General features: G+C 70.0%; 95 protein-coding genes and 1 tRNA gene (1 of these 96 only partly in view). 53 read left to right on the forward strand and 43 right to left on the reverse strand.

Going from position 1 to position 93,259, the window contains the following annotated elements; all coding sequences use genetic code 11:
• Window positions 1-1,664 carry the 5' portion of a CHAT domain-containing protein gene (locus tag DJ019_RS18165; RefSeq protein WP_111277702.1) on the reverse strand. The gene continues 739 nt to the left of window position 1, outside the view, so 1,664 of the gene's 2,403 nt are visible here — the first part of the coding sequence; the start codon lies at window positions 1,662-1,664; the stop codon falls past the left edge of the window.
• 176 nt (window positions 1,665-1,840) lie between these two features.
• Between DJ019_RS18165 and DJ019_RS18170 the strand changes: the two genes are divergently transcribed.
• Window positions 1,841-2,278, forward strand: a complete 438-nt coding sequence (locus tag DJ019_RS18170) for a YbaN family protein (RefSeq protein WP_240606538.1) — start codon at window positions 1,841-1,843, stop codon at window positions 2,276-2,278.
• Window positions 2,279-2,320: 42 nt separating this feature from the next.
• Here the strand turns inward: DJ019_RS18170 and DJ019_RS18175 are convergent, their stop codons facing one another.
• From DJ019_RS18175 to DJ019_RS18185, 3 genes are all read right to left on the reverse strand, one after another.
• Window positions 2,321-2,731, reverse strand: a complete 411-nt coding sequence (locus tag DJ019_RS18175; protein WP_111277704.1) for a hypothetical protein — start codon at window positions 2,729-2,731, stop codon at window positions 2,321-2,323.
• A 110-nt stretch (window positions 2,732-2,841) separates the two neighbouring features.
• Window positions 2,842-3,156, reverse strand: a complete 315-nt coding sequence (locus DJ019_RS18180) for a hypothetical protein (RefSeq protein WP_111277706.1) — start codon at window positions 3,154-3,156, stop codon at window positions 2,842-2,844.
• Between the two features lie 83 nt (window positions 3,157-3,239).
• Entirely contained in the window at window positions 3,240-3,698 is a 459-nt protein-coding gene (locus DJ019_RS18185; protein ID WP_111277708.1) for a host attachment protein, read from the reverse strand.
• A 173-nt stretch (window positions 3,699-3,871) separates the two neighbouring features.
• On the opposite strand from DJ019_RS18185, the gene DJ019_RS18190 reads away from it, so the two are divergent.
• Together DJ019_RS18190 and DJ019_RS18195 are read left to right on the forward strand one after the other, a co-directional pair.
• Entirely contained in the window at window positions 3,872-4,522 is a 651-nt protein-coding gene (locus tag DJ019_RS18190; protein WP_111277710.1) for a helix-turn-helix domain-containing protein, read from the forward strand.
• Between the two features lie 62 nt (window positions 4,523-4,584).
• Window positions 4,585-5,454, forward strand: a complete 870-nt coding sequence (locus tag DJ019_RS18195) for a universal stress protein (protein WP_111277712.1) — start codon at window positions 4,585-4,587, stop codon at window positions 5,452-5,454.
• A 51-nt stretch (window positions 5,455-5,505) separates the two neighbouring features.
• Here the strand turns inward: DJ019_RS18195 and DJ019_RS18200 are convergent, their stop codons facing one another.
• On the reverse strand, window positions 5,506-5,850 hold the full coding sequence (locus tag DJ019_RS18200; RefSeq protein ID WP_165844070.1) for a c-type cytochrome: 345 nt from the start codon (window positions 5,848-5,850) through the stop codon (window positions 5,506-5,508).
• A gap of 127 nt (window positions 5,851-5,977) precedes the next feature.
• Between DJ019_RS18200 and DJ019_RS18205 the strand changes: the two genes are divergently transcribed.
• From DJ019_RS18205 to DJ019_RS18225, 5 genes are read left to right on the forward strand one after another with little or no spacing between them, the layout of a single operon-like run.
• The gene (locus tag DJ019_RS18205; protein ID WP_165844071.1) at window positions 5,978-6,826 is read left to right on the forward strand and encodes a universal stress protein; all 849 of its coding nucleotides are present in this window, start codon (window positions 5,978-5,980) and stop codon (window positions 6,824-6,826) included.
• Window positions 6,802-7,875 carry an AI-2E family transporter gene (locus tag DJ019_RS18210; protein ID WP_111277718.1) on the forward strand — a complete coding sequence of 358 codons (1,074 nt, stop codon included), beginning with the start codon at window positions 6,802-6,804 and terminating at the stop codon, window positions 7,873-7,875. Before DJ019_RS18205 ends, DJ019_RS18210 begins: the two co-directional genes overlap by 25 nt.
• Window positions 7,876-7,900: 25 nt before the next feature.
• Window positions 7,901-9,463, forward strand: a complete 1,563-nt coding sequence (locus DJ019_RS18215; protein ID WP_240606539.1) for a PAS domain S-box protein — start codon at window positions 7,901-7,903, stop codon at window positions 9,461-9,463.
• On the forward strand, window positions 9,456-10,070 hold the full coding sequence (gene fixJ, locus DJ019_RS18220) for a response regulator FixJ (protein WP_111277722.1): 615 nt from the start codon (window positions 9,456-9,458) through the stop codon (window positions 10,068-10,070). Before DJ019_RS18215 ends, fixJ begins: the two co-directional genes overlap by 8 nt.
• A gap of 44 nt (window positions 10,071-10,114) precedes the next feature.
• The gene (locus DJ019_RS18225) at window positions 10,115-10,489 is read left to right on the forward strand and encodes a response regulator (RefSeq protein WP_111277724.1); all 375 of its coding nucleotides are present in this window, start codon (window positions 10,115-10,117) and stop codon (window positions 10,487-10,489) included.
• 184 nt (window positions 10,490-10,673) lie between these two features.
• Here the strand turns inward: DJ019_RS18225 and hemN are convergent, their stop codons facing one another.
• Genes hemN through ccoN form a run of 9 tightly spaced genes read right to left on the reverse strand, consistent with a single transcriptional unit; the run spans window position 10,674 to window position 19,748 of the window.
• The gene (gene hemN / locus DJ019_RS18230; RefSeq protein ID WP_111277726.1) at window positions 10,674-12,059 is read right to left on the reverse strand and encodes an oxygen-independent coproporphyrinogen III oxidase; all 1,386 of its coding nucleotides are present in this window, start codon (window positions 12,057-12,059) and stop codon (window positions 10,674-10,676) included.
• A gap of 56 nt (window positions 12,060-12,115) precedes the next feature.
• Window positions 12,116-12,274: a cbb3-type cytochrome oxidase assembly protein CcoS gene (gene ccoS / locus DJ019_RS18235; RefSeq protein WP_111277728.1), complete on the reverse strand. Its 159-nt coding sequence runs from the start codon at window positions 12,272-12,274 to the stop codon at window positions 12,116-12,118.
• Complete coding sequence (locus DJ019_RS18240; RefSeq protein ID WP_420849889.1) at window positions 12,271-14,442, reverse strand: heavy metal translocating P-type ATPase; 2,172 nt, start codon at window positions 14,440-14,442, stop codon at window positions 12,271-12,273. Before DJ019_RS18240 ends, ccoS begins: the two co-directional genes overlap by 4 nt.
• Complete coding sequence (locus DJ019_RS18245) at window positions 14,433-14,915, reverse strand: FixH family protein (RefSeq protein WP_165844072.1); 483 nt, start codon at window positions 14,913-14,915, stop codon at window positions 14,433-14,435. The genes DJ019_RS18240 and DJ019_RS18245 overlap by 10 nt, the downstream gene beginning before the upstream one ends.
• 5 nt (window positions 14,916-14,920) lie before the next feature.
• A complete protein-coding gene (gene ccoG / locus DJ019_RS18250; RefSeq protein WP_111277732.1) occupies window positions 14,921-16,423 on the reverse strand; it encodes a cytochrome c oxidase accessory protein CcoG in 1,503 nt (500 codons plus the stop codon).
• Window positions 16,420-17,346: a cytochrome-c oxidase, cbb3-type subunit III gene (ccoP, locus tag DJ019_RS18255; RefSeq protein WP_111277734.1), complete on the reverse strand. Its 927-nt coding sequence runs from the start codon at window positions 17,344-17,346 to the stop codon at window positions 16,420-16,422. The genes ccoG and ccoP overlap by 4 nt, the downstream gene beginning before the upstream one ends.
• Window positions 17,339-17,512 carry a cbb3-type cytochrome c oxidase subunit 3 gene (locus DJ019_RS18260; protein ID WP_111277736.1) on the reverse strand — a complete coding sequence of 58 codons (174 nt, stop codon included), beginning with the start codon at window positions 17,510-17,512 and terminating at the stop codon, window positions 17,339-17,341. The genes ccoP and DJ019_RS18260 overlap by 8 nt, the downstream gene beginning before the upstream one ends.
• Window positions 17,509-18,246, reverse strand: coding sequence for a cytochrome-c oxidase, cbb3-type subunit II (ccoO, locus tag DJ019_RS18265; RefSeq protein WP_111277738.1), 738 nt, complete (start codon window positions 18,244-18,246; stop codon window positions 17,509-17,511). The genes DJ019_RS18260 and ccoO overlap by 4 nt, the downstream gene beginning before the upstream one ends.
• 11 nt (window positions 18,247-18,257) lie before the next feature.
• On the reverse strand, window positions 18,258-19,748 hold the full coding sequence (gene ccoN, locus DJ019_RS18270; protein WP_205854207.1) for a cytochrome-c oxidase, cbb3-type subunit I: 1,491 nt from the start codon (window positions 19,746-19,748) through the stop codon (window positions 18,258-18,260).
• Between the two features lie 299 nt (window positions 19,749-20,047).
• On the opposite strand from ccoN, the gene DJ019_RS21265 reads away from it, so the two are divergent.
• From DJ019_RS21265 to DJ019_RS18300, 6 genes are all read left to right on the forward strand, one after another.
• Complete coding sequence (locus DJ019_RS21265; RefSeq protein WP_111277742.1) at window positions 20,048-20,314, forward strand: hypothetical protein; 267 nt, start codon at window positions 20,048-20,050, stop codon at window positions 20,312-20,314.
• 57 nt (window positions 20,315-20,371) lie between these two features.
• Complete coding sequence (locus tag DJ019_RS18280; RefSeq protein ID WP_111277744.1) at window positions 20,372-21,019, forward strand: OmpW/AlkL family protein; 648 nt, start codon at window positions 20,372-20,374, stop codon at window positions 21,017-21,019.
• Window positions 21,020-21,090: 71 nt separating this feature from the next.
• Window positions 21,091-21,858 (forward strand): SDR family NAD(P)-dependent oxidoreductase, encoded by a 768-nt coding sequence (locus tag DJ019_RS18285; protein WP_111277746.1) that lies wholly within the window; start codon window positions 21,091-21,093, stop codon window positions 21,856-21,858.
• Window position 21,859: 1 nt separating this feature from the next.
• Complete coding sequence (locus tag DJ019_RS18290; RefSeq protein WP_111277748.1) at window positions 21,860-22,297, forward strand: hypothetical protein; 438 nt, start codon at window positions 21,860-21,862, stop codon at window positions 22,295-22,297.
• 11 nt (window positions 22,298-22,308) lie between these two features.
• The gene (locus tag DJ019_RS18295; protein WP_111277882.1) at window positions 22,309-22,893 is read left to right on the forward strand and encodes an NAD(P)H-dependent oxidoreductase; all 585 of its coding nucleotides are present in this window, start codon (window positions 22,309-22,311) and stop codon (window positions 22,891-22,893) included.
• Between the two features lie 216 nt (window positions 22,894-23,109).
• On the forward strand, window positions 23,110-25,218 hold the full coding sequence (locus DJ019_RS18300) for an acetate--CoA ligase family protein (protein ID WP_111277750.1): 2,109 nt from the start codon (window positions 23,110-23,112) through the stop codon (window positions 25,216-25,218).
• Here the strand turns inward: DJ019_RS18300 and DJ019_RS18305 are convergent.
• Both DJ019_RS18305 and DJ019_RS18310 read right to left on the reverse strand, forming a co-directional pair.
• Window positions 25,212-25,430, reverse strand: a complete 219-nt coding sequence (locus tag DJ019_RS18305) for a hypothetical protein (protein ID WP_111277752.1) — start codon at window positions 25,428-25,430, stop codon at window positions 25,212-25,214. The genes DJ019_RS18300 and DJ019_RS18305 overlap by 7 nt on opposite strands.
• Window positions 25,431-25,501: 71 nt before the next feature.
• Window positions 25,502-28,012, reverse strand: a complete 2,511-nt coding sequence (locus DJ019_RS18310; RefSeq protein ID WP_111277754.1) for a cation-translocating P-type ATPase — start codon at window positions 28,010-28,012, stop codon at window positions 25,502-25,504.
• A gap of 109 nt (window positions 28,013-28,121) precedes the next feature.
• Between DJ019_RS18310 and DJ019_RS18315 the strand changes: the two genes are divergently transcribed.
• The gene (locus DJ019_RS18315) at window positions 28,122-28,373 is read left to right on the forward strand and encodes a hypothetical protein (RefSeq protein WP_111277756.1); all 252 of its coding nucleotides are present in this window, start codon (window positions 28,122-28,124) and stop codon (window positions 28,371-28,373) included.
• On the opposite strand, the gene DJ019_RS18320 is transcribed toward DJ019_RS18315, so the two are convergent.
• The gene (locus DJ019_RS18320; RefSeq protein ID WP_111277758.1) at window positions 28,370-29,119 is read right to left on the reverse strand and encodes a VOC family protein; all 750 of its coding nucleotides are present in this window, start codon (window positions 29,117-29,119) and stop codon (window positions 28,370-28,372) included. The genes DJ019_RS18315 and DJ019_RS18320 overlap by 4 nt on opposite strands.
• Window positions 29,120-29,228: 109 nt before the next feature.
• Here DJ019_RS18320 and DJ019_RS18325 point away from each other — a divergent pair, with 109 nt between their 5' ends.
• Complete coding sequence (locus DJ019_RS18325; RefSeq protein WP_111277760.1) at window positions 29,229-30,050, forward strand: enoyl-CoA hydratase; 822 nt, start codon at window positions 29,229-29,231, stop codon at window positions 30,048-30,050.
• Window positions 30,050-31,081 (forward strand): formylglycine-generating enzyme family protein, encoded by a 1,032-nt coding sequence (locus DJ019_RS18330; RefSeq protein WP_111277762.1) that lies wholly within the window; start codon window positions 30,050-30,052, stop codon window positions 31,079-31,081. Before DJ019_RS18325 ends, DJ019_RS18330 begins: the two co-directional genes overlap by 1 nt.
• On the opposite strand, the gene DJ019_RS18335 is transcribed toward DJ019_RS18330, so the two are convergent.
• A complete protein-coding gene (locus tag DJ019_RS18335) occupies window positions 31,078-32,007 on the reverse strand; it encodes a glutaminase (RefSeq protein ID WP_111277764.1) in 930 nt (309 codons plus the stop codon). The genes DJ019_RS18330 and DJ019_RS18335 overlap by 4 nt on opposite strands.
• A 115-nt stretch (window positions 32,008-32,122) precedes the next feature.
• Here DJ019_RS18335 and DJ019_RS18340 point away from each other — a divergent pair, with 115 nt between their 5' ends.
• Both DJ019_RS18340 and DJ019_RS18345 read left to right on the forward strand, forming a co-directional pair.
• Window positions 32,123-34,648 (forward strand): circularly permuted type 2 ATP-grasp protein, encoded by a 2,526-nt coding sequence (locus DJ019_RS18340; protein WP_111277766.1) that lies wholly within the window; start codon window positions 32,123-32,125, stop codon window positions 34,646-34,648.
• Window positions 34,645-35,532, forward strand: a complete 888-nt coding sequence (locus DJ019_RS18345) for a transglutaminase family protein (protein WP_111277768.1) — start codon at window positions 34,645-34,647, stop codon at window positions 35,530-35,532. The genes DJ019_RS18340 and DJ019_RS18345 overlap by 4 nt, the downstream gene beginning before the upstream one ends.
• Before the next feature lie 3 nt (window positions 35,533-35,535).
• Here DJ019_RS18345 and DJ019_RS18350 read toward each other — a convergent pair whose 3' ends face one another.
• Window positions 35,536-36,270 carry an enoyl-CoA hydratase/isomerase family protein gene (locus tag DJ019_RS18350; protein WP_165844073.1) on the reverse strand — a complete coding sequence of 245 codons (735 nt, stop codon included), beginning with the start codon at window positions 36,268-36,270 and terminating at the stop codon, window positions 35,536-35,538.
• Window positions 36,271-36,446: 176 nt separating this feature from the next.
• On the opposite strand from DJ019_RS18350, the gene DJ019_RS18355 reads away from it, so the two are divergent.
• Complete coding sequence (locus DJ019_RS18355) at window positions 36,447-37,403, forward strand: endonuclease/exonuclease/phosphatase family protein (RefSeq protein ID WP_111277772.1); 957 nt, start codon at window positions 36,447-36,449, stop codon at window positions 37,401-37,403.
• Window position 37,404: 1 nt separating this feature from the next.
• On the opposite strand, the gene DJ019_RS18360 is transcribed toward DJ019_RS18355, so the two are convergent.
• Window positions 37,405-38,058 carry a 2-hydroxychromene-2-carboxylate isomerase gene (locus DJ019_RS18360; RefSeq protein ID WP_111277774.1) on the reverse strand — a complete coding sequence of 218 codons (654 nt, stop codon included), beginning with the start codon at window positions 38,056-38,058 and terminating at the stop codon, window positions 37,405-37,407.
• Window positions 38,059-38,136: 78 nt separating this feature from the next.
• Here DJ019_RS18360 and DJ019_RS18365 point away from each other — a divergent pair, with 78 nt between their 5' ends.
• On the forward strand, window positions 38,137-38,775 hold the full coding sequence (locus DJ019_RS18365) for a TetR/AcrR family transcriptional regulator (RefSeq protein ID WP_111277776.1): 639 nt from the start codon (window positions 38,137-38,139) through the stop codon (window positions 38,773-38,775).
• Window positions 38,776-38,798: 23 nt separating this feature from the next.
• On the forward strand, window positions 38,799-40,286 hold the full coding sequence (locus DJ019_RS18370) for an MBL fold metallo-hydrolase (RefSeq protein WP_111277778.1): 1,488 nt from the start codon (window positions 38,799-38,801) through the stop codon (window positions 40,284-40,286).
• 7 nt (window positions 40,287-40,293) lie between these two features.
• On the opposite strand, the gene DJ019_RS18375 is transcribed toward DJ019_RS18370, so the two are convergent.
• The gene (locus tag DJ019_RS18375) at window positions 40,294-40,545 is read right to left on the reverse strand and encodes a hypothetical protein (protein WP_133255333.1); all 252 of its coding nucleotides are present in this window, start codon (window positions 40,543-40,545) and stop codon (window positions 40,294-40,296) included.
• A gap of 210 nt (window positions 40,546-40,755) precedes the next feature.
• Between DJ019_RS18375 and DJ019_RS18380 the strand changes: the two genes are divergently transcribed.
• Entirely contained in the window at window positions 40,756-41,172 is a 417-nt protein-coding gene (locus DJ019_RS18380) for a helix-turn-helix domain-containing protein (protein ID WP_111277782.1), read from the forward strand.
• On the opposite strand, the gene DJ019_RS18385 is transcribed toward DJ019_RS18380, so the two are convergent.
• Entirely contained in the window at window positions 41,169-41,819 is a 651-nt protein-coding gene (locus DJ019_RS18385) for a TlpA family protein disulfide reductase (protein ID WP_111277784.1), read from the reverse strand. The genes DJ019_RS18380 and DJ019_RS18385 overlap by 4 nt on opposite strands.
• On the opposite strand from DJ019_RS18385, the gene argH reads away from it, so the two are divergent.
• From argH to lysA, 3 genes are read left to right on the forward strand one after another with little or no spacing between them, the layout of a single operon-like run.
• Window positions 41,820-43,256, forward strand: a complete 1,437-nt coding sequence (gene argH, locus DJ019_RS18390; RefSeq protein WP_111277786.1) for an argininosuccinate lyase — start codon at window positions 41,820-41,822, stop codon at window positions 43,254-43,256.
• On the forward strand, window positions 43,253-43,555 hold the full coding sequence (locus tag DJ019_RS18395; protein ID WP_111277788.1) for a hypothetical protein: 303 nt from the start codon (window positions 43,253-43,255) through the stop codon (window positions 43,553-43,555). Before argH ends, DJ019_RS18395 begins: the two co-directional genes overlap by 4 nt.
• Complete coding sequence (lysA, locus tag DJ019_RS18400; protein WP_111277790.1) at window positions 43,552-44,820, forward strand: diaminopimelate decarboxylase; 1,269 nt, start codon at window positions 43,552-43,554, stop codon at window positions 44,818-44,820. The genes DJ019_RS18395 and lysA overlap by 4 nt, the downstream gene beginning before the upstream one ends.
• A gap of 10 nt (window positions 44,821-44,830) precedes the next feature.
• On the opposite strand, the gene DJ019_RS18405 is transcribed toward lysA, so the two are convergent.
• Entirely contained in the window at window positions 44,831-45,361 is a 531-nt protein-coding gene (locus DJ019_RS18405) for a phosphoribosyltransferase (protein ID WP_111277792.1), read from the reverse strand.
• Window positions 45,348-46,154, reverse strand: a complete 807-nt coding sequence (locus DJ019_RS18410) for an MJ0042-type zinc finger domain-containing protein (protein ID WP_111277794.1) — start codon at window positions 46,152-46,154, stop codon at window positions 45,348-45,350. The genes DJ019_RS18405 and DJ019_RS18410 overlap by 14 nt, the downstream gene beginning before the upstream one ends.
• A 57-nt stretch (window positions 46,155-46,211) precedes the next feature.
• Between DJ019_RS18410 and DJ019_RS18415 the strand changes: the two genes are divergently transcribed.
• From DJ019_RS18415 to DJ019_RS18430, 4 genes are read left to right on the forward strand one after another with little or no spacing between them, the layout of a single operon-like run.
• Window positions 46,212-46,937 (forward strand): cell division ATP-binding protein FtsE, encoded by a 726-nt coding sequence (locus DJ019_RS18415; protein WP_240606540.1) that lies wholly within the window; start codon window positions 46,212-46,214, stop codon window positions 46,935-46,937.
• The gene (locus tag DJ019_RS18420) at window positions 46,934-47,824 is read left to right on the forward strand and encodes a cell division protein FtsX (RefSeq protein WP_111277796.1); all 891 of its coding nucleotides are present in this window, start codon (window positions 46,934-46,936) and stop codon (window positions 47,822-47,824) included. The genes DJ019_RS18415 and DJ019_RS18420 overlap by 4 nt, the downstream gene beginning before the upstream one ends.
• Complete coding sequence (locus tag DJ019_RS18425; RefSeq protein ID WP_111277798.1) at window positions 47,824-48,453, forward strand: YdcF family protein; 630 nt, start codon at window positions 47,824-47,826, stop codon at window positions 48,451-48,453. The genes DJ019_RS18420 and DJ019_RS18425 overlap by 1 nt, the downstream gene beginning before the upstream one ends.
• The gene (locus DJ019_RS18430; RefSeq protein WP_111277800.1) at window positions 48,450-49,154 is read left to right on the forward strand and encodes a lysophospholipid acyltransferase family protein; all 705 of its coding nucleotides are present in this window, start codon (window positions 48,450-48,452) and stop codon (window positions 49,152-49,154) included. Before DJ019_RS18425 ends, DJ019_RS18430 begins: the two co-directional genes overlap by 4 nt.
• On the opposite strand, the gene DJ019_RS18435 is transcribed toward DJ019_RS18430, so the two are convergent.
• Window positions 49,151-49,687 (reverse strand): gamma-glutamylcyclotransferase, encoded by a 537-nt coding sequence (locus tag DJ019_RS18435; RefSeq protein WP_111277802.1) that lies wholly within the window; start codon window positions 49,685-49,687, stop codon window positions 49,151-49,153. The genes DJ019_RS18430 and DJ019_RS18435 overlap by 4 nt on opposite strands.
• Before the next feature lie 30 nt (window positions 49,688-49,717).
• Between DJ019_RS18435 and DJ019_RS18440 the strand changes: the two genes are divergently transcribed.
• On the forward strand, window positions 49,718-50,761 hold the full coding sequence (locus DJ019_RS18440) for a DUF2125 domain-containing protein (RefSeq protein ID WP_165844074.1): 1,044 nt from the start codon (window positions 49,718-49,720) through the stop codon (window positions 50,759-50,761).
• Window positions 50,762-50,795: 34 nt separating this feature from the next.
• Window positions 50,796-51,416, forward strand: coding sequence for a class I SAM-dependent methyltransferase (locus DJ019_RS18445; RefSeq protein ID WP_111277884.1), 621 nt, complete (start codon window positions 50,796-50,798; stop codon window positions 51,414-51,416).
• Window positions 51,417-51,423: 7 nt separating this feature from the next.
• Here the strand turns inward: DJ019_RS18445 and DJ019_RS18450 are convergent, their stop codons facing one another.
• Complete coding sequence (locus DJ019_RS18450; protein ID WP_111277806.1) at window positions 51,424-51,621, reverse strand: hypothetical protein; 198 nt, start codon at window positions 51,619-51,621, stop codon at window positions 51,424-51,426.
• 291 nt (window positions 51,622-51,912) lie between these two features.
• Between DJ019_RS18450 and DJ019_RS18455 the strand changes: the two genes are divergently transcribed.
• Window positions 51,913-52,668 (forward strand): outer membrane beta-barrel protein, encoded by a 756-nt coding sequence (locus DJ019_RS18455; RefSeq protein ID WP_111277808.1) that lies wholly within the window; start codon window positions 51,913-51,915, stop codon window positions 52,666-52,668.
• A 114-nt stretch (window positions 52,669-52,782) separates the two neighbouring features.
• Window positions 52,783-52,983 (forward strand): DUF2188 domain-containing protein, encoded by a 201-nt coding sequence (locus DJ019_RS18460; RefSeq protein WP_111277810.1) that lies wholly within the window; start codon window positions 52,783-52,785, stop codon window positions 52,981-52,983.
• Here the strand turns inward: DJ019_RS18460 and DJ019_RS18465 are convergent.
• Window positions 52,980-54,053, reverse strand: coding sequence for a sensor histidine kinase (locus DJ019_RS18465; RefSeq protein WP_111277812.1), 1,074 nt, complete (start codon window positions 54,051-54,053; stop codon window positions 52,980-52,982). The two genes, DJ019_RS18460 and DJ019_RS18465, sit on opposite strands and share 4 nt — an antisense overlap.
• 201 nt (window positions 54,054-54,254) lie before the next feature.
• Here DJ019_RS18465 and DJ019_RS18470 point away from each other — a divergent pair, with 201 nt between their 5' ends.
• Window positions 54,255-55,037, forward strand: coding sequence for a LytR/AlgR family response regulator transcription factor (locus DJ019_RS18470; RefSeq protein WP_111277814.1), 783 nt, complete (start codon window positions 54,255-54,257; stop codon window positions 55,035-55,037).
• A gap of 116 nt (window positions 55,038-55,153) precedes the next feature.
• The gene (locus DJ019_RS18475) at window positions 55,154-55,849 is read left to right on the forward strand and encodes a PEPxxWA-CTERM sorting domain-containing protein (RefSeq protein WP_205854204.1); all 696 of its coding nucleotides are present in this window, start codon (window positions 55,154-55,156) and stop codon (window positions 55,847-55,849) included.
• A 101-nt stretch (window positions 55,850-55,950) separates the two neighbouring features.
• Here the strand turns inward: DJ019_RS18475 and DJ019_RS18480 are convergent.
• Window positions 55,951-56,027 (reverse strand) — tRNA-Met (locus DJ019_RS18480).
• 102 nt (window positions 56,028-56,129) lie between these two features.
• Here DJ019_RS18480 and DJ019_RS18485 point away from each other — a divergent pair.
• The 3 genes from DJ019_RS18485 to DJ019_RS18495 are packed head-to-tail and all read left to right on the forward strand — an operon-like array spanning window position 56,130 to window position 60,090.
• Window positions 56,130-57,158 (forward strand): glycosyltransferase, encoded by a 1,029-nt coding sequence (locus DJ019_RS18485; RefSeq protein WP_111277818.1) that lies wholly within the window; start codon window positions 56,130-56,132, stop codon window positions 57,156-57,158.
• The gene (asnB, locus tag DJ019_RS18490; RefSeq protein WP_111277820.1) at window positions 57,158-58,855 is read left to right on the forward strand and encodes an asparagine synthase (glutamine-hydrolyzing); all 1,698 of its coding nucleotides are present in this window, start codon (window positions 57,158-57,160) and stop codon (window positions 58,853-58,855) included. Before DJ019_RS18485 ends, asnB begins: the two co-directional genes overlap by 1 nt.
• The gene (locus DJ019_RS18495) at window positions 58,855-60,090 is read left to right on the forward strand and encodes a PQQ-dependent sugar dehydrogenase (RefSeq protein WP_111277822.1); all 1,236 of its coding nucleotides are present in this window, start codon (window positions 58,855-58,857) and stop codon (window positions 60,088-60,090) included. The genes asnB and DJ019_RS18495 overlap by 1 nt, the downstream gene beginning before the upstream one ends.
• Window positions 60,091-60,163: 73 nt before the next feature.
• Here DJ019_RS18495 and DJ019_RS18500 read toward each other — a convergent pair whose 3' ends face one another.
• The 3 genes from DJ019_RS18500 to DJ019_RS18510 form a co-directional block, all read right to left on the reverse strand.
• On the reverse strand, window positions 60,164-61,171 hold the full coding sequence (locus DJ019_RS18500; RefSeq protein WP_338066111.1) for an NAD(P)H-dependent flavin oxidoreductase: 1,008 nt from the start codon (window positions 61,169-61,171) through the stop codon (window positions 60,164-60,166).
• Between the two features lie 12 nt (window positions 61,172-61,183).
• Window positions 61,184-62,296 carry an NAD(P)/FAD-dependent oxidoreductase gene (locus tag DJ019_RS18505; protein WP_111277826.1) on the reverse strand — a complete coding sequence of 371 codons (1,113 nt, stop codon included), beginning with the start codon at window positions 62,294-62,296 and terminating at the stop codon, window positions 61,184-61,186.
• A gap of 146 nt (window positions 62,297-62,442) precedes the next feature.
• Window positions 62,443-63,105, reverse strand: a complete 663-nt coding sequence (locus tag DJ019_RS18510; protein ID WP_111277828.1) for a TetR/AcrR family transcriptional regulator — start codon at window positions 63,103-63,105, stop codon at window positions 62,443-62,445.
• A gap of 145 nt (window positions 63,106-63,250) precedes the next feature.
• On the opposite strand from DJ019_RS18510, the gene DJ019_RS18515 reads away from it, so the two are divergent.
• The 3 genes from DJ019_RS18515 to DJ019_RS18525 all read left to right on the forward strand — a co-directional run bounded on the left by DJ019_RS18515 (window position 63,251) and on the right by DJ019_RS18525 (window position 66,864).
• The gene (locus DJ019_RS18515; RefSeq protein WP_111277830.1) at window positions 63,251-64,549 is read left to right on the forward strand and encodes a tetratricopeptide repeat protein; all 1,299 of its coding nucleotides are present in this window, start codon (window positions 63,251-63,253) and stop codon (window positions 64,547-64,549) included.
• 102 nt (window positions 64,550-64,651) lie between these two features.
• Window positions 64,652-65,824 carry a serine hydrolase domain-containing protein gene (locus DJ019_RS18520; RefSeq protein ID WP_111277832.1) on the forward strand — a complete coding sequence of 391 codons (1,173 nt, stop codon included), beginning with the start codon at window positions 64,652-64,654 and terminating at the stop codon, window positions 65,822-65,824.
• A gap of 125 nt (window positions 65,825-65,949) precedes the next feature.
• On the forward strand, window positions 65,950-66,864 hold the full coding sequence (locus tag DJ019_RS18525) for a sulfotransferase domain-containing protein (protein ID WP_205854205.1): 915 nt from the start codon (window positions 65,950-65,952) through the stop codon (window positions 66,862-66,864).
• Window positions 66,865-67,054: 190 nt separating this feature from the next.
• Here DJ019_RS18525 and DJ019_RS18530 read toward each other — a convergent pair whose 3' ends face one another.
• The gene (locus DJ019_RS18530; RefSeq protein ID WP_111277836.1) at window positions 67,055-67,726 is read right to left on the reverse strand and encodes a Crp/Fnr family transcriptional regulator; all 672 of its coding nucleotides are present in this window, start codon (window positions 67,724-67,726) and stop codon (window positions 67,055-67,057) included.
• 255 nt (window positions 67,727-67,981) lie between these two features.
• Here DJ019_RS18530 and DJ019_RS18535 point away from each other — a divergent pair, with 255 nt between their 5' ends.
• Complete coding sequence (locus DJ019_RS18535) at window positions 67,982-68,929, forward strand: alpha/beta fold hydrolase (RefSeq protein ID WP_111277887.1); 948 nt, start codon at window positions 67,982-67,984, stop codon at window positions 68,927-68,929.
• On the opposite strand, the gene DJ019_RS18540 is transcribed toward DJ019_RS18535, so the two are convergent.
• The 3 genes from DJ019_RS18540 to DJ019_RS18550 form a co-directional block, all read right to left on the reverse strand.
• A complete protein-coding gene (locus tag DJ019_RS18540; protein WP_111277838.1) occupies window positions 68,890-69,324 on the reverse strand; it encodes a globin in 435 nt (144 codons plus the stop codon). The genes DJ019_RS18535 and DJ019_RS18540 overlap by 40 nt on opposite strands.
• A gap of 10 nt (window positions 69,325-69,334) precedes the next feature.
• The gene (locus tag DJ019_RS18545) at window positions 69,335-70,543 is read right to left on the reverse strand and encodes an acyl-CoA dehydrogenase family protein (RefSeq protein ID WP_111277840.1); all 1,209 of its coding nucleotides are present in this window, start codon (window positions 70,541-70,543) and stop codon (window positions 69,335-69,337) included.
• A gap of 77 nt (window positions 70,544-70,620) precedes the next feature.
• On the reverse strand, window positions 70,621-70,941 hold the full coding sequence (locus DJ019_RS18550) for a DMT family transporter (protein ID WP_111277842.1): 321 nt from the start codon (window positions 70,939-70,941) through the stop codon (window positions 70,621-70,623).
• A gap of 169 nt (window positions 70,942-71,110) precedes the next feature.
• On the opposite strand from DJ019_RS18550, the gene DJ019_RS18555 reads away from it, so the two are divergent.
• Both DJ019_RS18555 and DJ019_RS18560 read left to right on the forward strand, forming a co-directional pair.
• Window positions 71,111-71,605 carry an FKBP-type peptidyl-prolyl cis-trans isomerase gene (locus DJ019_RS18555; protein ID WP_111277844.1) on the forward strand — a complete coding sequence of 165 codons (495 nt, stop codon included), beginning with the start codon at window positions 71,111-71,113 and terminating at the stop codon, window positions 71,603-71,605.
• Between the two features lie 141 nt (window positions 71,606-71,746).
• Complete coding sequence (locus DJ019_RS18560) at window positions 71,747-72,841, forward strand: hypothetical protein (RefSeq protein WP_111277846.1); 1,095 nt, start codon at window positions 71,747-71,749, stop codon at window positions 72,839-72,841.
• Window positions 72,842-72,926: 85 nt separating this feature from the next.
• Here the strand turns inward: DJ019_RS18560 and DJ019_RS18565 are convergent, their stop codons facing one another.
• A complete protein-coding gene (locus DJ019_RS18565; protein WP_133255334.1) occupies window positions 72,927-73,721 on the reverse strand; it encodes a hypothetical protein in 795 nt (264 codons plus the stop codon).
• A 278-nt stretch (window positions 73,722-73,999) separates the two neighbouring features.
• Here DJ019_RS18565 and DJ019_RS18570 point away from each other — a divergent pair, with 278 nt between their 5' ends.
• Window positions 74,000-75,790 (forward strand): long-chain-acyl-CoA synthetase, encoded by a 1,791-nt coding sequence (locus tag DJ019_RS18570; protein ID WP_111277850.1) that lies wholly within the window; start codon window positions 74,000-74,002, stop codon window positions 75,788-75,790.
• On the opposite strand, the gene DJ019_RS18575 is transcribed toward DJ019_RS18570, so the two are convergent.
• The gene (locus tag DJ019_RS18575; RefSeq protein ID WP_111277852.1) at window positions 75,780-77,273 is read right to left on the reverse strand and encodes a sensor histidine kinase; all 1,494 of its coding nucleotides are present in this window, start codon (window positions 77,271-77,273) and stop codon (window positions 75,780-75,782) included. The genes DJ019_RS18570 and DJ019_RS18575 overlap by 11 nt on opposite strands.
• 164 nt (window positions 77,274-77,437) lie before the next feature.
• On the opposite strand from DJ019_RS18575, the gene uvrC reads away from it, so the two are divergent.
• The 3 genes from uvrC (at window position 77,438) to DJ019_RS18590 (ending at window position 80,427) form a co-directional block, all read left to right on the forward strand.
• Entirely contained in the window at window positions 77,438-79,315 is a 1,878-nt protein-coding gene (gene uvrC, locus DJ019_RS18580) for an excinuclease ABC subunit UvrC (RefSeq protein ID WP_111277854.1), read from the forward strand.
• 102 nt (window positions 79,316-79,417) lie between these two features.
• Complete coding sequence (locus DJ019_RS18585; protein WP_111277856.1) at window positions 79,418-80,149, forward strand: ankyrin repeat domain-containing protein; 732 nt, start codon at window positions 79,418-79,420, stop codon at window positions 80,147-80,149.
• Between the two features lie 8 nt (window positions 80,150-80,157).
• Entirely contained in the window at window positions 80,158-80,427 is a 270-nt protein-coding gene (locus DJ019_RS18590) for a YdeI/OmpD-associated family protein (RefSeq protein WP_111277858.1), read from the forward strand.
• A 22-nt stretch (window positions 80,428-80,449) separates the two neighbouring features.
• On the opposite strand, the gene DJ019_RS18595 is transcribed toward DJ019_RS18590, so the two are convergent.
• Both DJ019_RS18595 and DJ019_RS18600 read right to left on the reverse strand, forming a co-directional pair.
• Window positions 80,450-82,051, reverse strand: a complete 1,602-nt coding sequence (locus DJ019_RS18595; protein ID WP_240606541.1) for a carboxylesterase/lipase family protein — start codon at window positions 82,049-82,051, stop codon at window positions 80,450-80,452.
• Window positions 82,052-82,062: 11 nt separating this feature from the next.
• Window positions 82,063-83,655 carry a carboxylesterase/lipase family protein gene (locus tag DJ019_RS18600; RefSeq protein ID WP_111277860.1) on the reverse strand — a complete coding sequence of 531 codons (1,593 nt, stop codon included), beginning with the start codon at window positions 83,653-83,655 and terminating at the stop codon, window positions 82,063-82,065.
• Window positions 83,656-83,876: 221 nt separating this feature from the next.
• On the opposite strand from DJ019_RS18600, the gene pgsA reads away from it, so the two are divergent.
• Window positions 83,877-84,506, forward strand: a complete 630-nt coding sequence (gene pgsA / locus DJ019_RS18605) for a CDP-diacylglycerol--glycerol-3-phosphate 3-phosphatidyltransferase (RefSeq protein ID WP_111277862.1) — start codon at window positions 83,877-83,879, stop codon at window positions 84,504-84,506.
• A gap of 6 nt (window positions 84,507-84,512) precedes the next feature.
• Here the strand turns inward: pgsA and DJ019_RS18610 are convergent, their stop codons facing one another.
• Complete coding sequence (locus DJ019_RS18610) at window positions 84,513-85,883, reverse strand: L-serine ammonia-lyase (protein ID WP_111277864.1); 1,371 nt, start codon at window positions 85,881-85,883, stop codon at window positions 84,513-84,515.
• A gap of 136 nt (window positions 85,884-86,019) precedes the next feature.
• On the opposite strand from DJ019_RS18610, the gene DJ019_RS21270 reads away from it, so the two are divergent.
• Window positions 86,020-86,904 carry a PEPxxWA-CTERM sorting domain-containing protein gene (locus DJ019_RS21270; protein WP_205854206.1) on the forward strand — a complete coding sequence of 295 codons (885 nt, stop codon included), beginning with the start codon at window positions 86,020-86,022 and terminating at the stop codon, window positions 86,902-86,904.
• 4 nt (window positions 86,905-86,908) lie between these two features.
• Here the strand turns inward: DJ019_RS21270 and DJ019_RS18620 are convergent, their stop codons facing one another.
• The 3 genes from DJ019_RS18620 to DJ019_RS18630 form a co-directional block, all read right to left on the reverse strand.
• On the reverse strand, window positions 86,909-87,529 hold the full coding sequence (locus tag DJ019_RS18620; protein WP_111277866.1) for a YceI family protein: 621 nt from the start codon (window positions 87,527-87,529) through the stop codon (window positions 86,909-86,911).
• 155 nt (window positions 87,530-87,684) lie between these two features.
• Window positions 87,685-88,581, reverse strand: coding sequence for a pirin family protein (locus tag DJ019_RS18625; protein ID WP_111277868.1), 897 nt, complete (start codon window positions 88,579-88,581; stop codon window positions 87,685-87,687).
• A gap of 24 nt (window positions 88,582-88,605) precedes the next feature.
• The gene (locus tag DJ019_RS18630; protein ID WP_111277893.1) at window positions 88,606-89,103 is read right to left on the reverse strand and encodes an Lrp/AsnC family transcriptional regulator; all 498 of its coding nucleotides are present in this window, start codon (window positions 89,101-89,103) and stop codon (window positions 88,606-88,608) included.
• Window positions 89,104-89,245: 142 nt separating this feature from the next.
• Between DJ019_RS18630 and DJ019_RS18635 the strand changes: the two genes are divergently transcribed.
• Both DJ019_RS18635 and DJ019_RS18640 read left to right on the forward strand, forming a co-directional pair.
• Window positions 89,246-92,665: an indolepyruvate ferredoxin oxidoreductase family protein gene (locus DJ019_RS18635; protein ID WP_111277870.1), complete on the forward strand. Its 3,420-nt coding sequence runs from the start codon at window positions 89,246-89,248 to the stop codon at window positions 92,663-92,665.
• A complete protein-coding gene (locus DJ019_RS18640; RefSeq protein ID WP_111277872.1) occupies window positions 92,647-93,045 on the forward strand; it encodes a hypothetical protein in 399 nt (132 codons plus the stop codon). The genes DJ019_RS18635 and DJ019_RS18640 overlap by 19 nt, the downstream gene beginning before the upstream one ends.
• The last annotated feature ends 214 nt before the right edge of the window (window positions 93,046-93,259 follow it).

The raw sequence follows: 93,259 nt of genomic DNA on the forward strand, positions 1-93,259 counted from the left end.
AGCGGCCCGTCCGGAACCACCGCCAGCACAGCGCCGGGAGCCAGCTCGGCCTCGACGGGCTTGATAAGCAGGTCGTAGAGCTGTCGCACCGCCGGACGCCACGCCTCGTCCTCGTCGTAGCTCAGCGACAGGACCGCGGTTTCCACGAGCCGCGCGACGGCCTGGCGGTCCACGCTGCGGTTGGGCGGCAGGCGCCGGAAAGTCGCCCCGCCATTCCCGCCGGTGACGTACAGCAGCTCCAGCCGATCCGGCAGCAGGATCGGATAGAGCAGCACCTCGCCCGCCGCCAGAGTCTCGGGACGCAACGGGTCGCGTACGGGGATGCACTCGCTGCCGAACACGCTCTGCAGCTCGGCCTGGCGATAGGCCTCGACGATGTGCTGGGCGTCGCGGACACGAAGCTGCTGGGTCCCGCCCTCCGCGCCGGCGAGTTGGACGTCCACCGCGCTCTGGAAGACGTCGCGCATGTGCAGCGAAAAGGCGGTCTCCTCGGTCAGGGGGTCGAACCGCGGCAGCAGCGGACGGACCGCTTCCAGCGCCTCGTAGGCGGCCATCACATGGGCCTCGCGATTCTGCGGATCGGCTTCCGCGAGCAGCAGGCGCCACTCGGGCAGCCGCGTCGGCAGGTCGCGCTGGCTCTCGTGGACCAGGGCGTCCTCCAGCAGGCGCCGCGCCGCCGCCGCGTCGCCGGCGGCCAGGGCCAGCCGCGCCTCGAGGGCGGCGGCATAGGAATGCGCGGCGGCCCCCGCGTTCGCGGCTCGGATCGCAACGGCCGCGGCGGCCAACTCAGGCGTGGGGGCGGCCCGGGCGTCCAGAGCGGTCGAGGCCAGCCGACCCAGGATCTCCGCGCGAAGGGCTGGGTCGGGGACGCCCCGCGCGATCGAAAGTCCTTCCACAGCGTCGCGGTGCGCCAGGGCGCGGTAGGCGTCCCCGGCCTCGCCGGCGTTCTCGGCCACCGCCAGGCGGAGGCGCGCCAGACGCAGGGTCGCAAGGGCCGCGGTGCGCGCATCGCCGGCCGCCATCGCCTGATCCGCGGCGCAACCCAACGAGGCCACGGACAGGGAAAGGTTCGTGGCGCCCAGGACCGCCGGGCGGGCCAGAACCTCGCAGGGGCCGGCGCCCGGGGCGACCGAAGCCTCCCGCACCGCCGCCGACGTCCCGCCCCGCACGCCGCGTCGGCCGCGGGCGCCGGCCACGGTGGGGCTGGACAGCGACACCAGGCCCAGCCGGTAGGCGGCGACGGAGGCCGTCGCCTGCAAGCCAGCGCCGCTGGCGATCTGGAACGCACTCAGTAGATAGGCCTGGGCCTGAAGCTGGCTCCCCTGGGGACTGATCCGCATGAGTTCACCGGCTGCAGCGCAGTATTCCGCCAGCACCGCTGGCGAAGGCCGGCCCGCATTGGTCACAGGCGGGTCCAGCGCCGTGGCCAGTTCCGGAAAGGGGTCGGCCGCCCCCCGGCGTGCGAGCCGCGTTTCCGTAAGCGCGGTCGCCTGGCGGAGACTCTCGGAGGATGGGAAGGATCGAACCTCGGCTGAGCCCGATGGGCTGCACAGGCTGTCCGAAAGCGCCGCCTTGGCTTCGCCCACCACCGCAGCCGCCAGGAAGACGGCCATAGCGCCGGAGGCCGGCATGCGCAGCTTTGCGACGGCACGGCCGCGCGTCATGACATCCCCCCCAGGATTCTCTATCTCGGAGTCCGATCCTTCCTGTCCAGCTTGTCAATGCCATCGGGAAGCAGACCCTAGGCGATACGAGTTCTGGGACCGGTGCGGACGCGTGGCTTGACGTCGAGGCCCACTTCGTCGCCCTACCGTGCTGATGCATTTGAGCGAGTGAGTGCTTGCCGTCGCACGGGCAGCCAGAGACCGAGGAGCATGCCGCCGCCGGCACGCCGCCGGGCGACCGCGCGCCGATGAGCCGTCGCCGGGCCTACGCCTATCGCGGCGTTGGGATCGTCGCCGTGGGCCTGGCGGCGATCGGGGCGGTCCTGCCCCTTATGCCGACCACGGTGTTCCTGCTGATCGCGCTTTGGGCTTTCGCCCGAGGGTCGCCCGCGTGGGCCGATCGATTGCGCGCGCACCGGCGCTTCGGCCCCTACATTCGCGACTGGGAAGAGCGCGGTGCGATCCCGCGCAAGGCCAAGGCCACGGCGATCGTCATGATGACGGCAAGCTGGGCCGGACTGGCGGTCGCCGGTCAGGGCGCCATGGTGCTGGGCCTGGTTGGCGGCGTGCTCGTGGCCGTCGCAGGCTTCATCCTGACGCGGCCGTCACAATAGGGAGCCGGCCACGCTGAGGCGCGTGGCCGGCGGTTCCCGAAATCAGAACAGGTCGTCGTAGTTGTAGGTCGTCCCGCCCTCATAGCTGCGGAACTCCCGCCCCTGCACGAGACCGCCGGTCGGCGGGTAGTCCTCGTCGGTGGGATCGTTGTCGAGGTCGAAGTAGACTTCGCCGCCGCCGGACCGGGCGGAGCCGTACTTGATCGCGGCGCCGACCAATTCGTAGTCCGCCAGGGCCGGGTCCCTGGCGAGCATCGCTTCCAACGCCGCCTCGTACCACGCGTCGAGGTCGTCGTTCACCTGGTCCGGGGTCTCGACCTTGACGAAGAAGAAGCTGTCGTCCTCGCGATCGTCCGGAGTCGCGTCGAAGTAGAACGTGACGTGCGAGATGTCCTTCGGCGTGGTGGGGAAATGGTCCAGCGCTTCGGCTTCGGTCTCAAGGATCTCGGACATGGTCGCTCCATGGAAATGAGGCTCCATGGAGCGTCCCGGGCCTTAACGACCCCGAAGAAAACACCGTTAAAACAACGACATCCTTAACGCCACGCCACGTGACTCGGAACTCAGGCCTGCTTGCTCTTTCCGCGCGCGGCGGCAAGGATGCTGATCAGCGCGGCGGCGGCGGTCAGCGCGGCCGCAGCCGAGGCGATCGGATGGTCCTTGACCTCCTGTACGGCCTTGGTCGCCAGTTCCCTGGCCTGGGGCTTGGCCTTGGCCGCCAGCGTGTCGGCGGCCTTGCGCACCGCCTCCGCGGCCTGAGCCACAGCCGTCTCGGCATCCTTGCTGAGTCCGTCGGCCGCTTCGCGCAGCGCCTTGGCGACATCTTCGATGCCGTCTTCGATCTCGGCCTTCCGCTTGGGATTCAGGGTGATCGTCATGGGACTCTCCTGTCTGTTCGCAGGCACCCTGCGCTGGGCGGCGCAGGGTGCGCCTTGACGGGCGTCAATCCGCCCGTTCCGCCTCAGGCGGCAGGCATCCGGGCGCGCGCCTCGCGCAGGTGCTGGCGCACGTCGTCGGGGGTATCGCGCTTGCGCTCATGCGGATCGGTGGTCTCGAGCCGCGCCGACACCGGGGCGGGCAGCAGATCCTTGAGGATGCCCAGCGCGCGGGGCGGCCCCATGAGCACCAGCTTGTCGAACTCGCCCCGGCCGGCGGCGAGCGACACGCAGTTGGCGACACGCTTCAGAAACCGGCGGGTCGCCTCGTCGCCATTGGTGTGTTCGCCCGCGCCGTGCCGGCCGTGGCCCTGGCGATCATGCACGGTCGCTCGCTGCTTGTGCCCTGCCCCGCGCTCGGCGTCGGTGGCCGACATGCGATGATCTTCAAGCTCCTTCACGGCGCCGGCGCGCACGCGCTCCGCGAAAATCCGGGCCTCGACCGCATCGGCCGCGACGATCCAGGTGACTCCGCCAACGTCCATGGAATTCTCCTCTGCCTTAGGTCTCCAACGCTAAGCCATCACGTGGCCGCGGCCACGTGACGAAGATCAAACCGTAGTCCAGGCGCGCCTCCGTAGCGATACTTAGGGGACGCTCCCAAATTTATACGCGACGGCGGGCCGGGTAGCCCTAGGTCATCGACAAGGAGCTTGCGATGACCCTCGCCTACCCGCTCTCGGATCCCCGCACCGCCCCGCCGGCCGCCGCGCTGACCGAAGCCTTCGAGCGCCTCGGCGTTCGTATGGCCTACGCCCGGGACGAGGAGATCTACGCCCAGGACGACGAGGCCGAGCTCCTGTACCGCGTCGTGCGCGGCGTGATCCGCACCAGCCGCGTCACCGCCGATGGGCGCCGCCAGGTCGGCGACTTCTACTACGTCGGAGACGTCTTCGGCCTGGAGCCGGGTCCGGACCACCGCTTCGCGGCGGAGGCGCTGACCGAGTGCGAAGTGCAGGTGGTGCGTCGTGCGTCGATGCGCGCCGTCGCCGGCGACGCCGAAGTCGATCGGGCGATCCTTGCCGCGACCCAGCGCGAGATGGAGCGTCTTCAGGATCACGTGCTGATGCTGGGCCGCAAGAGCGCCCGTGAGCGGGTCGCCAGCTTCCTGATGTCTCTGGCCGGCGGCCACGAGGGTCAGGTGGACCTGCCGATGGGTCGTCAGGACATGGCTGACTACCTCGGCCTCACCATCGAGACCGTATCGCGGATGTTGACCCAGCTTCAGGGTGAGCAGATCGTTGAATTCCCCTCCTCGCGACGCTTCCAGGTCCGCAAGTGGACCGCCCTGGAGGCGCTCGCCGAATAGGAGGCGTCCGCCTGTGCGGCCGCAGGCGTAGGGCCGGCCGCGACCTGGATGAGGAGTCTGCCATGACCAAGACCCAGGAACGTACGAAGGCCGAGATCGTGATCCGTCCCAATACCTACGCCACACTCCTGACGCACGCCGAGCCGGGCTTGGCCGCGTCGAAGCGCACCGAGGCCGCCGCCCGGTTGGCGCACGATCTGGGCGCCCACCTGATCGGCCTCGGCGCCGAGACCTTCGAGCCCATCGCCACACCGGATCCTTTCACCGGCTATGCCGCAGGCGAATGGATCGCCCTGATCCAGGGCGAGATCGGCAAGAACCTCGCCGCGGCCGAAGAAGCCTTCCGTCGCGACGCCGCAGGTGCGGACTTCGAGTGGCGCAGCGTGCAGGACTATCCCAGCCGCGCCCTGGCCAACCTGTCGCGCGCGGCCGACCTCATCGTCATGAGCCCCCGTGGATCCGGTGGGCCGACCCGCTGCGCCGATCCGGCGGAAGTGGTCATGGCGGCCGGTCGCCCCGTGCTGGTCGTCCCCCCTGGCCGCGAGCATCTGCGGGCCAAGTCGATCGTTGTCGCGTGGAAGGATACGCGCGAGTGCCGCCGCGCCGTGGCCGACGCCATGCCATTCCTTCAGCGTGCCGACGAGGTGGTGGTTCTGGCCGTGTGCGCCAAGGAAGCGGCCGACGACGCCGTGTTCGAAACCGATGACGTGACAGCCAACCTGAAGCGCCACGGGATCAATGCCCGCGCCCAGGTCGTCACCGCCCCGGGTAGCCAGGTGACGGCGGAGATCACTCGGATCGCCGGCCTCCACGACGCCGATCTCGTGGTCGCCGGGGCCTATGGCCACAGCCGCCTGCGTGAATGGGTGCTGGGCGGCGTGACCGACGACCTCGTCCATCGCCCCGAGACGTTCGTTCTCCTCAGCCACTGAGGCCTCGACGATAGCCCCCCCGCGGGAATTGCGGGGGCCTTTCGGGGGTGGCTAGCGGGTTTCCAGCGTCGCGAAGTAGGCGAGGAGGTCTTCGGCCTCAGCCGTGCTGAACGTGATCGGCGGCATCATTCCGGCCCCGTGCTGCGAGATTTCAGCGAACCTCTTCTGCAGCGACAGCGCATTGTAGCGGCGCGACAGGTCGCGGAAGCGCGGCCCGTCCGCGGAGCCGCCGTCATCCAGGCCGATGGTATGGCACCCCGCGCAGCGCCGGGCGGCGAAGGCCTGGCCCCGCTCGGCGGCCGGGTCGAAACGCGCCGCGCCCGGCGTAGAGCCTCCAGCGCAGGCCGAGAGCCCCAGGGCAAGGGAGAGGGCGGGAACGAGCAGGCTGGCGCGCACGATGGCCTCCGGATGCAGACAGCGACCCTGTGGGCGGCGCGCCTCCGGAGCGGTACTTAGGTGGGAGACCGGACTGGCGCCGCCTGGGGCACGTTCGAATGCTTAGCCGTGAATGGGGAGTTTCGCCATGACGTTCCGGGATCTGCTGCTGCCGGCCCTGACCTATCCCGACACGACGCCGGATCGGGCGTTGCGAAGCGGGGTGGCGCTTGCACGACGGTTGGGCGGGAACCTCACATTGGCGCCGATCCAGGTCGACCTGCCCGAACTGCGAAACCCCGTGGCCAACGCCCTGATCGACCTCGATCGGAAGGCTCGCATGGAAGAGGCGCGCAGCGCCGCCGCCGCGCAGCTGGAGGGCGTCTGCGGACGTATCGCGGCCGAGGAAGCTAGCGTGCCGATCACCGTCGCGCCCGTGACGGCGAAGCTCTACGAGGAAGTCGACGAGATCGCCCGCATGAGCCGCACGCGCGACGTCTGCCTCGTGCCGGTGGGTCCGTCGGCGCCGGAATCCCGCGGCGTCGCCGAGGCCGTTCTGTTCGGCTCGGGCAGACCCGTGGCGCTCTATCCCGACGATCTGGAGATTTCCCCGGCCGACGGTTTCGGCGCGGTCGCGGTGGCCTGGGACGGCAGTCCGCGCGCCGCGCGGGCGGTGGCGGACGCGCTGCCGCTGCTGCGCCGCGCGAAGGATGTCCGAATCCTCGTGGCCGTCGGCGAGAAGCCCACGGCCGTCACCGGGATCGCCCAGGAGCTGCTGCGCCACCTCTCAGCACATGAGATCGCCGCGCGTGTCGACGAGGTTCCGGTCGGGGCGCGGCCGATCGGCCGGCTCCTGGCGGACTATGTCGCCGCCGAGCGGATCGACCTTCTGGTGATGGGGGCGTTCGGCCATGCCCGCATGCGCGAGTTCGTTCTTGGCGGCGCCACCCAGGCCATGCTGGATAGTCCGCCATGCGCCGTCCTGATGTCCCATTGAGTCCCGGGCCCGCTCCCGGGACGCCCCGTCGGCAGCTCACCCCGCTCCAGATCGGCGTCCTCGCCATCGTCGCGATCGTGGCGTGGCGGCTTTCGGACGTCATTCTGATGGCCTTCGGGGCCGTGCTGGTCGCCTCGCTCCTTCATGCGCTGGCGGGGCCGCTCGTGCGCAATCTCGGGATCGCCCGCCCCGTCGCCCTGTCGCTGGCCGTCGCGGGACTTGCAGTCGCGGTGGCGGGGACCCTGTGGCTGTTCGGACAACAGATCGCCGCCCAGGTCGTGGCCCTCGGCGACCTTCTCCCACGGGCCTGGCGCGCGCTTCAGGAGCAGCTCTCGCACTACAGCTTCGGCTCCTATGTCCTGGCCGACCTCGAACGCCTGCGCCACGCGGACGGCATGGTCGTGGAGACGGCGTCGCGGCTCTTCGCCAGCTCGGCCGGCGCGGCCGCGGCCACGGTGATCGTGGTGTTCGCGGGTCTCTATCTCGCGTTCAGCCCGGGCGCCTATCTGCACGGTCTGTTGCGCCTGCTGCCGCTGGATCGCCGGGAGCGCGCGGCCGAGGTGCTCAGCGACTGCGGCCACGCGCTCCATGGCTGGCTGCTCGGCTCCCTGATCTCCATGCTGGTCGTGGGCGTGAGCATCGGGTTGGGGCTGTGGCTGGCAGGCGTGCCCTCGCCGCTGGCGCTGGGGGTCATGGCGGGGCTCGCCCAGTTCGTCCCGGTGATCGGGCCGATGGCCGCGACCGTGCCAGGCCTGATCGTCGCGGCCGGTGACTCGCCGCAGACGCTGATGTGGGCGGCGGTGATCTATCTCGGAGCGTCGCAGTTCGAGGCGAACCTCGTCACCCCGCTTCTCCTGCGCCAGATGGTCGAGCTGCCGATGGCGGTCACGCTGTTCGCGGTCCTGGCGATGGGCGTCCTGTTCGGCGGCCTTGGCGTGCTGTTCGCCACGCCCCTGGCCGTGATCGCCTATGTGATCGTCCGGCGCGTGTACGTGGAGGACATTCTGGGCGACCGGTTTTCCGATGGGCAGGCTGCCGAGGAGGCGTGATCCCGCCGCGCGCCCGGCGGCGGTCATGACTATCCCCGCCCACCGCAACTGCGACTTGCCAGAGGCCGACGGGCGACCTACCGCTGGACCCATGGGCCAACCCCCGATCCTCACCGCCGCCGCCGGGCGCAACGGCTGGGTGGCGGGCTATGCCGTCGCGATCATCGCCAGCGGCGTCTGCATGGTGTTCCGCCTGGCTCTGGAACCGATCTTCGGCGACCGGGCGACCTTCCTGATCTTCGCGCCCGCCTTGATGGCCGCCGCCGCGATCGGCGGCTATGGGCCGGCCCTGGCCGGCACGTCCCTGGGGCTCATCTTCTACTTCCTGCTGCTCGGTCCGACCCTGGTCACCGACCCGCAGAACCTGATCAACGCGGTGCTCTTCGTGCTGATCGGCATCGCGTCAGGCTTCGCCGGGCGCGCGCTGCGCCGCAACGCCGCCAGCGCCAGCGCGGCGGTCCGCGACCTGGCGGCGCGGGAGGCCCACCTCCAGTCGATCCTGGACACGGTGCCGGACGCCATGATCGTGATCGACGAGCACGGCCTCATGCAGTCCTTCTCCAGCGCCGCCGAGCGCCAGTTCGGCTGGACCGCCGCCGAGGTGCTCGGGCGAAACGTCAGCATGCTGATGCCTGAACCCTACCGCACGGCCCACGACGCCTATCTCGAACGCTACCTCTCGACAGGCGAGCGGCGGATCATCGGCATCGGCCGCGTGGTGGTGGGCGAACGCAAGGACGGCACCACCTTCCCGATGGAACTGGCCGTCGGCGAGATGATCTCCGGCGATCGTCGCTACTTCACCGGCTTCGTGCGGGATCTGACGGAGCGGCAGGCCACTGAACGCCGGCTTCAGGACGTGCAGGGCGAACTCGTGCACGTCTCCCGCCTGACCGCTCTGGGCGAGATGGCCTCTGCGCTCGCGCACGAGCTGAACCAGCCGCTCACCGCGGCGGCGAACTATATGAAGGGCTGCCTGCTCCTGGTCGAACGCGAGCCCATCGACAAGCCGCGCCTCAAGGAGATCATCTCCCAGGCCGCGGACCAGGCCTTGCGCGCCGGCCAGATCATCCGGCGCCTTCGGGATTTCGTGGCCAAGGGCGAGGCCGATCGGCGTATCGAGAGCCTCCCCAAGCTGCTGGAGGAGGCCGGCGCCCTGGCCATGATCGGCGCGCGCGAGCGCAGCGTGAGGCTGAGGTTCGACATCGATCCTCGGGTGAACCTGGTGCTGGCGGACAAGGTCCAGATCCAGCAGGTGGCGCTCAACCTGCTCCGCAACGCCGTGGAGGCCATGGACGAGTCGCCCCGGCGTGATCTCGTCGTGACCGCCGTCCCCGTGGAGGACGACATGGTCGAGGTGGCGGTGCGCGATACGGGCCCCGGCATCAGCCCGGAGGTGATCGACCAGCTTTTCCAGCCCTTCATGACCACCAAGGTCCATGGCATGGGCGTAGGCCTGTCCATCTCCCGGACCATCATCGAAGCGCACGGGGGGCGCATCTGGGTGGAATCAAACCCGGGCGGCGGCGCGGTTTTCAAGTTCACGCTGCGGGCGGTTCGCGAAGGGGATCTGACCGAAGATGAGTGAGGCGATCATCCATCTGATCGACGATGACGAAGCCGTCAGGAGCTCGCTGGGCTTCCTGCTGGAGATGGCGGACCTCCCGGCCCGGACCTATGGCTCGGCCATGGAGTTCCTGAAGGTGGCCGGCGACCTGAAGTCCGGGGTCATCGTCACCGACGTGCGCATGCCGGAGATGAACGGCCTGGAGCTGGTTCGCCGCCTCAAGGACCGGGGCGTGACCTTGCCGGTCATCGTCATCACCGGCCACGGGGACGTGCCGCTGGCGGTCGAGGCCATGCGGGCCGGCGTGGTCGACTTCATCGAGAAGCCGTTCGAGGACGACACGCTCCTCAACTCGATCCGGTCCGCGCTGAATTCCGCCCCCGAGGCCGACCCCCAGGACGCCGAACGGCAGCGGTTCGAGCAGATGCTCACCGGCCTTTCGGGGCGCGAGCGCGAGGTGCTGCGGGGCGTGGTCGCCGGCAAGCTGAACAAGCAGATCGCCTATGAGCTCGGCATCAGCCCGCGGACGGTCGAGGTCTATCGGGCCAATGTGATGAGCAAGACCGGCGCGCACGGCCTCTCCGAACTGGTGCGTATCGCGCTCCTGGCCGGGTTCGACAAGGATTGAGATAGGTCAAAGCCGGCATTCCTCGCCCGGGGCAGGTTGCGACAATGCTCGCCCCGGTTTCCCGCCCCGTTGTCGTTGTCGTCGATGACGACGCCGCCGTGCGGTCCTCGCTGGCGTTCTCCCTCGATCTCCAGGGCTTCGATGTCTCGACCTGCGAGTCGGGCGAGGCGCTGCTGAGCCGGGCCCTCCCCGCCGGCGGCGCCTGCCTGGTCCTCGACGAGCGCCTGCCGGGAATTTCCGGCATGGAAGCGCTGCGGCAGCTGCGGCAGCGAGATGTCACGCTGCCAGCGATTCTCATCACCAGCCACCCAAAGCCCGACCTGCGGGCGGCGGCGGCGGCGGCGGGCGTGCCGATCGTCGAAAAGCCGCTAATCGGCGACGCCCTGATGACTTCTATCCGCCGGGCCCTGACCGGCTGACCGGACTATTTGGACTTGGTCTTGCGCGCGGCGAGGTAATCAAGGCCCGCGCAGTAGCCCAGCACGAGCATGAACACCGCGAACAGGGCGATGATGAAATAGACAACCGGGTCCATTGGACGCTCCCCATATTATTCCCGGGAGCGAACCTCGTCGGACCGAACAAGCTTGGCTTTGACCGATCTCAAATCGCCTTCGCGTGCCGGCCGGCCCCGTCGTCGAAATATCGGTCGAAGGCCGCGCAGATCGAGCGAACGACCAGCCGCCCCGCGCCCACGACCCGCAGAACCTGCCCGTCGACCTCCAGCAGGCCGTCGGCGCAGAACGGCGCCAGGGCCTGAAGGTCCGGCGCGAGTTCGGCCACGGACCGTCCGTGCCGCGCGCACACCGCGCCCAGGTCGATCTCCAGGTCGCACATGATCCGTTCGATGATCTCGCCGCGGAACCGGTCGTCGGCAGTGAGTTCGACGCCGCGCGCCACGGGCAGGCGGCCTTCCTTCACCGCGGCGCGCCACGGCAGCTCCTGCGCGACATTCTGCACGAACCCCTGAGGCAGTCGCCCGATCGCCGAGGCGCCCAGCCCAAGGAGGGTTCCGGCCTCGTCGGTGGTGTACCCCTGGAAGTTCCGGTGCAGGCGGCCGGCCGTCGCCGCGACCGCCATCTCGTCGTCCGGCAGGGCGAAGTGGTCGAGGCCGATGCGCACATAGCCCTCGGCCGCCAGCCGGTCGGCCGCGGCCTCACTCTGCTCCAGGCGTTGCGCCGGCCAGGGCAGCGCCCCCTCGTCGATCAGTTGCTGATGGGACTTCATCCAGGGGACGTGAGCGTAGCCGAACAGCGCCAGCCGTTCCGGACGCAGACGGAGCACCGACTCCACCGTCGACAGGACGTTCGCCGTCGTCTGGTGCGGCAGGCCATACATGAGGTCGATGTTGATCGAACTGACGCCGGCCTCGCGCAGCCAGCCCACGCAGGCGGCCACGTGTTCATAGCTCTGCACCCGGTTCACCGCGGCCTGGACCTGGGGATCGAGCGTCTGCACGCCCAGGCTGGCCCGGTTCAGTCCATGGGAAGCCGCGGCCCGGATCCAGTCGGCGGTCAGATTGCCCGGATCCAGCTCGGCGGCGACCTCGCGGTCGTCGGTCGGCGCGAACATGCGATCCAGCGCCCCGAAGATCGCCGCCATTTCTTCGGGCGACAGCATGTTGGGCGAGCCTCCGCCCAGATGGATCGCGGATGCGGAGAGTCGCGTCGGAAGGGCCTGCTCGAGGAGGCGCGCCTCCGCCAGCAGCAGCTCCACGTACTCGCTTACCGGCTCATGGCGGGTGGTCGCGCGGGTGTTGCAGCCGCAGTACCAGCACAGCCGATGGCAGAACGGCACATGGACGTAGACCGACACGGGGTCGCCGTGCGGGAGTGCCGCCAGCCAGCCGCGATAGGTCGGCTCGTCCACCTTCGGCGTGAACTGCACGGCGGTCGGATAGCTGGTGTAGCGCGGCGCGCGGCCGTCGTACTTGGCGACGATTTCGGCGTGGTGGTCGGCGCGGGCGGCGGCGAGGCTGGAAACGGTCATGCCGCCTGATCGCCCGCCGCAGGCCGGGACGCCGTGATCCAGATCAAGGCCTGGTCTCAGGGCGCCGGCCGGTCCTCCGGATCGTCGACGAGGATGCGGGCCGCATCACCGGCCGGATCGTCGTACTGGCCGTTGCGGAGGCTCCACCAGAAGGCGGCCACCGCCATCAGGCCAAGGCCCAGCGAGAATGGGGCCAGGAACATCAGGATGTTCATCGGCGTGCTCCCGTGCGCAACGCATTGAGGGTGACGACGAGCGAGGAGCCCGACATGGCGATCGCCGCCACGAACGGGTTCACGAAGCCCAGCATGGCCGCCGGAGCCGCCACCAGATTGTAGAGCGCGGCGAACCCGAAGTTCTCCATGGCGCGCTTCCTCGCATCCTGAGCGACGTCCAGGGCCTGGACGACCGGAGCCAGGCCATCGCCCGAGAACACCAGGTCGGCGGCATTCTGGCTCGCCTCCAGCGCCGTGCCCGGCGCCATCGCGGCGTGCGCCTTGGCCAGCGCCCCGGCGTCGTTGAGGCCGTCGCCGACCATGAGGACAGTCTTGCCCTCCCGCTTAAGGGCGTCGACCAGGGCGGCCTTCTCCTGCGGCGTGCAGCCCGCGCGCCACGTGGCTATGCCGGCGGCCGCGGCGGCCCCGCCAACCGGCCCGGCCAGATCGCCCGACAGCACCTCGACGCCAAGACCCCGGGCTTTCAGCGCGGCGATCGTCGCGGCCGCGTCGCCTCGCACCGAGTCCGCGAACCCGAACCGGATCGGCGCCTCGCCGTCGAAGCCGAACCAGAGCTCGGTCTGCGTCCCGCCGCTCTCGGCGCCCAGGAACGCGGCCCGGCCCAGCCGCGCGCGGCGGCCGTTAATCAGGCCCTCCACCCCAAGGCCCGGATGCTCCACGACCTCGCTCGCAAGGACCCCGTCGCCGGCCGCCTCGGCCAGGGCGTGGGCCAGCGGGTGCCGCGAGGCGCGGGCCAGCGGCGCCGCAAGCGCCAACGCACCCTGGTCCCCGTCCACGAGCTGCGGCCGGCCCTCGGTCAGAACGCCGGTCTTGTCGAAGACGACGTGGTCCACTTCCGCCAGCCGCTCCAGCGCTGCCCCGGACTTCACCAGGACGCCGCGCCGGAACAGGCGGGCGGAGGCCGTGATCTGGACGGCCGGCACGGCCAGGCCGAGCGCACAGGGACAGGTGACGATCAGCACCGCGGCGGCCCGGATCAGGGCCTCGCGCGGCCCCAGGCCCAGCATCCAGCCTCCGGCAAAGGTCAGCAGGGCGGCCGTATGGACGACGGGCACGTAGATCGCGGCGGCCTTGTCCGCCAACTGCACGTAGCGGCTCTTGGACTGCGCGCCCAACTCGACCAGGCGCGCGATCGCCGCCAGGGCGGAGTCCTCGGACCGGGCCTCGGCGCGCAGGCGCAGCAGGCCCGACAGGTTCAACGCCCCGGCCCGGCACACCTCGCCGGCGCCCACGGCGACCGGCGCCGTCTCGCCCGTCAGCAGGCTGTTGTCGAGTTCCGACGCGCCGGCGACGACCCGGCCGTCCACCGGGAACCGCTCGCCCGGCCGGACCAGCAGCAGGTCGCCGGGCTGGACCTGGCTGATCGGCGTGACCGTCAGCGCATCGCCCTCGCCCACCAACGTCGCCGTCGGGGCCTGCAGGGCCAGGAGGTCGGCGGCGGCGCTCGACGCACGGGCCCGCAGGCGATGCTCGAGCCAGCGGCCGATCAGCAGCAGGAACAGCAGCGAGACCGCGGCGTCGAAGTAGGCGTCGCGCCCGCCCAGGATGGTCTCCGAGAAGCTGACGGCCAGGGTCAGCAGCACGCCGATCGAGATCGGCACGTCCATGTTGGCCCGCCGCGCCTTCAAGGAGCGCCAGGCGGACTTGAAGAACGGCATGCCCGCATAGATGGCGCAGGGAGCCCCGACGATGCCGGAAAACCACATCATCACGGTACGGGTGGCGGGGCCCAGTTCCTGGCCGAACAGGCCGGCCCAGATCGGCACCGAGAACATCATGGTGTTCATGACGCCAAAGCCGGCGACGGCGATCGCCAGGATCAGCGCCCGGCCTTCGCGGTCGTGAGCGTCCGCGGCCGCCGCGGGATCGTAGGGCGTGGCGCGATAGCCGAGGCCCGTGACGGCCGCCATGACCGCCGCGGGGTTGGCGCCGCCGCCGGCCCCGAACTCGACGCTGAGCCGCTTGCTGGTCAGGTTCAGTCGGGCCAGCCGGACGCCCGGGACAGCCTGCACCTCACGCTCGATCTTGCCCATGCACCCGGCGCAGCGGGCGTCTGGCACGAGCAGGTCGAAGCTCGCCGCGCCGTCCTCGCGCCGCTTCAGGAACGCGCCGAGGTCGCTCCCAAGGGCGTCGTAGGTCAGGGCCACGTCAGCCTCCGCTCGGCGAGGAAGGTCTCGCCAGCCGTTCCCGTGGCCTCGGCCGTCAGGTCCCATCCGCCCGGCGCCGGACCCGCCGGCGCGACGTAGCGGCCGGGAGCTGCTTCCTTGAAGCTGAGCGCGATCTTGCCCGCCTCAGTCGCCGGCCGCTCGAGACGCCCGACGATCTTGAGGCCCTGGACGGGGCGGCCCTCCCGATCCTGGAACTGCAGCATGACAGCGCGAGGCTGCGCCTCGGCCGCCGCCTGCCAGCCCAGCTGCTCCTGCGCCTCCATCTGGGCGATCTTCCGGTTGTAGAGCAGGCCGTCCTCATAGGGCGTCACCGAGACCTGACCCGGGAAGGTGCGGACAGCCAGCACGGTGAAGATCACGTCGACCGTGATCACCACGGCGAAGAATGCGGCGACGCCGGCGAACACGTGCCAGCCGCGGACTTCGAAGGGCTTACGCGAAGAAGAGGGCATGGCGCTCATGGTGACTTCGGCGCTCCGGTAAGAAAGACGGTCTTGGCGCGCGCCCCGGCCTCGGGCGTCCGCACGTCGAAGGCGGCGGGCAGGCTCGAGTCGGTCGCGGAGTCGGCCGGAATGGTGACGAACACGCGGACGGCGCGCACCTCGTTCGGCGGCAGGACGACCTTGACGATGTCCTGCGGCGGCTCGCCCGGCGTGCGGAGCTGTGCGCCCGGCACACCCGAGAACCGGATCTCCGCCGGCACAGGCTCGAAGCCGCGGTTGGCGACCTTGAGGGTGTAGGCGTTGCGGATCGAGCCGTCGTGGAGCCGCACGAACGTCGGATTGCGGTCGCGCAGGGCGTGGATGTCGAGGACGCTCCGGTTAAGGAAGCCCCACAGCATGATGCCCGACACGAGCACCAGCGCCACGGCGTAGTAGGCCGTCCGCGGCCGCACGTACTCGTGCTTCGGCTTCTGGCCACAGGACCGGGCGGCGACGGCGGCGTCGGTGTCGTAGGCGATCAGCGCCTTCGGCCGACCGACCTTCACCATGATCTCGTCGCAGGCGTCGATGCACAGGCCGCAGTTGATGCACTCGAGCTGCGGGCCGTTCCGGATGTCGATCCCCATCGGACAGGCGACGACGCAGGCGTTGCAGTCGATGCAGTCGCCGCGGCCCTCCCAGGGTTGGCCCTTCTTGTGCGGACCTCGCGGCTCGCCGCGGTCGGCGCGATAGGTGACCTGCAGCGAATGGTCGTCCAGCATGGCGCCCTGGATGCGGGGCCAGGGGCACATATAGGTGCACACCTGCTCGCGCATGTGGCCGGCGAAGACGTAGGTCGTCGCCGTCAGCACGGCGCACGAGACATAGGCGGTCATCGGGGCCCGGCCGATCCAGAAATCCCGGATCAGGGTCGGGGCGTCGTGGAAGTAGAAGATCCACGCGCCGCCGGTGCCGAAGGCGACTCCGAGCCAGACGAGATGCTTGCCGCCCTTGCGCCAGAACTTGTCGAACGACATGGGCGCGGCGGCCAGGCGCATGCGGGCGTTGCGATCGCCCTCGAACAGGCGCTCGACATAGATGTAAAGGTCGGTCCAGACCGTCTGCGGGCAGGCGTAGCCGCACCACAGGCGCCCGAAGAGGGCGGTCACCAGGAACAGCGACAGCGCCGCCATCACCAGCAGGCCGGTGATGAAGTAGACCTCCTGGGGCCAGAGCTGGATCCAGAAGAAGTAGAAACGGCGACCGGTGAAATCGACCAGCACCGCCTGGTCCGGCAGCGCGCCCGGGCGCTCCCAGCGGATCCAGGGGGTGATGTAGTAGATGGCCAGGGTCAGGATCAGCAGCGCCCACTTGATGCGACGCCACTGGCCGTGGACCAGCTTCGGATAGATCGGCTCACGGGGCTTGTAGAGGCCGCCCTTGGCGTCGCCCTTGGCGCGCGCCTTCTCGGCGGCTGAAACGGGACCGCGGCCGTCGCCGGCCGCGGTCTTCTTCGTGTTGTCGATGATGACGGTCACTTGGCTGTGGCGACGGCGACGACGCCCTCCTTCGCGGCGGCCTGCGCCGGCTCGGCGTCACCGCCCGCATTGGCATGGACATAGACGGCCAGCGCCTTGATGGTCTCGGGCGAGAACCGGGCCTGCCACGAGGGCATGACGCCGTTGCGTCCGTTCCAGATCTGCTCGCTGATCGAAGCGCGGTCCGAGCCGTAGAGCCATTCGGCGTCGGTCAGGTTCGGCACGCCCCGCGCGGGGTCGCCGGCGCCGGCCGGGCCATGGCAGGCCGCGCACTGGTCGGCATAGGTCTGGGCGGCGCGCGTCACGGCGGCCTGGTTCGCCTTCCGGCGCGACAGGGCCACGACGTACTCCGTCATGTCGGCGATCTGGGCGTCGGTCAGCATCTGGTCGCGACCGAACGCCGGCATCACGGTTTCGCCTTTGGCCTGGGCGTGGCCCGAGCGGACACCGACCTCGAGCGTGTGACGGATCTCGTCGAGCGAGCCGCCCCACAGCCAGACGTCGTCACGCAGGTTGGGGTAGCCCTTGCCGCCGCCGCCGCCCGCGCCGTGACAGGTGGCGCAGTTGTCGCCAAAGACCGACTGGCCCACCTGCATGGCGTAGGCCTGCAGGTCGGGATCGGCTTCGATCTGCTGCAGAGACGCCGTCCGCAGCTTGGCCTCGCCGGCCTGGCGGTGAGCCTTCAGGCCATCCAGCTCTCGAACGACATCGGCGCGGTCGGACATGCCCAGCACGCCCTTCGTGTATCCGCTGACGCCCGGCCAGGCCGGCATCAGCACCCAGTACACGATAGCCCAGAGGATCGAGCCGTAGAACACCCACAGCCACCAGCGGGGCAGCGGCGTATCCAGTTCCTTGATTCCATCCCACTCGTGGCCAGTGGTTTCGGTGCCCGAGTGGTCGTCGCGTTCGCGCTCAGACATGGTCGCTCTCGTCCTTTTCGAGCGGCAGGTGGGCGAGGCGATCGAACGCCTCCTTGTGCTTGGGCCAGAGCGCGTAGATCAGGCCGGCAATGAAGATCAGGCCGAAGTAGATAGTCCCGCCCTGCTGGGCGAACCTGGCGACGGCCTCGTAGGTCAGGCCGCTCATCGCAGGTTCTCCGGATCCGAGGCCTTGTAGGTCTTGAAGTCGACCATCGTGCCCAGCACCTGCAGGTAGGCGATCAAGGCGTCCATCTCGCTGATCTTCTGCGGATTGCCGTCGAAGTCGCGCTGCTGGACCTTCACGTCGTAGCGCTTCTTCACGCCCGAGGTGTCGCCCGCGAAGGGATCGACCTGGGTCTCGAGATCGGCCCTGGCGTTTTCGATCTGGTCCTTGGTGTAGGGCACGCCGACCGCCTTCAGCGCCTTCAGGCGCTGCTGGATCGCGCGGTAGTCCAGGTCGGTCTCGGCCAGGAACTTGTACGGCGGCATGTTGGATTCCGGCACGACCGAGCGGGGATCCCGCAGGTGGTCGACGTGCCAGCCATCCGAATACTTGCCACCCACGCGGGCCAGGTCAGGCCCGGTCCGCTTGGAACCCCACTGGAAGGGGTGGTCGTACATGCTCTCGGCCGCGAGGCTGTAGTGGCCGTAGCGCTCCACCTCGTCCCGCAGCGGACGGACCATCTGCGAGTGGCAGACGTAGCAGCCCTCGCGGACGTAGATGTCGCGGCCCGCCTGTTCGAGCGGGGTGTAGGGACGGACGCCCTTCACCTTCTCGATCGTGCTCTCCAGGTAGAAGAGCGGAGCGATTTCGACGAGGCCGCCGATCGAGACCACGATGATGATCCCGATGGTGAGCAGGAGCGAATGCCGCTCGAGTTTGCCGTGGTGCTTCCACATATGCGCAGCCCTTACTCAGCCGCCGCGAGGGCGGGGGTGGGCGTCGCGATCGGGGTGGCCAGCTCCGACGTCGCGGGGCTGGGCAGGCGGACCGTACGCCACAGGTTGTAGGCCATGATCACCGCGCCGGAGAGGTACATCAGACCCCCGATGGTACGGATCACGTTCTCGATGTGCTTGGCCGCGACGGTCTCGACGAAGGCGTTCGCGAGGTAGCCCTGCGGCGTGTATTCGCGCCACATCAGGCCCTCCATGATGCCGGAGACCCACATGGCGGCGATGTATAGAAGGATGCCGGTGGTGGCGATCCAGAAGTGCCACTCGACCAGGGCGTTCGAGTAGAGCCGGTCCTTCTTCCACAGCCACGGCACCAGGCAGTAGATCGCGCCGAAGCTGATGAAGCCGACCCAGCCCAGCGCGCCCGAGTGCACGTGGCCGATGGTCCAGTCGGTGTAGTGGCTGAGGGCGTTGACGGCGCGGACGCTCATCAGCGGCCCCTCGAAGGTCGACATGCCATAGAAGGCGATGGCGACCACCATCATCCGGACGACCGGGTCGGTGCGCAGCTTGTCCCACGCGCCCGAGAGGGTCATCAGGCCGTTGATCATGCCGCCCCAGGACGGCATCCACAGCATGATCGAGAAGGTCATGCCCAGGGTCTGCGCCCACTGCGGCAGCGCCGTGTAGTGCAGGTGGTGCGGGCCGGCCCAGATGTAGATGAAGATCAGCGACCAGAAGTGGACGATCGACAGGCGGTACGAATAGACCGGCCGTTCGACCCGCTTCGGCACGAAGTAGTACATCATGGCCAGGAAGCCGGCGGTGAGGAAGAAGCCCACCGCGTTGTGGCCGTACCACCACTGGGTCAGCGCGTCCTGCACGCCCGAGAAGGCCGAGTAGCTCTTCGCTTCCAGCAGACCCACCGGGACGGCCGCATTGTTCACCAGGTGCAGGATCGCGATCGTGACGATGAAGGCCAGGTAGAACCAGTTCGCCACATAGATGTGGGGCTCCTTGCGCTTCCAGATCGTGCCAAGGAAGACCAGCAGGTAGGCGACCCAGACGATCGTCAGCCAGAGATCGACGTACCATTCAGGCTCGGCGTACTCCCGGCTCTGGGTGATCCCGGCGACGTAGCCTGTGGCGGCCAGCACGATGAAGAGCTGGTAGCCCCAGAAGACGAACCAGGGCCAGGCGCCGCCGGCGAGTCGCGCCTTGCAGGTGCGCTGCACCACGTAGAAGGACGTCGCGATCAGGGCGTTGCCCCCGAAGGCGAAGATCACCGCCGAGGTGTGCAGCGGCCGCAGGCGGCCGAAATTCAGGAACGGCAGCTCTGGGAAGTAGAACAGCGTCGGCCAGCTCAGCTGGGCGGCGATGACTACCCCGACCAGCAGGCCGACCACCGCCCAGAACATGGTGGCGATCACCCCGGCGCGAATGACGCCGTCGGCGTATCGGCTCTGGTCCGAGCTGAGCTTGCCCGCCCCGAGCGCCAGGGACATGGCGAAGAAGGCGGTCACGAATCCGGCGATCAGGACATAGCCGTGAAAGCGGAACGAGGGGTCTTGGGTGAAGGCGGTCGCGAGAATCGACAAGAGCGCCGCTACGCCGGTGAAGGTGTAGAGCGCGATCGCGTCGAAGGGCGCGCCGTCGCGTTTTGATGCAGCCTGCGTCATGGCTTCCACGGGTGCTTGAGAGACAGAGGGGCTCCTTGCCGCAGTGCAAAAAGACCGACCTTGATATCGATCAAGGAGCCCCCGCCGCAGCGTCGCCACTGTGGCGCCATTAACGGAGTTCTGGAATGCCCGCGAATGCCACCGAAGATCGGATTCTCCGCCTCGGCGCAGCGCTCGCGGGCGTGATCTTCATGGTCGGCGCAGCGCTGGCCTGGGAGATGGCGCGCGCCCACATGGCGCTTCTGGGAACGATCTGCGGCGCTGGCCCCCACCCCCATTGTGGCTGGTGCTACGGAGCGGCGAGTCTCGTCCTGGCGGGACTCGCCGGTTTCGCCTACGCGGCCCGGCCAAATGGAAACGCCGGTTTGCTCCAGATCAAAGCGCGGCCTTAGAAGACCTGGAGAACATCCCCTCAAGCGGCCAACGAGCCGATACTGAAGGGGATAGATATGAATACGAAGATCTTCGCCGCCGCTGCTGTCGCGGCTCTGGCCTGCGCGGGCGTCGCCCAGGCGCAGGACTTCGCGCCCAAGGCGAAGGGCGACATCATGCTCAACGTGCGCATCACCGACGTGGCGCCGCAGGGCACGGACCCGATCACCACCCTCGCCGGCGCGGCCACCGGCCTGCGCGCCGACGCCTCCTACGACGTGATGCCGACCATCGGCCTCACCTACTTCTTCACTGACAACATCGCCGCCGAGGTGATCGCCGGCACGACCAACCACTCGGTGAAGGCCAAGGGGCCGGGCGTCGACCTGAAGATCAAGGAGACCTGGGTCCTGCCGCCGATCGTGTCGCTACAGTACCACTTCGCGCCGCAGTCGCGCGTGAGCCCCTACGTGGGCGCCGGCATCAACTACATGCTGTTCTATAGCGGCGAGGACAAGAACGGCTTCGCCCTGAAGATCAAGGACGGTTTCGGGACCGCGCTGCAGGCCGGCGTCGACGTCGCACTCCAAGGCAAGTGGAGCCTGAACCTCGACGCCAAGAAGGTGTTCTTCGACACCAAGGCGGTCGACAACATCAACGGCGTGAAGACCAAGGTGACCCTCGACCCGTGGGTCCTGTCGGCGGGCTTCGGCTACCGCTTCTAGGCGGCTTGATCAGACGCAACGCCGGCCGCATCCTGAGAGTCTAGGGTTCCCCCAATCTGGGAGGAAGACCAATGAACAGGCTCAAGGGCAAGGTCGCCGTGATCACCGGTGGCGCGCTCGGACTCGGGCGCGCCACCGCCTTGCGCATGGCCGAGGAAGGCGCCGCGGTCGCCATCTGCGATCTCCTCGTCGATCAGGCCAACATCTTCGCCGACGAGCTCGCCGCCCGCGGTTTCGAGGCCTGCGCCTGGCGGCTCGACGTCTCAAACGAGGCCGAAGTCGCTCGGGTGCTGAACGAGGTGGCTGGCCGGTTCGGCCGCATCGACATCCTCGTGAACAACGCCGGCGTCGCCGGCCCCAGCAAACCCACCGACCAGATCACCGAGGCGGAGTGGGACTTCGTCCAGGCGATCAACGTCAAGGGCGTCTTCTTCTGCACCAAGCACGCCATCCCGCACCTGCGAAAGGCGGGCGCCGGCAGCATCATCAACCTGTCGTCGATCTACGGCCTCGTCGGCGCGCCCGACGTGCCGCCGTATCACGCCTCGAAAGGCGCCGTGCGGCTGATGTCCAAGACAGACGCACTGATCTACGCCCCCGACAAGATCCGCGTGAACTCGGTCCACCCCGGCTTCATCTGGACGCCGATGGTCGAGGGACACCTGAAAGCCCAGGGCGATGTGGAAGAGGGCCGCCACGCGGTCGACGCGCTTCACCCGCTGGGCCACATCGGCGAGCCGGACGACATCGCCTGGGCCTGCGTCTACCTGGCCTCCGACGAAGCGAAGTTCGTCACCGGCGCCGAGCTGGTGGTGGACGGCGGCTACACGGCGAGGTGACGTGCCGGCGTTCAGCTTCCCAGCGGTGCTGCGGGCGCTCGCGGTCTGGGTGCTGATCATCCTGGCCGAGAGCGTCCAGGGCGGCCTGCGCCGGGTCCTCACCGGACCCGAGGCCGAGTTCGCGGTGCGACAGGGCTCGGTTCTGGTGGGCGCGCTGGTGATCTTCGCGATCACCTGGTTCAGCCTTGGCTGGCTGCGGATCCGCACGACGGGCGGGGCGCTGGCGATCGGCCTGCTTTGGGTGGCCCTCACGATCGGCTTCGAGTTCGGGCTGGGCCGCATGCTCGGCTATGGCTGGGACCGCATCCTCTCCGACTATGACCTCGTGCACGGCGGCCTGATGCCGCTGGGCCTGGTTGCGATGGCCCTAACGCCATGGCTGGCGTGCCGGCTCAGGGGCGATAGAGTCGGGAATGGCGATCCTCTCGCCCACGGATGAAGGAGCCTTCAGTGAAGCACGCCGTCGTCCTCGCCCACCCCGCGGCCGGCAGCCTCAATGCCGCGATCGCCAGGGCCTATGCCGAGACCGTCCAGGCTCGGGGCCACGCGGTCGTGGTGCGCGATCTTTACGCCCTGGGATTCGATCCCTGCCTGAAGGCCGAGGAGATTCCAGGGCCTGGCGAGCCGCGATTTGGTCCGGACGTGGTGGCCGAGCGCGCCGAGCTCGCCGACGCCGAGGTCTTCGTCTTCGTCTACCCGATCTGGTTCAACGGACCGCCGGCGATCCTGAAGGGCTATGTGGACCGTGTGTTCGGCATGGGGTTCGGCTTTCGCCCCGCGTTCGGCGGGACCGAGCCGGCGCTCAGCGGACGTCGACTCATCAGCTTCACCACCTCGGGCGCGCCCGATGCCTGGATGAATCAGACCGGGGCCCTCGAGGGCCTGCGCCGCCTTTTCGACGCCCACCTCGCCGGAACCACCGGCCTGACGGTCGCCGACCACGTCCATTTTGGCGGCATGGTCTCGGGAATCACCGAGGAGGCGTTTGAGGAGGTCATCGAGGCGGTTCGCCGCAAGGCCGGCGAGGCGGGCTGAAGACGCCGGCCGCCAGAAAACAATACGCCCCGGCCGATTGCACAGCCGGGGCGGGAAAGGCGCCAGTCCAGGGTTATGGGGGACGAGCAGGACTGGTTGGTGTGCCTTGTGTCGATTGCTAACGCCCTGAACGCGCGCCCGCCTTGCGCGAGGTCAAATTCCGCCGGCTTGCGGGCGGTCAAGACGCCGACACGGTTCACCCGCTAAGGTCCGGCCATGTCCACCCGAAATCTCGACGCCCTCTTCGCGCCGCGCAGCATCGTGTTCGTCGGCGCCAGCGATCGCGCCGGCTCAGTCGGCGACGTGCTGGCCGCCAATCTCGTGGCCGCGCGGTTCCCCGGCGAGCTGATGTTCGTGAACCCGCGCGGAAGGACCGTGCACGGCCGGCAGGTCCATGCCCGCATCGCGGACCTGCCCCACGATCCGGATTTCGCCGTGATCGCCACGCCGGCCCCGACCGTTCCCGAGCTGGTCTCCCAGCTCGGCGCGCGGGGCTGCCGGGCGGTGGTGGTGATCAGCGCCGGCTTCGAGGGCGACGACGGGGACCTGCGGCAGGCCCTGCTCGACGCAGCCCGTCCCCACACGCTTCGGATCGTCGGTCCGAATTGTCTGGGCGTCCTGTCCCCCGGCGGCGGCGTCAACGCCAGCTTCGCCCGCGGAACGCCCCCCGCGGGGAACCTGGCGCTCGTCGCCCAGTCCGGCGCCGTCGCGGCCGCGGCCCTCGATTGGGCTCCGGCCCACGGGCTTGGCTTCTCGCATGTGGTGACGCTGGGCGACTCGCTGGACGTCGACGTCGGCGACGCCCTGGCCTGGCTCGCGGACGATCCAGGCACGTCGGCGATCCTCCTCTACATCGAGGCCCTGCGGGACGCGCCGAAGTTCATGCGCGCCGCCCGCGCGGCGGCGGCCCGCAAGCCGGTCATCGCCATCAAGGGCGGCCGCAGCCGATCCGGCGCCAAGGCGGCCTTCTCCCACACCCGGGCGCTGGCCGGCGCGGACGCGGTCTATTCGGCCGCCTTCCGTCAGGCCGGCGTGCTCCAGCTCGACACCCTGGAAGAGGTTCTGGACACGGCCGCCCTCATGGCCCGGGCGCCGGGCGCCACCCCCGGAGGCCTGACAATCCTGACCAATGGCGGCGGGGCCGGCGTGCTGGCCGTCGACGCCCTCGAGCACGTCGGCGGACAGCTCACCGAGCTCTCATCCGCCACACAGAGCACGCTGCGGGCGATCGTCCCGGCGCACGCCGCGTGTGGCAACCCGGTGGACATTCTCGGCGACGCCGGTCCAGACCTCTATGCGCGCAGCCTCGCCGCCCTGCTGGCGGCGCCCGAGGTGGAGGCGGTCCTCGCCGTCAACTGTCCGACGGCCGTCGCCGACAGCACCCTCGCCGCCGACGCCGTGATCGCGGCCACCCAGGCCAGCGCTTCGGGCAAGCCGGTCTTCGGCGCCTGGATCGGCGAGGTCAGCGTGGCCGAGTCGCGGCGCAAGCTCACCGCCGCGGGCCTTGCCGCCTACACGACGCCGGAAGAGGCAGTTCGCGCCTTCGCACGCCTCGGCCAGTCTGCCGCGCTGCGCGCCCGCGTGGCGGAGATCGCCGACGGCCCCTCGCCCGCCCAGCCGGCCGGCGCGGCGATCGTCGCCCGCGCCCTGGCCGACGGCCGCAAGGCGCTGGCTCCGGACGAGATCCAGGCGCTGCTCCAGGCCTATGGGATTCCCATCCTCGCCACCCGCACCGTGGCGACCGCGGCCGAAGCCGGGGCCGCCGCCGAGGCGATGGGCGGGCGCGTCGCGCTGAAGGTGCTGTCCAGCCAGATCACCCACAAGTCCGACGTGGGCGGTGTGGCGCTCGGCCTGGAAGGCGCGGATGCCGTTCGAGGCGAGGCGGAAGCGATGCTGAGCCGCATTGCGCAGCTCCGGCCCGAGGCCACGGTCGACGGCTTCTTCCTTCAGCCCATGGTGGAGAAGCCCAAGGCGGTGGAGGTGCTGGCGGGCCTGGTCCGCGACCCGACATTCGGGCCGGTGGTGGTGGTAGGCCATGGCGGGGTGGCGGTCGAGGTGATGGCCGACCGGGCGCTGGCGCTGCCGCCGCTGGATGCGCCCCTGGCGTTGGAGGCCATCCGGCGAACCCGAGTCGCCAAGCTCCTGGCAGGCTACCGTGATCGGCCGGCAGCGGACCTGGACGCCCTTGCCGCGGTGCTGGGGGCGCTCGGCCAACTGGCGCTCGACCTGCCCGAGGTGGCCGAACTGGATCTCAATCCGGTGCTTTGCGACGCCGATGGCGCCCTGGCCCTCGACGCTCGCGTGGCGGTAGGTCCGCGTCAGTGAGCCGTGTCTTCGGCCGGCAGGCTGAAGGCCCGAAGCGCGGCGGGCAGGCGCATGGCCATCCGGGTCGCCTCACGCATCGACGCGAAGGGCGTCGCGGCATGGACGTCGGCCACCCAGACCTGAGCGCCGGCCGGCGTCACCTGCAGATAGTGCTCCGGGATCGCCCCAATCGCGGCCTTGGCGACGACGGCGGGATGGACGGTGGCGAACATCGGCGAGGTCTCCGTTCTGTTGGAGCCCGACAAATCCCGCCGGCCCGCCAGCCGCCATTCGTGTCGGCTCCCTAGGTAGCGCTACGGAGGCGAACCAGCCGGCCGGCGAAACCCACGGCGACGCCCCCCAGCGCGCCCAGAGCGGCGACCTCTGCGAGGAGCGCTGGTGCGGGCGCGGCGAAGGCGAAGAGGATGGCCAGTCCTGGAATCAGGAGCGCGGCCGCGAGGCATCCCACCGCCCCGGCGAGGATCGCGCCGAAAGCCAGGAATTGCCTTCGCGGCACGGCCCGCCCGGCGGCCGCCAGGACCCCGGCGACGCCCAGATTGGCGGCGACCAGCGCGACGAGCGCGGCGGCCCGCGCGGCCTCCGGCGGCTGCCCTTGATCCAGCAGCCAGAGATACATGCCGAACACGCCGGCCAGCAGCGCGACGCCCTGCCCGATGGTCGTCAGTAGTCGCGTGACGCCCATCAGTGGCTCGTCGCCGGGCCTCGGCGGCCGCTGCATGGAGCCATGCGACGCCCGACGTCCCTCGAAAACCAGGGCGCACATGGGATCGATCACCAGTTCCAGCAGCACGACCTGGAGCGGGAAAAGCACCGGCGGCGCGCCGATCAACGGCGGCAGCAGCGCCAGCCCGGCCATAGGGATGTGCACGGTGACGATGTAGGCCAGGGCCGCACGCAGGTTGCCGTAGATGCGACGGCCCTCGGCGATGCCCGACACGACCGAGGCGAAGCGGTCGTCGAGCAGGATCAAGTCCGAGGCCTCCCGCGCCACATCGACGCCGCGCTGGCCCATGGCCACGCCGACGTGCGCAGCCTCCAGCGCCGGCGCATCGTTCACCCCGTCGCCGAACATGCCGACGCGCTCGCCGTTGGCCTGCAGGGCCTGGACCAGCCGCAGCTTCTGCTCAGGATCGATGCGGGCGAAGACGCGGACCCGACGCACCGCCTCCCGGAGCTCCCCGTCGCTCATCGCTCGCAGTTCGGCGCCGGTCAGGGCCCCGCCGCTGGCGTCCACGCCGGCCTGGGCGGCGATCGCGAGCGCGGTGTCGGGGAAGTCGCCGGTGATCATGGCCACGGAAATCCCGGCCTCGCGCGCCGCCGCCAGGGCGGGCGGGACGTCCGCACGCACGGGATCCTCGAAGGCGACGAGCCCGTCAAAGCCGAAGGTCGCGTCCCCGGGGTCGCCACCCTGGTCCCGGACATCGGTCGCTGTCGCCACGCCCAGCACCCGCAACCCCCGGCGCGCGAAGGCGGCGACCGCGGCATGGACCTCGTTCCGCGCCGCCGGTTCGAGCCGGCAGAGGTCGAAGATCGCCTCGGGAGCCCCCTTGGCGGCATAGCGCACGCCATCACGCGCTTCCGGCCAGGCCTGGATGAAGGCAAGCCGGTCAGGCCGCAGCGGATAGGACCGCAACGGCGCCTCCCCCACGCTGGCGTCAGGCGCAGCCGCGCGCAGGGCGCGATCCATCGGGTCGAGCGGGTGCACGGCCGAGGCGTCCGCCGCCGCTCGCAGCACGGCGGCTCCGGTGGAATCGCCGACGCCGACCTCCTGGCCTGCCGCCCAGAGCGCGGCGACGCTCATCTCGTTGCGGGTCAAGGTGCCCGTCTTGTCCACGCACAGCACGCTGATGGCGCCGAGCGCCTCGATGGCCGCGGTGCGTCGCACCAGCACCTTCTTCTGCGCCAGCCGCCAGCCGCCCAGCGCGAGGAAGACGGCCAGGACCATAGGGAATTCCTCAGGCACCAGGGCGATGCCGATGGTGAGCGCCGCGAGGCCGCCCTCGATCCAACCGCCGCGAATGAACCCGTGCGCCAGCAGCACCGCGATCGCCAGGCCGAAGGCCGCGACGCCCAGAATGCCCACCAGCCGCCGCGTCGCCTGCTGGAGCGGGGTCGGCGGCTCCGCCGCTGTCGCCAGGGCCGCCCCGATGCCCCCGATGCGGGTATTGCGCCCCGTCGCGGTCACCAGGCCGACGCCGTGCCCCCGGACCAGCAGGGTCCCGGCGCAGATGCGCGCCTGCTCGGGCGCTTCCCCCTGGTCTGAGATTTCCCCCGGCGCGAGGGGCGATCGCACCACCGGCGCCGACTCGCCCGTCAACACCGACTCATCGACGGAGAGGACATCGCCCGCCACCAGGGCCGCATCGGCCGGAGCCCTGCCACCTTCCGCAAGGAGCACGATATCGCCCCGGACCAGCTCTGCCGCCGGAACCCGTCGCTCGGCCCCGCCCCGGATCACCCGCGCCGTGGGCTCGGCCAGCGCCTTGAGCGCCGCCAGCGCCCGCTCGCTCCGTGCTTCCTGGACGATGACGAGGCCAATGGTCGCCACCGCGCCGGCGAACAGGAAGGCGGCCTCGGCCGTGTCGCCGAGAAAGAAGTAGAAGCCGACGGCCACGAGCAGCAACAGGAACATCGGCTCCCGCAGCACTTCCCGGATGATCTGCGGCAGTCGGCGCCGGCGCGACTCGCTGAGCTGGTTTGGACCGTCGCACGCGAGCCGACGCGCCGCTTCTGCTTCGGAAAGGCCGTTCAGGCCGTGGTCGGAATAAGCGGACTCAGGCGGCGGATCGGACATATCTCCAGCATAGCCCAGGCCGATCACGGCGCCTTGATCGCTGTCGCTTGATCCGCCTCAACGTGGCGGGCGACCTTCATGATAGCTTTCTTCGCCAAAGGAGCGCGCCATGTCCGCCACCCCACCCATGCCCAGCGCGGCCCTCATGGAGGCTAGCGCGTCTGAAGCGCTGGAGCTCTGGACCTGCGCCTGCGGCCTTTGGGGCGACTATCTTACGTCCCTTGCGGGCGCCGTGACGCCGATGGCGGTGATGGAGGCCAATACGCGCCTCATGGCCGAAAGCCTGGACCTGTGCAGCAGAGCCGCCGGACTGCGCCTGCAGCATGCCGGCCTGAAGGCGCCCTTGCTGGCCGATACCTAGGCTTTCACCAGTCTGACCCGGGTCCCGCAGAGGACCACCTCCCCGTCGGCGTCGACCGCGCCGCGGGACTTGGCGCGCTCACGCACGGCCTCGGGGTCACGGACCGCCACATCGAAGCAGCCCAGGCCATCCCCGCGACCGTCCTTCGCCGCAACGAACCGGAGTTCGCCGCCGTCCAGAGCGATCCGCCACCCGCTGACCGCCGCCTCGCGCGGCATTCCCAGCACCGCGGCCCAGCGGGACGACATGGCGTCGGGATCCTCGCCCTGCAATTCGCCGCCCACGATGGCGGTGGAAACCTCCGTGCGGACGTTCTTCTCCCAGTCCGGACCGCCCCACTGCCAGCGCGCCTTCGGGACCATCGCGTCGATGGAGAGGATCGCGCCGCCGACGTCCTTGGGATGGAGATGGGTGAAATGGACCCCGTCACCATCGAACTGGTCCACCACCCGCACCCTCTCGGCCGCCAGCCGCGCCCGCGCCGCCTCCAGGTCGTCAACCTGCAGGATGACCATGTAGCCGCCATCGCCGCCGCGCTTCTCCAGCAGCCGCCCGGCGGTCGTCCCCGCCTGCTTTGGTGAGACCACTTCGAGGAAGGTGTCGCCGATCGGCCAGACCTGGTTCGCCAGGCCGTACTTGCCGACGCCCGGGTCCGCGTACGCAGGCCCCAGCCCCAGCACGTCGACGATCTCCGACTTCGCCGCGTCGAGGTCGGCGCCCACCAGTGCGATCTGCCGAAGCCGCATCCGCTACTCCTCCCCTTCCTTGTGTCTATGGCGGACTGAATGCCCCGGGCGGATGACGGTCAAGCCGCGGCGGCCTATCGTCGGCGCAACGACAAGGAGGACTCCCCGCATGGCCGCCCGAGACACCGGCACGACCGACCTCATCGCCGACCTGGACGACGGCGTCCTGACGCTCACCCTGAACCGGCCCGAGGCGCGCAACGCGATGAGCGGGGCGATGAATGCGGCGCTGTCCGAACAGCTCGCCTGGGCTGAGCTGGAGCCGCAGGTGAAGGTCGTGGTGCTGACCGGCGCGGGGAACGGCTTCTGCGCCGGCGGCGACGTGAAGGGCATGGACAACCGCAACGCCGGCGGCGGCGAGCCTACGCCCATCGACGAGGCCATCCATCGCCAGCGGGTGAACCAGCGGGCCACGGCCGGCAAGCTGTTCAAGATGCCCAAGCCCACCATCGCCGCCCTGCCGGGCGCGGCGGCCGGCGCGGGGCTGTCGCTCGCCCTCGCCTGCGACCTCAGGATCATGTCCCGCACCGCCATCATGACCACCGCCTTCGCCAAGGTCGGGTTCTCGGGCGACTACGGCGGGACCTACTTCCTGACGCAGCTCGTGGGATCGGCGAAGGCGCGGGAACTCTATTTCCTGTCCGACCGGGTGAGCGCCGACGAAGCCCTGCGTCTGGGCCTCGCCAACTGGGTCGTCGAGCCGGACGAGCTGGCCTCGAGGACCCGCGAGATCGCCAGCCGCCTGGCAGGCGGGCCGACCATCGCCTACCGCTACATGAAGGAAAACCTGAACCGCGCCATGGCCGGCGACGTCGACGACTGTCTGGACCTGGAGGCCACCCACCACGTCCACTGCGGTCAGACCGCCGACCACAAGGAGGCCGCCCGGGCCTTCGTTGAAAGGCGCGCGCCGGTGTTCCAGGGTCGCTGATGCGCTCCTTCGTTCCCGTGATCGTGGCGGCGCTGGCGCTGGCCGGCTGCCGGCAGGACCCCGTCGCCGAAGCGAGGAAGGCCGGCCAACCCTGCCTGGCGAACCTGGCCACGCCGCAGCCGGCGCCGGCGACCGGCGGCATGGTCCGCATCGCCGGCGGCGAGTTCCTGCAGGGCGCGGCGCCGGCGCGTGGCGAGGAGGGCCCGCCCCGCAAGACCCGCGTCGGGACCTTCTGGATCGACCGGACCGAGGTGACGAACGACCAGTTCGCCCGGTTCGTGGCCGCCACCGGCTACGTGACCCTGGCCGAGCGTCCTCTGGATCCGAAGCGGTATCCCGGTCTTTCTGGCGATCAGCTGAAACCCTCGGCCATCGTCTTCGTCGGCGCGTCCAATCCGAACGAGGGACCCGGCCGCTGGTGGCAGGTGATCCAGGGCGCCGACTGGCGCCATCCGCAGGGACCGGGCAGCTCGATCGAGGGCAAGGGCGCCTGGCCGGTCGTGAACATCGCCTATGACGACGCCCTCGCCTACGCCCGCTGGCTCGGCCGCGACCTGCCGACCGAGGCCGAGTGGGAATACGCCGCGCGCGGGGGACTGAAGGACGCCGCCTACACCTGGGGCAATGCCCCGCTCGACATGAAGACCCCGCAGGCCAACGTCTGGCAGGGACCGTTCCCGTCGGTGGACTCCGGCGCCGACGGCTACAAGGCGACCACCGCGCCGGTGGGCTGCTTTCCCGCCAACGGCTATGGGCTCCGCGACATGGCGGGCAACGTCTGGGAATGGACCAAGGACTGGTACGCGCCGGGCCTCGATCCCAGCGAAGTCGTCGACCCGGTCGGCCCGACGGAGCGCGAGGCCTATCTGCCCAGCGACCCCAGCGAGAAGCGCCGGGTCATCAAGGGCGGCTCGTTCCTCTGCGCCGACAACTTCTGCTTCCGCTACCGGCCGCCCGCCCGCGAGGCGGGGCCGACGGATACGGGATCAGATCACGTCGGCTTCCGAACGGTGCTGCGGGAGAAGACCTAGAACACCGACCAGCCGGTCTTCGCGACCAGCCGCTCCAGCGCCAGGGTCCCGACCTGGGAGTTGCCGACCTCGTTCAGCCCCGGTGACCAGACGGCGATCGCCGCCTTGCCCGGCGCGATGGTCAGGATGCCGCCGCCGACGCCGCTCTTTCCCGGCAGGCCCACCTTGAAGGCGAAATCGCCCGAGGCGTCGTAATGCCCGCAGGTCATCATGATCGCGCAGATGCGACGGGCATGCTCGGCGCTCACGACCCGCTCACCGGAGATCGGGTCGACGCCGCCGTTGGCCAGGAAGAGGCCGGCGCGGGCGAGCTGGCGGCAGGTGATCCGCATGGCGCACTGGTGGAAATAGGTCTGCAGCACCTCCTCCACCGGGCTTCGCAGGTTGTCGAACCCACGCATGAAGTTGGCGAGGGCGTAGTTGCGAAAGCCGGTCGCCGCCTCGGACTCGGCCACCTCCTTGTCGAGGTCGATCGTGTCGTTGTCGGCAAGTCGCCGCAGGGTGTCGCGGATCTCCGCGATCACCTCGTCGCGCCCGCGTCCCGCCATCAGGGCGTCGGTCGTGACGATGGCTCCCGCGTTGATGAACGGGTTTCGTGGAACACCATGCTCGGCTTCGAGCTGGACGATGGAGTTGAAGCGTGAGCCGGACGGCTCGCGCCCGACCCGCGCCCAAAGATCCTCGCCCAGCCGTTCCAGCGCTAGCGTCAGCGTGAAGACCTTGGAGATGCTCTGGATCGAGAATGGAACCCAGGCGTCGCCGGTCTCGAACGTCTCGCCGCCGCAGGTGACGACCGCCAGTCCGAACCGCCGCGCATCCACCCGCGCAAGGGCCGGGATATAGTCGGCCACATGTCCTTCGCCGCGATGCGACTGCATCTCGCGCCCGACGTCGGCGACGATGGCGGCAAGGTCGAGGGTTCCCATGGCCAAGGTGTAGGCGGCGCGTCAGGCCGCAGCAACCGGCGGAGACACCCGCGCGACCTGTGCTACCGTCCGCACGGGGTGGGGCCCATGGGCGGCCTCGGGCAGAGGAACCGCGGTGGCCGACGACACCACATCGCCCAGGCGATCTAAGGGGTCAGGCTCGGGCCTGCCGCCGCGGCTCGTCCGATGGCTGGAGGGCTACCGCCCGCTTCCTGGCGTGCCGGACGAGCTGTTTGGTCCGGACGGCCAAGCGCGCGAGCATTGGCTGGCGTTCCTGAGCGAACTGGCCGGCTATGGCGACAATGACGCGGACGGCCGGTTTGGCATGGCCGCCCGCCACATCCGCGACTCGGGCGCCTCGTACCGGATCTATGGCGAAGACGGGGAGCGGAGCTGGCCGCTGGACGCGCTGCCGCTGATCCTGCCCCAGGCGGAGTGGGACCAGATCGCCGCCGGCGTCGCCCAGCGCGCGCAGCTCATGGAAGCGGTGCTCGAGGACGTCTACGGACCGGGGCGGCTGGTGGCCGATGGCGCGCTGCCCGCGCCCGTCGTCACCGGCAGTCCGGACTTCCTGCGGGTCATGCGCGGCGTTACCCCGCCCTGCGGCCGCCACCTCCAGCTCTACGCCGCCGACCTGGGGCGCGGACCGGACGGCCGCTGGTGGGTGCTGGAGGACCGCGCCCAGGCCCCGTCCGGCGCCGGCTACGCTCTGGAGAACCGGCTGGTGGTCAGTCGGGCCTATCCCAATCTCTACAACGGCCTGAACGTGCACCGGCTCGCGCCTTTCTTCGACTCGCTGCGCCGGGGCCTGGCGGCTACCGCCGACCGGGCCGAACCCCGAATCTGCCTGCTGACCCCCGGCCCGTTCAGCCAGACCTATTTCGAACAGGCGCACCTCGCCCGTTATCTCGGCTTCCTGCTCGTGGAGGGCGACGACCTGGTAGCGCGCGACGGCAAGGTCTGGGTGCGCACCATCGCCGGCCTCAAGCGGGCAGACGTGATCCTGCGTCGGGTCGACGCCGACTTCCTCGACCCCCTGGAGCTCAACGCCGCCTCGCGGCTCGGTGTGCCGGGCCTGCTGGAAGTCATCCGCGCGGGCGGCGTGACGGTGCTGAACATGCCCGGCTCCGGCGTGCTTGAGTCCCGGGCCCTGATGGCCTTCCTGCCCCGGCTCTGCGAGCGCCTGCTGGGCGAGCCGCTGAAGCTGCCCAACATAGCCACATGGTGGTGCGGACAGGCCGCCGAGCAGGCCCATGTGGAAGCCCGCTTCGACGAGCTCGCAATAGCTCCCGCGTTCAACAGCCTCGGCGAGCCGCTCTGCGGCCCGCGGCTGGTGGCGGACCTGGTGCCGGACGCCAGGGCCGAGCTGCGCGCCCGGCTCGCCGACCGCCCCGGCGACTTCGTCGGTCAGGAGGTGGCGCACCTGTCCACCATGCCGGTCCTCCGCGACGGGCGGCTTGAGGCCGCGCCGTTCGTCCTTCGGGTCTTCGCCGCCTGGACGCCGGAAGGGCTGAAGATCATGCCCGGTGGGTTCTGTCGCACCGCCGACCATCCAGACGCCCGCGCGGTCTCCATGGGCGAAGGGGCCCGAACCGCGGACGTCTGGGTCATCGACGACAAGCCGGTGGAACGGTTGACCCTGATCGCCAGCGACGACGACGTGAAGGTTCGCCGCATCCTGGGCCACCTGCCCAGCCGGGCCGCCGACAATCTCTTCTGGCTGGGCCGCTACATAGAGCGGGCGGAGGCGACCCTGCGCCTAGTGCGGGCCCTGTGCTCCAGCCTGATGGATTCGGAGTCCTCCCTGCATGGCCGCGGCGAGACATTCGAGGCGCTGCACGCGCTGCTGGTGGACTGGGGCGCCCTGGCCGCCCACACCCGCACCGGCCGCGCGCTGGACTGCGCCCGCCACAGCCTGCACGACGAGGCGGCGTCCGGCTCGGTCATCCATCTCGTGCGCGCGGCCAAGCGCACCGCCTCTGGGATGCGCGAGCGGCTCTCGGCCGACTTCTGGGGCCTGCTGGTCGACCTGGAAGGTGATCTGGCGGGCAGCGCGGAGGACATCCATTCGGAAGCCCAGGCGCTGGAGCAGGCCGAGAACGCCTTGCGCCACATCGCCGGCCTTTCCGGCCTGACGCAGGAGAACATGAACCGGGTGGCCGGCTGGCGTTTCCTGGACATGGGCCGGCGGATCGAGCGCGGGATCGACACCTGCCAACTCGCCCGCGCGCTCGCGCACGACGGCGCGACCATCGACGACCTCGACCTTCTGCTCGACCTCAACGACAGCCAGATCACCTACCGGGCCCGCTATATCGTCGGCCTCGCACGGACGCCCGTGCGCGATCTCGTGATGCTGGACCCGTTCAACACCCGATCGGTCGCTTTCCAGGTAGCGGCGCTGAAGGAACACCTCTCGGTGCTCCCCACGCTGCGGGAGGATGGGATTCCCGAGGCGCCGGCGCGGATCCTCCTGCCTCTGGCCGCCGAGCTGGAGACGGAAGACGCCGCCGGTCTCGGCGCCGACAAGGCGCTGTCCTACGAGCGCGCCCTGATGCGGCTTTCCAACGCTATCGCCGACCGCTTCTTCCTCCAGGGCGCCAGCGCCGTTCCGACCGTCAAGCTCGTGGGGCTGGCGTGAGGTACCGCCTGCGCCACCGGACCACCTACAGCTACGACAGCGAGGTCGGATTCGCCCGCTGCGTCTTGCGACTGACGCCGCGCTCGTCGCCGGGACAGACGGTGCTGGACAGCGACATCGACGTCTCGCCGCCGCCCTCGGCGATCCTGGACCGCGTCGGCCCCTTCGGCGCGCGCGTCCTCACCGTAACCGTCGACACGCCGCACAGGGCGCTGGTCATCGAGGCCCGCGCGCACATCGACGTTCATACCCCGGCGGCCGGCGACCCGGCCGTCAGTCCGGCCTGGGAGACCATCCGCGCAGCGGTGCTGGAAAGCCGCGACCTCACGGCCGACGGCCCGGCCGCCTACCTCTTTCCCACGCCGCGGACGCCGATCGTCCCGGACATCACCGCCTATGCCCGTGTGAGCTTGACGCCAGGCCGCCCGATCGTCGCCGCCGTGGCCGAGCTGAACCGTCGCATCCACGCCGAGTTCCGTTACGATCCCAGCGCCACGGAAGTCTCGACGCCGGTGGCCCAGGCCTTCGCCGCCCGTCACGGCGTCTGCCAGGACTTCGCCCAGATCATGATCTGCGGCCTGCGAGGCCTCGGCCTGCCCGCGGCATACGTCAGCGGCTATCTGCGCACCGTACCGCCGCCGGGTCAGCCTCGCCTCGAGGGCGCCGACGCCACCCATGCCTGGGTCTCGGTCTGGTGCGGCGAGGCGCTGGGCTGGGTCGGCTTCGACCCCACCAACGCCATCCTCGCCGGCGACGACCACCTGGTGCTGGCCGTTGGCCGCGACTACGCGGACGTGGCGCCCATAGACGGCGTCATCCTCGCCTCCGGCGGCCAGAGCCTGAAGGTCGAGGTCGACGTCACGCCCGAGGACGCAGCAGCCTGAGCCCTACCCCCGGCGGCGGGCGATCATCAGCATCTGGGCGCGTTCCTCGATCTCCAGAGCGGTGTCGAAGCTCACCGCCTCCAGGGTGGCGTCCAGGCTGCGCTTGGTCAGGCGCAGGGCGTCGGGCTGAGCCTTGGCCATGTCGCGCGCCAGGGCCATGCCGTAGTCGTCCAGCTCGGCCTCGGGCGTCACGGCCGATACGAGGCCCGCCTCCAGCGCCGCGGCCGCGTTCAGCGGACGGCCCGCCAGCAGCACCTCCCGGGCTTTCGACAGGCCGATGGCCCGCTGCAGCCGCCAGCTCACGCCCAGCTCCGCGCCCGACAGGCCGATCGCCAGGAACGCCGGGTGGAACGCCGCGCTCTCGCTGGCCACGATCACGTCGCTCGCCAGGGCGATGGCCAACCCACCTCCTGCGGCCGCGCCGCGCACCGTGGAGATCAGGGGCTGCGGACAGGCGCGCATGGCCTTCATCAGGTCGCGCAGGACCCAGTCGCCCTTCGGCCCATCGCGCAGCATGTCGGGCTGGCCCATCGCCTTCAGGTCGGCGCCGGCGGAGAAGGCCCGGCCCGCGCCGCGGATCACGACCACGCGCACATCCTCGCGCCGGCGAAGCCCCTCGAAGTGCGTCAGCAGGGCCTCGGCCATCGGCTGGTTCAGGGCGTTGAGCCGGTCGGGCCGGTTGAAGGTCAGGCGCTGGACCCCGTCCAGGTCTTCGGTCAGCAGGATGTCGTCGGCCACGGCGGGTCCCTCTCTCGTTCGCGGAGCAAGTTGTCGGCAACCTCGGCGCCCCGCAATGGCGCCCTCACGTCAGCCTCGCGCGCTCACCCTGTCGCAAAACGAGGGCGCCCGCGTCACACGCCCGTCAGCGAACCACGTCATTTCCCCGCACAGACAGGTCCTGGGGCATGGGGCAGATGGACTTCGAACCTGTACACCCGGCGCACGCGCCGGCCGCGCTGGTCCAGAGCGCCGAGATGAGCGTCCTCACCTACAACGTGAAGGGTCTTCCGTGGCCCATCGCGCGCGGCCGCGGTGAGGCGCTTCGCGAGATCGGTCGTGAGCTGGCGACCCTCCGGCGCGAAGGTCGCGAGCCGGACGTGGTGCTCATCCAGGAGGGGTTCCGGCAGGAGATCGCCGATCTCGTGCGCGAAAGCGGCTATCGCTACTGGGCGAGGGGTCCAAGCCGTGGCCTGCGCAACCTGACCGGCGGCGGGCTGCATGTCCTGAGCGACGAGCCCATCGTCGACGTGAAGGCCGCCGCGTTCCGCAACTGCGCGGGCCTGGACTGCCTGGCCAACAAGGGCGCCATGCTGGTGCGGCTGGCCCCCGAGGGGCTGCCGACGCCGGTGGACGTGGTCAACACCCACATGAACGCCCGCAAGGCCTCGCGCGCGCCGCTTTCTCAGACCCTGCCCGCCCACCAGGCCCAGACCCGCGAGCTGTTCCAGTTCATCAAGGCTCACCGCGAGCCGGCCGCGCCGATGGTGGTGGGCGGCGACTTCAACATCCGCAACTCGCCGGCCCGGTACTATTACCAGGCGCTCGGGCGGCCCTACACCGTGGTCGGTGAGTTCTGCCATCAGCCCGAAGCCGCATGCGGCGACGGCGCGTCCGACCTCCACGCCGAACCCTGGCTACGCCGACAGGACCTGCAGGCGTTCCAGCCCGGCGCCGTGCAGGTGCAGCCGGTCCGCGCCGAGATGCTGTTCACCGGCCAGGACCGGCCGATGCTTTCGGACCACGAAGGCTATCTGGTCCGCTATCGCCTGAGTTGGTCGGCGACCACCCTGGCGGCTTACCGGCCAGCGCCCGGCGTCGAAGTGAAGCCCCAGTTCGGCAAGTGGGGCGTGAAGGTCGCCTGGAAGCGATAGCTCAGGAGCGCTCCACCAGTCCGTGCTGCTTCAGGCGCCAGACCAGGGTCTCGATCCGGTCCTGGCCGAAGAACGGCTCATCCTTGAAGACGAAGGTCGGAACCCCCCAATGGCCCACCTCGTCCATGCGGGCGTGGCTGGCCTGGACGGCGTCCTCCAGCCGATCGCCCTCGGCCGCGACCACGGCGTCCAGTTCGGCGAGGTCCAGGCCGGCCCGCTCGGTGGCGCGCGCCAGGTGGTCGCCCTCGTTCCAGCCCTGGACCTCGCCGCTCCAGATCAGCCTGCTGACCTCGCAGATGAAGGGGATGCCGCGGCCTCGCTCGACCGCGGCCTGACCCAGGTGCGTCAGCCGGCGGATGTAGGGCTGTTCCTTGGGGATCTCGCGGGTGCGCATGTCCATCACGATCGGATCCGGGCGCGGCGGGCCGAAGGTCATGCCCAGCATCTGCGCCGTGCGGAAACAGTCGCGCACCACATACATCGGCCAGCGCGGATCCTGGCGCTCGAAGAAGCCGTCCACTCGGACGGCCAGCGGATAGACGGGCCGCACCTTGAGGTCGACGTCGTAGCGCTCGGCGATCTCGGCCATGCGCGGTGTGGCCAGGTACGAATAGGGACTGCGGAACGACCAGAAGGCCTCGACCTCGAGCGTCATGGGGGCGGCTCCTCCGACCGGCTTGCTTTTCTGACTGTTTAGTCCATTAATGACCATATAGTCAAATTCGAGGCGGCCGTGGGCGAGCCCAGGATCGACAGGCGAAGGATCAGGACGCGCGCGGCGCTACTGCGTGCGGGCCAGACGCTGTTCGCCGAGCGTTCGGTCGATGGTGTCAGCATCGACGACATCGTCGCCGCGGCCGACGTCGCCAAGGGCAGCTTCTACAACCACTTTCCCGACAAGGACGCGCTGGCCCGCACACTGGCCGACCAAGCCCGCCTGGGCGCCGAAGCGCTGGCCGCTCGCGTCGGGATCGGCATCGAGGACCCGGCCGAGCGCGTCGCCCGCGCGGTCTGCGGCTTCGCCCGGCAGGCGCTGGAGAACCCCGAGAGCGCCCGCCTGGGCCAGCGCCTGTTCCACAGCGCGGCGATTCCGGACGCGCCGATGAACGCCGGCGTGCGCGCCGATATCCAGGCGGGCCTCGCGGCCGGGCGGTTCGGCGGCGTCTCCCTCGAAGCGGCCGTTTTGCTGGCCGTCGGCGTCGTGCAGATGGCGGTGTCGCGCGTGGTGGAGCAGGGATCGCCCGCCCATGCCGCCGCCCTCGCCCAGGACCTCGCCTTCGGCCTGCTCCGCGCCCTGGGGGTCGAGACCCCCGCCGCCCGAACCGTCGCCACGCGCGCCGCCACCGACCTTTTCAACGGGCCGCCGCTCTGAGCGCGCCCGATAGGAACCCCGCCATGCTCATCGCCAGCCGAATCGTCGTCGGTCTCTACGGCCTGATCTTCGCCGCCCTCGGCTTCGGCTTCTGGGTGGCTCCGGAGCGCGCGGCGGCGCGGTTCGCCGTGGAGCCGCTGGGCCCTGTGGGACTATCGACCCTCCGAGGGGACTTCGGCGGCGTCTTCCTCGGCCTGGCGGTGCTCTGTCTGGTGGGCGTCTGGTCGCGGCGCAGGGGTTTGCTGACGGCGGCGGCCATCGTGCTGGGCGCGATCATCCTCGGGCGGCTGCTCGGCGCAGCCATGGGCGGCGGCGCGGCCGGCCTCGTCCCCAACCTGCCCGTGGAGATCGTGGGTCTCGTCGCGCTCGTGCTCTGCGTCCGGGCGCTGCCGCGTTCGGGCGAGCCCAGCCGGCCGCTCCGCGCCCTCGCCATGGCGGGTGTGATCGTCGCCATGGTTCTCGGCCTCGGCGCCGTGGCGCTGAACATGCCGGCGGTCCAGGACGGCCTGCTCCAGCGCGTCGCCGCGGTGAACATCCGCCGGGACAACGCCACCCTGGTGACCGACCCCTCCGCCCTCCGCGTGGCGCTCTGCGGCACCTCGGCGCCGCTTCCCAGCCCCAAGCGCGCCAAGGCCTGCGTCGCCGTCATGGCGGGCGGCAAGATCTGGATCGTCGACAGCGGCCCGGAGTCGACCAAGAACCTGATGCAGTGGGGCGTGCCGCTGGACCGGACGGCCGGGGTCCTGCTGACCCACTTCCATTCCGACCACATCGGCGACCTGGGCGAACTGAACCTGCAGACCTGGGTGCCCGGCCGGCCGGCGCCGCTGGCTGTCTATGGCGGCCCGGGCGTCGAGCAGGTGGTCGACGGGTTCAACCTGGCCTACGCCCAGGACCGGGGCTACCGCACGGCTCACCACACCGCCGCGATCATGCCGCCAGCCACGTCGACGCTCGTCGCCCGGCCGATCGCCCTGCCGGCCGCGACGCAGGGCCAGCCCCGGACGGCCGTGATCCATGACGACGGCCAGATGCGCATCACCGCAATCGAGACCAACCACGCGCCGGTCGCGCCGGCCTATGCCTACCGCTTCGACTACAGGGGCCGCTCGCTGGTGGTGACCGGCGACACCACCGCCTACGCGCCGCTCACCGCGGCCTCGCGCGGCGCCGACATCTTCATGTCCGAGGCGCTGAACCGCGAGATGGTCCGAACCATGGAGGCCACGGCGAGAGACGTCAGCAAGCCCCGCATCGCGCACATCATGCACGACATTCAGGACTACCATATCTCACCCAAGGAGGCGGCGCAGGCGGCCAACCAGGCGGGCGCGCGAATGCTTGTCCTCTACCACCTGATCCCGGCGCCGGATAACGCGATCCTGAAGTCGATCTTCACGCGGGGCCTGGACGATGCCCGGCAGGGCGACTGGGACCTCGCCGAGGACGGCAGCCTCTACACCCTGCCCGTGGGGTCCACGGAGATCCGCATCGGGCGCGTGCCGAAGTAGGACGCCCTCAGGCGTCGCAGGGCCGCATCGTGTGGGCCACGTGGAAGGCGCCGGAGTGCGACAGGACGATCCAGTCGCCGGAGTGCGCCACGACCGGGCCCTCGGGCGTCCGAACCTGAACGGCGGCGGCCTCGGCGACCGATTGGGCGTCCTCGCCCAGCCATTGCCAGAGGACGGTCCAGTTCTTTCGATCGTGCGCCGGCGGCACCCGCAACGCGGCGCCGTGGTCGAACGGGGGATGCAGGCGGATGACTCGCATGACCTTCGGAAACCACAACTCTCGAAAGCCCAGTTCGGCGGTGCTTCGGTCACCAAGACCTTAACCACGACGGTTTAGTGTGCGTTCGGGTGGGTTGAACGCCGGTCGCCTCAAGGCTGAAATAGCTTTGCGGTTTTAAGACGAAGGCGCTTAGTCGCAACTTGGGCTTGCGGGTGAAGACGGGAACACTCGCACAATGGAGGTACTGCCATGTCGGAGGTGTCGACCAAGGCGCCTGATCCAATGGACATCGCGCTCGGGGCCGCGGTGCGCATTCGTCGCCGGACTATCGGTATGTCGCAGGAAGCGCTCGCCGATCAGTGCGGCGTCAGCTTCCAGCAAATCCAGAAATACGAGAACGGGACCAACCGGATCTCATTCTCTCGCCTGGTGCAGATCGCGCGCGCGCTCCGCTGCCGGGTCACCGACCTGATGGACGTCTTCGACGGCGCCGACAAAGAGACCGCCGACGACCTTGACCTGCTCACCCGGATGCGTACGCCGGGCGCGCTGGAACTGCTGTCGGCCTACGAACGGCTGCCGCCGGAGGTGCGTAGCTCGCTGGTCAATCTGGTCCGCAGCCTGACGGCGCAACAGGCCACGGCCAAGGAAGCGGCGACAGTCTAGGCGCCGGCCAGGGCCTTTTCGACCAGGGCGCGGGCCTCGGGGCCGGACCAGTCGGCCTCGCCCGCGACCCGCCCGACTTCCAGGCCGTCCTTGCCATAGACGACGGTCGTGGGCGCGCCTGGCGCGGCGGGAACCAGCTTGAACGGCAGCTTCATTTCGCGGTCGTGGTAGAACTTGAGCGGCGCGTTCTGAGCGATGAACAGGCGCGCCTGATCGGCCGCGTCCACGGAATCGATGCTGACCGCCACCACTTCGACCGGCTGACCTTCGTAGGTCTTGGCCAGCTTGGCCAGGGTGGGCATCTCGACCTTGCAGGGCGCGCACCACGTCGCCCAGATGTTCAGGACAACCACCTTCCCCTTCAGGTCGGCGACCTTCAGCGGCTTTCCGGCCGAGTCGTAGAAGGCGTAGTCCGGCGAGGGCGTCGGCTGCGTCGGCGTGGTCAGCTTGTCTGCGAACGAGGCTCCGCCCGTCTTGGCCCCGGCCGCTGCGGGCGCCGGCGCTGACGGCTGTGTCGGCGCCGTGTTGGTGGAAGCCTGGACGATGATGTAGACAACCGCCGCGACGCCCACGAGGGCGGCGCCCCAGAGGGCCCAGGTCAGGATCCCGCCCTTGGGCTTACCCTGCGCTTGCGGATCTTCGCTCATATGACCTCGTCTTCCTCCAACACGCCGGCCGGCCAGACCCCGTCCGGGCAGGCCTCATCCGGGCAAGCCATGTGGGGCGGCAGGTTTTCCGACAAGCCTGCCGAACTGATGCAGGCGATCAACGTCTCCATCGGGTTCGACAAGCGACTCGCGGCGCAAGACCTTGCCGGCTCGCGGGCGCACGCCGCGATGTTGTGCAGCGCGGGCGTAATTGCAAGCGAGGACGAGGCCGCGATCCAGAAGGGCCTCGACAAGATCGCCGGCGAGATCGCCGACGGCACGTTTCCGTTCCGCGAGGAATACGAGGACATCCACATGAACGTGGAGGCCCGCCTGCGCGAGCTGATCGGGCCGGTGGCGGGCCGGCTCCACACGGCGCGCTCCCGCAACGACCAGGTGGCCCTGGACTTCCGCATGTGGGTTCGCGACGCGTGCGACCGCACCATCGCCCAGCTCCGGGCGCTGCAGGCGGCGCTGGTGGCGCAGGCCGAGGCTCACGCCGATACGCTGATGCCGGGCTTCACCCACCTGCAGCCGGCCCAGCCCGTCACCTTCGGCCACCATCTGATGGCCTATGTGGAGATGTTCGGCCGCGACGCCAGCCGCTTCTCCGACGCGCGCCGCCGGATGAACGAGAGCCCGCTCGGCGCCGCCGCCCTGGCCGGATCGCCCTTTCCCATCGACCGCGAGATGACCGCCAAGGCGCTCGGGTTCGACCGCCCGACGGCCAACTCCCTCGACAGCGTCTCCGACCGCGACTTCGCGCTGGAGGCCCTCGCCGCCGCCACGCTGTGCGGCGTGCACCTCTCGCGCCTGGCCGAGGAGATCGTCATCTGGACGACGCCGCAGTTCGGCTTCATCCGGCTGTCCGACGCCTTCACGACCGGCTCGTCCATCATGCCGCAGAAGAAGAACCCCGACGCGGCCGAACTGGTCAGGGCCAAGGTGGGCCGCCTGCTCGGATCGTTCACCCAGCTCACCGTCGTCATGAAGGGCCTGCCGCTCGCCTATTCCAAGGACATGCAGGAGGACAAGGTGCCCACGTTCGAGGCCTTTGACGCCCTCGAGCTGAGCCTGAAAGCCATGGCCGGCATGGTCGCCGACCTCGAGCCGGTCGCCCCCCGGATGGCCGCCGCCGCGGGCGCCGGCTTCTCCACCGCCACCGATCTCGCCGACTGGCTGGTACGCACGCTCGACATGCCGTTCCGCGACGCCCACCATGTGACGGGCGCGGCGGTGAAGCGGGCCGAGCAGCTCGGCTGCGATCTCGCCGAGCTGCCGCTGGCCGAGCTGCAGGCCCTCTCCCAGGGCATCGGGCCGGACGTCTACGAGGTGCTGACGCCGAGCGCGTCCGCCGGCAGCCGGAAGAGTTATGGCGGAACCGCGCCGGACCAGGTCCGGGCGCAGATCAAGCGTTGGAAGGAAGCCCTGGCATGACCCGCATCCTGATGATCGGCGCCCTCGCCCTCGCTGCCGGTCTCGCCGGCTGCGGCAAGGTGGGTCCGCTCGAGCGCCCCGGCCCGCTGTTCGGCGCCGAGCGCAACACGACGAAGGACGCCGACAGCGCCCAGCGCCAGCAGGATCCGAGCCGGCCTGTCGACACGGTCGACCCGCGCGACCGCGCCACCGACCCGGCGCCGCCGCGCACCCTGCCGATCCCCGGCAGCGGCCAGAATCCGACCGCCCCGGCGCCGCCCAGCGCCCTGCCCGACCCCTACGCCAATCCTCGCCGATGAATCACTTCGAGCTCCAGGGGGGCGAGCTCTGGTGTGAGGGCGTGCCGCTGGTCCGCATCGCCGAGGCCGTGGGAACCCCTGTCTACGTCTATTCGTCGGCCACGCTGGAGCGGCACTTCACGGTCCTGCGCGACGCGCTGACGGGCGCTGGCCTCAAGGATCCGCTCATCGCCTTCGCGGTAAAGGCCAACTCGAACGTCGCGGTCCTGCGCACCCTGGCGCGCCTCGGCGCCGGCGCTGACGTGGTCTCCGAGGGGGAGATCCGCCGCGCCCTGGCCGCGGGCGTCCCGCCCGAACGCATCGTCTTCTCCGGCGTCGGCAAGACTGACCAAGAGATCGCCTTCGCGGTGGAAACCGGCGTCGCCGAGATCAACGTCGAGTCCGAGCCCGAGCTGCACGCGGTCAACCGCGTGGCCCAAAGCCTCGGCAAGCGGGCGACCGTGGCGATCCGGGTCAACCCCGACGTCGAGGCCGGCGGCCACGCCAAGATCTCCACCGGCAAGGCCGAGAACAAGTTCGGTGTCAGCTTCTCCGAGGCTGAGCGGCTCTACGCCAACGCTTCGAACATGGCGGGCGTCCGGCCGGCGGGCGTCGCCTGCCACATCGGCAGCCAGATCACCGACCTTGCGCCCATGGAAGCCGCGTTCGCCAAGATGCGCGGCCTCGTGGAGCGGCTGAAGGCCGAGGGGCTGCCGGTCGAGCGCCTGGACCTCGGCGGCGGCCTGGGCGTGCCCTACTTCAACCAGCCGGAGCCACCCGGGCCCGACGCCTACGCCGCGATGATCGGGCGCGTGACCAGGGGCCTCGACGTCCAGCTCGCCTTCGAGCCGGGCCGCATGATCGCCGCCAACGCCGGCGTCCTGATCGCCCGGGTGAACCACGTCCACGAGCGCCCCGAGGGCCGCAAGTTCCTCGTGCTGGACGCGGCCATGAACGACCTGCTTCGCCCGGCCATGTACGACGCCTACCACGACATCCGACCGGTGAAGCCCCGCGCCGGCGAGCCGGTGGTCTATGACGTGGTCGGCCCGGTCTGCGAGACGGGCGACACCTTTACCCGCGACCGCGCCCTGCCGCCGATGCAGGCGGGCGACCTCATCGCGTTCATGAGCGCGGGCGCGTATGGCGCGGCGATGGCCAGCGAATACAACTCCCGCCTGCTGGTCCCCGAAGTGCTGGTGAAAGGCGACGACTACGCCGTCGTGCGGCCGCGGCCCACCTACCAGGACATGCTGGATCGCGAGCGCCTGCCGGACTGGCTGTAGCTTCCGCTGCTCAGTCCATCGCCCCGATGTAGGGCAGGCCGCGCATTCCCCCCGCCACGTCCAGGCCATAGCCGACCAGGAACCGCTCAGGGGCCTCCCAGGCCACGAAGTCGGGCTCGATGGATCGCTCCGTCGGCCACGGCTTGCGGGCGAAGACCGCCGTCAGCACCTCGCTGGCGCCCGAATCCTTCACCAGCCGTTTCGCCTCCGACAGCGATAGGCCGGTATCGAACACGTCGTCGACGATCAGCGCCTTCCGGCCGGCGATCGGCCGCTGCATGTCCGCGCGCACCTCGCACCGGCCGCTGGATTGCCGCTCGTCCTTGTACGAAGCCAGCCATAGGGCGTCGAACCGCACCAGCCGGCCCCGCCGGGCGAGCGCCCGCGTCAGGTCGGCGGCAAACCAGATGCCGCCGGTGAGCAGGCACACGACCACCGTCTCGTCGTCGATGCGCGGGGCGATCTCGGCCGCCAGGGCGTCCACCCGCTGCGCCACTTCCGCCTCGGAGATCAGGACTGTCGGGGGCTCAATGCGGCTCATGCGTCTTCAGGGCGTCCGGACTGTCGGCGGGAAGGGGCTGGGCCTCGACCGGTTCCGGTCCGGCAGGGGCGGCCGGGGCGGCGGCGTGGCTCTGCGCGGCCTTTGCGGGCGCCTTGGCCTCCGGATCGAACGCGACCTCCAGTTCGAAGGCTCCGGACGGCGGGTCCGGAAGCGAGACGGCGAAATAGCGCTTTGCCCCCGGCGGGACCCGGCCGTTCAGGGGGGCTACGACCAGGCTGGTCAGCGGCTTGTCGTCCTTGTCCAGCAGGCTGACGCGGATCGGCGGAGCGTCCACCGGCTCATCCCGCACCGATCGGACCGCGCCGGTCACCGCCAGCACCGGGCGTCCGCCCTGGAAGGTCTCCTTGGACGCCACGTCCTCCAGCACGAGGCCGATGGTGTTCACGGGCAGGCCTATGGCGGCGAAGAGCGGCGCCATGCCGGGGACCACGCCGACCACCTGCTGTCGCGCCAGGATCAGCCCCGACAGAAGCAGCGCCACGCCCACCGCGACGCCCGCGGCGATCGCCGCGGCCAGTGGGGTCTTCGGGCGCGCCGGCCTTTCCAGCCTGGGAGGTGGAGCGACGAAGTCGACCTGCTCCTCGGGCGGCGGTTCGGCCGGCCCCTCCACCACGAGGTCGTCTTCGGGCGCCTCAGGCTCGGGTTCGCTCCGGTCCTGATAGGCGCGCCAACGGTGGCCGCAGCTCGTGCACTTCACCATCCGGCCAAGCCGCGGGATCCGCAGATCGTCCACGAAATAGCTGGTGTCGCACTCTGGACAGGTCAGTATCATTCGGGCGAATCGGACGCTCCAGACCCCTGACCTCCGAGGTCGCCGATTTCGGCCCGCATGTCCAGAAACGCCCACGTCGCAGCCGAGGACGCCTCGGCCGACGAAATCCTTCGATTCTCCGGCGTGTCCATGCGCTATGGGCGCGGGCCCGAGGTGCTGAGCGACGTCTCGCTGTCGCTGCCGCGTGGCTCCTTCCACTTCATCACCGGCCCCTCTGGCGCGGGCAAGAGCTCGCTGCTCAAGCTGATCTACCTGGCCGCGCGCCCGTCTTCGGGCTCCATCCGCCTGTTCGGCGAGGACGTGGGCGCGGCGCCGGCGTCGATATTGCCCCGGATGCGTCGCCGGATCGGCGTGGTCTTCCAGGACCTCCTCCTGCTCGACCACCTGTCGGCGTTCGACAACACCGCCCTGCCCCTGCGCATCGCCGGCCACAAGCCTTCGGAATATCGCGGCGACGTGGCGGAACTGCTGGCCTGGGTCGGCCTCAAGAGCCGCATGCACGCCTTGCCCCCCACCCTGGCCGGGGGAGAGAAGCAGCGGCTGGCCATCGCCCGAGCCGTCGTGGGGCGCCCCGAGATCCTGCTGGCCGACGAACCCACCGGCAACGTCGACCACGAGATGGCGCTGCGGATCTACCGCCTGTTCGTCGAGCTCAACCGCCTGGGCACGACCGTGATCATCGCCACCCACGACCAGGACCTCGTAGCCCGGTCGGCCCGGCCGGTGCTGCACCTGGACAAGGGCCGGCTGCGCCCGCTGCCGCCGCAGGGGCCCGTGGAATGAGCGAGGCCTTCGACCCCCAGCGCTGGCGCCCGGCGCCGTTCCTGCCGCAAGAGGATGCGCGCGACCCGGCCCTTCTGTTCGTGGTCGCGGTGCTGAGTTTCCTCGCCTGCCTGACCGCGCTGGGCGTGATCGCCTCCAGCCGGGCGGCTCAGGGCTGGACCGACCAGCTCACGGCGGAGGCGACGGTCATCGTCCGCGCCCGCGGCGGCGAGACCCCCGACGCCGCGGCCGCGAGGGCGGCGGAGGTGCTGGCGGGCGTGCCCGGCGTCTCCGAGGCGCGCGCCCTGGAGAAGGAGAAGGCCTACGCCCTCATCGAGCCCTGGATCGGCGATGTCGCCGATCTGGACGACCTTCCCGTCCCGCGGCTCGTGGCCGTCGGCCTCGACGCCCGCAAGCCCGCCACCGCCGCGGCACTGGGACGGGCGCTGAAGGCCCAGGAGCTCGACGCCGTCGTCGACGACCACAGCGTCTGGATCGAGGACATCCGCGGCGCCGCGGAGGTGGTGCGCTGGATCGCGTCGGCCATCCTTCTGCTGATCGCCGGCGCGGCGGCGGCCGTGGTCGCGTTCGCCACCCGGGCCGGCATCGCCGCCCGCAAGGACGTGGTGGAGGTCCTGCACCTGACCGGGGCCGAGGACGGTCAGATCTCGAACCTCTTCGAGCTGCGTTTCGCCGGCATCGCCGCCGTGGCCGGCGCGGCCGGCGCCCTGGCTGCGGGCCTGCTCGGCGGAGCCCTGCGCCTCGTGGGCGGCGGCGAGGGAATCACCCCCGCCCTCCCGATCGCCTGGGTCGATCTGCTCGTGGTCCTCCCCTGCCCGGTTCTCGCGGCCCTCGTCGCGGCGGTGGCGGCGCGCATCACCGCGCGGCGGCTGATACAACGGCTCTGATGAAGTCGATCGCCGCCTTCCTGGTCCTGGCGCTGATCTGGTTCTCGGGCCTCATGGCCTTCGCCACCCGGGTCCAGCAGTCGACCCCGCCGCGCGCGCCACAGCCGGCGCAGGGCATCGTCGCCCTCACGGGCGCGAATTCGAACGCGCGCCTGTCGGCCGCCATGGGGCTGCTGGAGGACGGCTACGGCCGCCGGATGCTGGTGTCCGGCGTCGACCGCAAGGCGACGCGCGAAGACGTGCGCCACGTCAGCCGCGCGGTCCGCCAGCTCTACGACTGCTGCGTCGACCTGGGCTTCACCGCCGCCGACACGGTCGGCAACGCCCGCGAGACCCTCGCCTGGGCCCGGGCCATGCGCTACCGCTCGCTGATCATCGTCACCGCCGACTACCACATGCCGCGCGCCATGCTGGAGTTGAACGCCGTGCTGCGGGACACGGGGATCAGCGCCCAGTCCTATGCCGTCCCCACGCGGGCCCTGAAGCGCCGCGCCTGGTGGCGTGAGCCCGCGGCCGCGCGGTTGATGGTGGTCGAGTATTGCAAGTATCTGGCGATCCTCGGCCGCGAAGCCGTGCTGGGGCTCGGCCCCCGCGAAGCTCCGTCGGCGCAACAGAAGGCCGTCCCGTGATCGCCCTGCGCTCTTTCGCCTATGTGATCTTCTTCTATCTGTGGACCGCCGCCGTCGCGGTCCTGGCGACGCCGCTCCTGCTGGGCCCCACGCGCTGGGTCCATGCCATGTTCCACTTCTGGGGGCGCGGCGTGACGGGCGGCCTGGTCATCTGCGGGATCAGGGTGGAGGTCCGCGGGCGCGAGTTCATCCCCACTGGCGCGGCCCTGGTCGCGCCAAAGCACCAGTGCATGCTGGACGTCTTCGCCCAGTTCACCTGGCTGCCGGCCTCGGTCTTCGTGATGAAGAAGGAGCTGGGCTGGATCCCCTGGCTCGCCTGGTACGCCCGCAAGGCGGGGGCGATCGTCATCGACCGCGAGGGCCATTCGAAGACCATGCGCCAGGTGATCCGCGAGGGGACCGAACGGTTCCGGCAGGGCCGGCAGGTAGTGATCTTCCCGGAAGGCACCCGCAAGGCGCCCGGCGCGCCGCCCGACTACAAGCCCGGCATCGCGGCCCTGTACCGGGAACTCGACGTGCCCGTGTATCCCGTGGCCACCAACGCCGGCGTCCACTGGCCGGCGCACGGCTTCATCCGCCGCCCCGGGACGATCGTCTTCGAGTATCTCGAACCGATCCCGCCGGGCCTGAAGCGCGCGGAATTCATGCGCATCCTCGAGGAGCGGATCGAGACGAAGTCGACCGAGCTCCTGGCCCTCTAACCCGCGAGTTCGCGGGCCTCGACCATCGCCAGCAGGCGCTCCATGGCTCCGTCGCGCACCCGCATCTCCCTGAGGTGCTCGACGAGGTCGCGCAGGTACTCGACGTTTCGGCCCGAGAGCCCCGCGGCCCCCGCGATAAGCTCGGCCTGCCGATCCAGGCTCAGCGCGCCGGCCCACTGGGGGTGGCGCACGTCCGACAGGAAGCACAGCGCCTCCTCGCGGCGCCCGTCGTCGAGCCGCACATGCCGTCGGGCCTCGATGTAGGTCTCGGTGGGCTGTTCCCGCTCCAGCAGATAGGCGTAAACCTCGGGCCAGTCCGCCTCGTCCACCCGATAGGCCGCGCCCCGGCAGGCGCCGCCCGGCGCCAGGCCCAGCACCAGCCCCGGCCGCTCGTATGTCCCGCGATGATGGACGGAATAGATGCAGAAGGCCCGCCGACGTCCGTGTAAGGTGGCGCCGCGCCGCTCCACGAACGGGAAGCCCGGCCGCCACATCAGCGAACCATAGCCGAACACCCACCGTTCCGACGCCATCCCACCCCTCGAACCACGCTGCAGATGTCTGTGCCCGATACCACCGCGCCCCGTAAAGCCAGCCGCCGCCCGATCTATGTCGCGTTCGGACTGGCGACCATCTTCGTCATCGTCCTCAGCGCCGGCTGGATCTGGCTGCGCGGCCAGGCCGACGCCCGGCTGGACGCCGCCGTGCAGCGACTCCGGGACGCGGGCTACGAGATCGCGTGGAAGGAGCGATCCTTCCGCGGCTACCCCTTCCGCCTGAACATCGCGCTCACCGAAGCCCGGATTCGCGACCGCTCCGGCTGGGCTCTGGAGGCGCCGGTTCTGGAGGCCCAGGCCTTCGTCCACGCGCCGACGAGCTGGCTGATCGCCGCGCCCCAGGGCCTGACCTTCGTCCGCCCGATCGGCGGGCCGGTCCGAGTGGAGGGCAAGCTGATCCGCGCCAGCCTCACCCACCTATCCAATACGCCGCCCAACATCTCGTTCGAGGGGGTTGATCTGAAGTTCCAACCGGCGGCCGGCGCCCAGACCTTCGGCCTCGCCACGGCTGAGCGAGTCGAATTCCACCTGCGGCAGGCGCCCAGCGAGGTGGGTGACGAGGCCGGCGTATGGCTCAGCGTCAAGTCCGGCAAGGCGCAGCTCTCGGGCCTGCTGGGGCGGGTCGCCGGCGACAAGCCGGTCTCGATCGAGTGGGATGGCCGGATGACCAAGATCAGCGCCTTCCGCGGACGTGACTGGCCTGACGCGGTCCGCAACTGGGTCCGCGCCGGCGGGACGATGCGGGTGCAGCGTGCAGGGCTCACCGCCGGCGACGCCCTGCTCGGCGCGAACTCGGGCAGGCTGGGCGTGGGATCGGACGGCCGCCTGACCGGCGTCATGGACGTCTCCCTGCGCCAGGCGCCGCGCGCGCTCGGCGCCATCGGTGCGGCCGGCGCCATCCCGCAGGACCGGGCCGACGCCGCCGCCGCGGTGGCCACCGCCCGCCAGACCGGCGACCTCGCCCGCGTCACCCTCAATTTCGAGGCGGGCCAGACCACCCTGGGCCCGGTCGCCATCGCCCCGGCGCCCAAGGTCTACGATCCGAGATAGGCGCCGCAGGGTAAGCGGCGCCATGGTGGCGGGCATGGCCTCGCTCTACGACCGCTTCATCCTGCCCCGGCTGCTCAAATGCGCCTGCTCGTCGCCGCCGATGATGAAGCAGCGCGCCAAGATCGTACCCAAGGCCGAGGGCCGCGTCCTGGAGCTGGGCATCGGCATGGGGCTGAACCTGGCCCTCTATGACGCCGACAAGGTCAGCAGCGTCACGGGGGTCGATCCGGCCGCCGAGCTCCGCGCCGTGGCCGAGGCGGCGCCGCACGATCCACGTCTGTCGGTGAAGGTCGAGGACGGCACGGCCGAGGCGCTGCCATTCGAGGACAAGTCGTTCGACTGTGTCGTCTGCACCTTCACCCTTTGCTCCGTGCACACCCCGGCCGCAGCCCTGGCCGAGGCGCGCCGCGTGCTGAAGCCGGGCGGGCGGCTCCTCTATTGCGAGCACGGCCTGGCGCCCGACGCCGATATCGCCAAGTGGCAGCGCCGCATCGAGCCGGTGTGGAAGCGCATCGCCGGCGGCTGCCATCTGACGCGGCCGATCACCTCGGCCATCGAAGCGGCCGGGTTCAAGATCACACGTTCCGACAGCATGTACGTGCCCAACACGCCGCGCATCGCCGGCTGGAACGAGTGGGGCGAAGCGACGCCCTGAGCCGTCGTCAGTTCGCCGGTTCGTGCACCGGCAGGGCGAAGGCCCGGAATCGGCTCGGCAAGCGCATGGCGGCGCGGGTGGCGTCGCGCACGGTCTGGAACTGCTGGGCCAGGTCGGACGCCTCGGTCCAGGCGACCCGCGCCCCCTCGGCGAGATACTCGAGCCCGTTTGTGTTGCTTCGGGCCACCACGACGGAAGACGCCATTGGCATGGCTCCCCTGCTGTCACATTCCAGCCGGTGTGCCGTTGTGGCCCACCTAACGCGTTACGCAACAAGACGCGTGCCAGATGCGTCGCCACGACACACAACCAAACCGCGCACCACGCTCAGCGAACACTGAAGTGGCACATGTTACCCCAAAGGTATCAAGTGACAGCAAAACTGTTGCCCAATCGACACAATTGCGTGGAACACGTTTGCGCAGAGGCGCCCAAAGCTTGAGCAGCGCGCCGACCACCCCTAGGTGCCGCGCCCTTCTCTAGTTCTGGGATTCAAATGAAAAAGAACCTCTTCGCCGCGGCCGCCGTCGTGGCCTTCCTCGGGTCGGCTGTGGCCGCCAACGCTCAAACCATCGGCCACATCGGCGCCAACTACGGCCGTACCGACATCGACGCCGCCGGCCTCGACGCCGACCTGGACAGCTGGCAGGTCGAAGGCGCCGTGCGCTTCGACGCGGGCTCGCTGGGCGCCCAGATCGACGGCGCCATCTCGGACGCCGAAGACTCCCAAACCACCTTTGGCGTGACCGGCCACCTGAACACCAAGGCCGGCTCGGGCCTGGTCGGCGGCTTCGCCGGCGTGGAAACCTCGGACGACGTCACCTTCTGGGGCCTCGGCGTTGAAGGCCAGGTCGCCCTGGCGCCCGCGACCACCCTGTATGGCCAGGCCGGCTACGGCACCTCGGACGACCTCGGCGACGCCGACTTCTGGGCCGTCCGCGGTGAAGTCCGCCACTTCGTGTCCGACAACTTCCGCCTCCAGGGCTCGCTCGGCTACAACCGCATCGACGTCCGCGGCGGCGACGCCGACGCCTGGAACGCCGGCGTGGAAGCCGAGTACCAGTTCGCGGACACCCCGTTCAGCGTCGTGGCCGGCTACGATCACTTCGACGTCAACGACTTCGACGTGAACGCCGACACCTTCCGCATCGGCGTCCGCTACACCTTCGGCGGCACGCTGAAGGACCGTAACGACTCGGGCGCCTCGCTGGGCTCGGTCACCAAGCTGTTCGGCGCTGGCCTGACCCGCTAATCCGCGGCTGTCAGCACCGACACGCAACGCCCCCGGACCCCACTCCGGGGGCGTTTTCGCATCCGCATGCCCGCGAATCTGCGAGTCTCCCGCCCAGAGAGGGAGGACAGCGGGTTGCCCACGGTCGAATACACCGTCGATTTTCTGGACGAGGTCTGGAAGGTCGGCCTGAACGGCAAGCACTTCGGACCCTATTCCAGCCTCGACACGGCGGTCGCCGCGGCCACCGGCGCCGCGCGCAAGGCCGAGGCCCAGGGCTACGAGGTCATCGTCAGGATCAATACGCCCCCTGCCGGCGAGACCGACGCCGCCTAATCCGACGCGACGAACGGCATCCGGAGAACCGCCGCGAACCCGCCTTCGGCCACCGGCCCCGCCTGGATTCCCGATCGCCCTCCGAACCGCGCCTCCAGTCGCTTGCGGACGTTCAGCAGGCCCACGCCTGCGCCGATGGCCTGGCTCGCGCCCGGACCATCGTCCGAGACCCGGATGACGACATCGTCGCCCTCGCGTCGCGCCACGATCTCGATGTGCGTTTCCCTGCCGGGTGCATGAACGCCGTGCTTCACGGCGTTCTCGACCAGCGGCTGGAGGATCAGCGTCGGCGTCAGGGCGTCGGCCACGTCATCATCGACGGAAATGCTGATCCGGAGCCGGCCGGCGTAGCGGGCCTCCTCCAGCGACAGATACAGCTTCTGCTGCTCGATCTCCTCGCTCAGCTTCACGTCGGCGAGCGGGTCGGCGGACAGATTCGCGCGGAAGAAGGCCGCCAACCCCATCACCATCCGGTCGGCGTCCTTCGGCCGGCCGTCCAGGATCAGCGTCGAGATCGAGTTTAGCGCGTTGTAGAGGAAGTGCGGATTGACCTGGTAGTGCAGCGCGCGGATCTCGGCCTCGCGCGCCGACACGGTCGCCTGCGCCAGCCGCGCGTCGCGCTCGCGCATCAGCCGGCCGTACTCCACCACCATCACGAGCAGCGACCACAGCAGGAAGGGGGGCAGGGAGAACAGCGTATCCCACGCAAAGAGCGTCAGCCCGGTCGCACGGATCTTCAGCACCACGAAGACCTGCGAGATCAGGGGACTGGTCAGTGCGTTCAGCGCGGAACCCCCGACTGCGGCGCCCAGGGCGATCCACGGCCATGCGCCGCGCGACAGGCGAAACCCCGCCCGGATCGCCGCATAGCCGCCCACGCTGATCGCCGCGGCAACCACGATCTCGACCAGCACGCCCGGGATCAGCCGGGGAGTCCACGGTATCCCGTTCATGAGGTTCAGGGCCTGTCCCCACAGACCGATGGCCGACCAGTGCGCTAAGGCCAGCACCGCGATGGCGCCCCACCCCAGCCGCCCGCGCGATGGACGCGACCGTTCAACATCCAGCATGTCCCGTCCCTACCCCAGCCCAGGCCGGCGGCCCAGGCTCCCCCGGAGGTATCGTCGCGCGGTTTGTGACATGCGACGCTTCTGGCGCGGTGAACGGCGGCTCTGCGTCGACGGACGCCTGTGGACTTGCGACGGCCCTGCGTGGGACATCGATCTCCGGCGCCTTCCTCCGCCGCAGCCGCGTGAGCCGCTCGCCTCCTGATGCCTCCACTTCGTGTCCTGGCCGTCGACGATGAGGAACTGGCGCTGCGCCGGATCGAGCTGGCGCTTGCCCAGATGCCCGACGCCATCCTCGTCGGACGGGCGTTCAGCGGCGCCGAGGGGGCGGAGCTGGTCGCCGCCCTTCGCCCCGACGTCGTGCTGCTCGATGTGGAGATGGCGAACCTCGGCGGCTTCGAGATGCTGGAACACCTGCATCAGGCCGAAGCTCCGCTCGTGATCTTCGTCACCGCCTTCGAGGCCTACGCCGCCCGGGCCTTCCGCGTCCGGGCGATCGACTATGTGCTGAAGCCGGTGGATTTCGCCCGCCTGCAGGACGCGCTCCAGCGTGCGCGACAGACCCTCAGCCTGACCGCGGCCGAGCGCCAGGCGGCTGAACTCCGCAATGTCGTCGCCGCGCTCCAGCGCGAGCGCGAGCCGGTCGACCCCCGCTTCACGCGGGAGTTCTGGGCCGACCGCCGTGGCGAGTTGGTCCGCGTGCATGTCCACCAGATCGAGTGGCTGGAAGCCGAGGGCGACTACGTTCGCCTGCACGCCGACACCGGCTCCTTCCTGATCCGCGGCCCGCTCGGCGATATCGAGGCCGGGCTCGACCCCCGGTCCTTCGTCCGCGTCCGCCGGTCGGCGCTGGTCCGGATCGACCGCATCCGCGCCATTCGCCAGAAGCAGTACGGCGACTGCCGCATCGTGCTGACCTCCGGCCAGGAGGTTCGGGTGGGCAAGACCTATCTGCCTGTAGTCCGAGAGCTCTCGGCTCGCCGCTGAGGGGAATCCGACGTCATCCGACGGCGGCGAGCCGCCATTCACCGATGGCGCATGGCGACCGGCCAAGCCGCGCCCCACACCCACCCTGCCCTCGAAATCAGACATGGAGCAGGCACGTGCGTAAGCGTCTTCAATCCCTGGCCCTCGCCAGCGCTGCGGCCGCGGCGATCGCTGGACCGGCCGCCGCCGGCGTGATCATCAGTCCCAAGAGCGTCACGATCCTGACCGGCGGCACGGCTGCCGGCTACGACGCCACGAACATCATCAACCAGTCGGGTCTCTCAAAGAGGTACGTCAGCGGCGTCACGGATTTTGACACCTACATCGCCACCAACCCGCTACATGCCTTCGACGCTGGCGAGTGGCTGAGCGAAGGCCCCACGACGAGCGCGACAGTCCTGTTCGACTTCGGCGAGCTCGTGGAGATCACCGGCTTGGCGTTCTTCAACGAAGACGCCACCAGCATGGACTTCATCACCTTCCGTGCGGGGAATTCGCCCACCAGCCTTTCGGGCTACGGCGGCTCCAGCGTCCGGGTCCAGAATCCGTTCGGCGTGGACTACGGCCCGACGGTGGTCAATCACCAGAGCATCCGCCGCCGGTACTTCGCGTTCAACATCACCGGCTGCAACGCTGCCGGCGCGGCGCACAACGGCTGTGGCCTCGGCGAGGTCGTCTTCGAATCGAGCCAGGCCGCCCCGCCACCGGGCGGCGCGGTGCCAGAGCCCGCGACCTGGGCGATGATGATCATGGGCTTCATGGGGACTGGCGTCGCCATCCGCCGCCGTCGCCAGGGATTCGCCGCCGCCTGATCGGACAGCTCCGCTCGAACCCTGAAGCGCGCGCTCGCCTGGGCGCGCGCTTTTTCGTGCCTGATGGTCCGCAGGGTGGGGAAATTCGCGCGGCGACGCCCTGGTGGCGGGGGGCGGGCTCGAACCGCCGACCTGTGGGTTATGAATCCACCGCTCTAACCAGCTGAGCTACCCAGCCAAGCCAGGGCGCTCGCCGCGCGAGGCGGGGGTTATAGGGGCAGAGACGCTCGGCTTCAAGCGCTTGGGCGAAGCGTCGCAACCCGCTAGGTTCGATCCCGCGATGAGCGTGCTGCACCTCCTGGGAACCGCCGGCGAAGGCGGGGCGGAGACCTACTTCGTCGACCTCGTGGAAGCCCTGGCGCGCGCCGGCGTGCCGCAGGCCGCCGTGATCCGCGGCAATGCAGTTCGCGAGACGCGTCTGAAGACCGCCGGCGTGCCGACGAAGGTGCTGCGGTTCGGAGGCCCCATCGACATCCTGACCAAGCCCGCCGCCGCCGGTTTCGCCACCCTCCACCGGACCCGCGTCGCCGTAGCCTGGATGAACCGCGCCGCCCGCCACACGCCGCGCGGCCCCTGGGCCCGCATCGGCCGGCTCGGCGGCTACTACAGCCTGAAGTACTACAAGGGCTTCGACCACCTGGTGGCCAACACCGAGGACATCGCCGAGTGGGTGGTGAGCCAGGGCTGGCCCGCGGGCCGGGTCACCTGCATCCCGAACTTCGCCGCCGCGCCGCCGAAGGCCGAGCCCGTGGACCGGGCCGGCCTGGGCACCCCGGCCGATGCGCCCCTGCTGCTGGCCATGGGCCGCCTTCACGAGAACAAGGCCCATGACATAGCCCTCCAAGCGCTGGTCGAACTTCCCGACGCCTATCTCTGGATCGCCGGCGTCGGGCCGCTGGAGGCCAAGCTCAAGCTCATGGCCGAGGCGCTTGGCGTCGCCCCCCGCGTCCGGTTCCTGGGCTGGCGCACCGACGCTTCGGCGCTCTACCGGACGGCCGACGTCTGCGTCTTCCCCTCGCGGTTCGAGCCGCTCGGCAATGTGGTGATCCAAAGCTGGGCCCACGGCCTGCCGGTGGTCGCTGCCGCCAGCCAGGGGCCCAGGGGCCTGATCCAGGACGGCAAGGACGGCCTGCTGATCGCGGTCGACGATCCGGCCGCCCTGGCCGACGGAGTCCGCCGGCTCCTCGCCGACCCGGGCCTGCGCGCCCGCCTCGCCGCGGCCGGGACCCACCGCGTGGAGGCCGAATTCTCGGAGGGCGCCGTCGTCGCCCAGTGGAAGTCGCTCTTCGCCGACTACGGAGAAGGCTGATGTGCGGCATCGCCGGCCAGCTCGGGGGCGAGGACGCCGCCGCCGAGCCGATGATCCGCGCGCTCACCCACCGGGGGCCGGATGGCGTTCGCCTGGAGACCCTACCTGGCGCCGCCTTCGCCCACGCCCGCCTCTCGATCATCGACCTGGAGGGCGGCTGGCAGCCCCTCCACGCGGCCGGCGGCGCGGTCATCGGCAATGGCGAGATCTACAACTACCTGGAACTGGCCCGGGAGCACGGGCTTGCGGACGTCCTCTCCACCGGCTCCGACTTCGAGCCCCTGCTGCATCTCTACGCCCGCGAGGGTGAGGCCGCCTTCCAGCGGCTGCGCGGCATGTACGCCCTGTGCCTGGTGGGCGGCGACGGCCGCGCCTGGCTGGCTCGCGATCCGTTCGGCATCAAGCCGCTCTACATCATGGAGCATGGGGGCGGCCTCGCGTTCGCCTCCGAGCCCCGCGCCTTCTTCGCCGCCGGCCTGATGCAGAAGGTGCTGGACGACGGCGCCGCGCGCGAACTGCTCGACCTCAACTATGTCCTCGGCGAACGCTCGATATTCCACGGCCTGCGCCGTCTCGCGCCGGGCGAGGTGGTGGAGGTGCGCGATGGCCGGATCGTCTCCAGCCACCGGCGCGCCGCCCTTTCCCGCAAACCGGTTGCGGCTCCAGCCGACGAGCGCCAGCTCCTCGATCGCCTCGACGCGGTCCTGGAAGACAGTGTCCGCGTCCACCAGCGGGCCGACGTGCCCTACGGCCTGTTCCTCTCCGGCGGGATCGACAGCGCGGCCGTCGCCACATTGATGTCGCGGCTGAACGAGCGGCCGGTCACCGCCTTCACCTGCGGCTTCGATGCGCCCGGCGCCGCGGACGAGCGGGCCCAGGCGGAGGCGGTCGCCCGGGCCCTGAACCTCGACTGGCGCGAGACCACCTTCGGCGAGGCCGACTTCTGGCGGATCCTCCCCGAGGTCGCCTGGGCGCTGGACGACCCGACCGCGGACTACGCCACCCTCCCCACCTACAAGCTGGCGGAAGCCGCCAAGGACACGCTGACCGTCGTCCTCACCGGCGAAGGCGGCGACGAGCTGTTCGGCGGCTACGGCCGCTATCGCCGGGCCCTGAGGCCGAAGCTTCTGGGCGGCCGGCCGGCCGAGCCGCGGGGCGCTCGGCCCGACGTCCTGGCCGCCTGGCGCGAGGCGGCCCGTCCGCCCGGGGGTCTCACCCCCCTGCAGGACGCCCAGTGGTCCGACGTCGTCACCTGGCTGCCGAACGACCTGCTGCTGAAGCTGGACCGCTGCCTGATGGCCCACGGGCTGGAGGGGCGCACGCCGTTCCTCGATCCCGACGTCGCCGCCTTCGCCTGGGGCCTGCCCGACCGGCTGAAGGTGCGCGGCGGCTACGGCAAGTGGATCCTGCGCAAGTGGCTGGAGCGCGCCTGTCCCGCCGCTGCGCCCTGGGCGAAGAAGCAGGGCTTCACCGTGCCGGTCGAGGCGTGGATCGCGCCGCGCGCGCCGGATCTCGCTCATCGCATCGCAGATGTGGAGGCCGTCCGGCGCCTGGTTCCCGACGCCGCCTCGGTCATGCGCGACGGCCCCGCCGGCCGCCGCTGGCCCCTCTTGTTTTTCGCCGTCTGGGCACGAATTCATCTCGAAGGCGCTTCTCCCCCCGAAGCCCTCCAATCCTTGCTGGGAGCCCCTGCCTGATGTCCGCCAAATCCGTGATGCTGGCCGCCTCCGCCGCCGTGGTCCTCGCCGCATGTGGCGGAGAGCCGGGCGTCGCACAGACCACCTCCGCCGCCGCGCCCGTCGAGACCCGGCCGCCCAACGGCAAGGACCAAAAGCCGGCATTCGCGGGCCAGACCCGCGCGCCGGAGGTCAAGGCGGGCGTCGCCTATGAGGTCACCGACCACGTCACCGGCCTCGTCCGCCCCTGGGGGCTGGCGTTCATGCCCGACGGCGGCCTCCTGATCACCGAGCGGCCCGGCCGCCTGCGCCTCTTCAAGGACGGCCAGCTCTCCGAACCCGTCGCCGGCGTCCCGGCCGTCGACGCCCGGGACCAGGGGGGCCTGCTGGGCCTCGCGCTCGATCCCAGGTTCGCCCAGAACGGCCTCGTCTACCTCGCCTACGCAGAGCCGCCGAAGGACGGCATGAACCAGGCCGCCGTCGCGCGCGGCAAGCTCGTGACCACCGGCGGCCCGCCGCGGCTGGAGAACGTCGAGGTCATCTGGCGCCAGACCCCCTCCCTGCCGTCGACCAAGCACTACGGCGGCCGGCTGGTCTTCGCCCGCGACGGGACGCTCTTCATCACCGGCGGCGAACGCTCGATCACCGAGGGCCGCATGCAGGCCCAGCGGATGGACGGCACGCTGGGCAAGGTGGTGCGGATCAACGCCGACGGCTCGACCCCCAAGGACAACCCGTTCGTCGGCAAGCCCGGCGTGAAGCCCGAGATCTTCTCCATCGGCCACCGCAACATCCTCGGCGCCGCCCTGCACCCGAAGACCGGCGAGCTCTGGGAAGTGGAGCACGGCACGCGCGGCGGCGACGAGCTCAACATCGTCCGCAAGGGCCGCGACTACGGCTGGCCCACAATCGCCTACGGCATCGAATACGCCGGCGGCCCGATCACCGGCGGCATCACCCAGAAGGCGGGCATGGAACAGCCCATCTACTACTGGGACCCGGTGATCGCGCCGGGCGGCATGGCCTTCTACGAGCACGCCGCCGCCCCCGCCTGGAAGGGCAGCCTGTTCGTGACCGGTCTTGGCCCCAAGTACCTCGGTCGCCTGACGCTGAAGGGCGACAAGGTGGTCGGCGAGGAACGGATCCTCACAGAGGTCGGCGAGCGCCTGCGCGACGTGGTCGTCGGCCCCGACGGCGCCCTCTACGTCGCCACCGACAACGAGAAGGGCCGCGTGCTTCGGGTCGCGCCTCGCTAACCCCCGCTCATCCCCGCGCCGGCGGGGATCCAAGCAGCTTTTCCGTCCTCCGCGAGGCTGCCTTGGTCCCCGCCTACGCGGGGACGAGCGGATCGGAATGGCGGCCGTACCGGGCGCCGAGCTCGGTCATCACCGCCTCGAACTCGTCGATCGTCTCGCGGAGGATCTGGGCGACCGGCTTCACGCTCTCGATCCGCCCCGCCACCTGGCCGGTGAGCGGAATCGCCGCCTCCAGATCGCCGCCGAAGTAGAGGTCGAGGATGTTGGCCATCTCGCCCATGATGTTCGGCGGCGGCTCCAGCTCCAGCCGCGTGGTCCGCTCGGTGCGCAGCGCCCGCAGCGCCGGCCCGGGTCCCTGCCGGTTGAGGAAAACCGTGTCGGTCTCCTTGGCCGCGACGATGGCGTCCTTCCAGTTCTGGTGAACCGGGCTCTCGGCGGCCGAGACCATGCGCGTGCCCATCTGCACCGCCTCGGCGCCGAGGGCGAAGGCGGCGGCCATGCTGCGGCCATCGGTGATCCCGCCGGCGGCGATGATCGGCACGCCCGTCTTCGAGGCGACCAGCGGCAGCAGCACCATGGTCGAGACGTCGCGGCTGTTCTTGAAGCCACCGCCCTCGCCGCCTTCCACCACCAGGCCGTCCACGCCGGCCTCGATCGCCTTCAGCGCCGCCGACAGCGACGGCACCACGTGGAACACGGTCAGGCCCCGCCCCTTCAGGGCCTCGCAGTAGCGGTTAGGGTCCCCCGCCGAGGTGGTGACGAACCGCACGCCCTGGTCGGCCACGAAGCTCACGATGTCAGGATCGCGGACGAAGGCCTGGGCCACGTTGATCCCCCACGGCTTGTCCGTGAGGGTCTTCATCTTCTTCACCTCCTCGCGCACCTCGTCGAGCCGTCCCGAAGACGTCTCGATGATCCCGAGGCCGCCAGCGTTCGAAACGGCGCTGGCGAGCTGCGAGCGCGCGATCCAGCCCATCGGCGCCTGCACGATCGGATACTGCACGCCCAGCAGGTCGGCGATGCGGTTCTTCATGTCGTCCTCCCCATTTTGGAGGGGAATATCGCCCGGGGACGGCGGAATTCAAACAATCGTTTAGAGCCCCAGCCGCTTCGCGACCTCTTCCCCGATCGCCAGGGACGACGTCAGGCCCGGGCTCTCGATCCCGAACAGCGCGACGAGCCCCGGCAGGCCGTGGAGGTCCGCCCCGTCCAGCCGAAAGTCCGGCTGCGGGTCGGCGGGCCCGTGGATCTTGGGCCGGATGCCGGCGTAGTCGGGGGTGAGCGCGCCGTCGGGCAGGCCCGGCCAGAACTTGCGGATGTAGGCGTAGAAGCCCGCCGCGGCCGAGGGATCCACGCTGTAGTCCAGGGTGTCCACATAGGTCAGGTCCGGCCCGAACACCGCCTGCCCGCCGAGGTCGCGGCGATAGTGGGTGCCGAGCGCCCCGGGGATGGGCGGCGGGTAGATCAGGCGTCGGAACGGCGCCTTGCCGGCCAGCCGGAAGTACATGCCCTTGCCGTAGTGGCCCGGCGGGATCTGGTCCGTCGGGAAGCCCTCGATCAGGCCCGCCACGTGCTGGGCGCTCAGCCCCGGCGCCGTGACCAGCAGCCGGCACGTCAGGGTCGTGGGCTCGGGCCCGCCCGCGCGCACCGAGAAGCCGCCGCCTTCCAGCGGGGTCGCGCCCTCGAACGGCGTGGACAGCACCACCGCCCCGCCGGCCGTTTCGATCTCGCCCTGCAGGGCCAGCATGTAGGCATGGCTCTCGAACACCCCGCTCTGCGGCGACAGCAGCGCGCCGGCGCACGACAGCTCGGGCTCCAGCGCAAGGGCCTGGGCGCGGGTCAGCCGCGCCATCCCCTCGACGTCGTTGGTCAGGGCCTGTTCCAGGATGGCGTCCAGCCGCGGCAGGTCCGCCTCCGTCTCGGCCACCACCAGCTTGCCGCAGCGGTCGTACTGGACGTGATGGGCGTCGCAGAAGGCGTACAGCATCCGCCGCCCCTCCACGCACAGCCGGGCTTTCAGGGAGCCGGTCGGATAGTAGAGCCCGCCGTGGATGACCTCGGAATTGCGCGAGGAGACGCCCTGGCCGATGGCGGAGTCCTGCTCCAGCACGGCCACCACCAGCCCGCGGCGTGACAGGGCATAGCCGCAGGCCAGGCCCACCGCGCCCGCGCCCACCACCACCGCATCGAAATCGAACTCGGCCATCCGTCCCCGCTACCGCGCCAGCCCAGGCGCCTCAGCGCCTTTTGAAACCACAGAAAACGCAGAAGGCACAGAAGAGGACGTCACGCGACCGCGCCGCGCCCCGCTCGGCGTCTTCCGCGTCTTCTGCCATTCCCGCGAAGCGCCCCCTACGCCCCGAGGAAATGCAGGCGCACCGTCTCGCGGAACATCATCGTCTGGCGGCTGATCGCGCCGGAATCCTGCAGGGCCCTTGCGATGGTCATGCCGCCATAGGTGAAGGCCAGGATCGCGTCGGCCAGGTCCTCCAGGCTCGCCTTGCCCTTGGGCGGATAGGCGTCGGCGATCTCGCGCAGCCACGACAGGAACAGCGTCCGCCAGTTCACCACATGATCGATGACGAGCTGGCGGGTCGCCCGGTCCCACGACTGGTCCTGGAACGTCACCGTGGCGACCATGCAGCCGGGGTGCCCGTCGGTCTGGGTCTCCATGGCCTCGGCGTAGAACTTCAGGAAGATCAGGAAGCTGTGCAGCGGGTCGTCGGACAGCTCTCTGGCGCGCGCCGACATCTCGTCCAGGAACTGGGCGTTGCGGGTCGTGTAGCTCTCGATGAGCTGCCGGGCGAGATCGCTCTTGTCCTTGAAATGGTAGAAGAAGCCGCTCTTGGTGATGCCCGCGGCGTCCACCAGCTCCTCGATCGAGGTGGAGGCGAACCCCTTCCGGATCACGCTCTCGTAGGTGAGGTCCAGGATGCGTTCGCGCGTCCGTTCGCCCTTGGAGCGCGGTTCCAACTGCACCGCGGGTGCAGTTTTGCCCTGGCCTTCCGACGCCATTCCCGACGAGTCCTGCTTCACATCCGGGCCAAGCCGTTCAAACTACGCTGGAAACCCGCCGACCTGCGAACCGACCGCGCGACCGCTGGAGACGTGGCCTCAGACCCCGTACCCCTCGCCGCCCCGAGATTGAGGAGAACGAGACATGGCGAAGGATCACCACGGCCTGGAGCTGACGGGCGCGAGCGCGACCGCCGCCGGACTATACCAGAAGGCCCTCGAGGCCCAAATCTGCTACGCGGGCGACGCGTTCACGCCCCTGGAGGCCGCGCTCGCGGACAGCCCCGACTTCGTCATGGCCCACGTCCTCAAGGGCTGGATCACCCTGATGGGCGCCGACACCCCCACGGCGGCCATCGGCGCGGCGGCCTATGAGGCGGCCCGCACCCTGCCGGCCAGTTCCCGCGAGCAGGGCCACATCGCCGCCCTCGCCGCCCTGCTGGCCGGCGAACTCCGCGGCGCCGCGCGCATCCTGGAAGACGTCACCATCGAGCACCCCCATGACCTGCTGGCGCTGCAGGCGGGCCAGAACATGGACTTCCTGCTGGGCGATGCGCGTATGAAGCGCGATCGCATCGGCCGCGTCCTGCCGCACTGGTCGCGCGACATGCCCGGCTGGCACGGGGTGCTCGGGCTGCACGCCTTCGGCCTGGAGGAGACCGGCCACTACGAGCGCGCCGAGGACGCGGGCCGCGAGGCGATCTCGCTGCAGCCGCGCAACAACTGGGCCCAGCACGCCGTGGCCCACGTGATGGTCATGCAGGGGCGGCACGCCGACGGGGTCCGCTGGATGCGCCAGGAGAACGCGGCCTGGCAGCCGGAAGCGATGCTGGGCGTCCACAACTGGTGGCACACGGCCCTCTTCCACATGGGCCTCGGCGAGACCAGCGAAGTGCTCGCCCTCTACGATGGTCCGATCTACGGGGAGCCGACGGCCTTCGGGTTCAACATGGCCGACGCCGCCGCCCTGCTGTGGCGCCTGGAGCTTATGGGCGTGGATGTCGGCGGGCGCTGGAACATCCTCGCCGACCGCTTCGCGAGCGAGCCCGCGGGCCGGAACGCCTTCGTCGACACCCATGCCATGATGGCCTATGTGGGCGCCGGCCGCGACGCCGACCAGGCCGCGCTGCTGGCGGCGCAGGACCAGGCGATAGCGGGACCGGGCGACAACGCCATGTTCGTGCGCGATGTGGGCCGCTTCACGATCCCGGCGATCCAGGCGTTCGGGCGCGGCGACGACGCCAAGGCCATCGAGCTCCTGCGTGACGTCCGCAACCGCGCCGGCCGGTTCGGCGGCAGCCACGCCCAGCGGGACGTCCTGGACCTCACCCTCATCGCAGCCGCCCGCCGCGCGGGCGCGACCGCCCTGGAACGCGCCCTGCTGGCCGAGCGGGAGGCCGCCATGCCGCTCGCTCGCGAAGCCATCAGGGCCCTTGCCGCCTGACCTGCGCGGCGTCCCGGCCGGTTCGACGCCGGCCGGGAACGTGCGTGTTGTTCGATAGGCGGAAGCTCCTTAGCCTTGCCGCCAAAATCGGGGAGGGTTCTCATGCGTAAGGTGCTTGGTCTGGCCGCGGCCGCGGCGTGCATGGTCGTGGGCGCCGCCCAGGCCCAGGTCCCGCTCAAGCCGGGGACACCCTCGATCCTGGTCTGGAGTCCCCAGCAGCAGAGCGACTGGTACCGCGACATCGAGAGCGTCTACCAGGTCGCCACCGTGCCGCGCGGCGACAAGGTCCATCCCCTGCCGATGGCGGACCGGCAGATCGACGTCGCCTTCGACTACGAGGGCAAGCGCTGGACCCTCGACGACTACATGAAGGCCTACAATGTCTCGGGCGTCCTGGTGCTGAAGGACGGCAAGGTGGTGCTCGAGCGGTACGGCATGGGCCGCAAGCCCGAGGATCGCTGGACCTCGTTCTCGGTCGCCAAGTCGGTCACCGCCACCCTCGTGGGCGCGGCGATCCAGGACGGCAAGATCAAGAGCATGTCCGCCCCGGTCACCGACTACATCCCCGAGCTCAAGGGCTCCGGCTACGACGGCGTCACGGTCCGCCAGCTCCTGATGATGAGCTCGGGCGTGAAGTGGAACGAGGACTACGCCGATCCCAATTCCGACGTCGCCCGTTCGGCGACCCTGCCGGTCACCCCCGGCCAGAATCCGCTGGTCACCTATATGAGCCGGCTGCCGCGCGCCAAGGAGCCCGGGACCTTCTTCAACTACAACACGGGCGAGACCGACCTCGTGGGCATCCTGGTGTCCCGCGCGGTCGGCAAGAGCCTGGCGGAGTACACCTCCGAAAAGATCTGGAAGCCGTTCGGCATGGAGCGGGACGCCATCTGGGTCGTCGACCCGGCGGGCCATGAACGCGGCGGCTGCTGCATGTCGATCACCCTGCGCGACTATGGCCGCATCGGCCTCTTCATGCTGGACGAGGGCCGCGCCGGTGGACAGCCGATGCTGCCGCCCAGCTGGGCGCTGGAGGCCACCTCGCCCCAGATCACCAACGGCGCGCCGGCGCCCGGCTACGGCTATTTCTGGTGGATGGCTCCCTACGGCGCCTACGAGGCCCGAGGTATCTTTGGCCAGTCGATCAGCACGTTCCGGGATGATCGCATCGTCGTGGTGATCAACTCGGCCTGGCCCACGGCGGTCGGCCGCGACCTGACCCTGTCGCGCGCGGCCTTCATCAACGCTGCGCGCGCCGCCGCCAAGGCGCACTGATACGGACGCCCGCCGGTCCGGACGCCTGCACAAGCGCCGGACCGGTCGGCGGAATCGCGGATTGAGGATCAAAGAACGCGGTTCTATGCCTGCCGCCCTCGAAAGACCGAAGGCAGACCAGCTCCGTGACCACCCTCCTCCCCCGAAAGACCCGCGAACTTCACAACCACCACATGGACTCGACCGTGTGGAACGACTTCGCCTTCCGCGACGACGACGTGATCGTCGGCACCTACGCCAAGAGCGGCACCACCTGGACTCAGCAGATCGTCGGCCAGCTCATCTTCCAGGGCGACCCCGACGTGCGGATCGCCGATCTCTCGCCCTGGTGGGACATGCGGATCATTCCCCCCGAGGTCCGCGAGGCCGTGCTCGCCCAGACGCATCGCCGGGTGCTGAAGACCCACCTGCCGGTCGATGCGCTCGTGATGTCGCCCAAGGCGAAGTACCTCTATGTCGCCCGCGACGGCCGCGACGTGGTGATGAGCCTCTACAATCACCACGCGGGCTTCGCGCCCCTGGCCTATGAGCTGCTGAACGGCACGCCCGGCCTCGTCGGTCCCGAACTGCCGGTGGCCGATCCCGACCCGCGCCGCTACTTCCGCACCTGGCTCGACAACGACGGCGCCCCGTTCTGGTCGTTCTGGGAGAACATCGCGACCTGGTGGGCGATCCGCGACCTGCCGAACGTCAAACTGGTCCACTTCGCCGATCTCAAACGCGACCTTGCGGGCGAGATGCAGGGCATCGCTGAATTCCTCGGCGTAGACGTCCCCGCCGACCGCTGGCCCCAGGTGGTCGAGCACTGCACCTTCGACTGGATGAAGGCCAACGCCGAGAAGGTCGCCCCGTTGGGCGGCGCGGTGTGGGAAGGCGGCGCCAGCACCTTCATCAACAAGGGCGTCAACGGCCGCTGGCAGTCCGTCCTGACCGAGGGCGACAGCCGCGACTACGAACAGATGGCCGTGGAAAAGCTCGGCCGGGAGTGCGCCCACTGGCTCGCCACGGGCGAGCGCCAGGCGCCAGCCAAGGCTGCCTGACCCCGAAACGCAAGAACGCCCCGGGAGGGCATCCCGGAGCGTTCGGCTGCGCTGGCGGTTATGGGGGACAGGGCCGCCAGCGTCATCCTTGGGCCGTCCAGTGTGGGCGCTGGACGCTATGGTGAAGCGGCTCTCGCCGCACCGCCAATACAGCACGGCCGGATCTCGCCCGTGTTGATCGAGGTCAAGTTCAGGGAGAAACGTCCGATGTTCCGCCCGCCTCTCGCGCGGCCCCGGCGGACTCGCCGTCTCCCACGTCGAAGGCGGTCCGTCGCAGCGTGAAGCTGCGCCGTCCGTTGATCGTCAGCACGCCTTCGTCCGCGAGCTCCTTCAGCACCCGGCTCAGCGTCTCCGGCGCCAGTCCGAGAAAGTCGCCGATGTCCCGGCGGCTCATGGGCAGGGGCACAGTCCGGCCCGGCCGGCCGCCCTCGTGTCGCCACAGCCAGGTGAAGAACCATTGCACCCGCTCGGCCGCCGGAAGGTGCGCCACGTGCGCCACGTGGTGGGCCAGTTCGCGGTACTGTTGATTGCTTGTCCGGATCAGCTTGATCGTCACCTCGGTCGACCGCGCCGACAGCTCCAGAACGGACTGCAGCGGGTAGCGGGTGAGCGTCACGTCGGTGACCGCCTCGGCGGACGAGACCTGTTGGTCGATGCTGTAGCCGAAGTGGTCCCCGGGCAGCAGGAAGGCCAGGATCTGCCGGTGGCCGTCGGCGCCGTTGATCTGCAGGCGAACGCAACCCTCGTCGACCCGGTACATCGCGGTTGCGGGATCGCCCTCATCGTAGATGACCTGCCCTCGCTCGAACGCCACCTGCCAGTGGCGCGCCTCGTCCAGCAGCGGCGCGTCATCGTTGTTCATACACAACTCCGATCGCGGCGGCGGAACAGTCCGTCGCGCGAGCAGGCCCACCTTCGGACGGTCACACACCCGTCACACATGACTGAAATCAAAGGGTTGGCCTGCTGACGATCAGCTTGCTACCCAGAATGGGGAAAGCTGGCGCCAAAAGCGCGCCACGTCTGGCTTGACCGGCCGCCGCGCGACCCCGACCTTCCCGGAAAATAAAGGGAGGCGACCCTGTTTCCGCTCGTACGCCTGTTGGCCATCGGCGCCATGTCAGTGGCCCTGACCGGCTGCCTTGCCCGCGACATCCCCTACGCGACGCTCGAGGCGCGGTACGCCAGCTCCGCGTCGCGCTACATGGACCTCCCCAGCGGCCTGCGCGTCCACTACCGCGACGAGGGCCCGCGCGAGGCCCCGGTGGTGGTCCTCGCCCATGGGTTCTCCGCCTCGCTGCACGCCTGGGAGCCCTGGGTCGCCCGTCTCGGAGGCGAGTACCGGATCGTCACCCTGGATCTGCCCGGTCACGGCCTCACCCGCGCCCCGGCCGACTTCCAGGCCTCCACCGACCGGAGCGTGGCGGTCGTGGACCAGCTCACCCGCAGGCTCGGGATCGAGCGGTTCGTGGTGGGCGGCAATTCCATGGGCGGCGGCGTTGCTTGGAACTACGCCCTGGCTCATCCTGACCGCGTCCGGGGGCTGATTTTGGTCGATGCGGCCGGCTGGCCCGATCCCGAGCGCAGCCGCGAGGGCTCCCCGCTGGTCTTCAAGCTGCTGGGCAATCCGGTCGGCCGCACGATCCTTCGCAACGCCGATCCCGGCCTGATGGCCGAGAAGGGGCTGAAACAGGCCTACGGCGATGAGCGCCTGGTCACGCCCGAGCTGGTGACCCGCTACGTCGAGCTTGCCCGCGCGCCCGGCCACCGCGCCATCCTCACCAGCGGTCGCAGCGCGCCGGCCAGGACCGTGACGCCCGAGACTTTCAAGGCCATCCGCGCGCCGACGCTGGTCATGACCGGGGAGAAGGACACCGTGATCCCGGCCGCGCACGCGCGGGGCTTCGCCTCGGCGATCCCCGGCGCGAAGCTGGTGACCTACCCTGAGGGCGGCCACGTGCCGATGGAGCAGCTTCCCGACCAGACGGCGGCCGACGCGCGCGCGTTCCTTCAGTCCCTGCAGGATCAGGCCGGCGCGCCCACCCGCGGCGTGGCGTCCAGGTAGCGCTGGATCTCGGCCAGCATCTCGCGCCAGGCCGTTTCGGTGGCTGGCGTCCAGTCAGGGCCCAGCACCTCGCGCACCGCCTCGGCCACGAAACCGAAGAAGGTGGAGAACACCTCCCGCGGGACTTCGTAGCCTTCGTGGGTGATCACCTCGGTCTTGATCAGATGGTCGGCGTAGAGGCGATCGCCCACGAAATCGAGGATCGCCGAGAACGTCCGCGCCAGCATCTCGCCGCGGATCGTGCCGTTGGTGTCGCGCCAGAACTGCGCCTCCACCTGCGGGTGCGCCGCGAAGACGCGGCCATAGACCAGCGGCGCCGGGTCCTCGCACCGCTCGGCCATCAGTTCCAGGCTGCGTTCGATCTCGGCAGCGTGGGCGAAGGCCGGAGCGGTCATGGGGGCGTCCTCAGGTGCTCTGGGTCGTGTCGGGCAGGCCCAGGATGCGTTTGGAGACGATGTTAAACTGGATTTCCTGCGATCCGCCATAGATCGACATCGCCTTCCCCCACAGCCAGGCGCGGACCGACTCGATCTCGTGTTCGTTGAAGGCCTCGCCCTCCCAGCCCAGGCCCTGGTGGCCCATCAGCTCCAGGGTCATCTCGGCGCGGGTCTGGGCGACCCAGGTGGCCGAGTTCTTCAGCACCGACGGGGCGTTGCCCGGGCTGTTGTTCCCCTTGGCCTCGGCGGCCGCGCGAGCCAGCGTCAGGGTGTGGGCCTTGGCGTCGATCTCGTGCTTCACCAGGCGCGAGCGGAAGTCGGGATCGGCCAGCCGGCCGCTGTCGTCCAGGCCGATGTACTGCTTGGCGATCTCGTTAAGCGGCCGCGGGGGCCGTCCGCCCATCGAGGCGCCGGTCTGGCTGGCCCGCTCGTGCTGCAGCAGGCGCTTGCCCACCGTCCAGCCGACGTTGAGCTGGCCGAGCAGCGCGTCCTTCGGCGCTTCCGCGTCCGTCAGGAAGGTCTCGCAGAACGGCGAGGCGCCCGAGATCAGGCCGATCGGCCGCGTCTCGATGCCCGGCTGCTTCATGTTCACCAGGAAGAAGCTGATGCCCTCATGCTTCTTGGCCGAGGGGTCGGTCCGCGCCAGCAGGCCGCACCAGTCGGAATACTGCGCACCGCTGGTCCAGGTCTTCTGGCCGTTGAAGACCCACTTGTCGCCGGCGTCCACCGCGCGGGTCTGCAACGAGGCCAGGTCCGAGCCGGCGTTCGGCTCGGAATAGCCGACGCACCACTGCACCTCGCCCCGCACGATCGGCGGGATGTGCTGCTTCTTCTGCTCCTCGGTGCCGTAGTCGAGGATCGTCGGGCCGATCATGGTCACGCCCATCCCGAACATCAGCGGGTTGAACGCGCCGACCTTCGACATCTCCTGGCCGAGCACCTTGGCCTGCTGCGGCGTGAGCCCGCCGCCGCCGTACTCCTTCGGCCAGGTCGGGGTGCCCCAGCCCTTCTCGCCCATGGCCTTGCGCCATTTCACGAGGTCGGGCTCGTTCGAGCGCACTTCGGCCGATGCCAGCGAGCCCTTGCCTTTCAGCGACGGCGGGAAGTTGGCTTCCAGCCATTCGCGCGCCTCCTTGCGGAAGGCCTCGAGGTCGATGTCGGCGCCGAAGTCGGCCATGGCGTAGCTCCTGATCTCTTGAGACCCAGATTAGGGACCCTGCCGTGGCGGCGCCAAGACTCACGTGGGGGAAGGTTCTAGCCGGGGCTGGACAGTTTCATCAGCACGAGGCCGCTGACGATCAGGATCGCGGCGCAGATCCGCATCGGGCTCGCCGCCTCGCCCAGCACCAGGATCCCGACCAGGAACGCCCCCACGGCCCCGATGCCGGTCCACACCGTATAGGCCGTCCCGAGCGGCAGGCTGCGCATGGCCCAGGATAGCAGGCCGAAGCTGATCAACATCGCCACCAGGGTGACGGCCGTCATCAGCGGGCGCGAAAAGCCCTCCGACAGCTTCATGGTGTAGGCCCAGACGACCTCGAACAGTCCGGCGATGGTGAGCGCGATCCACGCCACGGCGACCTCCCTTCGGAGCGCCGGGCCGTCCCGGTCTTGAAGTCCCGGCGCCAGGACATCCGGCCGGAAGCGGGAACGTGGTCGCCGCGGCGCTGATCTAGGATGCGATCCGCGGAAGGGGAAGGCCCCGCCCCTCGCCAGCGGCGTCCGGGCGCGCTACGCCTCCGCCATGCGCCGCATCGCCATCGCCAGCCTCGCCGCCCTCGCCCTCACCGCCTGCGCCACGGCGCGGGCGCCACAGGTCACCTATTCCGGAACGCCCCAGGCGCAGTGGGAACAGGGCCAGCGCGCCTATGAGGCCTGGTCCGCCGCCCGGCCGGGCTGGAAGGTCACCGCCTCGGGCCTGCAGTATCGCCGCGTCTCGGCGGCCCGGCCCGGCGCTCGGCGGCCTGCCCCGACCGACACGGTCACCATTCACTATGTCGGCCGCTTCATCGACGGGCGCGAGTTCGACTCCTCCCGCAGCCGGGGCGAACCCGCGACCTTCCCCCTGCCGCGGCTCATCAAGGGCTGGCAGGAGGGCGTGCCGATGATGCGCGTCGGCGAGACCTGGCAGTTCGTGATCCCCGCGCCGATCGCCTACGGCGACCGCTGGCGCGATCCGATTCCCGCTAACAGCACCCTCCTGTTCGAGATCGAGCTGATCGATATCCCCGCCGAGTGAAACGCCGGGCGGCTGAAGGGACCCCGCCGCGCGTTTCCGGACTGAAACCCCTCTTTCATTGCCCCCGCCGCGCCGGAGTCGTAAATTCGGTATGACGCGCGGCCGGAAGAGCCCGCGCCGAAGACCCTGGGGGAAACCGAAGTGAACCGCGCCGCCATCGCCCTTGCCGCCCTGCTCAGCGCCGCTGCGCTCGCGCCCCTGGCCCACGCCGCCGATGCGCCCAAGGCGGGCGCGGCCGCGAAGCCCTACAAGGCCCCGCGGAACGCATTCGGCCAGCCCGATCTCTCCGGCTTCTGGAGCAACGCCACCCTGACGCCGATGGTGCGCCGGCCCCAGTTCAAGGACCGCCTCGTCTACACGCCCGAAGAGGTGAAGGAGATGGAGCAGAACGCCGAGGCCGAGGTCGAGGAGGGCAACGAGCCCACCGATCCGAACGCCCCGGCCGAAGCCCGCGCCACCCCGAGCACCAACGTGCGGCCCGAGTTCGCGGCCGCGGGCGGCGACGTGGGCGGATACAACCGCGGCTGGCTCGACCCGGGCAGCCATGTGATGCGCGTGAACGGCGAGCCGCGCACCTCGCTGATCACCACGCCCAACGGCATGCCGCCGGCCCGCAAGCCGGGCGCGCCGCCGCCCCCGCGCTTCGGAGGCGGCATGGGCTCGTTCGACGGACCGGAAGTCCGCTCGCTGGGCGAGCGCTGCATCATGTCGTTCGGCCGCAACGCCGGGCCGCCGATGTTCCCCAACGGCTTCTACAACAACAACTACCAGATCCTTCAGACCAAGGACGCCGTGGTCATCGAGGTCGAGATGAACCACGACGCGCGGATCGTCCGGCTCAACGACAAGCACCGCACAGACGGCGTGCGCCCCTACATGGGCGACTCCATCGGCTGGTGGGAGGGCGACACCCTGGTCGTCGAGACGACCAACATTCCGCAGGCGCAGCACTTCATGGGCTCGTGGCAGAAGCTGAAGGTGACGGAGAAGTTCACCCGCGTCGGCCAATACCGCCTGCACTACGCCTTCACCGTGGAAGATCCCGACATCTGGGAGAGCGCCTGGGGCGGCGAGTACGAGTTCTCGCCGCTGGACGGCCGGATCTACGAGTACGCCTGCCACGAGGGCAACTACGCCCTTCCGGGCATCCTGGCCGGCGCCCGGGCCGAAGAGCGCGAAAAGGCCGAGGCCGCGGCCGCGGCGGCGGCGAAGAAGCCTGCGGGGGGCGCGCAGTAGCGGGCCTCCTGCCCAGCACCGCGTTCGGCGCATTCGGATGTCGCAAAGAAGAGGGGCGGCGCTTCCTGCGAAGCGCCGCCCTTCCTTATTGCGGCGGGGTGGTCGTGTCCGGGGTCACCGTGTCCGTCGCCTCGGGCGGCGGGTCGGTGACGATCGGCGGTGTCGACGGGATCGGCTCCGGCGGATTGACCGCCTGGTTGGGCGGCGGGTTGGCCGGCGTCGGGGCCACGGTCGGGTTCAGGGTCGTATAGGGCTGCGGGCCGTCAGGCAGCGTCGCGCTGGCGTTCACCGCGGAGGACTCGGCGTTCGGCGCGGTGGTCGCCGCCGGCCGAGTGCGAACCGCCGGAGCGCTGCGCTGCACGCGCTCGGGAGCCGCGGCGGCCAGGCGGACCGGGGCCTCCGCGGCGGCCGACATCGACGGCGGGTTCACCGCCATTTCCGGCGGCGCGATCGGAGCGGGAGCCGGCGTCAGCGGCGCGACGGCGACCTCGCTGGTCGTGGAGCCCGGGGTGAGTTCCGGAATTCCGCTCGCGTCGCGGCTCATCCACCATCCCGTCGCGCCCAGCGCCACAAGGGCGACCGCCCCGGCGGCGAACGCCGCGGGCGCGACACCGGCCGAGGCCTTGCCGCGGGTGGTGCGTTGGCCGGTCCTGCGATCGGCGGCGGCGAACATGCCCGGCGCGTCGTCGTTGATCTCGGTGTGGGAAGCGTCATCCGCAAAGGTCCGCGGTTCCGAAGCGGCGATGGGGGTGGCGCGCCGGCCGCCAAGGCCACGCTTGCGCCGGGACGCGCGGTCCCAGACAGGGTTCGGCGCGAACATCACGCCCTCGGCGTCGGTTACGGAAGTCTCCCGACGATCAGGGTTGTAGTCCATAGTCATCGCATGTCCCTCCAGGGAAGTGTCGGACGGCGATAACGGCGGTCTTGGCGTCGAGTTCCATAGACCTTTTGAGGTTTGCGCACGGAATATTCGAATGCGGAGGATGTCGGCCTGCCAACTCACGATCTACACGCCAAGACGACTCCCAGATTTAGACACACCTCCGCCATAGTCTGAAACTGCACAGTTGCCGCCGGGACTTCTGTGGATGCGACCCCACCGCGCTTGACCGCCCCCGCCGGTGCTCGCCAAGCTGGCCCTTGCGACTGGAGGTGCGAATGCGGTTCAAGGCCAGGCTCAAGCGCGACTGGCGATACTGGCAGGGGCTCAGCCGGACCCTGAAACGGGTCAAGTCCATCGCCCGCGAGTCCGACAACCTGATCTGCGACGACCTGCAGGCGGCGGTCGACCAGTGGCGCGAGCGCCCGGCCATGACCTTCGAGGGGCGCACCCTCAGCTATGGCGAGCTGGACGCCATGGCCAATCGCTACGCGCACTGGGCGAAGGGGATGAACCTGCGCCGGGGCCAGGTGGTCGCACTCTTCATGCCGAACCGGCTGGAATATTTTCCCGTCTGGTACGGCCTCTCCAAGGTCGGGGTGGTCACCGCCCTGATCAACAGCCAGCTCGCCGGCCTGCCGCTGGCCCACTGCCTCAACATCAGCGGCGCGGCGCACGTGATCGTCGACGCCGACACCTCGCCGGTGTTCGAGGCGACGCGGGCGCTTCTGGAGCGGCCGATGCAGCAGTGGATCCTCGGCCCGGCGCAGGGCGACCAGCGCGACCTCGCCCAGGCCCTCAAGAGCTGCTCATCCCTGCCGCCGGACCGTGGCGTCCGAGACGGCATGACCGCCGCCGACACCGCGCTGCTGATCTTCACGTCGGGCACCACCGGCCTGCCCAAGGCCGCCCGGATCACCCACATGCGCGCCCAGCTCTACATGCGCGGCTTCGCGGGCTCGACGGGCGCCCGGGACACGGACCGCATCTACGTGACCCTGCCGCTGTACCATGCCACCGGGGGCCTCTGCGCCCTGGGCGCGGCGCTGCTCAATGGCGGCTCGGTGGTGCTTCGCAGGAAATTCTCCGCGAGCCACTTCTGGAAGGAGATCGTCGCCGAGGGCTGCACCATGTTCGTCTACATCGGCGAGCTGTGCCGCTACCTCGTGAACCATGAGTTCGACGAGGACGAGACCCGGCACAAGCTGCGGATGGCCTTCGGCAACGGCCTGCGGCCCGATGTCTGGCCCACGCTGAAGCAGCGGTTCCGCATCCCCGAGATCCTCGAGTTCTACGGCTCGACCGAGGGCAATGTGTCGATGTTCAACTTCGACGGCCGCGAGGGCGCCATCGGGCGTGTCCCCAAGTGGTTGAAGAAGAAGGTCAACGTCCGCCTCGTCCAGTTCGACATCGAAACCGAGGAACCGGTCAGGGGGCCTAGCGGCCTGTGCATCGAATGCGGCGCCGGCCAGGTGGGCCTCTGCATCGGCCAGATCGGAACCGGCGACGCGCGCACCGACTTCACCGGCTATCTCGACAAAGCCGCATCGGACAAGAAGGTGCTGCGGGACGTCCTGGCGCGCGGCGACGCCTGGTTCTCCACCGGCGACCTCATGAAGATGGACGCCGACGGCTATTTCTACTTCGTCGACCGGGTGGGCGACACCTTCCGCTGGAAGGGCGAGAACGTCTCCACCGGCGAGGTCGCCGAGCGGATCCAGGCCTTCCCGGGCGTGCTTGAGGCCACCGTCTACGGTGTCGCCGTGGAGGGAGCGGATGGCCGGGCCGGCATGGCCGCGATCGTCATGGATGGGGCGTTCGATCCCGTGGCGTTCGGCGAGCACGTGTCGCGCGAGTTGCCCTCCTACGCCCAGCCGCTGTTCGTGCGGCTGCTGCCCGCCATGGACACCACCGGCACGTTCAAGGTCCGCAAGGTCGACCTTGTCGCCGATGGCTTCGACCCAACGAAGATCAAGGGCGCCCTGTTCTTCCACGACCCGAAGAAGGGCTACGCAAAGCTCACCAAGGCCACCCACGAGAAGCTGGTGTCCGGCGCCATCAAGATCTGATCGCCCCCGTCTGGAGCGGCAGGCGGATGGCGCAGATCAGGCCGGCCGGATCGAAATCGAGGCGCGCCACCCCGCCGAGCTGATCCTTCAGGCTCCGCTCGATCAGCCGCGAGCCGAAGCCGCGCCGCGTAGGCGGCGCCACCGGCGGCCCGCCCGTCTCGGCCCATTGCAGGTCCAGCCAGTCGCCGTCCGCGCGCCATGAGATATCGACGCGGCCGCCCGCCTTGGAGAGCGCCCCGTACTTCGCCGCATTCGTGGCCAGCTCGTGCAGGACGAGGCCCAGCGCCAGCGTCCCCGCCGACGTCAGCTCCACCTCGGCGCCGCTCAGGGCGTACTGCTCCGCCGCGAAGGGCCGCAGTTCGGCGAGCAGCAGGTCCCGCAGCGCCGCCCCGCGCCAACTGCTGGCGGTCAGCAGGTCGTGCGTCGCCGCCAAGGCGAGCAGCCGGGATTCGAAGGCTTCGTGAAAGTCTGACGGCGTCGCGGCGTTGCGCAAGGTCTGGTGGGCGATGGCCTGCACGGTCGCGAGGCTGTTCTTCACCCGGTGGTTCAGTTCGTCGAGCAGCAGCTTCTGCTGGCGCTCCGCCAGCACCCGGTCGGTGACGTCGCTGCCTTCCACGAACACGCCGGAAATCTTCCCGTCCGGAGCCTGGATCGGCTGGTAGATGAAATCCACGAACCGCTCTTCCAGCGGCGCCCCGACCGTCCGCTGAAGGCGCACGCTGAGCGCCTGGCCGATGTAGGGCTCACCGCTGTTCAGCACGCCCTGTAGCAGTTCCACGAACCCCTGCGCCGCCACCTCGGGCAGGGCCTCGGCCACCGAGCGGCCGATCACCTGACGGTGCCCGATGAGCCGCTGGTAGGCGCGGTTCACAAGGGCGAAGCGGAGGTCGGGGCCGGCGAGCACCGCGATGAATCCGGGCGCCTGCATGAACAGGTCCCGCAGCCCCTCCGTCTCCTGGAGCAGCGAGAGGTTCACCTTCTCCGCCTCCTGGGCGCGGAGCAGCAGTTCCTTCTCGCCCGGCGCCGGCTCGCCGCCGGGGCCGTAGGCCATTGTCTTCAGCCGCTGCAGTTCCGTCACGTCCACGGTGTTCTGGACAATGAACGCCGTCCGGCCATCGGGTCCCAGAAGCGGCACGTGCGCCGCCGACCAGTAGCGCATCTCGAACCCCCCGCCCCGGGAAGCTGGCCGCTCGATTGGATAGGGAATGAGGGCGATGGTGTCGGGCTGGCCGGTCTCCAGCACCCGTTCGAACGAGGCGCGGAGGCGCCCTCCGCCCTCGCCCGGGTTCGGAAAGGCGTCGAACAGGTTCCGGCCCAGCAGATCCTCGGCACGGCGCTCCAGCACCGTGCAATAGGCCTGGTTGACCGCGATGTAGTTGAGTTCACGGTCCAGCACCATGTGCGGACTCGGCAGCGCGCCGAACAGAGCGGCGAAGTCGGGCATGGCTGCGCCTGCCATCACGGCTTCCATCTCGGCGCGCATATGTTCCTTTTCTCCGGGGGTGCAAACGCCGAACGGCGCCGCTTGTTCCACCGGAGCTGTCCCCGACCCGCCCCAATATGATGCGCGGGCGCCAAGAGCGCCAGCCGATGCGCCGCCGTGTCGCGGCCCTGCAGCGGCGGCCGGACTCGCCTATATTGCCGCCCATGCTGGACGCACCGTCTTCGCCGCCGACTGAGGGCGCGCCCCTTAAGGGCGCAGCGCTGATCAAGGATGAGGTGCGCCGCCTGCCCGATCGCCCGGGCGTCTACCGGATGATGGGCGAGGACGGCGAAGTCCTCTATGTGGGCAAGGCCCGGTCGCTGAAGAAGCGGGTGATCCAGTACGCACAGGGCCGCTTCCACACCCAGCGCATCGCCCACATGGTCGACGCGACGCGGTCGATGGAGTTCGTCACCACCCGCACCGAGACCGACGCCCTGCTGCTCGAGATCAACCTGATCAAGCAGCTCAAGCCGCGCTTCAACGTCCTGCTCCGGGACGACAAGAGCTTCCCCGAGATCGTCATCCGCCGCGAGCATCCCGCCGCCCAGCTCCGAAAGCACCGGGGCGCCCACACCATCAAGGGCGACTATTTCGGCCCGTTCGCCAGCGCCAATGCGGTGAACAAGACGCTCAACACCCTGCAGAAGGCCTTCCTGCTGCGGTCTTGCTCCGACAGCGTCTACGAGAGCCGCACCCGGCCCTGCATGCTGCACCAGATCAAGCGCTGCGCCGCCCCATGCACGGGCCTCGTCAGCCTTGAGGACTACGCGGGCCTCGTGGAGCAGGCCGAGGCCTTCCTGCGCGGCAGGTCGCGGGCGGTCATGCAGCGGATGTCAGCCGAGATGCAGGCCGCATCCGACGAGATGGAGTTCGAGCGCGCCGCCCGCCTGCGCGACCGCATCCGCGCCCTGGCGTCGGTGGCGCAGGAGACCCAGATCAATCCCGAGACGCTGGAGGAGGCCGACGTCTTCGCCCTGCATGCCGAGGGCGGCCAGGCCTGCGTCCAGGTGTTCTTCTTCCGCGCCGGCCAGAACTGGGGCAACCGCGCCTACTTCCCGCGCGTCGACAAGACCGACGAGGACGCCGACGTCATGGGCGCCTTCCTCGGCCAGTTCTACGACGACAAGCCGATCCCCAAGCTCATCCTGGTCAATGTCGAGCCGGCCGAGCGCGAACTGCTGGCCGAGGCGTTCCAGCAGAAGTCGGGCCGCAAGGTCGAGATCGGCCGCCCTCAGCGCGGCGAGAAGAAACAGCTCGTCGAGCACGCCCACACCAACGCCCGCGAGGCCCTGGGCCGGAAGATGGCCGAGAGCTCGGCCCAGTCGAAGCTGCTGGCCGGCGTCGCCGAGGCGTTCGGCCTGGAGGGCCCGCCAGAGCGGATCGAGGTCTACGACAACAGCCACATCATGGGCACGAACGCCGTCGGCGGCATGATCGTCGCCGGCCCCGAGGGCTTCCAGAAGAGCCAGTACCGCAAGTTCAACATCAAGGGGACGGACCTCACCCCCGGCGACGACTTCGGCATGATGAAGGAGGTGCTGCGCCGCCGCTTCGGCCGGCTGGTGAAGGAGGAGGAGGCCGGCGAGGAGACCGTCCGCCCCGACCTCGTGCTGATCGACGGCGGCGCCGGCCAGATCGCGGCGGTGATGGAGGTGATGGCCGACCTAGGCGTCGACGACATCCCCGTGGTCGGCGTGGCCAAGGGCGTCGACCGGGACGCCGGGATGGAGCGCTTCTTCATCCCCGGCCAGGAGCCGTTCCGCTTCGACCACAAGTCGCCGGTGCTCTATTACCTCCAGCGCCTGCGCGACGAGGCCCACCGCTTCGCTATCGGCAGCCACCGCACCCGCCGGTCCATGGACCTGAAGAAGAACCCCCTCGACGAGATCGACGGGGTCGGTCCCGGGCGCAAGCGCGCCCTGCTCCACGCCTTCGGCTCGGCCCGCGGCGTCAGCCGGGCCAGCGTCGACGACCTCGCCAAGGTCGACGGCGTCAGCCAGCAACTCGCCCAGCGCATCTTCGACTTCTTCCGGAAATAGCTCGACCCCAGTTCCAGGCCCGAGAGTCGCTACACGCCCGCGTTGAGCTTCTGGGCGAACGCCGACATTCTCCGCCGCCCTTCACGTTCCCGGACCCTCTCTATGCCCAAGTCCTTCGCCGCCCCGCTTACGGCGCTCGCTCTCCTTCTCGCCCCGGCCGCCGCCGCAGCCCAGACGCCCGAGGCGCTGCAGATCGCGGTGATGCAGGACGACCCCGCCGCCATCGACCGGGCGATCCGCGCCGGCGCCGACCCGCGCGCCCTGGGCCCCCACGGCTCGCCCCTGGCCATCGCCGCCATGTCGGGTAAGGCCCGCGCCGTCCGCGCCCTCCTGGACCACGGCGCCGATCCCGCCGCCCCTGGCCCCAACGGCGACAACGCGCTCGGCTCGGCCTTCTTCGCCATGAATGGCGTGGCGTTGCTCGGCCGGGACGAGGCGCCCGATCCCGCCCGCAGGGCCCAGGCGCTGGAGGTCCTCCGGCTGGTCGCCGCCCGCAAGATCGGGCTCGACACACCCATCCGCGTCGGTCCCTCCACCTTCACCCCGCTGATGCTGGCGGCCGAGGCCGGCGCCCTCGACGTGACGCAGATCCTCCTGGACGCCGGCGCCAACCCCAACGCGACCAACAGCGGCCGCTACACGCCCATCGACTACGCCGTCGACCGCCCGCCCTCCTGGGCCGCCCTGCCCCAGGGCCGCCGCACCGACATCGTCCGCGCCCTGCTCGCCAAGGGCGCCCGCCTCGACCGCGCCGGCGCCGACGGGGTCACGCCCCTGGCCCGCGCACGCCGGGCCGGGAACCCGGAGATCGTGGCGCTGCTTGAGGGGCGTTGAGGGAAGGCATGACGATCCCGCACATCAGCTCCGGCGTGGTGCACGAGACCCCCGACGATCTTCGCGAGGTGTTTCTCTCCGACCCCGAGGCGCTGGCGAGGTGGGAAGACATCACCCCGCTCGCGCGCAACGAGTGGATCTGCTGGGTCGAGTCCGTGAAGAAGCCCGAGACGCGGCGCAAGCACGTGGAGCGTGCCCGCGAAGACCTGAAGGCGGGCAAGCGGCGGCCCTGCTGCTGGCCGGGCTGCCCGCATCGGGAGCGGACGGGGCGTCCTTAAGGCGCGCGCCCTCCCGGATCGTTCAGGCCGCGTTGGCCCAAAGCCTCCGGAAGGCGCCCCGATAGTCCGGCTGGAGGAAACTCGCCGGCTCGTCGAACACCATGGTCGCCCGGGTCTCGGCGTCGTAGGGCGTCCACCGGGGGAGCTTGCTGGTGTTCGGATCTCCCGTGGCGGCCAGGGCGACGATCGCCGAGGACAGTTCGTCGGTCAGTCTGGCGCTGATTGGGTTCGCCCCCTGAAGCGCGCCCCGCACTTCCCGTGAACTCGGCCCCACGTCGACGCCGTGCGTCGCGCCATAGCGGCCGCCCCAGGCCGGGCTCGCCGCCTTCCAGAGGTAGACGTAGGCCGGAGCCCGTCCCAGCGCGGCCTTGCGCTCGGCCATGGCGAAGCTCGCGCCCCGCCCCATGTCACTGATGATCCGGGACTGGATCAGATAGGGCGACGCCCGCGGGTCCTCCTGGCGGTAGAGGTCCAGCACCTCGGCCGCGCGCGTGCCGACGCGGGGCGTCAGCATCTTGGTCACGCCCTCCCACGTCTCGTCGAAGTTCCGCTGCCGGTAGGTCCGCTCGTCGAGCGTGGTCGAGACGATCATCGGCACGTCGCCGCTGATCGCCGGAGCATCCGGGTCGAACGGATGGCGGGGCATGGCCTCGCCGTCCAGCACGGGCGTGAACGAGTTCGGCGCCTCGCCGCGCGCCCGCTGGGCCGCCTCCATGTCCGCCTGGGCGGACAGCAGATCGTGGAACGGCATGGCCTGCAGCTTCCGCATGTCACCGCCGCCGAGGGTCAGGCTCTTCAGCAACGCGTCCGCCGTCGCCTTGGCGCGCTCGCGCGGAGCCACCCGCAGCATCGCGCCGCTCATCTGCACAGCGCGGTGGAACAGTCCCTTCGCCGACGGCATGGCCATCAGGCCGCTGACTTTCGCCCCGCCCCCCGATTGGCCGATGATCAGCACGCGGGCCGGGTCGCCCCCGAAGGCTTCGATATTGCGGTTCACCCACCGCAGCGCGGCGACCAGGTCCAGCATCCCGGCCATGCCGCTCTGGGCGAATTGGGCCGGCGCGCCGCTGTCCGCCACGTGCAGGAAGCCGAACGCGCTGAGGCGATGGTTCACGCTGACCACCACGCAGTCACCATGTCGCGCCTGCATCTCGCCGTCCATGCCCGGCGAGTTGCTGGAGCCGCCATAGAAGCCGCCCCCGTGGAAGCGGACGATCACCGGCTTCTTCGCGGTGCGCGACAGCTCAGGCGTCCAGACGTTCAGGTTCAGGCAGTCCTCGCCCATGCCGCCGGGCTGGTAGTCCAGGAAGATCAGGTTGGCGTAGTCGCTTCGCCGGTCGCCCGGCATCTGCGGGCAGACGTTGCCGTAGTCCAGTGCGTCGCGGACCCCCGCCCAGGGCTTCACGGCTTGGGGCGGCAGGAAGCGGTTCCTGCCGGACGTGTCGGCGCCGTAGGGCACGCCCTTGAACACCTTGATCCCGCCCGACGCGAGGCCGCGCAGCTTGCCTTCCGCCGTCTCGACGATCGGGAAGATGTCGGTCGTCGCCGCCCGCGCGGTTCCGGCCAGGAGCAACGTCGCGCCAGCCCCGCCGAGGATCGCCCGACGGTTCGCCATGATGTTCATCGGAAAGGCTCCTAGCTGCCGCCGCGCACGGCGGGGAAACGCGCCATGAAGAGGCGTTCTTCGCGGAAGGGATCGTTCGCCACCGTTGGCGGCGTGTCGAACAGCATCACGGGCCGGGTCGCGACGTCATAGGTGGGCCATCTCGGCAGGCCCGCGTGGTTTGGGTCGCCCTTGCGTGCGAAGGCCAGCCAGGCGTTGGCCATGGCCTCGGTCATCGCCCGCGTCTGCGCCGTCTCGGGTCCGGTCAGGTGCGGCGCGCGCGCGACGTTGTCGAACATGAAGGGCAGGTCGATCGTGTGTTCGGAGAACCGCCGGCCGCCCTGCACGGGCGAGCGCCAGGTGACCTGGTAGACCCAAGTGGGATTGGCGGCGCCGTTCTGCGCGTGGCGCTGCTCGGCCATCGTCGTGGCGTTGGTGATGTAGGCGCGCCAGGACGCGATCTTGAAGAACATCTCCGCCGTCGAGCCCGAGGGGGTCGAGGCCCGGAAGATACGCACCGCCTCGTCTGCCGCCTCGGGAGGGATCGTCGTCGCCAGCCGCGCCTTCAGCGCCGCCTCGTCCATGGCGAAGATCGCGGGGTCGCGGCCCAGCTGGTTCGACAGCTCCGTCTGCGTCGTCCCCAGCATCAGGGGAACCTTCGCGGTCTGCCTCGGCGCGTTGGGCAGCCAGGGATCGGCCTTGAAGGACACCCCGTCGATCACCGGCTCGAACCGATACCCGGCGGCGGCGATGACCCGGCGCTGCGTCGCGCCGAGCAGCTCGTGGGGGACCGACTGCAGCTTCCGCGCATCCGCCGGCGCGATGTCCAGCTCCTTCAGTAACGCAGAGGTCAGGGCCCGCGCCTGCTCCGGCGTATGGACCCGCAGGTGCGATCCGGACTGAACGATTCCCTTGTGGAAGAGGCCGTTGGCTTCGGCGCCCGCGTAGCAGACGCTGACCTTCCGCCCACCGCCAGACTGCCCATAGATGGTGACGTTGCCCGGATCGCCGCCGAAGGCCGCTATGTTCTCCCGCACCCACCTCATCGCCGCGACGAGGTCGAGATAGCCGACGTTTCCGGACTGCACGAACTCCGCGCCCAGGTAGTCGGACAGGTCGCAGAAGCCGCAGACGTTCAGGCGGTGATTGATCGTCACGACCACCACGTCGCCGCGCCTGGCCATGTTGCTGCCGTCATAGAGCCCGCTGGCCCCCGTCCCCGCCTCGAACCCGCCGCCGTGGAACCACAGCATGACCGGCCAGCGCGCCGCGCGGCTCGCCCCCGGCGTCCACACGTTGATGCGCAGGCAATCCTCGCTGATCGGCCCCGGCGTGGTCAGGATCGTCCGCGGCTGGGGAGCCTGGTCCCCGAAGTCGAAGGCGTCGCGCACGCCGGCGAACTTTTCGGGCGGCCGCGGGGGCATGAACCGGCCGGGCCCGGCGGTGTCGGCCCCATAGCGCATGCCCCTGAAGACCTCGACGCCGTTCTCCAGCCGGCCGCGATAGCGTCCCTCGGAGGTCTCGACGACCCGGCCCTCGACGCCCTGCGCCCGCGCACCCCCGGCGGCCAGCAGCATCGCCGCAGCGCCAACCAGGCCGCGGCGCGACAGTCTCCGCTCAAACATCTCGTTGCGCCCCGCCCCAATGCCTCGCTACGTCAATCGTACCGATTTTTCGAAACGCGGCAATAGTTGGTCCGGTATGGCGGCGGAGCGCCATTGCGCGGGTGTGACCGGCCGCGGCAGCCCCTTGCCTCGATCACGCCTTCCGCGCCCTCCAGGCTGTAACATCGGCGCGAACCGGCTAAGCTCGGAACGAAGCTGAACCCTGGACGCTCCTCCCTGACATGAAGTCGCTGCCCAACATCCTCACCGGCTCCCGCCTCGTGATGGCCCTGTTCATGTTCGTCGCCTTCGCGGCGGCGTCTGGAGCCGTGCCCTATTTCTCCGGCCGGCTGGAGCCTGACGCCCAGTTCGCGCTGCAGCGGTGGGCGGTCTACGCCTTCGTCCTGGCGGCAGTGACCGATTTCTTCGACGGCTGGCTGGCGCGCAAGCTGGACGCGGTCAGCGTCTGGGGCGCCATCCTCGATCCCATCGGCGACAAGGTGCTGGTCTGCGGCGCCATCCTCGGCCTGATGTCGCTGGGGCCCCAGCCGATGGTCGTCCTGCCGGCCGGCCTCATCCTGTTCCGCGAGTTCACGGTCAGCGCCCTGCGCGAGGTCGGCGCCGGCCGGGGCGTGAAGCTGCCCGTCACCCTGCTCGCCAAATGGAAGACCACGCTCCAGCTCACCGCCCTGGCGATGGAGCTGGTGGTGGCCGCCTGGGGCGCCTTCAGCCTCCCCGACGGCACGGCCTTCCGCGCCGGCTTCGAGGTCGCGGCCCACACCCTCTTCTGGATCGCGGCCGTGGTGACACTGATCACCGGCTTCCAGTACTGGGAACAGACCCGCAAGACCCTGGCCGCCCAGGAAGGCTGAGCCTCCTCAGCACTCCGCCAGGTTCACCGCCAGGCCGCCCAGCGAGGTCTCCTTGTAGATCGCGCTCATGTCCTCGCCGGTGCGCTTCATGGTGGCGATCACCTTGTCCAGGCTGACCGAGTGCTGGCCGTCGCCCAGCATGGCGAGACGGGCGGCGTCGATGGCCTTCACCGCGCCCATGGCGTTCCGCTCGATGCAGGGAATCTGCACCAGGCCGCCGATCGGGTCGCAAGTCAGGCCCAGGTTGTGCTCCATGGCGATCTCGGCGGCGTTCTCGATCTGGGCGTTGGTGGCCCCCAGCGCGGCGGCCAGGCCCGCGGCGGCCATGGAGCAGGCCACCCCCACCTCGCCCTGACACCCCACCTCCGCGCCCGAGATCGAGGCGTTGGTCTTGTAGAGCGCGCCGATCGCCCCCGCCGTCAGCAGGAAGGTGCGCCGCCCCTCGGGCGTGCCCCGATGGAAACGGTCGTAGTAGCGCAGCACCGCCGGCAGCAGGCCCGCCGCGCCGTTGGTCGGCGCCGTCACCACCCGGCCGCCGGCGGCGTTCTCCTCGTTCACCGCCAGGGCCCAGAGGTTCACCCAGTCCAGCGCCGCCAGCGGGTCGGCGATGCGCCGGTCCGCGTCCTCCACCAGGCTCTTCCAGATGCCGTGCGCCCGGCGCTGGACCTTCAGGCCGCCGGGCAGCACGCCCTCGGCGCGCATCCCGCGATCGATGCAGGCGAACATGGCGGCGGCGATCTCGTCCAGGCCCGCCGCGATCTCAGCTTCGCCGCGCACCGCCCGCTCATTGGCCGCCATCAGCGCCGCGATGGTCAGGCCGGCGCGCTCGGCCTGCTCCAGCAGCTCGGCCCCGGACTCGAACGGATAGGGCGCCGGCATGGCGCGCTCCGGCGGCGTGTTCCGGGCGATCTCACCCTCGTCGCGCACGAAGCCGCCGCCGATCGAGAAATAGACCCGCTCGGCCAGCAGTCCTCCGCGGTCGTCGAAGGCGCTGAAGCGCAGGGCGTTGGGATGCTCGGGCAGGCGCGTGCGCCCCTCCCAGACGATGTCCCGCGCCTCGTCGAAGGCGATCTCGTGCGCGCCGGCCAGCGCCAGCCGCCCGGATGCGCGGGCCTGGGCCACCACCGCGTCGGCCGCGTCGGGATCCAGCGTCCGCGGCGCGAACCCGGCCAGACCCAGGATCACCGCCCTGTCGGTGGCGTGCCCGCGCCCGGTGAGCGCCAGCGAGGCGTAGAGCGTGGTCTCCACCCGCGCGACCCGGGCCAGCCCCTCGCCCAATCGCCCCAGGAACCGTCCCGCCGCCGTCATCGGCCCCATGGTGTGCGAGCTGGACGGCCCGACGCCCAGCTTGAAGAGGTCGAAGACGCTGACGTTCATAGGCCGTGTGTGGACGGGTCCTTCGCGCGGTTCAAGGGCGGCGGGGATTGACCCAGATCAACCTGCGGTACGCGCATGGGAGATAAGAATTCAGTTGTGCTCCGGCGAACACGGGGAGGGCAGCGTGGAGACCAGCATGTCTATGGCGCGCAATGCACTGTTCGCCACCTGTGCGGCGTTGCTCGTGGTCGCCAGCCCGGCTTGGGCAGAGCCCCCGCCTCCACCGCAGCCGCCGCCCTTGCAGGCCTCAGAGACCTTCACGAACTTCGGTCAGCTCGACCAGTCGGATACGACCTGCAACTCGAACGGCTGTGGCGCCACCGCGCTCGTCAACGGCCTATGGTTCCTGCAGCAGCAGTATCCAAAGATCTTTGGGACCAGCCTCATCCCGCCGACCAAGCCAGGCGACGACATGGCCAACATGGCCGCCGTCGCCAACAAGCTCGCGGGCGCCGACTACATGAACACCCAGGACGCCACAGAGATCTCCTACTTCATCTACGGCAAGGACAAGTACCTCAACGAGGTCGCCAAGGGAAAAATCAAGATCGCCGTTCAGACTCAGGAACCGTGGAGCGGCCCGCCAGGAGCCGCGCCGTCCTATGTTCAGAACGTAGCGCCGACACCGATGTTCTTGCTGAAGGAATTGAAGAGCAACGAGGCCGTCGAGGTGCTGCTAGCCTACAAGGGGGGTGGCGGACACTACATCACCCTGACCGGCATCGACTATCAGCCCACGGCGAACGGCGGATCCGGCACATTGAGTTTCGTCGATCCGAGCCACCCGACCCTTCCGAACCGGGGGCCGAGCCAGCTCACGATCTACCAGAGCACAAAGGACGGGGTGATCTCCGGCGTCTACAAGCCGTTCGACACCACCGAATCGCACGAGTTCGACATCACCTTCGCCGCGGGCCAGTCTCCTACCCCAGAGCCCGCGACCTGGGCCCTGATGCTGGCGGGCTTCGGCGCGGTTGGCGTAACCTTGCGGCGGCGGGCTCGGATCAGCTCACCGGCGTGACCGTTCAGCCCGGCGCCTTCTCGAAGGCGGCCGTGATCTCCAGGCTCACCTCGTCGGAGACGGCTGGGACCGCATAGCCGAGGCCGAACTCGCTGCGCTTCAGCTTCGCGGTCGCCGAGAACCCAACGGTCTCGGCCTTCGACATCGGATTGGGGCCGGCCCCATAGAGGCGGGCGTCCAGCACCACCGGCCGGGTCACGCCGCGCAGGGTCAGGTCGCCCTTGATCGCGGCCTTGTCGCCGGTGACGGTCACGCTGCGCGACACGAAGCGGGCGGTGGGGAACTTGGCGGTGTCGAACAGGTCGGCGGTCGCCAGGTGCCCGGCGAACTGGGACGAGGTCACCGTCAGGCCCGACAACGGAATGTCGATCTGCACGCTTGCCGCCTCCGGCCGGGCGGGGTCGAGCCGCAGCTCGCCGCTCATCTGGCCGACCATCCCGTAGAGCCGCGACAGGCCCAGGTGGTCCACCGACCACAGCACCTGCGTGTGGTTCGGATCGACCTTGTAGGTCCCGGCCTGGATCGACCGGACCGCAGCCGGCGCGGCGGCGGGCGCCTGGGCGGCGGCGGAGGTGGCGACGAGGCCCAGGGCGATGGCGGCGGCGGCGAGCGTGGACGTGCGCAAGGAATGGACTCCAGGATGGCGGCGGGTCAGGCCTCGTCAGCTAAGCCCCCGCGTCGGCCCGCGGAAGCGCCGATCCCGAAATAGACTCCTGCCGGGGTGGAATGATCCCCAGCGTCGGCGTCGACGAGCGAAACAAGACACGACTTTGGAAGGGCTCAGCTCATCGGGTTCGGCGGAGGCGCAGCCTCCGGCAGCGGGATCCACTCGTCGTGGTCGGCGTCGGGCAGCTTCATGCGGCCGGCGCGCCAGTCCGCCTTGGCCTGCTCGATGCGGTCCTTCGACGAGGAGACGAAGTTCCATTCGATGAAGCGCGGCCCGACCGGCTCGCCGCCCAGCAGCATGACTATGGCGTCGGTGACGGCGGTGAAGACGACGGTGTCGCCCGGCGCGAACACCAGCATCTGGCCAGCGTGGAATTCGCGGCCGTCCACCTCGACGATCCCCTGGGCGACGTAGGCGGCGCGCTCGGGATACTCCGCCGGCAGGTCCGCGCGCCCGCCGGCCTTCAGCCGCCAGTGGCAATAGACCATGGGCGAATGGGTCTTCACGGCGGCCTCGGCGCCCCAGCCCTTGCCCGCGACCAGCCGCGCCCAGAGCTTGCCGTCGGGGCTCTCGTAGGTAGGCAGGTCGTTCGGCCCGTGGTGGGCGAAGGCCGGGTCGGTCTCCTCCAGCTCGGCCGGCAGGGCGACCCAGGCCTGGATGCCGTGCATCGTGCCGCCGCCCGACCGCAGGGTCTCGAAGCGCTCGGAGTGGGTGATGCCGCTGCCGGCGGTCATCCAGTTGACCTCGCCCGGCCGGATCGGCTGCGTCGCGCCGACGCTGTCGCGGTGGGTGATCTCGCCCTCGAACAGGTAGGTGACCGTCGAGATGCCGATGTGGGGGTGCGGGCGCACGTCGACGCTGCGCGGGAAGCCGGCCTGGAATTCGGCCGGCCCCATGTGGTCGAAGAACACGAAGGGCCCGATCATGCGCCGCTTCGCAAACGGCAGCACCCGCCCGACCTCGAAGCCCCCCAGATCCTTGCGCCGCTGGTCGATGACGAGGTCGATCATGGGTGGGCTCCCTTGGAGGAGCCCCTAGCTTTGCGCGCTCACATAGGGGCTGACCAGACCCAGCGGCGCGGCGGTGGTGTTCTTCACCGAGCGGATGACGATGCGGCTCTCGATGTTGGAGACCAGCCCCAGCGACAGGATCTTGTCGCGCAGGAAGTCGTCGAAGGCGTGCATGTCGCGGGTGACGATCCGCAGCTCGTAGTCCGCCGAGCCCGTGACCGTGGCGCACTGCACCACTTCCGGCAGCTTCACGATCACCTGTTCGAAGGCGTCGAGGTTGTCCTTGGTCGGCAGGCTGAGTTTGACGGTGCAGTAGACCTCGAAACCCAGGCCCAGCCGCTCGCGGTCCAGGATGGTCACCCGGCGCTGGATCACGCCCGCGTCCTCCAGGCGTTTTATGCGCCGCCAGCACGGACTCGACGACAATCCGACCCGGTCGGCGATCTCCGCCACGGACAAGCCGGCGTCGTGCTGGATCAAATCAAGGATCTTGGCATCGACGGCGTCGAGGACCTCGGACAACATTTCCTCCTGTTATCGACACGAGAGCATAGTGTTCTTGCCCCGGAACCGCTGGCCGGGGGCATGCTTTTGGCAAGCAATTGCGGCGGTCTTATATGATCTTGCGTAGCGTTAGGGGAGGCCCGAAAGGATAAAAATTGCGATGCGCCACCAGGAAGTGACGCTCGACGACAAATTTCTGCTCACAGAAGGCCGGGTCTTCATCACCGGGGTGCAGACGCTCCTCCGGGTGGCAATGGACCAGCGCCGCCTGGATAAGGCGGCGGGCCTCAACACGGCGGGATTCATCTCGGGTTACCGCGGCTCGCCCCTGGGCGGTCTCGACCAGCAGGCCGCGCGCGCGGGCAAGTTCCTCAAGGACGCAGAAGTCGTCTTCAAGGAGGGGCTGAACGAGGACCTGGCGGCCACGGCCGTCTGGGGCAGCCAGCAGGCGAACCTGTTCCCCGGCGCGCGCTACGACGGCGTGTTCGGCATGTGGTACGGCAAGGCTCCGGGCGTGGACCGAACCGGCGACGCCTTCAAGCACGCCAATTTCGCCGGGGTCTTCCCCAAGGGCGGCGTGCTGGCCGTGGCCGGCGACGACCACTCCTGCAAGTCCTCCACCCTGCCCTCGCAGTCGGAATACGCCTTCCAGGACTTCGAGATGCCGGTGCTGTCGCCGGCCGACGTGCAGGAGGTGCTGGACTACGGCCTGCTGGGCTATGCCCTCAGCCGCTTCTCGGGCCTCTGGGTCGGGCTGATAGCCCTGGCCGACACCATGGACTCGGGCGCGACCATCGACGTCTCGCTCTCGCGCCACCAGTTCGTGACGCCCGAGAACTTCCGCATTCCCGCCGGCGGCCTCGGCATCCGCCTGAAGGACCAGCCGCTCGACAAGGAACGGCGCCTCCGGACCCAGAAGATCCCCGCCGCCCTAGCCTTCGCCCGCGCCAACCGCATCGACCGCGTGATGCTGGGCGCCGCGCGCCCGCGCCTGGGCATCGTCTGCCAGGGCCAGGCCTACAAGGACGTGATCGAAGCCCTGTCGGCCATGGGGATCACGCCGGCCGAGGCCGCCGGCCTGGGCGTCGCCATCTACAAGGTCGGGATGCCCTGGCCGCTGGAGCCGACCGGCATCCGCGCCTTCGCCGCCGGCCTCGAGACGCTCATGGTCATCGAGCACAAGCGGCCGCTGATCGAGACCCAGGCCCGCGCCGCGCTCTACGACCTGCCCGCCCATGCGCGTCCGACGATCATCGGCAAGACCGACGAGAAGGGCGGCCCGCTGCTGTCCGAGCTCACGTCGCTGTCGGTGGCCGAGATCGCCCTGGCCATCGCCGACCGGCTGCCCGCCGGCGGCCACATGGACCGGGTCTACGACTACCTGAACCGCGTCTCGGCCGCCTCCATGGCCGCCGTCACCCTCTCCAGCGACCAGCAACGCAAGCCGTTCTTCTGCTCGGGCTGCCCGCACAACACCTCGACCCGCCTGCCGGAAGGCAGCCGGGCGCTGGCCGGCATCGGCTGCCACTACATGGCCAGCTTCAACGATCCGAACACCGACCTCACCAGCCACATGGGCGGTGAGGGCCTGACCTGGGTCGGCGCCGCGCCGTTCACCACCGAGCCGCACGTCTTCGTCAATCTCGGCGACGGCACCTACAACCACTCGGGCTCGCTCGCGGTCCGCGCCTCGGTCGCGGCGAAGTCCAACATCACCTACAAGCTGCTGTTCAACGACGCGGTGGCCATGACTGGCGGCCAGCGGGCCGAGAGCGGCTTCACCGTGCCCCAGATCACCCGCCAGCTCGCGGCCGAGGGCGTCGAGAAGGTCGTCATCGTCGCCGCCGAACCCGAGCGGTACCAGGGCGTCACCGGCCTCGCGCCCGGCGTCGAGGTGTTCCCCCGGACAGACCTGATGAAGGTGCAGCGCGAGCTGCGGCAGGTCCCCGGGACGACGGTCCTCATCTACGACCAGGTCTGCGCCACCGAGAAGCGCCGCCGGCGCAAGCGCGGCAAGATGGCCGCCGCCCCGATGCGGGTGATGATCAACCCGCTGGTCTGCGAGGGCTGCGGCGACTGTTCGGCCAAGTCGCACTGCGTGTCGGTCGAGCCACTGAACACCGAGTTCGGCCGAAAGCGAAAGATCAACCAGTCGACCTGCAACCAGGACTACTCGTGCCTGGACGGCTTCTGCCCATCGTTCGTCACCCTCGAGGGCGCCGAGAACGCCCACCGGGAGAAGTCGCCGGCGCTCACCGCCGACGCGACCCCGCTGCCCGAGTTTGAGGCGTTGCACGGCGTCCGCAACATCGTCTTCACCGGCGTCGGCGGCACGGGCGTCACCACGGTCGCCTCGATCCTGGCCATGGCCGCCCACGTGGACGGCCGCGCGGCATCGGTGGTCGACATGACGGGCCTGGCGCAGAAGGGCGGCGCGGTGTTCAGCCACGTGCGGATCGGCGAGACCGAGGCCACGATCGTCGGCGGCCGCGTGCCCGCCGCCAGCGCCAACGTCCTGATCGCCTGCGACCTGCTCTCGGCCGCGGGCGCCGACGCCCTGGCGCTCTACGCCAAGGACCGGACGGTCGCGGTCGGCAACGCCGACTTCGCCCCCACCGCCGACTTCGTGACGGATCGCGACGTACGCTTCGACGCGGACGAACAGGGCCGGCGGATCGCGGGTGCGGTGAAGTCCTACGACGCCGCCCCGGCCAGCCACCTGGCCGAGACCAGCCTGGGCGACGCCATCTACGCCAACATGATCATGCTGGGCTTCGCCTGGCAGAAGGGCGTGGTCCCCGTCTCCAGCCGGGCGCTCTACCGGGCGATCCGCCTGAACGGCGTGGAGGCCGAGGCGAACCTGCAGGCCTTCGAGCTCGGCCGGAAGGCGGCCTTCGATCCCTCGTTCCGCGGCAAGCGCGAGGACGACGTCCCGACGCCCCAGACCCTGCCGCTGGACGAGCTGATCGCCCATCGCGTGAAGGAGCTGACCGCCTACCAGGACGCCGCCTATGCGAGCCGCTACCTGGCGCAGGTGGAGAAGGTCCGCGCGGCCGAGGCGCCGCTGGGCTCCGAGGCCCTGACCCGCGCCGTGGCGGTCAGCCTCTACAAGCTGATGGCCTACAAGGACGAGTACGAGGTCGCGCGCCTCTACAGCGACGGCCGCTTCGCCAGCTATCGGGCGGAGACCTTCAAGGGCGGCAAGGCCAAGGTCTGGCTCGCGCCGCCGCTGCTGGCCCGCAAGGGGCCGGACGGCAAGCCGAGGAAGATGGCCTTCTCGCCCTGGATGCTGGATTTGGCGTTCCCGACGCTGGCGAAGCTGAAGGGCCTGCGCGGCGGCCCGCTCGACGTCTTCGGCATGACCGCCGAGCGGAAGATGGAGCGCCAGCTCGTCCGCGACTTCGAGGTCCAGGTCGACCGCCTGGCCGCCGGCCTCACCCCAGGGCGCCTGCCGCTGGCGGTCCAGATCGCCGAGGTCCCCCAGGCCATCCGCGGCTTCGGCCACGTGAAGGAGGCCTCGGTCGGCCCGGCGAAGGCCACCGCCCGGCGCCTCTGGAGCGAATGGGAGGCGAAGGCCTGACCCGCGCCCCCAGGCCCGCTCCAGCCCCCACCCGGCATCCGCAGGATGTCCGAGCCCTCTGGTGGCTCCTGCACGGCGAACGCCTGCGGGCCGCCGCTGGCCTCGGGCTCGGCGTCGCCGTCATCGCGGGCGTGGCCCTGCTCGCGGCGTGGTCGCGTGGCGGCGGAACGGTCACCGGCCAGGTCGTGCGTTTCGGCCTGCGGGAGACGGATCTAGGCAGCGTCCCCGTCGCGGTCGTCCAGCTCGCAGACCGCCTCACCACGGTCGAGCTCGCCCGCACCCACAACTGCCGCATCGGCGACAGCATCACCCTCCACCGCCGAAGTCAGGGCGTCCTTGGCCGTTACACCCGCCCCTGTACGCCGCCCCCGACCCACTGAGCCGCGCGACCTCGCGCCTGGGTTCCCGCTCCGAAGGGCAGATCAGGCGCCTCTCCAGGCACCCCCCCACCGCAACGGCGCACACCCTCACCTCCCCCGCGAAGCGGCGGGAGCAACCATGTTTCAGGTGGCCGGGTGAGCGAGCCAGGGTTGGCCGCGGCTGAGGATGAGGTTGGCGGCTTCGATGAGCTTTCGCATGACGGCGACGGTGACG

Origin of the sequence: Phenylobacterium kunshanense (assembly GCF_003254525.1) — a bacterium.
Classification (GTDB): Bacteria; Pseudomonadota; Alphaproteobacteria; order Caulobacterales; family Caulobacteraceae; genus Phenylobacterium; species Phenylobacterium kunshanense.

What these genes read in the sequence shown, in the direction of transcription:
- DJ019_RS18175 (WP_111277704.1), bottom strand. Translation starts at nt 2,731, where the DNA reads ATGTCCGAGATCCTTGAGACCGAAGCCGAAGCGCTGGACCATTTCCCC.
- DJ019_RS18180 (WP_111277706.1), bottom strand. Translation starts at nt 3,156, where the DNA reads ATGACGATCACCCTGAATCCCAAGCGGAAGGCCGAGATCGAAGACGGC.
- DJ019_RS18185 (WP_111277708.1), bottom strand. Translation starts at nt 3,698, where the DNA reads ATGGACGTTGGCGGAGTCACCTGGATCGTCGCGGCCGATGCGGTCGAG.
- DJ019_RS18190 (WP_111277710.1), top strand. Translation starts at nt 3,872, where the DNA reads ATGACCCTCGCCTACCCGCTCTCGGATCCCCGCACCGCCCCGCCGGCC.
- DJ019_RS18195 (WP_111277712.1), top strand. Translation starts at nt 4,585, where the DNA reads ATGACCAAGACCCAGGAACGTACGAAGGCCGAGATCGTGATCCGTCCC.
- DJ019_RS18205 (WP_165844071.1), top strand. Translation starts at nt 5,978, where the DNA reads ATGACGTTCCGGGATCTGCTGCTGCCGGCCCTGACCTATCCCGACACG.
- DJ019_RS18210 (WP_111277718.1), top strand. Translation starts at nt 6,802, where the DNA reads ATGCGCCGTCCTGATGTCCCATTGAGTCCCGGGCCCGCTCCCGGGACG.
- DJ019_RS18215 (WP_240606539.1), top strand. Translation starts at nt 7,901, where the DNA reads ATGACTATCCCCGCCCACCGCAACTGCGACTTGCCAGAGGCCGACGGG.
- fixJ (WP_111277722.1), top strand. Translation starts at nt 9,456, where the DNA reads ATGAGTGAGGCGATCATCCATCTGATCGACGATGACGAAGCCGTCAGG.
- DJ019_RS18225 (WP_111277724.1), top strand. Translation starts at nt 10,115, where the DNA reads ATGCTCGCCCCGGTTTCCCGCCCCGTTGTCGTTGTCGTCGATGACGAC.
- hemN (WP_111277726.1), bottom strand. Translation starts at nt 12,059, where the DNA reads ATGACCGTTTCCAGCCTCGCCGCCGCCCGCGCCGACCACCACGCCGAA.
- ccoS (WP_111277728.1), bottom strand. Translation starts at nt 12,274, where the DNA reads ATGAACATCCTGATGTTCCTGGCCCCATTCTCGCTGGGCCTTGGCCTG.
- DJ019_RS18245 (WP_165844072.1), bottom strand. Translation starts at nt 14,915, where the DNA reads ATGCCCTCTTCTTCGCGTAAGCCCTTCGAAGTCCGCGGCTGGCACGTG.
- ccoP (WP_111277734.1), bottom strand. Translation starts at nt 17,346, where the DNA reads ATGTCTGAGCGCGAACGCGACGACCACTCGGGCACCGAAACCACTGGC.
- DJ019_RS18260 (WP_111277736.1), bottom strand. Translation starts at nt 17,512, where the DNA reads ATGAGCGGCCTGACCTACGAGGCCGTCGCCAGGTTCGCCCAGCAGGGC.
- ccoO (WP_111277738.1), bottom strand. Translation starts at nt 18,246, where the DNA reads ATGTGGAAGCACCACGGCAAACTCGAGCGGCATTCGCTCCTGCTCACC.
- ccoN (WP_205854207.1), bottom strand. Translation starts at nt 19,748, where the DNA reads ATGTCCCTGGCGCTCGGGGCGGGCAAGCTCAGCTCGGACCAGAGCCGA.
- DJ019_RS21265 (WP_111277742.1), top strand. Translation starts at nt 20,048, where the DNA reads ATGCCCGCGAATGCCACCGAAGATCGGATTCTCCGCCTCGGCGCAGCG.
- DJ019_RS18280 (WP_111277744.1), top strand. Translation starts at nt 20,372, where the DNA reads ATGAATACGAAGATCTTCGCCGCCGCTGCTGTCGCGGCTCTGGCCTGC.
- DJ019_RS18285 (WP_111277746.1), top strand. Translation starts at nt 21,091, where the DNA reads ATGAACAGGCTCAAGGGCAAGGTCGCCGTGATCACCGGTGGCGCGCTC.
- DJ019_RS18300 (WP_111277750.1), top strand. Translation starts at nt 23,110, where the DNA reads ATGTCCACCCGAAATCTCGACGCCCTCTTCGCGCCGCGCAGCATCGTG.
- DJ019_RS18305 (WP_111277752.1), bottom strand. Translation starts at nt 25,430, where the DNA reads ATGTTCGCCACCGTCCATCCCGCCGTCGTCGCCAAGGCCGCGATTGGG.
- DJ019_RS18310 (WP_111277754.1), bottom strand. Translation starts at nt 28,012, where the DNA reads ATGTCCGATCCGCCGCCTGAGTCCGCTTATTCCGACCACGGCCTGAAC.
- DJ019_RS18315 (WP_111277756.1), top strand. Translation starts at nt 28,122, where the DNA reads ATGTCCGCCACCCCACCCATGCCCAGCGCGGCCCTCATGGAGGCTAGC.
- DJ019_RS18320 (WP_111277758.1), bottom strand. Translation starts at nt 29,119, where the DNA reads ATGCGGCTTCGGCAGATCGCACTGGTGGGCGCCGACCTCGACGCGGCG.
- DJ019_RS18325 (WP_111277760.1), top strand. Translation starts at nt 29,229, where the DNA reads ATGGCCGCCCGAGACACCGGCACGACCGACCTCATCGCCGACCTGGAC.
- DJ019_RS18330 (WP_111277762.1), top strand. Translation starts at nt 30,050, where the DNA reads ATGCGCTCCTTCGTTCCCGTGATCGTGGCGGCGCTGGCGCTGGCCGGC.
- DJ019_RS18335 (WP_111277764.1), bottom strand. Translation starts at nt 32,007, where the DNA reads ATGGGAACCCTCGACCTTGCCGCCATCGTCGCCGACGTCGGGCGCGAG.
- DJ019_RS18355 (WP_111277772.1), top strand. Translation starts at nt 36,447, where the DNA reads ATGGACTTCGAACCTGTACACCCGGCGCACGCGCCGGCCGCGCTGGTC.
- DJ019_RS18360 (WP_111277774.1), bottom strand. Translation starts at nt 38,058, where the DNA reads ATGACGCTCGAGGTCGAGGCCTTCTGGTCGTTCCGCAGTCCCTATTCG.
- DJ019_RS18370 (WP_111277778.1), top strand. Translation starts at nt 38,799, where the DNA reads ATGCTCATCGCCAGCCGAATCGTCGTCGGTCTCTACGGCCTGATCTTC.
- DJ019_RS18375 (WP_133255333.1), bottom strand. Translation starts at nt 40,545, where the DNA reads ATGCGAGTCATCCGCCTGCATCCCCCGTTCGACCACGGCGCCGCGTTG.
- DJ019_RS18380 (WP_111277782.1), top strand. Translation starts at nt 40,756, where the DNA reads ATGTCGGAGGTGTCGACCAAGGCGCCTGATCCAATGGACATCGCGCTC.
- DJ019_RS18385 (WP_111277784.1), bottom strand. Translation starts at nt 41,819, where the DNA reads ATGAGCGAAGATCCGCAAGCGCAGGGTAAGCCCAAGGGCGGGATCCTG.
- argH (WP_111277786.1), top strand. Translation starts at nt 41,820, where the DNA reads ATGACCTCGTCTTCCTCCAACACGCCGGCCGGCCAGACCCCGTCCGGG.
- DJ019_RS18395 (WP_111277788.1), top strand. Translation starts at nt 43,253, where the DNA reads ATGACCCGCATCCTGATGATCGGCGCCCTCGCCCTCGCTGCCGGTCTC.
- lysA (WP_111277790.1), top strand. Translation starts at nt 43,552, where the DNA reads ATGAATCACTTCGAGCTCCAGGGGGGCGAGCTCTGGTGTGAGGGCGTG.
- DJ019_RS18405 (WP_111277792.1), bottom strand. Translation starts at nt 45,361, where the DNA reads ATGAGCCGCATTGAGCCCCCGACAGTCCTGATCTCCGAGGCGGAAGTG.
- DJ019_RS18410 (WP_111277794.1), bottom strand. Translation starts at nt 46,154, where the DNA reads ATGATACTGACCTGTCCAGAGTGCGACACCAGCTATTTCGTGGACGAT.
- DJ019_RS18415 (WP_240606540.1), top strand. Translation starts at nt 46,212, where the DNA reads ATGTCCAGAAACGCCCACGTCGCAGCCGAGGACGCCTCGGCCGACGAA.
- DJ019_RS18420 (WP_111277796.1), top strand. Translation starts at nt 46,934, where the DNA reads ATGAGCGAGGCCTTCGACCCCCAGCGCTGGCGCCCGGCGCCGTTCCTG.
- DJ019_RS18425 (WP_111277798.1), top strand. Translation starts at nt 47,824, where the DNA reads ATGAAGTCGATCGCCGCCTTCCTGGTCCTGGCGCTGATCTGGTTCTCG.
- DJ019_RS18435 (WP_111277802.1), bottom strand. Translation starts at nt 49,687, where the DNA reads ATGGCGTCGGAACGGTGGGTGTTCGGCTATGGTTCGCTGATGTGGCGG.
- DJ019_RS18445 (WP_111277884.1), top strand. Translation starts at nt 50,796, where the DNA reads ATGGCCTCGCTCTACGACCGCTTCATCCTGCCCCGGCTGCTCAAATGC.
- DJ019_RS18450 (WP_111277806.1), bottom strand. Translation starts at nt 51,621, where the DNA reads ATGGCGTCTTCCGTCGTGGTGGCCCGAAGCAACACAAACGGGCTCGAG.
- DJ019_RS18455 (WP_111277808.1), top strand. Translation starts at nt 51,913, where the DNA reads ATGAAAAAGAACCTCTTCGCCGCGGCCGCCGTCGTGGCCTTCCTCGGG.
- DJ019_RS18465 (WP_111277812.1), bottom strand. Translation starts at nt 54,053, where the DNA reads ATGCTGGATGTTGAACGGTCGCGTCCATCGCGCGGGCGGCTGGGGTGG.
- DJ019_RS18470 (WP_111277814.1), top strand. Translation starts at nt 54,255, where the DNA reads ATGCCTCCACTTCGTGTCCTGGCCGTCGACGATGAGGAACTGGCGCTG.
- DJ019_RS18485 (WP_111277818.1), top strand. Translation starts at nt 56,130, where the DNA reads ATGAGCGTGCTGCACCTCCTGGGAACCGCCGGCGAAGGCGGGGCGGAG.
- asnB (WP_111277820.1), top strand. Translation starts at nt 57,158, where the DNA reads ATGTGCGGCATCGCCGGCCAGCTCGGGGGCGAGGACGCCGCCGCCGAG.
- DJ019_RS18495 (WP_111277822.1), top strand. Translation starts at nt 58,855, where the DNA reads ATGTCCGCCAAATCCGTGATGCTGGCCGCCTCCGCCGCCGTGGTCCTC.
- DJ019_RS18505 (WP_111277826.1), bottom strand. Translation starts at nt 62,296, where the DNA reads ATGGCCGAGTTCGATTTCGATGCGGTGGTGGTGGGCGCGGGCGCGGTG.
- DJ019_RS18510 (WP_111277828.1), bottom strand. Translation starts at nt 63,105, where the DNA reads ATGGCGTCGGAAGGCCAGGGCAAAACTGCACCCGCGGTGCAGTTGGAA.
- DJ019_RS18515 (WP_111277830.1), top strand. Translation starts at nt 63,251, where the DNA reads ATGGCGAAGGATCACCACGGCCTGGAGCTGACGGGCGCGAGCGCGACC.
- DJ019_RS18520 (WP_111277832.1), top strand. Translation starts at nt 64,652, where the DNA reads ATGCGTAAGGTGCTTGGTCTGGCCGCGGCCGCGGCGTGCATGGTCGTG.
- DJ019_RS18530 (WP_111277836.1), bottom strand. Translation starts at nt 67,726, where the DNA reads ATGAACAACGATGACGCGCCGCTGCTGGACGAGGCGCGCCACTGGCAG.
- DJ019_RS18535 (WP_111277887.1), top strand. Translation starts at nt 67,982, where the DNA reads ATGTCAGTGGCCCTGACCGGCTGCCTTGCCCGCGACATCCCCTACGCG.
- DJ019_RS18540 (WP_111277838.1), bottom strand. Translation starts at nt 69,324, where the DNA reads ATGACCGCTCCGGCCTTCGCCCACGCTGCCGAGATCGAACGCAGCCTG.
- DJ019_RS18545 (WP_111277840.1), bottom strand. Translation starts at nt 70,543, where the DNA reads ATGGCCGACTTCGGCGCCGACATCGACCTCGAGGCCTTCCGCAAGGAG.
- DJ019_RS18555 (WP_111277844.1), top strand. Translation starts at nt 71,111, where the DNA reads ATGCGCCGCATCGCCATCGCCAGCCTCGCCGCCCTCGCCCTCACCGCC.
- DJ019_RS18565 (WP_133255334.1), bottom strand. Translation starts at nt 73,721, where the DNA reads ATGACTATGGACTACAACCCTGATCGTCGGGAGACTTCCGTAACCGAC.
- DJ019_RS18570 (WP_111277850.1), top strand. Translation starts at nt 74,000, where the DNA reads ATGCGGTTCAAGGCCAGGCTCAAGCGCGACTGGCGATACTGGCAGGGG.
- DJ019_RS18575 (WP_111277852.1), bottom strand. Translation starts at nt 77,273, where the DNA reads ATGCGCGCCGAGATGGAAGCCGTGATGGCAGGCGCAGCCATGCCCGAC.
- uvrC (WP_111277854.1), top strand. Translation starts at nt 77,438, where the DNA reads ATGCTGGACGCACCGTCTTCGCCGCCGACTGAGGGCGCGCCCCTTAAG.
- DJ019_RS18585 (WP_111277856.1), top strand. Translation starts at nt 79,418, where the DNA reads ATGCCCAAGTCCTTCGCCGCCCCGCTTACGGCGCTCGCTCTCCTTCTC.
- DJ019_RS18590 (WP_111277858.1), top strand. Translation starts at nt 80,158, where the DNA reads ATGACGATCCCGCACATCAGCTCCGGCGTGGTGCACGAGACCCCCGAC.
- DJ019_RS18595 (WP_240606541.1), bottom strand. Translation starts at nt 82,051, where the DNA reads ATGAACATCATGGCGAACCGTCGGGCGATCCTCGGCGGGGCTGGCGCG.
- DJ019_RS18600 (WP_111277860.1), bottom strand. Translation starts at nt 83,655, where the DNA reads ATGTTTGAGCGGAGACTGTCGCGCCGCGGCCTGGTTGGCGCTGCGGCG.
- pgsA (WP_111277862.1), top strand. Translation starts at nt 83,877, where the DNA reads ATGAAGTCGCTGCCCAACATCCTCACCGGCTCCCGCCTCGTGATGGCC.
- DJ019_RS18610 (WP_111277864.1), bottom strand. Translation starts at nt 85,883, where the DNA reads ATGAACGTCAGCGTCTTCGACCTCTTCAAGCTGGGCGTCGGGCCGTCC.
- DJ019_RS21270 (WP_205854206.1), top strand. Translation starts at nt 86,020, where the DNA reads ATGTCTATGGCGCGCAATGCACTGTTCGCCACCTGTGCGGCGTTGCTC.
- DJ019_RS18625 (WP_111277868.1), bottom strand. Translation starts at nt 88,581, where the DNA reads ATGATCGACCTCGTCATCGACCAGCGGCGCAAGGATCTGGGGGGCTTC.
- DJ019_RS18635 (WP_111277870.1), top strand. Translation starts at nt 89,246, where the DNA reads ATGCGCCACCAGGAAGTGACGCTCGACGACAAATTTCTGCTCACAGAA.
- DJ019_RS18640 (WP_111277872.1), top strand. Translation starts at nt 92,647, where the DNA reads ATGGGAGGCGAAGGCCTGACCCGCGCCCCCAGGCCCGCTCCAGCCCCC.